Source organism: Thiothrix unzii, from assembly GCF_017901175.1.
GTDB lineage: Bacteria > Pseudomonadota > Gammaproteobacteria > Thiotrichales > Thiotrichaceae > Thiothrix > Thiothrix unzii.
In genome coordinates this window covers 1,196,995-1,312,337 of record NZ_CP072793.1, presented here as the reverse complement: position 1 = coordinate 1,312,337, position 115,343 = coordinate 1,196,995, and the positions used below count along the sequence as shown (strand labels likewise).

Sequence of the window (115,343 nt, the reverse complement as noted above, 5' to 3'; positions counted from 1 at the left end):
CAATACCGATAACAACCAACAAGCCGAGTACCAATTTAATTACGACAACGGCGAATTAGAGGTCAAAACCGGACATCATAGTTTTAATGGCAGTCATTTGAGTGGCAATTCCCTATCCGGGATTGGCATTGAGGCGACTTACGCCCCCAAAAATGCCAAAAAACGGCAACCACTGGAAGCGCGTGTTTTTACAGGTAAGAGCCGCGATGGTGATACCACCCAAAAAAAAGTAGCCGGTGCAGCAGTCCGTTATCAGTGGGATGAATTTGAAACGGGTGCAAGCGTTATTCAACACGAAACTGCCGCCACGGTTACTGAACCTGCCAAAAAAGACACCGTAACCAGCGTCAATGCAGGATGGCGGGGTGAAAGTGTCGGCATTCGTACTGAAGCCGCCGCTGATAATGACGGTAAAGCCTGGAGCATTGATGCCAATGGGCAATGGCAAGATTTAGGAGTCAACGCTTCTTACCTGCAAGCAGACGCTACGTTTGATGGCAGCAATACCGACACCAAACAAGCATTTGCCAATGCGCGTTACCAAATTGACGACAAAACCAGTGCGGAAGTCGGCACACGCCATACCCGCAACAATTTAAAGCACGATCTCAGCAAAGAAATTCGTCAAGACAAGGAACACACCGCACGTATTAGTCGTCGTTTTGGTGATGAACAACAAATCGAAGTTAGTGTCGGACACCGCCAACGTAAAGAGCAAGATTTACGCCCAACCCCTACGACTGACCGTGACATTACAGCAACCACACTGGAATACCAGCACCAGTTTGAAACGTTTCATGTACGTGCAGAATTGGCGCGTGGCTCGCGTAAAGATCGCATCAAAACCAGCGCGAAAGGCCACAAAAAGGGGTTAACCATCAGTTGGAAACCCATCAAAGCCCTGAGTGCCAATGCGTTTTATAGCATCAGTAGCGATTTAGACAGCGAAGGTAAAACCTTTTCCGCCGGGGTTAACGGCACTTACCAACTGAACAGTAAAACAGCACTTAGCGGGTATGTGCAACGCAATCAAAACGCCAGCGAAAATACCCACGCAGATAGCTTTGAAGCACGCCTCACCCATGATATGAAACGCCGTGGCACGCTGGGGATCAATGCACGCCGCACCAATAGTCAAGCCAGCGATGGCAAAACCAGTCAAGATAATGTGGTTCAACTGGAATACAGTGTGCCGCTGGATGCCCCGATTCGTAAACGCAATAACATTGGTTCAGTACGCGGCAAGGTGCGTTACGCAGCCGATCAACGACCTGCCAGCGAAGTCGTGGTGCAAATGGGTGGGCAGTACGCAGTTACCGATCAACAGGGCGAATTCACTTATCCCGATGTTGTGGCGAAAGATTACACCCTGCAAGTCGATGCCAGCCGCCCCAATACCCAAGGTTACATGCTCAGTAGCGAAGGCGAAGAAGCCGGTGTCAGCGTGCAAGCCAGCCAAACCATTACACCCGTTTTGGAATTACACCCTGCGGCACGGCTCAGCGGCAAGCTGCAACTCTACGAAGTTGATACGGTGGCATCCGTATTTAAGCCGAATAATACCAATAATTTACGCCCCGGCAATGGTTTAGGGCGGGTGTTAATTGAGCTGCGCCCGCTGGGAAACACGGGTAAACGCATTGTTCACAAACGTACTACGTTACATGACGGCAGTTTCAGCTTTGTAGGCATTCCACCGGGGCAATGGCAATTAGTTGTCGTTGATAGCGAAAAAGTACCTGCAAATTACCGCCTCGAACAAACGCAATTTGAGATTGACTTAAGCAGTGGCGGCACGCAAGAAGTATTGATTCGTGCGTTACCTAGTGCACAAAGCATCAAAAAGATTGGCCCTAGCGGTGGCTTTAATGTCGCTGGTTAACCCATAGGAAAAACCATGAAACCCTTTTATTACACATTCGTCACTATTTGTATCAGCATAAGCACTGTACTGGCACATGCTGCGGATACTGCAATACAAACACTCAAAGTGACCATTCCTCTAGTTGCCTTGATCGATGTAGAAGATATTTCCCCAGCCTTTACATTCACTCCGCCAACAGACGCAGGGCAAGGTTTTGTTGACCCTGCCACTCCAAGCAATAACGAACCACTTGTTGCCATCAGTTCAAACAACAGTGCTGCCAGATTAGAAGTAAAAACAAATATTGATTTATCTACAAACAACTTACAGCTTGAAATTAGTAACCTTAGCGGTTTTCCTGGAGGTTTCAACACCCCCGCCATATCTAATAGCGGTACAACATTCGCGACCGTTGGCATGATGCAAAGCACAACAGGTAAAATTAGACTTACTGCACGAGGAACCAGTACCGGCGTAATGATTCCACATGGAAACTATCCGATAGAAGTAACGTACACGTTAACGCAAAACTAAACACCCGCTAGTCGTGAGAATGCGACAATCCTAAGCAGATGACTTAACGTAAGGGGGTCAGAACGCAAGGAGTCTCCGATGCAACCCCATCATGCCGTATTTGGTTTGTTATTAACTGTTTCGACCGTTGCCGTGTTCGCCGAAAGCGATTCACAACTCATAAAGATTACCGTGCCTAAAGTGGCATTAGTCAGTGTCGAACCCGCAATACCTTTTAGTTTTACAGGAAGTGGAACCACTGCTACAGGTAATAGCCAGTTATCAATCAGTTCTAACGATGAAAACACCAAACTACAAATCACACCATCCGGTATTAGTCTTGCAGTAAGTGCGGATGCGATTCAATGCCCAGAAACACCTAACGCTTCGACCATTACTTGCCATATCGGGATCAAACAGGTGAAGAATGGTGTATTAGCGTTCAATGCTACGCGCACCAGCGGTGATATGAACATTGTGTACACATTGGCGCAATAGCACCACGTAATCGAACCAAGCACTCCTCTCTCGTGACAGGGAGAGGAGTTGGTATTATGAAGACATTTGCAGAGTTAAGGCAAGTAAGTCTTACCCATCAAAAACCGGTCACATTCCCGCGCTGCTTCACGACCTTCATTGATCGCCCACACCACGAGGCTTTGTCCACGGCGCATATCGCCCGCTGCAAATACACCCGGCAGGTTAGTGGCATACTTACCATAATCGGCTTGTACATTGCCACGCGGATCAGTTGCCAAAGTCAGCGCGTCAATCAGGGTCTTTTCAGGCCCTGTAAAGCCCATGGCCAGCAATACCAATTGCGCAGGCAACACTTCTTCTGTGCCTTCGACTTCGATCAAATTCATCCGCCCGTTAGCACCTTGTTCCCAGCGCACCCCGACGGTATGAATTTCTTTCACATGACCATTCTCATCGCCGACCAGTTTCTTGGTGGAAATAAGGTAATCACGCGGATCGCGCCCGAATACTGCCGCTGCTTCTTCCTGACCGTAATCAATCTTGTGAACCAGCGGCCATTCCGGCCAAGGATTGTTAGCGGCACGCGCATCCGGCGCACGCGGCATGATTTCCAGTTGGGTCACGGATTTGCAGCCGTGACGTACTGACGTACCCACGCAGTCAGTACCCGTGTCACCACCGCCGATCACGATCACATCCAAGCCTTTGGCAGAAATGTAGTTGCCATCCGCTAAGTTGGAATCCAGCAGACTTTTGGTATTTGCTGTCAGGAATTCCATCGCGAAATGCACGCCCTTGAGGTTACGCCCCTCCACTGGCAGATCACGCGGTTGGGTAGCCCCCGCGCACAGCACTACCGCATCGAAATCGGTACGCAGTTGCTCGGCGGATACATCCTTACCTACTTCCACGCCAGTGACGAAGTGGATGCCTTCGGCTGCCATCAAGTCGACACGGCGTTGCACGATTGCCTGTTTATCCAGCTTCATATTGGGGATGCCGTACATCAGCAAGCCGCCTATGCGATCAGCACGTTCGTACACCGTGACTTCGTGACCCGCTTTATTCAACTGGTCAGCACAGGCCATACCCGCAGGCCCTGAACCAACGACGGCAACTTTTTTGCCAGTGCGTTCGCTGGGCGGTTCAGCTTTGATCCAACCTTCCTCAAACGCTTTGTCGATAATCGACACTTCGTTCAATTTGATGGTGACGGGTGGTTCGCTGATGCCGAGGGTGCAAGAACCTTCGCACGGTGCAGGACACACCCGCCCAGTAAATTCTGGGAAGTTGTTGGTCATGCGCAGGCGTTCAAACGCTTCCTTCCACAACCCGCGATAAATCATATCGTTCCATTCAGGAATCAGGTTGTGGACAGGGCAGCCGCTCGCGCCACCGGGCAACATTTTGCCGGTTTGGCAGAATGGGATGCCGCATTCCATGCAGCGTCCGCCCTGTTCGCGGTTTTCGGCTTCGCGCTCGAAGTGCAGGTGGAATTCACGCCAGTCTTTGATACGTTCCAACGGGGCGCGGTCGGCTGGCAGCTCGCGCTGGTATTCCATGAAACCAGTAGGTTTACCCATGATTGTTACCCTTATTCCTTAGTTGCCACCGACACGCGAGGCGTCGCTATTGTTTGCGGTGAAAGCTGCCATCAAGGCTTCTTCGCCAGACAGACCTTGCTGTTCAAACGACTTGATCGCTTCCAACATCCGTTGGTAGTCATTCGGCATGACGCGCACGAAATCAGCCACGTGCTTATCCCAGTCGCCCAAGATCATGCTGCCGCGTGTACTGCCGGTGTGCAGGACATGCTTTTCGACCATCGCTTTCACTTCGGTCTTTTCGTCAGCGTCAGACAGTGGGCTGTAAGCCACCATTTCAGTGTTGCCGCTCACTGCCAAAATGCCGCTAGGGTCGTAAACGTAAGCCACGCCGCCGGACATCCCCGCGCCGAAGTTACGCCCTACTTTACCCAACACCACCACGCGCCCGCCGGTCATGTATTCGCAACCGTGGTCACCAGTGCCTTCGACGACGACACGTACCCCGGAGTTACGCACGCAGAAACGTTCGCCCGCAACACCGCGCACATAGGCTTCGCCGTCACTGGCACCGAAGAATGCGACGTTGCCGATCAGGATATTATCTTCAGCCGCAAACTGTGCATCTTTACGTGGATACACAATGATTTTGCCGCCAGACAAACCTTTGCCGATGTAGTCGTTAGAATCACCTTCCAGTTCCAGCGTCATGCCTTTCGGAACGAATGCGCCGAAACTTTGCCCTGCCGAACCGTTGAACTTCAAGCGGATGGTGTCTTCTGGCAAGCCTGCCGCACCGTATTTACGGGTCACTTCTGAGCCGGTAATCGTGCCTGCTACGCGGTCAATATTCTTGATCTCGAACTCAGCCGTCACCGCAGTACCGTTATCAATGGCCGGTTGGCACGCTTTCAGGATTTTCTGCTCATCCAACGATTGCGCAATGCCGTGATCTTGGGCACGGATGCAGCGGATACCGTCGCATTCTTCCAATTCTGGCGTGTGCAGCAATTTGCTCAAATCCACCGTGCTGGCTTTCCAGTGACCTTCCGCTGTGCCTTGGCGCAGTTTGTCGACGCGCCCTACCATCTCATCAATGGTACGGAAGCCGAGTTTCGCCATGTATTCGCGCAACTCTTCGGCAATGAACATCAACAGATTAACCACGTATTGCGGGTCGCCAGCGTATTTCTTGCGCAACTCAGGGTTCTGAGTCGCGATACCGACAGGGCAAGTGTCCTGATGGCAAACGCGCATCATTACACAACCCAATGCGACTAATGGCAGCGTCGCAAAGCCGTATTCTTCCGCACCCAGCAATGCCGCCACTGCTACGTCACGCCCAGTCATCAGCTTGCCGTCGGTTTCCAGACGCACGCGGCTACGCAGGTTGTTGAGCAATAAGGTTTGATGCGTTTCTGCCAGACCCAACTCCCACGGCAAACCGGCGTGTTGCACGCTGGTTTTCGGGGAAGCACCCGTCCCGCCGTCGTAACCGGAGATCAGGATGACATCCGCCTTACCTTTAGCAACACCCGCAGCAATCGTGCCGACACCGACTTCGGATACCAGCTTGACGTTGATCCGCGCGCGTTTATTGGCGTTTTTCAGGTCGTGAATGAGCTGTGACAAGTCTTCAATCGAGTAAATATCGTGATGCGGTGGTGGCGAAATCAAGCCAACACCCGGTGTTGTACCACGCACACGCGCTACCCACGGATAAACTTTTTTACCCGGTAACTGCCCGCCCTCACCCGGTTTCGCGCCCTGTGCCAGTTTAATCTGGATTTCTTCGGCGTTATTCAGGTAGTAACTGGTCACACCGAAACGACCGGATGCAACTTGCTTAATGGCACTGTTGCGGGAATCGCCGTTCGCATCGGGAATAAAGCGTGCCGGATCTTCGCCGCCTTCACCAGAGTTAGAGCGTCCGCCCAAACGGTTCATAGCAATCGCTAAGGCTTCGTGCGCTTCTTGGCTGATTGAACCGAACGACATTGCACCGGATTTGAAACGTTTCACGATGCTTTGCGCCGATTCGACTTCGCTCAGTGGCAACGGCTGTTCGGCATAGTTAAAGTCGAGCAAGTTACGCAGGTTGAATTTAACTTCCGCGTCTTCGTGCATCAGTTTGCTGTACTGTTTATACAGTTTGTAGTCACCCAGTTTTACGGCTTTTTGCAGCGCGTAAATGGTCGCAGGGTTGTACTGATGCTCTTCTTCCTCATTCCGCCACTGGAACACGTTACCCGCTTTCAGGGAACGCTGTTCAGCATCGTGATGGTCATATGCCAGTTGGTGACGCATCAACGCTTCTTTGGCGATGATGTTCAAGTCAATCCCACCGATGCGCGAAGCAGTAGCAGTGAAATATTTGTCGATGACCGTGTGGTTAATACCAAGTGCTTCAAAAATTTGCGCACCACGGTAAGACTGGATCGTGGAAATGCCGATTTTCGACATGACCTTGATAACGCCTTTGGTTACGGCCTTGATGTATTTCTGCACTGCATAATCGTGCTTGAGGTTGGGCAACAAACCTTCACGGATCAAATCATCGAGTGATTCAAACGCCAGATACGGGTTAATCGCCTGCACGCCGTAACCGAGCAAGGTGCAGAAATGATGCACTTCGCGCGGCTCGCCGGATTCAAGAATCAGGCTTACACGGGTACGCTTACCACCACGAATTAAATGGTGATGCAAGCCAGCAACCGCCAGCAAGGATGGAATCGGTGCATTATCCGCATCCGCCAAGCGGTCGGACAATACGATTAAATTCGCACCTTCATCAACTGCTTTATCTGCCGCAGCAAACAAATGTTCCATCGCCCCATCCAGCGCGGTTGCACCATCAGCAGCACGGAACAAGATTGGTAACGTAACGCACTGGAAACCCTCACGCTGAATGTGGGTGAGTTTCGCTAACTCTTCATTGCCCAAAATCGGGGTTTTCAGCAAGATTTGTTGGCAACTGGCAGCATTCGGCGCGGTAATATCACCTTCTGAACCCAGCGTAGTGTATGCCGAGGTAACGATTTCTTCACGGATAGAGTCAATCGGTGGATTCGTCACCTGTGCAAACAACTGTTTGAAATAGTTGAATAATGGTTGCGCTTGATTGGATAAAACCGCAATCGGCGAGTCGATGCCCATTGCACCCAATGGGTCAATCCCGGTCAACGCCATCGGCACAAGCACCTTACGCACATCTTCGTAGGTGTAGCCGAACATTTTTTGGCGTTGTACCAAAGTTTCGTGTTCTGGCAAAACATGATGGGGGGCTTCTGGCAGATCGGCGATTTCCACCAAGTTATTGGCTAACCAATCCTGGTAAGGCTTGGCAGTTGCCATTTGCTGCTTGATTTCTTCATCCGCAATAATGCGACCTTGTGCGGTATCGACCAACAACATGCGTCCAGGTTGTAGGCGTTGCTTGGAAACGATAGTGCTTTGGTCAAGATCATCCAGCACACCAACTTCAGAGGCGAGAATGATCATGTCATCATTGGTGAGGTAGTAACGTGAAGGGCGCAAACCGTTACGGTCAAGCGTTGCACCCACCAGCGTACCGTCGGTGAAACCCATTGCCGCCGGGCCATCCCACGGTTCCATCAGACAACTGTGGTATTCGTAGAAAGCTTTCTTTTCCGCGCTCATGCTTTCGTGGTTTGACCAAGGTTCAGGAACCATCATCATCATCGCATGAGGCAGGGAGTATCCCGACAAATACATGAATTCCAACGTGTTATCAAACATCGCGGAGTCACTGCCGTTCGGGTTAACAACCGGGAACAGTTTGCTCAACTCGGTGTTGAATACCTCGGTTTTGATCACACCCTGACGCGCATTCATCCAGTTGACGTTACCGCGCATGGTGTTGATTTCACCGTTGTGAATCAGGTAACGGTTTGGGTGCGCACGTTCCCAGCTTGGGAAGGTGTTGGTGGAAAAGCGTGAATGGATCATCGCAATCGCCGACTCAAGGTGCGGATTGCCTAAATCTTTATAAAACTGCCCCACCTGTTCTGTGGTCAACATGCCCTTGTAAACCAAGGTGCGTGACGACAGGCTGGGGAAGTAAATGTGACCGTGTTCCAGCGCGTTAATGGCTTTTTCAGTACGCTTACGAATCACGTACAATTTGCGCTCGAAGTCGATACCTTCAGCGACATCAGCCGATTTAGCGATAAATGCCATGCGGATAAACGGCATCGCTTTGAGTGCAGTTTTGCCAATCGGCGTCGGATTCACCGGCACATCGCGCCAGCCCAGCAAGGTTTGGCCTTCTTCTTCAACGATACGGGCGAAGACCGCAGCACACGCAGCGCGTGCGTCGCTTTCCTGTGGCAAAAATGCCATGCCAGTTGCATAATGCCCCGGTTCGGGCAACTTAATATTTAAGCCTGCGCACTCTGTCGCCAAGAAGCTGTGTGGCATCTGAATCAAGATACCCGCGCCATCGCCGGTATTTTCTTCACAGCCGCACGCACCTCGGTGTTCCATGTGAGTCAGTACTTTCAGTGCCTGCTGGACAATCCGGTGTGACTTAACGCCTTTCAGGTGCGCCACAAAACCCATGCCGCAAGCATCGTGTTCAAAGCCAGGGTCATAAAGCCCTTGTGCTAGGGGTAGTTCAGTGTATCTCATCGGAATCTCAGACATTAAAAGGGTTGCTATTATGGTACAAAATACAGAGTCAGGGCTAGACACCTTAGCGCGTTTTTCACAGCATGGAAAGAGATGACAAATACAGTAGGACGCATTCCTAAAGACTTTATCGACCAACTGCTTACCCGCGTCGACATTATCGACGTGATAGGTTCGCGCGTGCCTCTCAAAAAGGCGGGGCGCGAATATCAAGCTTGTTGCCCTTTCCATAACGAAAAAACAGCGTCGTTTACGGTGAGTCCGACGAAACAGTTTTACCATTGTTTTGGGTGCGGCGCACACGGTTCTGCCATCTCTTTTTTGATGGAGTACGAACATTTAGCGTATCCAGAGGCCATCGAAGCCCTCGCCCGCACTGCCGGAGTGCAAGTGCCCCGCGAAGGTGCGGAAGATGCACCAAAACGCAAGCCCACTAACAAAAGTTTATACACACTTATGGAGGAGGCAACGAATTGGTTTCAAGCGCAACTCCCTCAAAATCCTGCGGCGCGTGAGTATTTACAACAACGCGGCTTAAGTGCAGACATTATTTCACGCTTCGGTATTGGTTACGCTCCCAGTGGCTGGGATAATTTAGGAAGAAAATTAGCGGCTTACGGCGAGGAGAAACTCCTTGCAACGGGAATGGCTACTCAAAATGAAGCGGGCAAAGTGTATGACCGCTTTCGTGAACGTATTATGTTCCCCATCCGTGACAAACGTGGGCGCGTGATCGGTTTCGGTGGGCGCGTATTAGGCAACGACACCCCTAAATATTTGAACTCGCCCGAAACCGAGATTTTCCACAAAGGTTCTGAGCTGTACGGGTTGTTTGAAGCACGTCAACACACCCGCAAACTGGAACGCTTGTTGGTGGTTGAAGGCTACATGGACGTGATTGCCCTTGCGCAATACGGCATCACTTACGCCGTGGCAACATTGGGAACGGCAACCACACCGGAGCATGTGCGACTGTTATTTCGTACTGTACCGGAAATTATTTTCTGTTTTGACGGCGACAGAGCAGGCAAACAAGCGGCGTGGCGAGCCTTGGAAAATGCTTTACCCGAACTCCAAGATGATAAAAATGTCGGTTTTTTATTCCTTCCCAATGGCGAAGACCCTGACAGCCACGTCCGTCAAATTGGCAAAGAAGCATTTGAAGCCTCACTGCAAAAAGCGTTGCCGTTGACGAAATTCTTTATGATTGGACTTAATAATCAGCTTGGTTTTCGTGAAAATGCCACGTTGAATGTCACGGAAGAGCGCACCAAGTTTGTTAAAGAAGCAGCGATGTTAATGGCTAAAATGCCTAATATCCTGCAAAAACGCCAGCTAATGCCGGAATTGGTGCGTATGGGTGCGCTTGATCCGGGGCAAAAAAAGATTTTCAACCAATACGCCAAAAATAACGCACCGGAAGCACCGCCGATCCGCCAATCGCGCCTCAATGAGCAAACGGTGCGGCGTACCCCGATGCGTCACGCGATTGCCCTATTGCTGGATTACCCAAATCTTGCACAGGAAGTAGGTAATCCCGAACAATGGGCGCGTTACGAAGTGGCAGGACTCGACTTATTTTTGGCGATCCTTGAAATCATTGAAGCGCATCCCCACATACAAACCGCAGCTTTAGTGGAGCGGTTTCGCGCAACCGAATACGAAGCGGCCTTGTCGCGCCTCACCAGCGGACAATTTCAGTATCCTGCTGACAGCGATATTCCCCTCAAGGAGTTTCGTGATTGTTTGACGCAAATACGGCGACAAGCACAGCAACAACAGTTAGATAAGCTGTTGCAGCAGGAACAGGTTGAAGGATTAACCGCGCAAGAACGCAACGATTTACTATGCTTACTGTCTGAACTGCATCATTTGCCGGGTTAACGGCACTAAAACAGCGGATGGCATTTTAGAAAACTGTGATACAATTACCGACCTTTTTTCCAGAGAGTTTAGGGCATGAGTCAAGAAGAGCAGCAGCAATCCGGTTTGAAAGAGCTGATTGCCAAAGGTAAGGAGCAAGGCTACCTGACCTATGCCGAGGTTAACGACCATCTTCCCGATACGATTGTTGACCCGGAACAGATTGAAGACATCGTTGCTATGATCAACGATATGGGCATTACTGTCTATGAACATGCCCCCGATGCGGATTCGCTGTTATTAAACGACGAAGCTGTGCAGGCTGACGATGAAGCCGCTGAGGAAGCCGCTGCTGCGTTAGCCAACGTCGATGGTGACTTTGGGCGCACCACCGACCCCGTGCGGATGTACATGCGCGAAATGGGCACAGTTGAGCTATTGACCCGCGAAGGCGAAATTCAAATCGCGATCCGTATTGAGGAAGGTCTGAATGAAATCCTGCGAGCGTTAGCACAATACCCCGCATCAACCGAAATTCTGCTGGAAAAAGCCGATAAAATTGACTCTGAAGAAGTCCGTTTAACCGACGTTATCAATGGCTTCGTGAACCCTGATGAGGACTTGGCTACCGCTTTCCAAGCAACCGTGGATGAAACGGATTTGGACGCTAAAGCCGAAAGCGATGACGATGCCGCCGTTGTTGACGAAGACGAAGACGACGTAGCCGACCCCGTTGATACCGGCCCTGATCCTGAAGAAGCACGTTTGAAGTTTGCTGAGTTGCGTGAACTTTACGAAACCGCGAAAAATGCCTCCAACGACAATAACGCACTGGCTTACACCACTGCGCGTGATGCTTTGGCTGCGAAATTCATGGAATTCCGTTTAGCCCAGCCAATCATTGAGCAATTAACGGTACAACTTAACGAAATTGTTGACCGTATTCGCCAAAATGAACGTCATATCATGAAGTTATGCGTTCAAAAAGGCGGTATGGCACGCCAAGGTTTCATTGACAGCTTCCCGCAGAATGAAACAGATTTGGAATGGCTCAACCGTTATTGCAGCAGCAAGCGTGGCGATCATGCGCGTCTGTTGAATTTGTTGCCCAAAGTTCATGAAGCACAACAGCAATTGCTGGAAATTGAGCGTGAATGCAATTTAAGCATTCCTCAGATCAAAGACATTAACCGCAATATGTCGGTTGGCGAAGCCAAAGCACGTCGCGCCAAGAAAGAAATGGTGGAAGCCAACTTACGTTTGGTTATCTCGATTGCCAAGAAATACACCAACCGTGGCCTGCAATTCTTGGATCTGATTCAAGAAGGTAACATTGGTTTGATGAAGGCCGTTGATAAATTTGAATACCGTCGTGGTTACAAATTCTCAACTTACGCCACTTGGTGGATTCGTCAGGCGATTACCCGTTCCATCGCGGATCAGGCACGCACCATCCGTATTCCGGTGCACATGATCGAAACCATCAACAAGCTCAACCGCATTTCGCGCCGTTTGTTGCAGGAAATGGGGCGCGAGGCAACGCCGGAAGAATTGGCTGAAGCAATGGAAATGCCGGAAGATAAAATCCGTAAAGTCCTGAAAATTGCTAAAGAACCCATTTCAATGGAAACCCCGATTGGTGATGACGAAGATTCACATTTGGGTGACTTCATCGAAGACAGTAACATTCTGTCACCGATTGAATCAGCAACTACATCAAGCTTGTCAGAAGTCACTCGCGAAGTGCTTTCAAGCCTGACTTCCCGTGAAGCGAAAGTGCTGCGGATGCGCTTCGGTATCGACATGAATACCGACCACACGCTGGAAGAAGTCGGCAAGCAATTCGATGTTACCCGTGAACGTATTCGTCAAATCGAAGCCAAAGCGTTGCGTAAGTTGCGCCATCCAAGCCGTTCGGATATGCTTCGCAGCTTCTTGGAATACGACCCCGGTCAGTTGCCAACCAACTAAAACCCGTCTACCGGGCCTATGGCGCAATGGTTAGCGCAGAGGACTCATAATCCTTTGGTTCACAGTTCGAGTCTGTGTGGGCCCACCATTTTTCTCCTTTAGAAACAAGGATTTGTGTATAAAACCTCAGATCCTTGTTCGCTATCTTTTTGACGATGCTACCAATATGCTACCTTTTTTCTTCAGTGCTGCTCTGATAGAGGTTTTCCTCTGCCAGTAGTATGCTCTTGTTCAGGGCATTTTCACCAGATCTCGTTCAAATAAAACATTGCAAAATGACAACACATTTCTTCACCTACCACTGTCTATGTCACTGAGTCACAATGATACCCATCGGTTTAAGTATCCCCTACCCCGGCGCATCCTTGTGAGCTTCAAGCTTTTGAAAATACGCTGCTTTCTTGGAGTTGATGACTTCCAATGAGGCAGGGTTCTCTATCCCACCAGCCTTGTAAATCATCTGCAAAGCCTTGATCTCGTTGGCAAGGTTATTCAACTCGGTCACGGTTACTTTAGCCTGCCTTCCCTGCTGTTCTTGCTGTTGTTTACGCCATTCCAATGCAGGAGTGCGGTCGAACGTGCCGGAGCGGGCACTGTTGGCTAACCAAACCAATAAGCCGATAGTCGATTTTTTTACTTCTCCATGCGCTATTTTCGCTGCGAGTACGTCGAGTACTTCTTGGGCGACCACAGGATGTAGGCCATCAAGTTTGCTCGGTGCTTGAGCGCGTTCTTCTGTTGATAGTTCATCAGGGTAGCGTAGCGCTACTTGGCTTAAGCCATGATTTGACGTTATACCGCTGATACTGTCATCCACCTGACTGACTTCATCGGTGTGTGGGCATGATTGGGGGACTGTAGGGGGATTAGGTGTAAAGGTTTTAGTGTGTAATGGTTTTTTATTGTCTGTTACCAATACTGGGTTGGAGTCCACCCCATTTGGGGGTAAAGACTCACCCAGTGTGGGGTTATTATTACCGAAATGGGGGAAGGTTTTGGCCAATAGCTGGTTGGTTTCGACCAAATGTTGGTTGGCTATCACTAAATTGCGGTGAGATTCGACCAGTGTTTGATGGGCATCTAACAATTGTTGGTAGTGGGATTTCAAGGCAGTCAGCACGTCTAGCGTATCGGAACCGGGGTCAATACGAGTGTTGGCGCTTGTTTCTTCTGCGTCATCAGTGGCGAGATAGGCATCCGTTTCACTGGCTCCTTGTCGGATTTGAAATCCTGCCTTTCCTTGAGTGCTGAGGAAGTGTTTGGGGATACGGTAAATTGTTCCGAATCTGCCCTTCCCCGCGCTTTCAAATAAGCCCGTTGCCATGACTTCCCGAACCGCTGCACGCGCACGATCACGCCGCAATCCTGATAATTGCTCTAGGCGTGAATCGGAAAGGTCGTCTTCTGTCTTACCGTATCCCGCTAATTGCATCAGCAGTGTGAGGCTCATTGTTAAATTGGATTTACTGAAATCCGCATCAATGATGGCTTTCAGTAGTCGAACCATACGCATCATTGTCTCCTTGTAAATTGATCCGTTCGCCGCGTACTTGCGCGTATTTGTTAGTTGGCAAAACCTGCCCGTAAGGCTGAAAACACAGTCTTATGGGTAGGGTGAATGTGAGAGGGTGAGTATCTGGTTCTGCGTTAAATACGAAGTTTTGGCGGTACTGGGTTGTATTGCTGAAAGGAGGTGGTAACAAATTGAAAGCCATTCAGGGTGTTATTGCCGTATTTGCGCTGGTAGGTGATTTGACGGCGAGCTTCTGTGGCCGCATTGAGCCAATAATGACTAGCACTAATGGCTTCAATGCGTAGATCACGCAATTCTGCATCAGTGGTTAAGCCATCTTGTTCCAGTGATTGTTTCCAGTGATGGCGTAAACCACGTGCCGCGCCTAAATGCTCACGATGAATTTCACGTAAGGTGCGTTTTGTCATGCCTATTCCCTCCCCTGCTTGGTTGAATTATCAATAGCAGTAACAACTGCTTTGAGTATTTCCATGACTGCCAGTGGATGAGGCAGCATTGAACAATAGCCCTTGCGTTCCGAGTCAGCATCACGTTCCCAGTGTGCTTCCCAGCCATCGTCACCGGCTTCAAATGCGCGGAACTGCCAGCCTTCACCAAGGGGTTGGTAAAAATTGGCTGCATCAAGGCTAGGCATTTCGTGTTGATCATTTTCACGGTATCACTCAAATGCAGATTCTGCATGGTGAGGTAGTAATCCGGTTCCACAAGTCAGGCGTTCAAATGCTGCCCACTGCCACGCCATGCAGCGACTGCCCCTACATTCATCCTGTACCATCATTTTGGGGCAGAGCTTTTGTTTGGCTTCTTGTTCGGTGTGAGTGGCGATGTTCATTGCACTGACTCCCACGGTTTGGTGGCATAGCCACTGAAGCGACGCGCTAATTCGGTAATGGCTTGTTCCTGATCGGCCTGTTTTAAAAAGGCCAACGCGGGAATGGCGTTAGCTGCATCCAGCAGATGCACGGTAGCTTGGCGGGGATTCGTTCCGCGATTGCAAATCTCTTGTGCAATTTTCACCAAGGACAGGGTGTTGTCGTCCACGTCTATTCTCCTGTTTGAATGTGTGTTGTTGTGGTGATTATGAGACTTTATAGTCTCTAGTGTCAATATTCAAAAGGACTATAAAGTCTTAAACCAAGCACAAAAGTACATCACAAAACACCGGACAACGCCTGTGAGAGAAGATTTGGTAGAACTTGCCATTTCGTTCGTTTCGTTTACTGCTATAATGAATGCACGATGTTAGCCAAAGGAGTTTTCAGAAATGCCTGCCTTAGTCAGTTATCAAGTCCCGACGCAAGAAGATACCGAGCTTGCTGTTGAGAGCAGCCGTTTGTTGGCTGCTTGCATTGGCAAAGGAGAAAGTGCTTGTTTACGCCTTCATAACGGCAATGAACTGCTGCAAGTTCCCGTAAAAGCTATTCGCTTGTTGGTGGACATTTTGGATGCAATGGCGCGGGGTGATGCCGTATCTCTCATTCCGATCCACAAAGAATTGACCACCCAAGAAGCAGCTAACATCTTAAATGTTTCACGTCCCTATTTAGTAAAGTTGATAGAAGCTGGGGAAATACCATTTCATAAGAATGGAGTACGTCGTCGCGTTTTCTTTAAAGACTTAATGGAGTACAAGCAAAAACGGGATCAGGCCAGTATGCTGCTACTGGATGAGTTGACTGCCGAAGCCCAAGAATTTGAGATGGGTTACTAATGCTTTCAGGTCAAAATTTTACAGTTTTGTACGATGCCTGTGTGCTTTATCCAGCACCCTTGCGTGATTTTCTGGTGCGGTTGGCGTGGACGGGTGTATTTCGGGCAAAATGGACGCAACAAATTCATGAAGAATGGATATGCAACGCTTTACAGAACAACACCAAGCTGACCCGTGAACGTTTGGAAATGACTGCTGGTAAGATGAATGCTGCAATTATGGATTCACTGGTATCAGGTTATGAACCACTTATTGCTGGTTTAGAATTGCCCGATGTGAATGACAGGCATGTATTAGCTGCGGCGATTAAGGGGCAAGCAGAAGTTATTGTCACGTTTAATCTGAAAGACTTTCCTGCTAGTTACCTAAAACCCTTCGGTATTTTGGCACAGCACCCTGATGAGTTTATCAGCCACCTGACTAATCTATACCCCGAAATGATTTTACTGACTGCCCGACAACAAAGGGCGAGCTTGAAAAATCCACCAAGAACTGTCGATGAATTCTTAGATACATTGTTGCGTCAACAGTTGCCCCGCACAGCGGCATTCCTTAAGCAACGTAAGGAGCTTATCTGAAGCATTCAGCTACAGTAATTCTTTTCATCCCGTCCCCTTCTCAAGATTTGCAATAATAGAAGAAATTTCTTGAATCGCAACCTCATACTTATGATTCTCAGGCGGTGTTAAACCACCTAACAGCACCCATGTTGGGTCGACATTAAATATTGCTTTCAATCTAAGCAAAAAAATCCCATCTGGAATGGTTTCATCAGACTCATATCGCCTAATCGTCTTGCTAACGACTTCCATTTTTTCTGCAAATTCTGCTTGCGTCAACCCCCCCCGCACCTCCCGCAGGCGTTGCCCGATGCTTTGTGATGTACTTTCGTGCTTCATTTAAGACTTTATAGTCCTTTTAATATTGACTTTAGAGACTATAAAGTCCCACAATCACCACAACAACACACATTCAAACAGGAGAATAGACGTGACCCTATCCCCCCATCCGAACACCCTGCTCACCCCCGAAGAGGTGCTTGCTTGGTTCCGCACCAATGGCATCAGCATTGCAGGCTGGTGTCGTGAGAACGGCTTCAGTCGCAATGTGGTCAACTCTCTGTTGCACACAAGGCTGCCCGGTTTGCGGGGGCAAGCCCACCAAGCCGCGATTGCACTGCACCTGAAAGCCGCACCAGAACAAGCTCAGGTGGGCGGAAACCATGAATAATGCTACCACAACCGTACTAAGTAACCCCACCAGAATTTTACAGCGGGTTACTGCTACCTGTGCCGATCACCGCTGCCCCCGCTGCCCTTTCCGTGAATCTGATGGCCTGTTCGGGCGGTGTACCAATCCAGCACCCTGCCCAAACTAGGAGCAACACCATGAAATTACCCTCCCTGTCACCGCAAACTGTTTTCTACGTAGCCGGTGCCCTGACCACGGCTGCCAGCATTAAGGGAACGGGCGCATATCTCATGACTGAGACTAACGGCGACCTGTTGCTGTCAACGGCGGGTGCTATTGCTTTGGGTATTGCGGTATACGCCGGTTGTGAAGTGGCTTTCAACCATAAGGGTGCTGTCAAGCGAGTGGTAGCTGGGTTCGTTGCCGCCTCCGCGATTGCCTTAAGCAGTTACACCATCTACCAGCACATAACACTGCCCTTGCTGGAACAACAGCAGGCAGAACTGCGTCAGCAACAAACCGATGCACAAGCGGAAGCCCAACGGGTACGCCAGCAGCAGGCGGCAGTAACCCAAACACTGCAACAGCAGCAAGCCGACTTACGCCAGCAGATTGAAGACCTGCGCCAGTTCAATGCGACTGATGCAAGCCACGTGACTGATCTGGACGGTAGCAGTCAAAAAGGTGCGGCATGGCAGGCAGTCCAACTACGCAAGGCTATCGCAGAACGCAATACCGAGATTGGTCAGCTCATGGGGCGGTTGGAGAATTACACCCAACGACTGACGGCTACGCCTGTGACTCCTGTAGCTGAAACAGCACAGCAGAACACGCCTCCCAATACAGCAGACGTGCCACTGGATCGGGCAATACTGGCACGCGCCAGCCTGTATGACCTAATGACACTGTTACTCGTGTTGTTTGCCGGGTGGTTCAAAACCCACAAGCGTGAGCAGGAACAGGGGCGAGTGGTGAGCTTGCAAGCAGCCAATCAAGCAGCGAAAGACACTTTGCAGCAACTGAAGGATGTGGCTGGTGACATGGAGAAGGTTGGTAATAACGCTTTATCTACCGTTGCAGGTGCAGCGGCACGACTCGATGCAGCCCTGCAACGTGTAACGCTTACCGTTGCGGGTGCAATGGAATGTGCAACGACCCATGCAACGGGTGCTACAACACCAAAAATTCAAGATGTCAGTGAGAATGATGTATTAATCCTATTAGAAAATCATTGTATTGAAACCGATAATCAAGGATTAATTACGACAGATGAAATGATGATGGCGACAGGTTGGGGACGTACTCGCGTCCGTAAGATCAAGGAGAAGGCTTATCTGCGCGGTTTCTTAAATCGTGAACAGCAAGGTAAAGGCTGGATTTACTTCTATCCAACCCTTGAAAAGATTGCAGCAGTGGATGCGGGAAATGTCATTAATTTAGCAAGAATAAGAGGCAAATAACATGGAAGTTGCTTCTATCGAAAAACTGAATAAAACCCTCCTAGGGGTAATGTATGTGTCATTAGTACCTGCAACGGGAAGCCGTGAATCTGCAACAAACCTGCAACGAAAAGTGGTTACACCTGCAACGAATGTGCAATTAGCAAGGAGCCATCCATGAGCCTCGTCATGAAAGAGTGGTACGGCATCTCCACCCACTTCGCCATTATTTTTTGCTTGGGTGTGGCAACCGGTTGGTATCTCAGTGGTGATGATGAGGCGGCGGTCACTGCCAGCCTTAACCAGATCAGGGCGGCACAAGGCGAACAACAACCGGTGTTGGTGAGTGACAACGACAATTACCAGTTCATGCAGAACTGGTGCGCGGCAAATTTCGGTAATCAGGAGAATAAGCAATGATAGGCGACAATTACTACGGGGCGAATGCGTCCACTTTTATCGGTGTGGCGACGTTGGGGATCAGTGCGGTGTCGCTGCTGTCCGCACTGGCTACCGAGGTGGCGGTGATTGAAGTCGGCGGGAGTCAGGCGTGGAGTGTGGCGGCTTCCATTTTGGGGTTGCTCATTGGTGGAGCCTTGATTGCCAGCCGCGAAACGGTTGGTGGCATTATGGCGATCCTGTTGACCGTCAGTCTATTTGCTAACGGGGTGAGCATCAATTTCAAGCAGTTGCTCAGTGTGGCAGAAGGGGCTTATGACGGTGTGGCGACCGCTGCCCATGCGATTAAGTCGACCTCAAACGCGCCAAGTGCAGGCAATAACGCGGGGATTGGGCAAAACGCACTGTTTCAAGGTTATGTCCGTGGTGAGGCAATTTCTGCTGTGGCTCGCCAGCAGTGTGAGCAAGGCGCAATGCCGTGGACGAAGACAATGGCAGGGGTACGTGCCTGCACCACCGGTTACGAGTGGAAAAAACAAATCTAATCCCTTGGTAACGCAGGAGAAATTCCATGTATTACAAATTAGCGCACGTTGGGTTTTATGTCTTCACACCCGTTGGTAAGTGGTTGCTGGTGATTTTCCTGCTGCTGAATTTCCTCATGCCACTGATCGTGACATGGGCGGGGGATATGCTGGGGATGTTTTTCCAGCAGCTCTCGGATGAAATACGCGGGTTTTTCCTGAAATTCTTACCGGACTGGATGCAGCAATGAGTACCACTGCCATTGCCCGTGACATCGCCCAAATCAAGTACGATCTGGCGGAATTGAAAGCGATTACCCATGTGACGTGGTTGCGTACCCGTCCGCAAATGGAATGGTATTTCGCTTTACCGGTGGCACTGATGGCGTATTTCATGGTGTTAAGCCCGTTGCGCACTGCCGGAACACCGGTCAGTGAGGCGGTGGATACCGCGTTTGAGGTGGTCAATACCGCTGCTGAACGCGCCGGGGCGTGGCTTGCCAGTATTAACTATGCCATGCCCAGTATGTACCGTGGGCAAGCCCTGCGAGGGCTGTCCAATGAGCAAACCGTGGCACTGATGAAGGCGATCATCCAGCGTGAGAACAGTGGCAGCTATGAGGGCTGGAACATCTTCGGTTATTTGGGCGGCTACCAAGGCGGTGCCGCCGCTTTGGCACAAACCGGTTACATCAAACGTGAAGTATTCGACGTGGCGGCGGACTGCATTAAGGCCGGGAGTTGCGGCAAATTACACCTTGAGTTCCTGCAAAATAATAATAACTGGACGACGGGTAATAGCTTTGAAAGCTTTATGGCAAGCCCTGAAATTCAAGATACGTTTTTTGTCAAACTGGCCAATTTTAATAGCGAAGAAGGTTTTAAACGCGGGGTATTGCGTGAGGGGCAATACGAAAAGATTGCCGGTTTTGTCGCAGTAGCGCACCTGCAAGGGATTAATACCGCCGTGGATTATTTCTTGCACAGCAAAAACACCAAAAAAGGCGGTGCTTATGCCTCTGAATACGCCGGAATTGGCGCAGCCGCCGTTAAAACCACCGATGTGATAGCAACCGCCAGCCGCTTTATTGGGCTGCATGAGGAAGCCAATAACCGGAAATTAGCGGTATTCATGCGCAAGGCAGGATTTAGTTTAAACCCGGATGTCACTGCATGGTGTGCCGCCTTTGCCAATGCGGTGTTGCACGAAAATGGCATTGCCGGGACGGGGAAATTGAACGCCCGGTCTTTCCTTAACTGGGGAGCCAAAACCGACACCCCGAAGCTGGGGGACATTGTGGTGTTATGGCGCGGCAGCCACGATGGCTGGTTGGGTCATGTTGGATTTTTTAAGGGTTTTGATAGCAATGGGAATGTCTTGATCCTTGGTGGCAACCAAACAGAACCCGGTAGCCGTCACAGCGAATGGGTCAGTATTAACAGTTTCCCCATCAACCGGGTACTCGGCTACCGCACTGCACCCAAGAAGTTTATTTGAGGAAAAAATCATGGAAAACGCATTAGCACACAACGTGGTCACTCTCCCGGTCAAGTCCGCTGATAAGCCAGTGGATGCAACCGAAAACAGCGGTTTTCAGGGGGATTTGGGTTTGGCAGGAATTTGGCGGAAATTTGGCGACGGGTTTTGGGGTGGAAAATTGTCAGAAAGCGACCATGAAGCGGAAGTCATCCCCGGATTAGCAATGGCTTGTAAGCAAGCTGATGATATTAAAAAACAAGAAGAAATTCGCAAGGCATTCATTAATTCCTATTTTATGCATGAGGAAGTTCGGACAAGGCTCGCCAAGTTCTTTGTAGCCAACAAAGAGCGTCCTCGTCAGGATCAACTACAAGCCATTACCGTCACAACCCGCTTGATGCGTCCCGGTATGGATGTGAATCTCCGTGAACTCGAAACCCTGATTACGGATGATACCCAGGAAACCATTAACAAGAACTATGTCAGGGAAGCCCTTATCCCGCTCATGAAAGACATCGGCCTGATCGTCCAGCCCAAAGAAGGTGTGAATGGTTGGCAATGGCGGGATATTGAGAAAAAACCTTCTGCCAAGGAAATGACTGCAAAGGCGTTAAAACAGGTAGCCTTAATGACCAGCCCGGTACACCGTGAATTACTGGATGAACAGGCTAAACGTTATGCGTTATTGCGCCAGCAACAGGTGTTAAAACAGCGCATCCATCTGGAAAAAAGTAACCAGCAATTAATCCTGCAAGCGCAAGCGAAAGCCGAAGAAAATGAAAAGGCCATGCTGGATTTAGGCATGAAAAAGGCAGTGAGTAATACCCCGGCATGGATTGCCAGTGCCGGGGTGGCGTTGATTGCGGTGGTGTTATTGGCTGGACAAGGTGGCGGCAATAACGCGGCATTGCCAACGGAACAAGCCGGAGTAACAACGTTTGAAGCAGCCCCCGATTATCACGCGATTGATGATGAAATGTTATTGCGGCTGCAATACCAACAAGCCGGGATTGATTGGGACAGTTTGCCACTACAAGACCGCCAAAACCTGATCAAAGAATTGAAGCAAGAACGTTTGGGGAGATAAGACGATGACAAGCATGATCGGTCGGGTACGTCCTGAACATTTTGCCCCCGATTCATTAAGCGGTGGTGCGGTAGTGACACTGAGTGTGGCGGTTGGGACATTGTTTGCACCCCCGGTGGGGTTGGCAGGGTTATTTTCTTACCTTGGCTGGAAAGCTTATGACCGCCACATTACCCGCTGGCGGCGGGAAGGGTTTTGGGGTGATCCACCTGCGGGTTTTATCGGTGTGGATGAGGCTGAAAGCTTAGCGGCGACGGATGGGCAGTTACCTTCCCCTGCGGTGAGCTTGGGTGCGGCCGTGCTGCTGGGTACTGCCATGAGCGACAGCAGCGGCGACGGCGATAAGGGCAATACGGGCGAGGTATCCGTTTATTGGTTGCCGAACGATACCCGTGCCACCTTGAACCCGAACATGGGGATTATCGGTACGATGGGGACGGGCAAGACCCAGTTTGTGAAGTCGGTGATCTGGCAGTTGTCACGTATGACGGAACAAAACCGCGCCCCGCTGGGGCAATTGATCTTCGACTACAAGTCGGACTATACCCAAGACGATTTTAAGCAGGCGGTGGGGGCAACCAGCCATAAGCTGTACAAACTACCGTACAATCCGTTGTCGCTGTTTGGGGATGTGCCGCGTTTGCCGGTGCGTGCTGCGTCGGCTTTCACTGACACCGTGGCGCGTGCCTTCGGTTTGGGTGAAAAGCAGCGGCTGAAACTGCAAGAGGCGATTGCGGAAAGCTACCAACTCGCGGGTATCCATCCCGATAAACCCGCCACATGGCAACGTCCTGCACCCACGATCCAAGACGTGTGGGAAGTTTTCTTGGCGGAGGAACCGGAAAAAGATTCGTTGTATGCGGCATTATCCAAACTGGTGAGCTTCCAGATTTTTGAAGACCAGCAAGATAACCTTGTGAGTTTGCATGAACTGATTGAGCGGGACGGGATCACCATCATCGACTTAGCCGGTGATGACCCCAGTATCCAAAACCTTGTGGTTGCCCTCACCCTTGACCTGTTCTACGCGCAGATGCAGCGCAACGGCAAGCCGCAAGTCGATGGTGATTTTCGTCAGATCAGCAAAATGGTGATTGCGGATGAGGCGGATAATTTTATGAGCCAAGATTTCCCGTCACTCAAACGCATCCTCAAGGAGGGTCGTGAATACGGGATTGGCACGATTCTCTCTACTCAACAAATCACCCATTTCCGTACCGGTGAAGACAACTACGCGGCCTACATGAAGTCGTGGGTGGTGCATTCGGTGGATGAGATCAGCCCCAAGGACATCCGCGCTATTTTCAATGTCACTGACAAATCCGCACAGGACGATTTAATGGAATCCATCCGTAACCTTGGCAAACACATGAGCTACTACGTGTCATCCGGCAAGCAGGTGAGCAGGGTTAAGGACAAGGCGTATTGGGAGTGGAAACAGGGGAGATAAGTCTGGTTTTTGCTGGCTATAACATTGGTATGCCACTGAATAAAGCTATGATATTCAGTCGGTCGCATTGGGTGTCTTCTTTATGAGGGGGATCACTGTAATCAACTCCCATATTTCAAACAGTTCCCCATTCATTAAGCAGTATGAGAATACGCGAATTATAACGTTTGCTTTCTAGTGATAATATCTATAATGCTACACATCACTGATGAACAACATTAGTCAATGTAAGATTAAACATTGAGACTGTTCTGAGAATTGGCAGGTCATCCATTAAGTTCCCCCTTCTCAGCAGAGAGTTGATTTTTTACTTCGCCTGAACCCAAAGGAAATCATCTGATGTTGGATGTTTTTGATTTACGTGATGATTTGGTAAGTGGCTACAGTCTTTTCTCACGTAGTTTTACCAGAATAGCAGCTTCAGATATTAAGGATAGGATTGACGGTGAGTATCAGAAGGGGCGTTACTGGCCTGAACCCCTGATCCAGATAAACCCCAATTACAAGCGTGTAGATAGTGTCCAGAATTTGGTTAAGCAGGGACTGTTACACCCACTCTGTGCAGACATTTTCCAGGTAGGCAAAACGGATGGGAAACCTGCTCCTCTTCACTTGTATACGCACCAGCTTGAGGCGATCACTGCCGCCAAAGAAGACAAAAGCTATGTGGTAACGACAGGGACGGGTTCAGGCAAGTCATTGTCGTTCTTCATTCCTATCGTGGATCAGATACTGAGATCAAAGGAAAAAGACCCGACACCACGGACGCGGGCTATCGTCATCTACCCCATGAATGCCTTGGCAAACAGCCAGTTGGAAGAACTTAACAAGTTCCTGCATGGCTATGCGGCGGACAAAAAGCCTTTTACTGTAGAACGTTATACTGGGCAGGATGAAACCGCAGAGCGGGAACGAATCGCCAGTAACCCGCCTGATATATTACTGACCAACTTCATGATGTTGGAATTGATCCTGACCCGTTACGAATCAAGGGATCGTCGGGTAGTGGAACATTGTCATGGTCTGGAGTTTCTGGTGCTGGATGAACTGCACACTTACCGTGGTCGTCAGGGAGCCGATGTCGCCATGTTGGTGAGAAGGCTCAGGCAGAGGTTGGAAGCAGATAAGTTAATCTGTATCGGTACGTCTGCCACCATGTCCAATAAAGGCTCGACCGCAGACAAGAAAAACACGATTGCCTCTGTTGCTTCCAAGCTGTTTGGTGCCAACATCGTTGCGGATAACGTCATTGATGAAACGCTGGAACGTGTAACAGAACCCTCAAAAAATATTGCAGCCGTTCGCCCCTATTTAAAGGCGGCAATTCGCACCAAGCAGTTTCAATGGGACAACTTTGATGCTTTCCGACAAGACCCGTTAGCAATATGGGTTGAGTTGAAACTGAGCATTGATTACCCCCACGGTTGGGATAAACCAGAACGAGCCAAACCGCTGACATTGACGGAAGCCAGCCAATCGCTGGCACAGGATGCCGGTGTCAGTAATGACGAAGCAAAAGCCGCGTTGCAGGCTTTTCTGCTGGCAGCCAATGCGGTCGATGGAGTCAAGACTCTACAAGGCGCTCCGCCCTTTGCATTCAAATTGCACCAGTTCATCAGCGGCCCCGGCAAAGTGTCGGCTACGTTGGAAGACGAAAATGAGCGCATTATTACGTTGGATACCCAGCGTTTTGCTCCCGGTCGCAAAGATCAAGGCATTTTGCTATTTCCAACACATTTCTGTCGGGAGTGTGGGCAGGAATATCACCCGGTATGGAAAGACAAGACCCAGAAGATAGAACCCAGAAGCATTGATGACCTGCCCGCCAAAGATGATGATAAGGCCAAAGAATATGGTTTCATTGCCCCGATGCGTGATGCACAGGACTATCATGGACACATTGAGGAGTTGCCGGAAACTTGGTTCGACCCGAAAAAAGAAGGGAAACTGAAGCGAGATTACAAAAACGCTCAACCTTATGAAATTCAAGTTGATGCCACAGGTCATATCGGGCGTGGTGTCCGCTATTGGTTTATTCCCGGCAAGTTCCGTTTCTGTTTGTCATGCAGCCATTTGCATGAGGGCTACGGCAAAGATGCCAATCGCTTATCAAGCCTGTCTGGTGAGGGACGTTCTTCCGCCACCACTATCCTGACACTGAATTTGTTACAGCACCTGTTTGCTGAAGTTGACCCGGATATGCAACCCGACCCCAGAAAGTTGTTGGGCTTTACGGATAATCGGCAAGATGCAGCGTTGCAGGCTGGGCATTTCAATGACCTGATTTTCCTGTTGACCTTGCGTGGTGGGCTGGTCGCAGCCTTGCAAACGAATCAGGGGCAGTTATCCGAACAGAATCTGGCGGATGAAGTGTTCAACGCCCTTGGTTTTGGTCAAGATGATGAAAACGTACTGGTTGAATACCTGCGCTCACCCAATCTGATGGGATTTTCCAAGCTGGAAGCTCAACGCGCCTTGCGGTTTGTATTGGGTTATCGTCTGTTGCGTGACCTGCGCAAAGGTTGGCGTTTCAATAACCCCAACCTCGACCAGTTAAGAATCCTCGACATTGATTACATTGGGCTTGAGGATTTTTGCGCCCAAGACAAGTTATTTGCCAATACCCCATTACTGGATCAACTGGGTTTGCAAAGCCGGATGGCGTTTGCCCGCTTTGTCTTCGGACAGATGCACAAGAATTTATGTATTGATTCGCGCTACCTTGATCCCCGTGAGCAAGATGCAGTCAAAACTAACCGTGATTTGCATGAACGCTGGTTTTTCGCTGCTGATGAGAAGTTGGCGACAGCCAAATACATGATTTTCGGCAAGTTACAGGATCATCGTGGCAAAGCTCGCGATGATATTGTGAGTGCGGGGATGCGTTCGCGGCTGGCACGACTACTGAAAAGACAGGCTTTCTGGGATGAGACTGCGTTTGCAGGCGAAATCATCAAAATTCCTGCCCAACAACTGGAGGATGCACTGACCGGCTTCTTTGAGGCAGCAGGCCCGAAAGGTTACGGCTATCTTCAGCGGCAGAATTTGGGTAATAACAAAACGCCGTTGGACGGTTGGCGTTTGAAAGCCACCACCATGATTTGGCGGTTGATAGCTGATACACCCGAAGATGATCTGGATAAAACCAATCGGTTTTTCCGCCAACTGTATCTTATGGTGGCAGAAACCCTGAAATCACCCGGTCATACCCTGTTTGAGTTTGAAGCCCATGAACATACCGCACAGGTAGACGCTCACGATAGGCAAGTGTTGGAGCAACGTTTCCGTTTTACCCAACAGGATCGTGAAAAATGGGCTGAAGACCCGACACATACCGCCCCACTCCAGCGGCTACCCGTGATGTTCTGTTCACCCACGATGGAACTAGGGGTGGATATTTCGTCACTGAATACGGTTTATATGCGCAACATGCCGCCGACTCCGGCAAATTATGCCCAACGTAGCGGGCGAGCTGGACGCTCAGGACAACCAGCTCTGGTGGTCACGTACTGTGCTGCAATGAGTCCACATGATCAGTGGTTTTTCCACCATGCCAACGATATGGTGCATGGTGTTGTCAAACCGCCCACACTGGATTTGTCCAACCGTGAGTTGATCGACAGCCATTTGCACGCTATCTGGCTATCCAATATTGAGCATGAACTGAACCCCAGTATTGCCCCGTTGCTTGAGCTGGACACCCCTGCCAAACCGCTGAACAAAGATTTACTGATTCACTTCGGCAACCCTGCCACTCTAGAAAAAGCCAGACAACAAGCACATCGGGTTATCGGCGAAGTCCGTAATGCATTGGAGAATGCTACGTGGTTTAGTGATACCTACACAGACAAAGTGATTGACCGGGCAGCACAAAATTTCAGTAAAGCCATTGATCGTTGGCGCAAGTTGTATGAAGCGACCAGAAAGCAGATGGAACTGGCGGATGCCATTCGGCGTAGTCATACCGCCAGTGCCAAGGAGCGTGAGAATGCGAGTCGGCGCTATGCGGACGCAGGCCGCCAGTTCGATATGCTGGTGAATACCAACAGCCGCAGCCGTAATTCTGATTTTTATACCTACCGCTATCTGGCAAGCCAAGGCTTCTTGCCCGGTTACAACTTCCCGCGCCTGCCGCTGATGGCATGGATTCCGGGGCGAGGTACAACGGCTGATGGTCGGGAAGAAGAAGGCAGCATGGTCAGCCGCCCACGCTTCTTGGGTCTGTATGAGTTTGGGCCACGTAGCCTGATTTACCACAAAGGGCGCACCTACCGCGTTATGCGGGCAAAACTGAATGTCGGTGCAGCCGAACACGTTTCCGCGAATAGTGAGTTGGCAACTATCTCGGCGCGGGTTTGCAGCCTTTGTGGTTACGGACACATGGGGGAAGAGGATACGGCTGAGACAGCCGCTGCTGAACCCATCGCCAATGTGTGTGAGCATTGTGGTACACCACTTTCCAATGATGATGTGGTCAGTCAATTATATCGCATCGAAACGGTGGAAACCCGTGCAGTCGAACGGATTTCAGTCAATGACGAAGAGCGGCAACGACAAGGTTTTGAATTACAAACTACCTACCGTTTCTTGCCGGGTGCTGATGGAATAATCCAGAAAATCCGCTCTGAAGTAGTCGAAAGTGACACGGTAATTGCCGAACTGACCTATGCCCCCGCTGCTCGGATATGGCGTATTAACAAAGGCTGGCGGCGGCGTAAAGACAAAAAGCAACTGGGGTTTTATATCAACCCGTTAAGTGGGGTGTGGAGCAAGCAGGAAAGTGCGGATGAAGACAATAGTGATGATTCCGACGATGACAACTTGCTGGGCAAAGTAGCCAAGCAGCGTATTGTTCCTTTTGTTGAAGATCACCGCAACATCCTGATCATGACACCTAAGCAGGAATTGCCGGTAGAAACGATGGCTACCTTGCAGGCAGCCCTGAGACGCGGCATCGAACAGACGTTTCAGGTGGAAGAATCCGAGTTGGTGGTTGAAGCCCTGCCGAGTGGCGATAACCGCAGGGCGTTGCTGTTCTATGAAGCGGCTGAAGGTGGTGCTGGGGTACTCACCCGGATTGCGAGCGAACCTGCAACCTTGGCAGAAGTTGCCCGCCAAGCACTTCGAGTGATGCACTTTGATGTGCCGTATGAGGCAATATTGTCTGTTGAAGCGTTAGGTCAGGTTGAGATAAAAAAAGAGGGACAACGTATTTGTGAGGCGGGTTGTTACCAGTGCCTGTTGTCCTATTTCAACCAGCCGGATCACGAGCGTATCAACCGCCTAGACACGTCAGCTCATAACCTATTGGTTAATCTGGCAAATGCCAATGTCCGTACCGCTCAGGATGTCAATTACGCGCAAGCTGCCAGCACTGCCTTGCAAGATTGGCTCACGGCATTACAACGCAGTGGTTACCCGCAACCGGATCAGACCGAGCTTCCTTTAGATGGCGGTAAGGCCATCGCTGCGGCACAATACCGCGCAACCCGTACACTGGTATTTTTGAGCGAACCCGCAGAAGCCATTCGCCAGTATGCCCAAGATCGCGGTTATCAAATTATTGTCTTTGCAACGCCAGACAAATGGTTAGCCACTTTTGCCGCTAACCCTGCTGTATTTGGCACAGGGAAACAAGAAGATTCGCTATGAGTGCAGTGCTTGAACAATTCAGCCCCGGAACCTTGGTCACAGCGCGTGGGCGGGATTGGGTGGTGCAGCCAGAATCCTCCGTCGGGGTGCTACGCTTGCGCCCATTCGGTGGTTCGGAAGAGGATATTGTGACGTTAGTGCCAGCGCTGGAGTTTGAACAACTCAAGGCAGCCACCTTCGCCTATCCTGATGCGTTACAACCCGGCACACATGATGCTGCCCGTTTGTTGAATGATGCCCTGAAACTCAAATTACGTAATGGGGCGGGGCCGTTCCGTTCCTTCGGTAATATTGCTGTGGAGCCACGCGCTTATCAGTTAGCACCTTTATTGATGGCATTGCGCTTGCCCATTGTACGCCTGCTGATTGCGGATGATGTGGGGGTGGGTAAAACCATCGAAGCGGGGCTTATTGCCCGTGAATTGCTGGATCGGGGTGAGATCAGCCGGATGGCGGTCTTGTGTCCTCCGCATCTGGTAGACCAATGGCAACAGGAACTCAGCGAACGCTTCCAGCTTCAAGCGGTTGCCCTGACAGCCAGTAGTGTCAGCAAGCTGGAAAAGAATCTGCCGCACGGTGTTACGCTGTTTGACCAGTATCCGTATGTGGTGGTCAGTCTGGATTACATCAAGAGTGAACGCCACCGCGAACACTTCCTTAGTATTGCCCCGGAACTGATTATTGTGGATGAGGCGCATACCTGTGCTTCCAGTGGGCAAGGTAAGCAATTGCGTTTTGAATTGCTGAAACGTTTGGTAGCAAACACTGAACGGCACATGTTGTTGCTAACAGCAACACCCCACTCCGGTGATGAAACTGCCTTTTATAACCTGCTTTCCCTGCTCAAGCCTGAGTTTGCCGAATTGCAGGTACTAGGGGCAAAAACGGATTCGCCGTTACGCAAGGAATTGGCACTGCACTTTATTCAACGTCGCCGTAAAGACATTGAGGAATGGCAGGACACCAGCGTATTTCCGCGCCGTTTGACGGCTGAGATCACCTACAAGCTGACCGGGCGTTGGGGGACATTCTTCGACACCGTGCAGGAATATTGCGTGGAGCTTGCCAAACGCACTGAGCAACAGGAAGCAGGCGCACACCTGATCTGGTATGTCACGCTGGCATTGCTGCGGTGCGTGGCTTCCAGCCCTGCGGCGGCAGAAAAAGCATTGACGACCCGCTTGCAAGGCAGTGCGGCAGATTTGCAGGCACTGGCAGATGAGGAAACCGTGCTGGATGGCACGGCTGACGACCTTTCCGGCACAGACATTGAGCCAGCCGCCCAACTGGAAGACATTGCCTATTTGCAGCTATTGATTGAAGAGGCGCAAAAACTCGCAGGTGCGAAGGATGATCCCAAGCTCAAAACCTTGATTCAACACGTCGAGCTATTGCTGAATGATGGCCTGCGACCCGTGATTTTTTGCCGCTATATCGCGACAGCGCATTATGTGGCAGAACATTTGCAGCAGCATTTCAAAAAAGCCACCGTGGATGCTATTACCGGTGAATATACCCCCGAAGAACGTGAAGTGCGGGTTAGCCAACTCAGCGAGGCGGCACTGCCCATTTTGGTGGCAACCGATTGCCTGTCAGAAGGTATCAACCTGCAACATACGTTCACGGCGGTAGTGCATTATGACTTGGCTTGGAACCCGACTCGCCACGAACAGCGTGAAGGTCGGGTAGACCGTTTTGGGCAGAAAAGCCCGACCGTGCGTACCACCATACTCTATGGCGAAGACAATCCGGTCGATGGGTTTGTATTGAATGTTATCTTGCGCAAGGCGGAAGCCATCCGTAAAGAACTGGGTGTCATGGTTCCCATGCCAGCGAATGAACGCAGTATCAATCAAGCCCTGATTAAAGCAGCCTTGATGAAACGTAGCCAAACGGCGAGGCAACCAGAGTTGAATCTGGGTTTTGCCGATGAACCCATGCAAAACATGGAAGTCGAATGGCAGGATGCCATCGCCAAAGCCAAAAAGAGTAATACAGTGTTTGCACAGGTTGGTTTGCATCCACAAGAGGTGTTGCCTGAGTGGGAGAAACAGCAACAACTGCTGGGCGATGAAAGCGATGTGGCGCGTTTTGTTGGGGGTGCATTACACCGCATTGGTACGCCACTGGAGATGCTGGGTAATCAGGTGCTTAAACTGCTGCCTGAGCATTTGCCACAAACCCTGCGTGAACGCTTGAAAGATGAGGGTATGGAAAAAGCCACTAAAATCAGCTTCCAATACCCGCCCACGAACGGCTGTCACTATATTCACCGTAGCCATCCGCTGGTAGCGTTGTTGGCAGACCATCTGTTGGAAGGGGCATTTAATGATGCCAAACCCTTGGCGGCGCGTTGTGCAGCCACGATCACTGAACAGGTTGAGGTGGTCACGACCCTGTATTTATTGCGTTTGCGGCATCAACTCAGCGTGACGCGCAAAGGCGTGACCCGGCAAATGATGGCGGAGGAAACCGTCGCACTGGCCTTGCAAGGGCGTAGCCAGCCCCAGTGGTTAGCGGATGCCGATGCCAATCTGTTACTGAGTGCAACACCCAGTGACAACTTGTCACGCGAAGCCAGTAGCCGGGAAATCACTTTGGCACTGGATTACCTGCGTCACAACACCGCCATACTGAATCAACTGGGTAAGGATCGGGCGCAAAGCCTGTTGGACGATCATACCCGTGTGCGCAAAATTACCCAGCAGAGAGGCAGAGGCTTACGGATTGAAGACGTGGGGCAAACTAAAGTGCAAGCCTGCCTGCCCGTTGATGTGATGGGTGTTTATGTTTTGTTACCAGACTCACTGTAAGGAAAGCTCAAAATGAAAAGGAAAAATACGCTTTCCCTGAGTTTCGACACCCTCCGGCTGGATGGGGGCTTGTTGTTGCCGGATATTCTGGAGCGGGCGGCACAGGGCAAACTCAGTAGCCAACAGGCGACGGATTACCAGATTCCCAAAGGGTTGAAGTTACAGGACGAGTACAGCCGCTCATTCCAGATTGCCCGTGCCCAGTGGAAGGCGTTCAGTGCGCAACTGGAGCGCAAGGATTTGGATGCGCAAGCCGTTACCCAGCAGTTTGTGTTGGAACTGTTGCGCGATGCCTTGGGTTATCGGGAGCTGGAAGTACAGGCTGAAGGCATCACGCTGGAGGAGCGTCATTACCCGATCCCGCTGTCGGCGTTTGGGCGTGTGCCGGTAGTGATTGCGCCGCATACGCTGGGCTTGGATGAGGCAGCCGAATGCTTTGCCATTGTTGGGGGTGGTAGCCGCAAGAAAAGTGCGTTCCAGTTAACGCAGGAATTTCTCAACGCCAGTGAAGGCTGTTTGTGGGGAATGGTCAGCAATGGGCGGCAACTGCGTTTATTGCGGGATGCGGCTACGTTGACACGCCCCAGCTTCCTTGAATTTGAATTGGCGACGATTCTGGAGGATGAGCGTTACCCGGATTTTGCCGCGTTGTGGCGGTTGCTGCATGGCAGTTTGGCGGGTAAAACGGGGGCTGTGAGTGAGGATTGCCACTGGGAACACTGGCGTAATGAAGGTTTGCAGGAAGGAACCCGTGTTCGTGAAGGTTTGCGTAAAGGTGTGGAAGAAGCACTGCTGACCTTGGGACAAGGCTTTCTGGAAAACCCTGCCAATGAACAACTGCGCTTGGACTTGCTGAAAGGACGCTTGCGCACACAGGATTATTACCAGCAGTTGTTACGTTTGGTGTATCGGCTGATTTTCCTGTTCACGGTGGAAGAACGCGGCTTGTTGCAGCCTGAAGTGAAGGATGTGACGGCAGAACAATTGGCGGCACGTAAAGCGTATGCGGATGGCTATTCACAAAGCCGCTTGCGTAGCCGTTGTATGCGGCGGCGGGCTTATGACCAGTACCATGATTTGTGGGATGCCACGCGGGTGGTGTTCAGAGGCTTGGCACGGGGTGAAGCCTTGCTGGATTTGCCCGCGTTGGGTGGCTTGTTTGCTGAGCAGCAATGTGTGGCACTGGATGCGGCAACCTTGAGCAATGCGGCTTTGCTGACGGCAGTGAAGCATTTGCGTTGGAGCAACCGCAGCGGGCAACTCGCGCCCGTGGATTACGCTAATATGGCTTCTGAAGAAATGGGGTCGGTGTACGAGGGCTTGCTGGAACTCGTGCCAGAGGTGGATGTTCATGCGCGGCGGTTTGATTTTGTCGGGCGCACATTGGCAGGTTCGACACAGGGCAATGCCCGCAAGTTGTCGGGGAGCTATTACACGCCGGATTCATTGGTGCAGGAGTTGATCAAAAGCGCATTGGAGCCGGTGATCAAGCAACGCTTGGCGGCGAATAAGGCGTATCCGGTGGCGGCTATCCTGTCTATCAAGGTGATTGACCCGGCTTGTGGGTCGGGGCATTTCTTGTTGGCGGCGGCAAACCGCTTGGCGCAGGAGTTGGCGGAATGTCAGGCGCAGGATGGCGTGGTGACACCGCAAGCCTACCGTCATGCCTTGCGTGAAGTCATCAGCCATTGCATTTATGGGGTGGACAAAAACCCGCTGGCGATTGAGCTGGCGCGGACTGCTTTGTGGTTGGTGGGGTATGAGGCGGGCAAGCCGCTGTCTTTTATTGACCACCATATCCGTTGCGGGGATGCGTTGCTGGGGGTGCTTGATCCGGTGATTCTGGAAAAGGGTATCCCCGATAAGGCTTACGATGCGCTGACGGGCGATGACAAGGAAGTGGTCAAAGCCCTGAAAGCCGAAAACAAAAAGGCATTGAAGCTGTTTGAGGAATCCGCCCAGTCTGACCTGTTCAACAAGTCGATGCGGGTGGAGGCGTTTGGCAAGCTGGATGAATTGCCGGATGGTGATTTGGGTGAGGTGGAAAGCAAGCGGCAAACCTGGCAGCAGGAACGGCAGTTGATCCGTGCCAGTTTGGCGCAGCAGTTAGCTGATATGTATGTGGCGGCGTTCCTGATGCCCAAAGTCAGGGACTATCAGGCACAGATGCCCATGAGTGGCTATTTTTGGCATGTGTATCAGGGGCATGAGCCGCTGGGGAAAACACCCGACATCATTGATGAATTTTGCCAGCAGGCGCAGGTGTTCCATTGGTGGTTGGAGTTTCCGCACATTCACGCGCAAGGTGGGTTTGATGTGGTGCTGGGGAATCCGCCGTGGGAACGCATTAAGCTACAGGAGCAGGAATTTTTTGCCAACCGTAGCCCGTTGATTGCGGAGGCGCAGAACAAGGCGGAACGGGAACAGCGTATCCAGTGGTTGAAAGACGGGATGTTGTCGCATCATTTGCGGGGTGGGCAGGGTGATCCGAGTGTGCTGGAGCGGGGCTTGTACCGTGAATTTCTGGTGGCACGGCGGGGGGCTGAAGCGGCGAGTGTGTTTGCCCATGATTCGGGGCGGTATCCGCTGACGGGTGTGGGGGATGTGAACACGTATGCCCTGTTTGCGGAAACCATCAGCCAGTTGCTGATGCCACAAGGTCGGGCTGGATTTATCGTGCCGACGGGGATTGCTACCGATGACAGTACCAAGGATTACTTTGCGCACATTGCCCAATCAGGGCGATTAGCAAGTCTATTTTCCTTTGAGAATGAAGAGTTTGTATTTGCATCAGTTCATCATGGTTTTAAATTTTGTATTATTACGATTGCAGGCATGAATGGAATCAAAGAGCCTGCTCAGTTTGTACATTTCGCTCGCCAAACTAGTTATATTTATGACTTCAATCGCCGATTTACTCTTTCGCCAGAAGAATTCCGTCTAATCAACCCCAATACCAAAACTTGCCCAGTTTTCCGTAGCCAGCAAGATGCGGAACTTACCAAAAAGCTCTACCGTGCTGCACCCGTGCTGATTGAAGAAGGCGAAGTAGATAAGAATCCTTGGGGCATTCGGTTTATGGCGATGATGCATATGTCAGCAGATAGTCATTTATTCCGTAATCATTATTCGGCAGGATTGTTGCCGCTGTACGAAGCCAAAATGATCCACCAGTTTGATCATCGCTGGGCTACGTACTATTTCGATGAAAATGGTGAGTTGGATTCACGGGATTGTTACACGGTTGAAAAAAATGATTCAAATTACTCGCCACGCCCACGCTATTGGGTAGATGAACGGGAAGTATTGGCACGGATTGCTGATGTACCCAATAAATTGGCACGCGCTTGGCTCAACCGTGATAGTAAGGCGATGGAATTGGAGTACGCCCACTGGTTGGCGGGTGAGCTAACACGTCATGAGTTGGAAGCGGGTTTACCCAGTATCAAAGCTATCCAACAAGCCGAATTACACCTGAAAGAGAGTTATCGTTGGGCTTACTCTGCATTGGCTGCTAATAACGAAACAGGAAAAAAAGCTAATGCCCTCTGGTCGAAATGGGCAAAAGCCAATGAAGGCAACGTTTTAGTTAATCAGGACTTATCTGCCCTGCAAAGCATTTGCTCTAATACAGACTTAGACATTCTGTTAGACAATTGGATGGACAGTCGTAGCCCGCGCTGGCTAATGGGCTGGCGAGATATTACTAATTCGAGTAACGAGCGAACGGTGATTGCATCGGTTGTACCAAGAGTAGGAACAGGCGACACATTTTTGCTTATGTTTCCCGACCGCTCTTATGGTTCGCGTTTGGCTTGTTTGCTGGCTGACCAATGTAGCCTTGTACATGATTACATTGCACGCCAGAAAATTGGTGGTACACATCTCAAATATCACGTCAAAAAGCAGATTCCGGTATTACCACCAGAGTATTACACATCCGCAGATTTGGGTTTCATTTTGCCACGTGTATTGGAACTCACCTACACCACGTATGACCTGAAAGATTGGGCTGCTGATTTGAGTTATCACGGTGCGCCGTTTGCATGGAATGAGGAGCGTCGTGCTGAGATTCGGGCGGAATTGGATGCTTACTACGCCCGGTTATATGGGCTGGAGCGCGATGAGCTGCGTTATATCCTCGATCCTGCGGAGGTGATGGGTGAGGATTATCCGTCTGAAACTTTCCGGGTGTTGAAGAATCGGGAGATCAAGGCGTTTGGGGAGTATCGGACGCAGCGGTTGGTGTTAGATGCGTGGGATCGGTTAGAAGTTGCCGAAATTAGTGGGCTACCGTATCAATCATTAGCATTCCCTCCTCCGGGCGAATATGGACTATCTCGACATACCTCACCTTTTGCCACGGACTGCGATGCAGAGTTTGCGGGCTTTATTTATACCTTAGTCAAAATCAGCCAACCCCTTGAATGGCGGAAGATAAGCGAAGCTGTAGCCTTACTGCAACTTTCCAATCAATTGCTTTCTCAAGTGGAAGCTGAATATCAGTCCTTGTTTGCCAAATACAGAAGATTAGCCGACTCTGCTAATACACTGAATAGTGTTATACGTAGTTTTGAACATGCTCATGTTTTTGAAGTAAAAAGAAATGGGGATGAACGGATTTTTCGTATCAAGGGAAATCCTTTAAACGGCGTTATCCTAAACGATGACATTACGCTATTTACATCGCAGATATTAGCCTTTGCTAATAAATCAGTATCACATGACGAAGTTGGTGGTAAGTTTACCGAAGTGAGACAAGCATAAGGATGGTTTAATGATGAATGACTTCTACGCTGATTTAAAAGTTAATGATGCTCCTCCTGACTTATGGGTCAGGTATCTTGCCCTCTATGCCGAAGAGGGACAAGAGCCAACCCGAACCATAGAGCTGCGTAGAGGGGTCAATGTCATCTGGGCGCATGAACCTCAACCCAAAGAGGCAAACAGCCCGTCAGAACTCAGTGGTTTAGACAGTGCTGGACATGGCGTAGGAAAAACTTCATTTTGCTTGTTATTGAGGCATTGTTTATGTGACACCAGCAAAGCAATTGAGCAATTGAAAGAAATATTGGAAGTTGAATTCCCTAAAGGCGGTGTTGCTGCCGTTGTCTCAGTGGCTGGGGAAGACTGGACTGTTTACAGACCATATGCAAAAAATCATCACAGTTTTGCGTTACATGGCAATCGTTTAACTGAATTATTTACAGATAGTGCCAATAGAGCTGAGTTTGGAGATTATGAAAAAAACCTGTCGAACCAGTTACTCAAAAACATCAAGCCAAAAGTAATCCCTTCCACAGGGCAATCTATAAAATGGAAACAGATACTGAGTTGGTTGACTCGTGATCAAGCTGCCCGTTTCGCCAGTTTTTATTCTTGGCGGGAAGGTGATGGAACTGGATTGAAACGCCAGAAACTAGACCCACCAATCTTGTTTCGTGCGATACTGGGAATTATTTCAGAGTTAGAAAATGATTTACTTATTGCGCAACGAAAAGCTGAAGATGAGAAGAAGAATAGTGAAGAAAAACTTGAAGAGCTAAGAAAAAAACCAGAATACCTTGTTGCGCACATAGAAAAATCATTAAGAGAATGGGGTGGATTTCCTGAGAACATTCCATTTTATAAAGGTGATCTTTTAGAGATTGATGTCATCAATAGCATCAATAATCAATGCTTGCAATTAGAGTCTTCTAATCATGGCATTGAAGTAAAAATAACTGAATTAGAAGAATTACAAGAAAACCTAGTATTGAAAAAGAAAAATGCAGAAATTTATAGAAATGGCTGCAAACTCGAATTTGAAAAAATCAACGCAGTTATTGAGCAAAATATCAATGCTTTTAATGAGGCTAAAAATAAAAAAGAAAACTTATTAAATATGCAAGACTTCTGCCCAGTTTGCGGTCTCCTGTATAGTCAGTGTGAACATGTTAAGGAAGAAGCTGAAAAAATTGATATAAAGGCAAAAAGAGATCAACAAAACTTTTCAACCCTTGCTGGAGAATATGCGAAAAAATTGCCGGATGCCAAAAGTAGACTTCTTGATGCTGAAAATCATTATACTACTGCCAATAATGATCTTGCTGGCATGAGAGGAGAAATAACCAAGAAAAGAACAGCAATTATAAATAATAAAAATAGAGCTGCTAATGCAAGAGAACTTATCAAAAATTACGGCTACTGGAAAAGCGAGTTCAATTCAAATAAAGATACTTCGGAAATAAAATTAGCTCTAGCAGCACTTAAAGAGAAAAAAGACAACACTGAATCTCTATCTCTTAAGCTCCTTCAGGCCAAAGATCAAAGAACGGAAAGAGAAAAAATTCTTTCTGACATATTTGATGGAATGGCAAAAAACCTACTTGGAGATCAGGCATTTGGATACGTCGATGGTGACAGGCAAGATTCTCCCTTTATTTTGTCAGTTCAGGGTGGTGAAGCCTATAAGGTTCTGAGCGTGCTTTTGGGTGATTATGCCGCTCTAATCTTTTCAACAATACAGCGTTCTGGCTTTCCGGGGTTTCTCTTGCATGATTGTCCCCGCGAGGCTGACATGAGTGAGGGTCTGTACCACCACGCACTTGATGTGATGCGTCTTTTTGAACAAAAGTGTTACAAAAATACTGAGGCAGGTTTTCAATATATTTTTACGACTACTACGCCACCACCTTCGGCACTTCGAGAGTCGCCTTATTGTGTACTTCCACTAGCACCTGATGATCCGCATAAAATGTTATTTCGGCGGCGTTTTGGTGGAATCAGTAACAATGAAAGGCTTGATCTCCAAGTTAAAAAAAGCAGCATAGAGGATGCCTAAAATGGACGAAAAAAACCACCCCATGCAAACGGAAGCCACCCTCGACACCGACTTGATGGCGCGTATCCGTGACATCTGGGAAACATCACGCCAACAAGCTATCCGTTCCGTCAACTCGGCTCATGTGTGCGCCAACTGGCTAATCGGCAAGCAGATTGTCGAAGCCGAACAAGGCGGCGAACAGCGGGCAACCTATGGCAAAGCCCTGTTGAAATCCCTCTCCCAACAACTGACGGACGAATACGGCAGCGGGTTTTCGGTGAGTGCCTTGCAATACATGCGGGCATTTTTTCTCGCTTACCCCACCCTCATGGAGATTCAACACGCAGCGCGTGTTATTTCTGTGGGAGTCACCACACCCGCTCAGGAGGCGGATTGGCAACCGGGAAAACTCCACACCGCGCTGTCATGGACGCACTACCGCATCTTACTGAAAATTGAGCGACAAGAAGCCCGCCAGTTTTACGAAATTGAAACCATCCGTAACGGTTGGTCAGCACGGCAACTGGAACGTCAAATCAGCTCCCTACTGTTCGACCGCTTACTCAAAAGCCGTGACAAGGAAGGGGTCATGCAACTGGCGAATCAGGGTTTGCTAGTCACCCGTCCACTCGATGTAATCAAAGATCCGTATGTGCTGGAATTTCTCGACTTACCCGAAGCCCCGCAATGGCAGGAAAGCCAACTAGAACAAGCCCTGTTGTCACAATTGCAGGATTTCTTGCTGGAACTGGGCAGTGGTTTTGCCTTCGTCGGGCGGCAAGTACGCCTAACGCTGGATGGCGACCATTTTTACCCTGATATGGTGTTCTACCACGTCAAACTGAAATGCTACGTCGTCATTGACCTCAAACTGGGTAAGTTAAATCATGCAGACTTGGGGCAGATGCAGCTCTACGTGAATTATTATGACCACGACATTGCCAATGCCGATGACAATCCCACGATTGGCTTGATTCTGTGCAGTGAGAAAAATGATGCCGTGGTGCGCTATGTATTGGGCGATCACAACCAGCAAATCTTCGCCAGCCGCTATCAACTGCACTTGCCGACCGAAGAACAATTGCAGCAAGAATTACAGCGTGAGCTGGATAAACTGACGTTGCCCAAGCCTGACGCATGAACATCCTCGAACGCACCCGTATCGAAAAAACCGCCTTGGAACACGGCTGGGAAAACATCATCACCAGTGACGACATGGCAGTGCTGGCGGGGTCTGCCAGACATCATGCTCAGGCAACGATTACCCGTCCAACCAGTCGTGAATGGCACGTCACATTCAATAAACCACTGCTGACTAAAGAAGTGGCACGTGATTATCCGCTGACAGATGCCATCACCTTCAGTGTCAGCGCGTCTGACCAATTAGCAGGGCTGCTACGCCGAGCGGCTGAACTTGCCTCTGCCCTACCCAATCAAGCCGCCGAGACCTTCCATGCCCGCCTTCAGCGTGAGCTGGCAAAAGTTAAGGACACTGGCACTGAAGTCGAGCGTTTGGTCAAGCAGCGGGTGGGGCAGGATACCTTCCGTGAAGCCCTGCTGGATTATTGGGGTGGAGCTTGCGCCGTGACAGGTATTGCCATCCCGGAAATGCTACGCGCCAGCCACGCCAAGCCGTGGTCTGAGTGTGAATCCGATGAAGAACGGCTGGATGTGTTCAACGGTTTCCTGCTATCAGCCAATCTGGATGCCCTGTTTGATCGTGGGCTAATCAGTTTCGACGCTGACGGAAGGTTGCTGGTCAGTAGCCAGATTTCAGCACAGCAGCGTAGCTTGATTGGATTGGCGGATACCTTGGTGCTGCGTTGGGTTGCAGCGGAACACCTGTCTTACTTGGCATGGCATCGACAGTTTTTGTTCAAAGCGCCTCATGTGCCTTACACAACACAGGTTTCGTGTACATGACCACCTACGCCGTCCTCGACTTTGAAACCACCGGCATGTCCCCCGACTGCGGCGCATGTCCCACCGAAATCGCCGTCGTACTGGTGCGTGACGGGCAAATCCTCGACCGCTACCAAAGCCTGATGAATGGCAACATCTGGATTCCACCTTTCATCCAGTCCCTGACTGGCATCACTAACGCGATGGTGCGCAAAGCCCCACCGATGGGTCAGGTGATGAATGAGGCTATCGAATTTGCCGCCGATTACCCGCTGGTAGCCCACAATGCCTCCTTTGACCGCAAGTTCTGGGATGATGCTTTGGAACAGCAGGGCAAGGAACGGCAACAAGAATTTCTCTGCTCCATGTTGATGGCGCGGCGAGTGTTTCCCCAAGCACCCAACCACAAGCTGGGCACGTTGGTGAATTACCTGCGCCTCCCCATGACCGGGCAATTTCACCGCGCTTTGGCGGATGCAGAAGCGACAGCCCACCTGTTCATCAAGATGCAGCAGGTGATACAAGATAAGCTCAAGCTCCGTGAAGTACATTGCAGGCATTTGCTGGCAGTACAACGGCAAAAGATTGGGACATTTTAGGTTTTACCATGCAACTCGACTTCACCCCCATCATTGCCCAAGTCTTCACAGGCTTCTTCTGGCTTTTGCCATTATTTCTGCTGATTGCGTTCTTCAAATCCGTCCGCTTCAAAGGTGCAATGGGCGAATGGGCTGTCAATCTGGCTTCCAGTCTTGCCCTCAACAAGCATGATTACCACTTGATCAAGGATGTCACCTTGCCGACAGAAGATGGCGGCACAACCCAGATTGACCACATCATTGTGTCCCGCTACGGTATTTTCGTGGTGGAAACCAAAAACATGCAGGGCTGGATTTTTGGTGGCGAACAGCAGCCAACGTGGACACAGAAGCTTTACAAACAGTCGTTCAAGTTCCAGAACCCACTACGCCAGAACTACAAGCACCTGAAAACACTGCAAGCCTGTCTGGATGTTGAGCTAAAACACCTGCATTCGGTGATCGTGTTTACAGGGGATTGCACCTTCAAAACGGAGATGCCAGCCAATGTGGTGCGTGCGGGTGGCTATATCCGCTACATCAAGTCGATGACTGACGTGATGTTGTCGGAAACACAAGTCCAAGAATACATTGCCGCCATTGAAGCAGGCCGCTTAGCACCCTCCCTTGCTACCCGTCAGGCACATATCCAGCACCTCAAAAGTGCCGCATCCAAAAATCCCACGACACAACCCACATGCCCTCAATGCGGTAGCCCGATGGTGATGCGCGAAACACGCAATGGCCCGAATGTGGGCAAGATGTTCTGGGGATGCCCGCGTTTTCCGGCTTGCCGGGGAATGCGTAATATGGGTGGTTGATGGTAACTCCCCCCAGAACATTTACCCCACAATCACATTCCCAAACGGCGGTTCCGCCCGCCCCGCTACGCGCAGTTGCACTGCCACCACTTCCTTCGCTCGGATGTATTTGAGGGTATCTTTGCCGAGGCGTAGCTTGGCAGTAGCCATCTGCCAATGGGAGGGGTGTAGCCCTAAAATCAGGGTAGCCCCGACATTGGTGAGGAAGCTGTCCGGGAAATCCGTGGGACTTTGGCTGGCGCACCACAGCCCAATCCCAAACTTACGGGCTTCACGGGCAATGACGTTGATAATGTCGCTGCTGTCTTTGCTGAAGAACTTGTGGGCTTCGTCCAGAAAAATCACGTGGCGCAGTTGCGTGCCGCTGTTGGTGGCTCCGGCTTGTTTGTGGCGTTCAAAAATGGCACGCAGGCGCAATTTCACCAACAGGATTTGTTGTTCGTCGGTGAGGGCTTTGAGCTGGTGTACCCGTGCTGGAGCGTTTCCAAACGGTGGCGGGTTGGCGCGGAATATCCCGGCAGCATTGAGCAGTTCCAGCCGTTGCAACACACTGGCTAAGGTGTCGGCGGAATCGTATTTGAGCATATCCTCCAACTCACGCCCACTTTGCATGGCTTCGATGAAGGCGGCATAGCTGCTGGTGCAGTGTTCTTTACTGCAAGTGAGTTGTTTACCCAGTTTGTCGAGTTCATCATCACTGCTGGCCTTGGCGTATTTGCCTTGCAGGGCATTGAGGCGTTTGTAGTGGCGGGTGAGCTGTTCCAACGCGCTTAAACACTTGTTATCACCGCCCAAGGTGAGTGCGGTGAGTTTGCGCTTACCGTAGCTTTTGAGGTCATCCAGCGTGGGGTAATACTGTTTGAGGGCTTGCCAGTTGCGGGCATCGGTGAGTTGCTTGCGCACGCTTTCGGTGATGCTGTTGCGTTGCCATGTGCCGGGGTTATCGGGGTAAATGCCTGCCAGTGCGTAGGTATCCGCCAGCAGGTTACGCAATACCATTGCCTGCTTTACCCCGAATTGCGGGGAAACTTCATGGATTAAGCCCAGCAGGTATTCGATTTGGCGGTTAACCCCACCGGTATGCGGGTCGTTGTCCAGCTCCAGTGGGTTGTAACCGTAGCCGGTGGCTTGCGAGTAACGGCAGGCGTTCGCACCGGGGATGCCGTGCAGCTCGTCATGCACATCAAACACATCGACTTCAATACCGGCTTGCACCGCACTGGCTAACAGCCGTAAGGATTGGTACGACTTGCCCGTGCCACTCATCCCACACACCAATAAATGCGCGTTGATCAGGCGTTCCGGTTCGTAGTGAACGGGATACTCTTGCTGCTTTTGACGCAGGTGGTATTCGGATAGGCCGAGGTAATGTTGCATGGCATATTGCATGGCGTGTTGCACGATTAAAGGTATTTCTTGAAGTAACCGACTGCCAAGCGCAGTGATAACCCCACCAGCACTAACGCGGGTGGAATCACCCAGCGCGGGTCAAGTGGCATTGGTGGTAACAGGTAGAGCGTCCACACCGCCAACAGGGTGTAGTTGAAAGCGTGTTTGGCATGGTGGTAAATAAACCCCGATTCACGCCCGACACTGGTGCGGCGTTTGTACCAAGTCAGCAGGCCATCGGCGAACATCGCCAACGCCACTAACCCAAACAACGGTGCGGACAGTGCCAGTACCGCCAAGCGTTGGCTAAACAACAACACGCCGATGTAGGCAGTTTGGATTTGATCCCGAAAGCCCGTTGCCAGACCTTGCCCAATATCCGCAGCACTTGCCGTGCCGCTGTCAGCGACGGGGTACAAGCCCAGCATCAAAAACTCATGCAAGCCTGTCCACACGAAAGTAGGCTGGTACACCCATGCCTGTACTTGCTGGATGAAGGCTAAGCCTTGCGGGTTGGATAATCCGGCAATGAGCTGGGTTTCGGTGTGCAGGTTGTGTTGGAATACTGCCACACCCCGTACCGCAGGCCAAGGCCAGTACACGTACACCAAGTCCACCATGAGTGCGCCTAAAAACACCAGTATGAACCACTTCACGTACCATAATGTGCCGGTGATGTTTTCCATTAGCTATCCTCCCCCAAGCGTTCGGTGCGTACCCAGCGGATAATTGCCTGCATGTCTTTGGGTAAGAGCGGATCAGCACCGGCTAACGGCAGGCGTAGCTTAAACAGTTTGCCACCATCCAATAGCGCGAAGGCTTGCCCCTTGGGTAACTGCACTAAATCGGCTGGGGTGAGAATGTCGGTCTCGGCTTCGGTAATGCGGTCGGAGTTGCTGGAAGTGAACTCCACCCCGGAACCCGGTTCACTGCTGTCAGTAGCGGCGGATTGCGCGGTTTTGGTGTAAATGCGCACTTTGGCGAGTTGGTCGGTGAGTACCGCAGCGGTTTCTTCGTTTTTGACCCGCAGCATAATCAGGGTGTTGAGGTTGCCCTGAATTTGTCCGGCTTTGGGTTTCTCACCAATCCCTGCCTCGATGTCGGATGCGGTTTGGGTATAGGCGGTGACTTGCACCCCGGAACCACCGGCTTTATTGAGCAACGGGATGAATTCATTGCCGACCAGTTCATTGAATTCATCGGCATGAATCGCGATCTTGGCACGTTTGTGTCCTGCCAGTTCTGGTAAACCCAAGTTATCGCCGTGTTTGTACAATTGTCCCGCGATGGAAGTTAAATCCGCAAACATCGAGTTGCCCACCGCGCCTGCCACTTCCGCATCCGATAACGCATCCAGCCCCACATACACCACACCACGCTGACGGATGACTTCCATCCAGTCGAGTATCGGGCGTTTGTCATTGCGGTCGCCGTAGTGGGGAGCCAGCAGTTCCCCGGATTTGCCGGTGGTGAGTTTTTCCAGTAGCGGCAACAGCGAGGCGGTGAGTTTGTCAAAATAGGTTTTGTCGTATTCAAACGCGGAACGCAAGCCATCCGCCACCGGATCGTACAAGTCCCGCGCTTTGGCGAATTGGGTGTAGGCAATCGCTTTAAAGTCACGGCTTTTGAGTGCCATTGTCAGTGACTTGGGGTCGATGTTCTGCGCAATGGTATTGACCTGTTCACGCCAGTTTTCAATACCTTCGCGCTCAAACCAAAAGGCGTAATATTCCATCATCAGCGGTTCAATGTTGGTGACGTAACGCGCAATCGCGCTGTAATCCGGTCGCCGTCCCAGTGCTACCAGTGCATTGGCGACAATGTTGGTGAAACGCCATGCAAATTCCTTGAAGGTGGCGGAGTTACCGGAGCCGGGTAACTGCCCTGCAATCCGTGAAGCCACTTCCGTGACCCGCCCGAAACTGCCCACCGGGTTGTAGCGTTCGGAGATCTCAGGAAAGCCCAAGTGGAAAATGTGGAACTGATCCACGCGTCCGGCGCGTTTGCACTCTGCCCACATCCGTGCCAGCAGTTCAGTGTCGCCCTTGGGGTCAAACACCACCACAATCTCACCCCGGCGGATGTCTTGCGTTACCAGCAATTCCGCCAGCCGGGTTTTGCCGACGCGGGTTGTGCCTAATACCAAGGTGTGCGCTACCCGATCACCCAGATCAATCCATGTATCGCGCTCGTCTTCCACGCCAACACCGTGCAAGGCCGGATCACCGCCTACCGGTGGTAACGGTTTGAGGGTATTCCACCAGCGGGAACGGCGGGTCAGGTTGGTGAGCCATTGCATCCGTGGACGGTGTTCGTAGCGTAGCTCCATTGCTCTTGCCCACTGGTAGAGCTTACCCGGTTGTATCCAGACGCGCCCTTCGGGGGAACGCGCTTCGACCAGCCGTTGGCTGTGGGTTTGTGTCCACTGGAAACCTTTACCCAAAAACAGTTTGTGACGCGACAACGGAATCTCATCCGCATCCAGCACGTAATGCGGCAGGCGTTTGAGGTTGGCGCGGTATTGCAGGATGTGCCAGCCCTGCCAAAAGCGGTACAACGCCAGTAGCACCATGCCCAACCCTGCCCACACCGCGATTCCCGGCATCAGCGGCGACCATTGCCCCGGTTGCAGGATCAGCACGGCGGCAATCCCCAGCAGGATCACCGCTACCCATAACTCCACCGCAGGGCGTAAGCGGTTATCGAAAATGCGTTGGCTCATGGGGGGTTCCCATTGAGGTTATTAGGCAAAGACAAGGACTTATTCGGGGTTGGCAGGTAAGCAACGCCCAGTGTCTCTAGCGGATTGGAGATCAGGAAACCGCGCACCATGCCGGATTTCTTTTCACCACGAACGTGGTACAACCAGATATTGCTGTCGTTGGGAGCGGGTTTGTGTAGCTTCAATTTGGTGAAGCGTTTTTGCACGTAATCCCAGTTATCCGGGGCAAACAGCTTAAATGCCCGTGGACTCACCAGCAGCACCCCTTCTTTGACAGTGTGCAAGAAAGCTTCGGTGGTGTTGACCGGGTGTTGACCGGTGCGCAAACCTTCGGATAACCAATGCAGAAAGCGTTCGCCGGTATCATCGCTGTCAGGGTTGCCGGTGGCTTCCGGGAGACACACCTTGGTAGCAGGAACGGCTTGCTGAGATGCGGGAGCGACGGGAGTGGATGGTTCTGGTGTCGGCTGTTGGATTGTCGGCGGTAGCAGATCGGCATCCTCACCCCACGGTGATGTGCTGGCAGCCGCATCCTGTTCTGCATCGGTCGATGCATTGGCTGTTGATGCTGGAGCAGCTTCCGGCACGACTGTTTGATTTGTTGGAGCAGGTGCGGCTTGTGTGGGTGCTGGAGCAGGTGATTTGCTTACCTTGGCTTCGCCGTCTTTGGCATTGGGTGTGATTGTGCCTTCCAGTTCCTTGGGGAATTGTGCCGGATCAGCCCATAAGGTGTTGGCAGGTATCCGCAGCAGCGTGAAACTTTGTTCCATTGTCCCGGCTTTGACCGTGGCGTTCCAGATCGCTTGCCCTGCTACCGTGGGGGTGAGTATGCCGTGCTGTTGCAGTTCGTCCATGAGGCGGTCATTGCGGGATGGGATACCGGTTTGGCCTTCTTTTTCCAGATGGTTGCGCAGCTCATCCAACACCCGTTTGCTGACCAGCCACAAGCTATCGCCGTCAAAGAACCCGGCAGCACCGGGGCGATTGAGGGGAATCTGGTTGTCATCCAGCAGGAAGCGCAACCTGGTCAATAAACGCTGCGACAGCGGTTTGGCTTTGGCGGTCGGGATTTGTTGGGTGTGGATCGGACGGCTACCGGATAAATCATCAGCCACCGATTGCCTATCAGCTTCAGTGACGATTTGCCCCAGCACACCGGCTACCTCGTCTTGCCCGGACAGGTAGCCCAGCCATGATTTGAACACACCGGGGAAATCTTGTTGCAGCCACGAGAGTGCGGCATCCGGGGTGAGTTGCCTTGCCAGCAACGGTGGCAGCAGCTCGTGGGTACGGTATTGGCGGTCACGCACAAACTGTACTTGGTAATAGCCCGATTGCAATGCGCCTTGCAGCGGTTGCCAGTAGGTGTGGGTATCCTGACCGTTGGCATTAAACAGGCGGAGCCTTTGGTCACTGCACGGCTTGCCCACGTCGTGTAACAGCGCGGCACTGGCAATCGCAAATGTCCATGCGTGCTGCTGTTTATTCACGTCTTCGGCAGCCGCACCGGGGGGCAGCATCTTGCCCTTACGGAATTCGAGTGCCAACTTCATCACTTGCAGGCTATGGGTGAGCATTCCCCCTTGGGCGCAATGGTGGTGGGCTTCAGAGGCCGGGGTTTGCTGCACAAAGGCGGCAAAGTTATCCAGCAACGGCTGATAAAGCGTGCGCCAGTAATCATCCGGCACACCACACAGTTTATGAATGTGGGTGATTAACGGCATGTGCGGTTGTAACAGTTGGGCAGCAGGCAGGATCGGCCACACCCCGACTGGCAAGACCGGCACGACAGTAGTAACGGGCGTGGAGCGGTTACGGCGAAATAGCCAAGCGAATAGCATGGGTTATTCCGTGTTACCCGGTGGCTGACGGTGCTGGCGCAGAAAACCCACCGCTTGAGCCAAGGAAAAGCATTCTGAATGTTGGCGTTGGTGGTGTCTGCAATGCAACCAAACGTGAATTTCACTGAGCGGCGTATCACCGCAAAACTGCTGAAAGGTCAGCTTACGGTAATCCCACACTTGCCTATCAATCCTTGCCCGAAATGCAGCGACGGGCCAATGGCGTACCGCAAAGAGTGCCAGCGGCAAAGGTTTTGTCTCAGTGCTGGTCAAGGATGCTAACCACGTTAGCAGGCAATACGGCAGGCTGTCGTGTTCTTCGTCATCAAACCACGCCTCAGTGCCGTCAAAGCGGTGGAGTAATGCCATAAAGGCAGGCAGGTAATCCTGCCAACCGAGTCGGTGCAGGTGCTGGGTGAGTTGTTCGGTGGTGGTATCCGTCACTGCGATTACTTTGTGTTGGTTAAGTGAATGCCATAGGGTAACGGAGAGCGCAATACTTAATAAATAGCGTGACGTTTGAGGTGGTTGTAGTGCGGCACGGCAAACTATTGCGTTTTTTATTGATTTGTGCCTAGCATGACCGGCATGAATAACAGCATTAGCCAATCGTGGAGCCATGCCGTTAAACGGCGTTATTACCGTGTGGACATTGCACCAGATTTGTTCGGTGACTTGTGCATGGTTCGCTCATGGGGCAGTTTGGATACGGCGCGTGGTAACAGCAAAATGGAGTTAGTGCCTTGTTGGCAAGTGGCTACGCAGCGGTTGGAGCAGATCGGTAAGGAGAGGCTGCGTAGGGGGTATACGCTCATTATTTAAACTCAAGCCTGATAGTTTTTGCTTATTCTCTCTTTATAACAATACCTCATGGCAGTGTGGAAACTGCCAAACCACGCAGGATTGACTCACACAGGAACGCAATGCAGTTGTCTTGCGTCTCCCCCAATCGCAGGTGTTTGTCCACCAATAAGCTGCTCATGCCATGCATGGTTGACCAAACAAACAGGGCTTGTTGTTCTCGATCATCTTGCCGGATGACACCCGCATTCTGGCATTCCGCCAGCATTAGCAGCAGTTCTTCAAATGAACGGGCGCGGGACTCCGCCAGTGCCGGGGTTTGGTTTTCTCCCACTAACGGCTCACGGAACAACAGCCGATAACGGTCGGGGTTTTCCAACGCAAAGCTGAAATACGTCATCACCATCTGCTGCAAACGCACTTCTGGGGGCAAGCCCACCTGAATACGCACAGCATGAAGCAAATCGCGGAAATGCCCACAGGCACGGGTTGCCACCGCACAAAACAACAGGTTTTTACTGGCAAAATGCCGATAGGGGGCTGAAGGAGCTACCCCTAAGCGTTTGCCGAGTTCCTGCAAGGTGATGTCATCCAGCTTTCCTTCTGCCAGCAACATATCCGTTTCCCTGATTAAGGCTTCAGCCAAGTCAGTATGGTGGTAAGAGGTTCTTTTTTCCTGCATATGCTTAAAACTTGACAAATCTCAGGGTTTCCCAGCATGATAAATGTGAATATCGTTCACATTGTTTTTTCTGATTTAAGAACAAAAAAGGAATAACAATGTAAACGATTCTACACGAAGGCGATAATTGCGAGGGAATTTCCATGAAAATCTACAAGGCATGTTTTTATGTCTTGCCATTGGCTGTAGCTATACAAGCTGCCACAGCGGGCAATCTGATTACCGATGGTGGTTTTGAAAGCGGTGTATTGCCGTGGACAAGCACCAAATCCATCCTCACCCTTGACCCGGTAGCCGCGTATGCTGGTCAAGCCGGGATGAAGGTCGATTCCGCCTATAGCGGATGCCCTACCGGGGCACTGTACACCTTAAACACCGCTAACCTGAAAAATGGCACACTCTACGAATTTGGGGCGCGGGTACGCTTGAGCAGTGGCGTGGGCAGTTCTGCCAACCTTTCCTTTGGTTTGATCAAGAACGGAGCCACCCCGATTACTTTAGACGGCGAGCAATCTAGCTACGATGCCAAGGTTTATCCCGACAAATGGACACGGGTTTTTGGGGTGTGGCAAGCCAGTTTTGCCCCCACCGATACGCTCAAAGTCTGTATTAGCGGCACTGCTGCCAATAAACCGTTCCAAGTAGATGAAGCGTTTGTAAAACCGCTGTCCACAGAAGAGGTTGGCTACCAACCACCAGCAACGTTGGATACCTCAACATTAGTCTATGCAGATGGCAATCGCTTAGTGATGGGGTCACAGAAAACCCCATTCCTGATGAAAGGGGTCAACGTTTATTTGTATGATCTGGGTACTGATGTTGACCCACCGCCGCCCCTCGATGATTTCAAGTACAAGAACGTTGATGAAGCGTCTTACAAGGAAATCCGTGACCTCGGCTTCAACAGTGTGCGCCTAATGCTGTCTTACAACCTGTTTGAGAGTAATACTGCGCCCGGTGTTTACAAGAATGAAGGTTGGGCATTGGTTGACCGGCATATCCAGTGGGCTAAACAAAACGGCTTGCGCCTAATATTGGATATGCACGTCCCGCCCGGCGGCTACCAAAGCAACGATTTCACCGGGTTCGGTAGTCGCGCTGACCTGAAAAAACGCTTGGAAGATTTGTGGGTTGCCATCGCCCAACGTTACCGCAATGAAACCACCATTGTGGCTTATGACCTGATTAATGAACCGCATATCAACAACTGGTTTATCTACGCCCAAACTCTGATTAACAAAATTCGCGCTGTTGACCCTAATCACCTGATTGATGTGGAAGTGTCTTTCCACCCCAGCGACATCGGTATGTATAAACTAGCGGACAACAATATCCTGTACGATGTTCACTGGTATGAACCGTGGAGTTGGGCAGGTTCGCACACCAACAACACACCTTACGTGGGTACATTGGCGCAGTTCAAACAGCTTTTGAGAAATGGGGAAGGCTTGACCGAGTTCTATGATGCCGCCACCGACAGCTTTACCGTACCCTTCAATATCGGTGAATACGGGGTCACATTCGAGAAATACGAATTGGCAGGTGTCAACGGCGTAACATGGTTGCAACACGCCAATGCCGCGTTTGACCATTTCGGTATCAGCCGCCAGTTGTTCCACTATAACGAAAATAACTTTGGTATCTACCGTAGCTGGAACAGTTACCCCAATGAACACACCAAAACCACCGAACCGCTTAAGGCGGCATTGCCCGCGATTAACGGTACTGAACCCCCACCGCCGCCACCTCCAGCGTTGGACATCACCACCACCAATCTATCTAATGGGACAGTGGGTGCGGCTTATTCGGCACAAGTGAGTGCCAGCGGTGGTACATCACCGTACACTTGGTCAGTGGCAGCAGGCAGTTTGCCCATAGGTTTAACGTTGGGCAGCGACGGCAAAATTACCGGTACACCGACCACGGCGGGAGCATTTAACTTCACGCTGGCGGTGAACGACCCAAATAATGTCACTGATACCCAAGCCGTCAGCATGACTGTAGCGGCACAACCCGTTGTCTTACCACCGAACATCACCACCATCAGCCTGACAGCAGGGACAGCGCAAACTGCCTATAACGCAACCTTGCAAGCCAGCAGCGGTACAGCACCGTATAACTGGTCGGTCAGCAGCGGGAGTTTGCCAACGGGTTTATCCCTCAGTGCAGCAGGTGTCATCAGTGGTACACCCACCACAGCAGGGACAGCCAGTTTCAGTGTCAAAGTGACTGACGATCAGGGCTTATCCGACATCCAAGCTTTGAGTTTGACCATTGCCGCTGCCCCACCTGTTACAGGCAATGCGGATATGGCATTGACTACCTTTAAGGCAACCGCTACCAGTGTTACCAAAGGCAGTTCCGCCGGATTTAACTTTGTGCTGAAAAATAACGGTAACGATGTAGCGAAAAATACACGGTTTGTATTGCCTATGCCTGCCAATACCACTTGGATATCCGGTGCGGCGGAATGTGTGCCTGCTGCTGCGGAAGTCGTGTGCAGTTTTGGTAATCTGGCAAAAGGCGTTTCCCGTAACCGTTACATTTACCTACGTCCAGCGGTGGCTGGTAGCCTTACCCTTAATGGTAAAGCCGTATCCGACACCGGGGACAGCAGCATAACCAACAACAGCAAAACCGTTGCTCTGACGGTGAAATAATCCGTCTGATTGTGTCACACGAAAAGTTGGGGGAAAACGTAAGTTTTCCCCTTGATGCATTCTATGACTGCTCATATTTTAACCTCATCATGGATGCAGTCGCATTCTTGTACTTGATCTGAGTCAAGGTTGACACCCACAGGGTTTCGTTACCCTCTCCCCGTAACACTTTTTTACGGAGGGACTCACACCATGCAAGAAGTTTTCACCAAAAGCATGGCGAGAAATATTTACTACGGCGGCTCGGCATTTTTCCTGCTGCTCTTTCTTGCCCTGACACTCGACACGCATCAGGCTTGGCCTGCGCGTGACAACCACCAAAACATTACCGAACAGGTTGCCGCAGGCAAACGCTTGTGGGAACGCAATAACTGTATCGGCTGCCACACTTTGCTGGGTGAAGGCGCGTATTTCGCACCCGAACTTGGCAATGTCTACAAGCGTTTCGGCGAAAATAAGGAAGCGATCAAGGGCTTCATCAAAAGCCGACCCGTGGATGGCATCCCCGGTCGCCGCAGTATGCCGCAGTTCAATTTCACCGATGCGGAACTGGACGAGATTGTTGAATTCCTGAAATACACCAGTGAAATCAATACCGAAAACTGGCCACCTAACATTCAGGGTTAAGGAGAACAATTATGCAATATCAATCCCAGTCGGTGGCGAAGCTGTATTTTCTCGCTGCTATTGGTTTGTTCGTGGTGCAAGTGCTGTTCGGCTTGGTCATGGGCTTGCAGTACGTCATGGGCGATTTTCTATTCCCAGAAATTCCCTTTAACGTGGCACGAATGGTGCACACCAACTCGCTGATCGTGTGGCTGTTGATGGGTTTTATGGGCGCGGCTTACTACCTCGTGCCAGAAGAATCACAGCGTGAACTGTATTCCCCGAAACTCGCGGTGCTGATGTTTTGGGTATTTCTGGGCGCAGCCTTATTAACCGTGGTCGGTTATCTGTCTGTGCCGTATGCGACTTTAGCGCAAATTACCGGCAATGATTTGCTGCCGACAATGGGGCGTGAGTTTCTCGAACAGCCGACCATTACCAAAATTGGCATTGTCGTTGTCGCTTTGGCTTTCCTGTTCAATATTGGCATGACCGTGCTGACTGGGCGTAAAACAGTGGTGACTATCGTGTTGCTAACGGGCTTGTTAGGGTTGGCAGTGTTCTTCCTGTTCTCGTTCTACAATCCTGACAATCTGGTGAAGGACAAATACTACTGGTGGTTTGTGGTGCATCTGTGGGTGGAAGGCGTGTGGGAACTGATTTTGGCCTCCATCCTCGCCTTCGTGCTGATTAAAGTCACCGGTGTTGACCGCGAAGTGATTGAAAAATGGTTGTATGTAATCATTGCGATGGCGTTGATTACCGGCATTATCGGTACAGGGCATCACTTTTACTGGATTGGTGCGCCGGGATACTGGCAATGGTGGGGGTCGATTTTCTCGGCACTTGAACCGATTCCGTTCTTCATTATGACGCTGTTTGCCTTCAATGTGATCAATAAACGTAAGCGCGAACACCCCAACAAAGCAGCCGTGTTGTGGGCAATGGGTACGGCGGTATTGGCGTTTTTGGGTGCAGGTATTTGGGGCTTTATGCACACACTTGCCCCCGTCAACTACTACACCCACGGTACGCAATTAACGGCGGCACACGGTCACATGGCGTTTTTCGGCGCGTATGTTCTGGTGGTGTTGACGATTATTTCTTACGCTGTTCCGCTCATGCGCGGACAAGAGGCGAAGAGCAACAGCAAGCAAGTCATGGAAATGTGGTCATTCTGGCTGATGTCCGTGTCGATGGTGTTCATTACCTTGTTCCTGACGGGCGCAGGCATTTTGCAAACTTACCTGCAACGTTACAGCGATGCGCCGCAAGCGTTTATGGTGGTGCAAGAGAAAGTTAACCTGTTCTACTGGATGCGTGAAGTGTCTGGCGTGGTGTTTCTGGTCGGGGTAATCCTGTTTGCCTTGAGTTTCCTGCCGGATCGCAAGACACAAAAAGCGTAAAAAACCTTTTCTGTAGTGTCGAGCCGTCGACTCCTTTGGTGGTATCTGTGATAAAGACGGCATTCATTCCGGCTGAAGTCCCCTCTCCAGCCGGTTTTTTTATTTAGGACAAGGAGTATTTGTAATGCCACACAAAACGGTAGTCGCCATTCGTCATCTGGCGTTTGAGGATATGGGAACCTTGCAACCCGTTCTGGAACAGCGTGGTTATACCCTGCATTATTGTGATGTTGGAGTCGATGCACTCACCGACCTGCACAATGCACAAATTGGTTTGCTGGTAGTATTAGGCGCACCGATTGGAGCATATGACGATGCTTTGTACCCTTTCCTCACCCCTGAAGTGACCTTAATCACTGAGCGTTTACAGCAAGGATTGCCCACGTTGGGTATTTGTCTGGGTGCGCAATTGATGGCGCGTGCATTGGGTGCACAAGTTGCGCCCATGCCCACCAAGGAAATCCGCTTTGCACCGTTGATCTTGACGGTGGCGGGTAGTCAATCAGTATTGCAATATTTGCCTGCGGGCTTACCTGTCTTGCATTGGCACGGCGACCAGTTTGAGATTCCGGCGGGATTGGAATCGTTAGCACAAACACCACTGTGTCCGCATCAGGCATTTAGTGTGGACAATTATGCGTTGGCGTTGCAATTTCATCTGGAGGCGGATACCAGCCGTATTGAACAATGGTTAATTGGGCATTGCACTGAATTATTAAGTGCCGGAATTAATGTGTCGGAATTGCGTCAGCAAGCCGCCGAGTACGGTGCAGCCTTGCGTCAAGCCGGTGAAGCAGTGATTGGCGCATGGCTGGATGAGCTTGAATCGGGGCAATGTGCCAGTTAGGTGTGAATATGCAACATTACCGTTTGTTAGCCCGTGTGGCTTTTTTTGCGTTATTTGTACTTGCCCCGCCGCTGGATTTGTTCCGGTTTGATCTGACTGTCAATCACCTGTTCTTTTTGGGTGAACCTTGGCGGCTGGGTTTTACTGCGCAAAGTGACAGCCTCGACATGGTGGGCAGTATTTTCTTGCGCATATTCCTGCCAATTTTTCTGGTTGTAGGCGTGGGTGGCTGGATTTCATGGAAGTACGGGCGTTTGTATTGCGGCTGGTTATGCCCACATTTTGCGATGGTGGAATTGCTTAACGGTTTAATGCGCCGTGCTTCTGGCAAGCCCAGCTTGTGGGAAAAGCAGGCATTACCGCAACAGCAAGCAGATGGAACACACGTCCCGCTTAATCCGTGGTATTGGTCGGTGACGCTGGGGGCTGCGGTCGTCATTGCATTGGTGTGGGCTGTGGTGTTGTTGACGTATTTGTTGCCACCCAAAGAAATTTACACCAACTTGCTGACACTTTCGCTAACTCGCAACCAAGCCTTGTTTATTGGGGTAGGTACAGTATTGCTGACGCTTGAGTTTACCTTAGCGCGGCATTTGTTTTGCCGTTTCGGTTGCGCTCTTGGGGTTGCACAAAGTTTTATCTGGATGACAAACCGCAAAGCCTTGGTGGTCGGTTTCGATAGCCCCCGTGCCAAGCTGTGTAGCGATTGCGATGCGTCTTGCGAACATGCCTGCCCGATGCGCCTGAAACCACGCACCATCAAGCGCAATATGTTCACTTGCACCCAATGCCATAGCTGTATTGATGCCTGCGACAAGGTGCAGGAACACGCCAGTAGTGTTCCATTATTGCAATGGGTGAATGGCGAACGTGCCAAAGTGGTAGCGAAAGGTGCGGGTATTGTGGAAAAACACACTTGACCGAGATCAAGGTATAACTCTACAGGGGGTAGCAGTATAGCGTTGGGTAACGATTACTTAACACGAGAAACGGGAGGCGTTTCTATGAAATTATTTTCACTGAGTCTGCTAGTTGCTGCAATTTTGTCAGCATCCACGCTTATCCACGCCGAAACTGCGGCAGTCACCGACCCTAAAGACCCTGCGGCGGTTCACAAGGCCGAAGCCAAAGCAAGCAATGCCAAGGATCACGTTGAAGCTGCTCAAGGTAGCTATCAGGGTGCGCCTTCGGCAGTTGACCCCAAAGCCGCCAAAAACATGATTACTTCCGAAGGCCCGCCCATGACGGTGGTGGAATTCGATCAAGCCAAGCAAATCTTTTTTGAGCGTTGCGCCGGTTGTCACGGTGTATTACGCAAAGGTGCGACAGGCAAACCGCTAACCCCCGATATTACACGTGCTAAAGGCACGGAATACCTTAAAACCTTCATCAACTACGGTTCACCTGCGGGGATGCCGAACTGGGGAACATCCGGTGATTTAACCCCCGAACAGGTGGATATGATGGCGCGTTATGTGCAGCATGAGCCGCCCCAACCGCCCGAATGGGGCATGAAGGAGATGAAAGAAAGCTGGAAAATGGTGGTCAAACCGGAAGACCGCCCCACTAAGCAGATGAATACTTACAACCTTGAGAACGTGTTCTCAGTGACTTTGCGCGATGCGGGGGAAATCGCCCTGATTGACGGCGACACCAAAGAAATCATCAATATTATCAAGACCGGCTATGCAGTGCATATTTCGCGCCTGTCGGCCTCTGGGCGATACCTGTTCGTGATTGGACGCGATGCCAGAATCAACCTGATCGACTTGTGGATGGAAAAGCCCGATACCGTGGCGGAAATCAAAGTGGGGATGGAAGCCCGCTCGGTGGATACTTCCAAATACAAAGGCTTTGAAGACAAATTCGCCATTGCCGGTTCGTATTGGCCACCGCAGTACGTGATTATGGAAGGCGATACCCTCGAACCCAAGCAAATCGTTTCCACCCGTGGCATGGTCGTCGGCACACAGGAATACCACCCTGAACCGCGTGTGGCGGCAATTGTTGCCTCGCACGAGCACCCCGAATTCATTGTCAACGTCAAGGAAACTGGCAAAGTCTTGCTGGTCAATTACGAAGACATTGATAACCTGAGTGTGACCACCATTCCTGCCGCGCCCTTCCTGCATGACGGCGGCTGGGATGCGACTCACCGTTATTTCCTGACGGCAGCGAATCAGTCCGACAAGGTAGCCGTTATCGACTCGAAAGAGCGCAAACTCTCGGCACTGATTGACGTGGATAAAATTCCACATCCGGGACGTGGCGCGAATTTCACTCACCCCAAATACGGCCCTGTCTGGGCAACCAGTGCGTTGGGTAATGAAAAAATCACCTTGATCGGCACTGATCCCGAAGGCCACAAAGACAATGCATGGAAAGTGGTCGAAACCCTCAAAGGGCAAGGTGGTGGTTCACTCTTCATCAAAACGCACCCCAAATCCACCAATCTGTGGGTAGACACCGGCTTGAATCCCGATGAAAAACTCAGCCAGTCATTGGCGGTGTTTGACATCAACGGTCTGGGTAAAGGCTTTGAAGCCTTGCCGATTGCCGAATGGGCAGAATTGGGTGAGGGGCCAAAACGGGTGGTGCAACCTGAGTACAACAAAGCGGGCGATGAAGTCTGGGTATCGGTGTGGAACGGGAAAAACCAAAAGTCAGCAGTTGTTGTTATCGATGACAAGACCCGCAAACTCAAGAAAGTCATCAAGGATGACCGTTTGATTACCCCGACGGGTAAATTCAACGTGTACAACACGGTGAACGACGTTTACTAATAATAGGCGATGCTAGTGAGGCAAGGGGGCGGATAATTTATCCGCCCTTTTTTATTTAGAAACTTCCTTTGAGTTCCAGCCGCACCGTCCGTGGGTATTCTTCATGGCGGAAGGCGGTGGATTTTTCTTCCAACCGGACATCCGTCAGATTTTCGATACCGACCCCAAGCTCCAGATACTTGCTGACAGCTTTGCGCACACCAGCATTCCACAGGGTGTAATCCGGCACGTCTGCCTGAATGCCTGTCGTGGGTGAAGCAATGGTTTGATCGGCAAGGTGTTCGGCTTGCAGGTTAGTTTTCCAACCGTTTTTCTCCCATGCAACGCCTGCGGATAGGGTATGGCGTGGGCGACGTTCCAGCCGTTGCTCATTGCCGTCTTTGGCATCGAGGTATTGGTAACTGGTGTTGAGCTTTAGCCCCTCATGTATTGGCAAGTCGGCGGAAATTTCTGCGCCACGCAAGTGGGCTTCGTCGGTATTGGCATAAAGCCACTCCTGCACGCCACCGGCAAGCGTTCTGTTCAGGCGGGTGTCGATCAGGTTTTTCACCTTGTTATCAAAAACAGCAGCATTGAGGTTGAGTTTGCCGTTGCTATAGCTTGCGCCCAGTTCCAGCGCGTCATTGGTTTCCGGTTGCAGGTCGGGGTTGCTTTTGATGAGGATTTTGCCGGTCTGGAAACTGTAACCGGGGGATACCTGTTTGATGGTCGGGGCGCGGAAACCGTGTCCATAGCTGGCTTTGAGGGTCAGTTTGTCGTTGACATCGCGAACGATTGAAACACGCGGGCTGGTTTCGCCACCGAAGGTATCGTGTTCGTCTTGGCGCACCCCGACGGTAAGGTGAGTACGCTCGGAGACGGCGATTTCGTCTTGGGCGTAGGCGGATTTGAGGGTGATTTCGGCGTTGCCGCCGGAAAGTTTGGGGTTTTCCAGCCGTTCGGTGCGGTGTTCTACGCCGGTGGTGATGAAATGGTTGTCGCCGAGGGTGAAGCGGGTATTGCCTTCCACCACGGTGTCTTGCAAGGTTTGCGGGTCAGTGGCAGTGCCGGGCGCAGTGGCGTGGTTGGTGATGTCAACGCTGCTTTGGTAGGCACGCACTGACGATACGGTGTTGCCTAGCGAGCCTTTCCAGCTCAGTGAGGTTTGTTGGCGGTCAAGATTGTAACGGCTTTGGTAAGGTGTGTTGGTACGGGTCACGGTGTCATACCAGCGTTCTTCCTGCCCTGCACTGTGTTCCAGCTTGACGTTGTGACCGGCTGCGGGTTGCCAGTCGGCACTGAGGGCGACTTGCTGTTTGTCACGACCTTCGATGGCAGATTGACGTGGGTCGAGCTGGCTGGTGACTGCGGCACGGCGCGATTGTTGCCCACCGATGCTGAGTTGCAGGTTGTCACGTACCCCGCCGCTGAGGTTGAATTCCACGTCATAACCATCACCACCAGCGTTACCGGAGGCAGTGCGGCTGGCAAGTTTGGCATCACCCGTTGGGGTTTGGCTGGGTTTGCGGGTAATGATGTTGACGACACCGCCGAGTGCGTCCGAGCCGTACAGCACGGATAGTGGGCCGCGCACGACTTCGATGCGTTCGATTTGTTCGACCGGAATCCAGTCGTATTGGTAGTCGGTGTTGGGGCCGATGACATCGTTGCTGGCAGGCAGGCGTTTGCCATCAACCAGCAGCAGGGTGTGTTTGCTTTCTAGCCCGCGCAAGCTGATGGTTTTGCGTCCGCCTGAGCCAACGCCTTGCAGGTTGATACCGGGTGTGCCGCGCAGGGTTTCCAGCACGTTTTCACCGCCTTTTTGGGCAATATCCTTGCGGGTCATCACGGTGACACTGCTGGGAGCTTGTTTGACTTTACTCTCGGTGCGGGTGGCGGTCACGGTAATGTCATCGAGGGTGTCAGGGGTATCAGCAACGGCATTCAGGCTGGTAGCGGCGATGAGGATCGCGAGTAATTTTTTCGGCATGACACGGACTCCTTGGAGGTTGAGGAATGCCACCAGTAAAGCAACAGTGAGTAAGCCGTGCCTTGACTTGAGTTAAGTGGGGAATACTGATCTTGACTTGAGTCAATGTTGGCAGTGTTTCGTTGACCTAAGCTGCACGCCATGAGTTTATTAAACACGCCATCGGTTTCCTCCTCCCCACCTCGCCCTGTTCCCCTGCCGGGGGACTTGGCGATGTGGTTTTTTATCCTCGCTGAACTGCTGGTGTTCGCGGTGTTTTTCGCCTCTTACGCCTTTGCCCGCAGCAGCAATGTGGAGCTGTTCAATCACTACCAGCAAACCTTGAACCGTGACATTGGTGCGGCGAATACGGTGATTTTGCTGACGGGCAGTTTGTTTGTGGTGTTGGCGGTGCAGGCGGTCAAAGCGGGCAATAGCGTGTTATGCCGCAATTGGTTGCTGGCGGGCGCGACGAGTGGGGCGGTATTTTTGCTCCTGAAAGGGGTGGAATTTGCCGACAAATTTGCGCACGGCATTAGCCTTAGCACCAATACGTTTTATATGTTTTACCTGTCGTTGACGTTTTTTCATTTCATGCACGTCATCATGGGGATGATTATTTTGGGTGCAGTCGCGTGGAAGGCGCATACGGGCGACTATTCCGCCACGCAACACACGGGTGTGGAAACGGGCGCGTCGTATTGGCACATGGTTGATTTGGTGTGGATTGTATTGTTTCCGCTGGTCTACGTGATGAGGTGATGACATGAAAACGTGGCTGGTGTGGTTGTTATTGGTGGTGTTGACCTTTCTGACGTGGTGGGCGGGGTACGTGGGTTATAGCGGGCAATGGCTCGTGGCGGCATTGCTGATTTCGGTGTTTGTCAAAGGGCATTTCGTAATTGCGGATTTTATGGGCTTGCGCGGGGTGGCAATGCGCTGGCGACTGTTGGTGCATGGCTGGTTAGTCCTAGTCATCGGCTTAATTTTTTTAGCTTACTGGATAGGCGTATAAAATGGTTACAGACTCGAACCTTCCACATTACCAAGCACAAGCACAGGAAGTCGTGCTGTTTGAACACGCCTTCCGCCGCCAATTACCCGTCTTGCTCAAAGGCCCCACGGGTTGCGGCAAAACCCGCTTCGTCGAACACATGGCAGCCAAGCTGGGCAGACCGCTGTACACGGTTGCCTGCCACGACGATTTAAGCGCGGCGGATTTGGTCGGGCGGCATCTGATCGGCGATGGCGAAACCTACTGGAACGACGGCCCCTTAACCCGTGCGGTGCGCGAAGGTGCAATCTGTTATCTGGACGAAGTGGTGGAAGCCCGCAAAGATACCACCGTGATTTTGCACCCACTCTCCGACAACCGCCGCATCTTACCCATTGAACGTACCGGGGAAACCTTGCACGCGCCGCCGGAATTCATGCTGGTGGTGTCCTACAACCCCGGCTACCAGAATTTGCTCAAAGGCATGAAACCCTCCACCCGCCAACGTTTCTTGGCACTGCGTTTCGACTACCCAAAACCCGAAGTCGAAACCCGTATCGTAGTGCAAGAAACGGGTGTGGATGACAAGCTCGCCGCGCAATTGGTCAAGCTGGCAAATGCCTTGCGGGTGCTAAAAGAGCACGATCTGGAAGAATCCGCCTCCACCCGTTTACTGGTGTACACCGCCACGCTGATGCAGGACGGTTTCGAGCCACTCGCCGCCTGTCGCGCCGCGCTGGTCGAGCCGCTAACCGATGACCCCGAAACGGTGGAAGCCTTGATGGAAGTGGTTAATACATTTTTCGCCTAAAGCTCGATACGTACCAACGCCTCCAGCGCAGCCACATCCAGCAAGGTAATGTGCTGATCATTCACCGCAATCAGTTCTTGGCTGGTGAGGCGTTTGAGGATGCGCGAAAACGTTTCCGGCTTGATCGACAGGCGCGAAGCCACGACGTGCTTCGGCACATCCAGCACAATGCGGTCACAAGCAGCATCACTGCACCGCATTTCCAGCAACCAAATCACGAGGCGAAAAGTGGCATTATGCAGCGTCAAACGATCCACTTCGTTCAGCAGCCAGTGCATCCGGCGGCTCATCAACCCCATCATGCCGAAGCACAGGTCGATGGAAGAACGCAGCATCTGTTCGTATTGCGCCGCATTAATCCCCACTACCACCGCTGGCTTGAGTGCTACTGCGTGTACCGGATACTGCCGCCCGCCCATGAACAGCACCGCTTCGGCGAAACTGCTACCGGGCGCAATAATATCCACCACTTTCTCATCGCCATTTGGGGTCAGGCGGAACAGTTTCATAAAGCCCTTGATGTCGACGAACACCTCGTTCAGCGGGTCGCCTTGTCGAAACAGGAATTCGCCTTCGTTCAAGGTGTACAAATGCGCCGTATCCACCAACGCATTGAACTGATCCGGTTCAAGGGCGCGAAACAGCGGTGAGCGGAGCAAAACGGTCAATGTATAATTATCAAATTTCATGTAGTGAAGGCTAACGATGGAAGAATGGGTTGGTAAAGTTTGGCACCAGTGGGTAACACGCAGTGTAAACCATGATTACCCGCAAGCGCAGGTCAATTTGGATGAAATACGTAAAACCCTTGGCATTGTGTTACGCGCCTTGAGCGGCGATGCGGGTTTACAAATCCGTCAAAGTACTGACGTTGCCAGCAATGCCCCGCGCAATCTCATGCAACGCATTGCCGGAACAGGACTGAAAATGCAAGCAGCATGGCGTGATGCGGAAAGCCTGAATTTGCCCGACAGCATCGCCCTATTCCCACAACGTGAATTGAATCGCGAAATGTATTTGTGGTTGGCAGTGTTAGGCAGTAGGGGCGTATGGCATACGCCCTCTTCAAAATCCCGCCATCAACGCCTCCTCTCCGCATGGCAAACCCTACACCCCGAAGCCACCGAACTCCCCCTAACCCTCATTCCGCCACCCAACACCCCACAACCCACCACGCCGGTTTCCTTAGCAGCACCCGCTCCTCCCGAATCCAACCCCAACAGCCAAGCCCCCACCGCCAGCAGCAAACGCCAACGCGCCGAACGCACCGACATGCCCGACGGCAACAGCGGCTTATTACTATTCCGCCTCGAAAGTCTATTCTCATGGACAGAATACACCCCCGTTAACCGCACCACCGACGCAGACCCCAATGACGATGCCGCCCGCGCTGCTGAAGACATGGACGTGATCACCGTAGCGCGTGACCGCAAAGCCAGTTCCCAGAAAATCAAACTCGATCTGGATTTACCCAACGCCGAGTACGACGACATTCCGCAAGGTGAAGGCATCCCACTCCCCGAATGGGATTACCGCAAGCAACGCCTGTTGCCCGACCATTGCCGCCTACAAATCATGCTGCCGCGTGGAGCGCAAGAACTCCCCTTACCCGCCCGTTTGCAAGCCGCCGCCCGCCAACTACGCCGCCGTTTTGAAGCCCTGCAACCGCGCCGCGAATGGCGCAACCACCAGCAAGACGGCGCGGAACTCGACACCGACAGTTACATCCTGCACCTCACCGAACGCCAGCGCGGGCAAGTCGATATGCCGATGGTCTACCGCGATTGCCGCGAGCAAGGACGCGATTTGTCGTGTTTGTTGCTGGCGGATTTTTCGATGTCCACCGACAGTTGGGTCAGCAATACCTCACGGGTGGTGGACGTGGTGCGTGACGCGCTAATCCTGTTTGCGGAAAGCCTAAGTGCTACCCGTGACCGTTTCGCCCTGTACGGCTTTAACTCGCTCAATCGCCAGAACGTGCGCTTTTACCACCTGAAAAAGTTTACCGAACGCTACGACGCGCAAGTACGCGGGCGCATTATGGCGACCCAACCGGGCTATTACACCCGCATGGGGGCTGCGATCCGCCACGCCACGCAATTGCTAGAAGCCGAACCGTCGCAGCAAAAACTGCTATTGCTGCTGACCGATGGCAAGCCCAACGACCTCGATATTTACGAAGGGCGTTACGGGCTGGAAGACACCCGCATGGCGTTACAGGAAGCGCGGCGCAAAGGCTTGAAACCGTTTTGCGTCACCATTGACGACAAGGCAGAAGATTACTTGCCGCGTTTGTTTGGGCAAAACGGCTGGGTGCTGGTGAAAAAGGCGGAAGAGTTGCCACAGAAATTGCCGCAGTTGTATGCGCTGCTGACCGGGCGGTAAACGCAGGGGTTGCATTCCGCCCGTGTCCGTCGCATTATGTTAGTAAGTACTCGCTAACATAAACACTGGAATACCTGCCATGAATGCTGCCACCGTTTCCCTACGCCAACCAGCCGAAGCCCGCCAAGCCGAAATGGTGCAAGCTGTGCTGTGTCTGGCAGCCCAGCAAGAACCCGCCAGCATTACCACCACCGACATTGCCAAAGCGGTCGGCTTGAGCCAAGGCGCAGTCTTTCGTCACTTTCCCAATAAACAGGCGATCTGGTTGAACGTGGCGCAATGGCTGGAAGCTACCTTGATGCCATTGGTGCAAACGGCGGCGCAGTCATCCCCCGACCCGCTGACCAGCCTCGGTAACATTTTTCGCGCCCACCTGCAATTTGTGCAGGAAAACCCCGGCGTACCGCGCTTCATTTTCCACGAGTTGCAACAACCCGCTGATTCACCTGTGAAGCAGCAAGTAGCGGTTATGTTGCAAACCTACAGCGGCATTCTGATCCGCGTACTCCAGCAAGCCAAAACCGCTGGGCAAGTCTCGCCAAATCTGGATGAACGCAGTGCTGCCACCTTATTCATCGGCTCGATTCAGGGCTTGGTGATGCAAGCCATGTCGCTGGGTTCAAGCACCAGCATTCAGCCCATGATGGCAGGCGTGTGGGCATTGTATTTAAGTGCTATCCGTCAGGAGGTTGCGCCATGACATCGCCGTTATTGAAAAAAATCTTGTTACCGCTGATTGGCGTGGTGGTGCTGGGCGGTTTTGGCTGGGTCGTGACCCAACAGGGGCCAATGGCAGCTACCCGCATCACGGTAGCGACGGTCACAAACCAAGCCATCAGTGCCAGCGTGTTTGGCATTGGCACGGTGGAAGCGCGTTACAACTACCGCATCGGCCCCACGGCTGCGGGGCGCGTCCAGCAAGTGTTGGTCGATGTCGGTGACAGCGTGCAAGCGGGGCAAACCTTAGCAATCATGGATGCGGTTGACCTCGATTCCCGCATTCAAGCCGCTGGTTTAGCCGCCGAACGCGCCACTGCCAGCATCGCCAGTGCCAACGCGCAAACCAAGGAAGCGAACGCCCGTTTCACCCTTGCCCAGCACGAAGCCCAGCGTCAGCAAATCCTTGCCGCCAAAGCACTCGTCAGCCAAAGCAGCAGCGATGCCCGCCAGCAAGATTTAGCCGTTGCCAACGCCGCTGTGGAAGCCAGCCATGCCGCCGCCGCTGTCGCCAAAAAGGAACAGCAACGCCTGCAAGCCGAACAACAAGCCTTGCGCCAGCAACAAGCCAACCTCACCCTGACCGCGCCCGTTGCAGGCATGATCACCACCCGCGATGCCGAACCGGGCACAACGCTGGTTGCAGGTCAGGCGGTTCTCACCCTTGCTGACCCGCAAAGCTATTGGGTCAAAGCCCGCATCGACCAAAGCCTTGCACTAGGTTTACAAGCCGGTCAAACGGCAAGCATCACCCTGCGTTCCGCCCCGCAACAAGCCTTACCCGGCAAGCTGGTACGTATCGAACCGTTAAGCGATAGCGTCACCGAAGAACGCCTTGTCGGCATCGCGTTCACCCCTGTTCCCGCCGCGTTATCCTCTGGCGAACTGGCAGAAGTCACCCTGCAAACCGGACAAAAAGATTCCGCGCTGGTGATTCCCAACGCCGCCATTCAGCAACAAACGGGGCAATCCGGCGTATGGAAACTCAACCCTGACAACAGCCTGCAATTCACCCCGGTGCAAACCGGCATCCATTCGCTCGACGGTCAGGTAGAAATCCTCAGCGGCTTGCAAGCAGAAGACACGATCGTGGTCTACACCAGCAAAGCCCTCAGTACCGACAGCAAAATCAAGGTGGTAGCGCAATTATGATCAGCCTTGCCGCCCGTGACATTGCGCATTCGTGGTCAAAATACGTCCTCACCGGCATTGGCTTGGGTTTGCTGATCGGGGTCACGCTGTCGATGGCGGGGATTTTTCGCGGCATGGTGGACGACGCACAAGTGTTATTGCGCAACAGTCAGGCGGATGTGTGGGTGGTGCAAAAAGACACCCAAGGGCCTTACGCCGAATCGTCCAGCCTGCCCGACGATGTGTACCGCAGCATTTTGGGAATGCCGGGGGTGCAACAAGCCGCCAATGTCACCTATTTCACTATGCAGGTGCAGCATCAGGGCAAGGATACCCGCGTGATGGTGGTCGGTTTCGAGTCGGGGCAACCGGGTGCGCCGCCGTCACTGATTGCCGGACGGCACGTGACCCGTTCGCACTACGAAGCCGTGGCGGACGTGAAAGCCGGTTTCAAGCTGGGCGAAAAAATCCGCATTCGCCGCAACGAATACACCATTGTCGGCTTGAGCCAGCGCACCGTGTCATCCGGCGGCGACCCGATGGTGTTTATCCCGCTGGCGGATGCGCAGGCGGCGCAGTTCCAGAAAGACAACGACGCGATTGTGAGCGGGCGTGAACGTACCGCCGCCAACCCCGCGTTCAACCGCCCGAATGTGCCGGGTTTGCTGGAAGCGGTGCAGATGAGCCAAACCACCAGCCACAACGTCAATGCCGTGCTGGTGCAAGTGCGAGCGGGGTGGGATGCGGCGCAATTGGCGGCAGACATCCAACGCTGGAAACACCTGCAAGCCTACACCTACGCCGACATGGAAGAGATTTCGGTGAAAAAACTGATTGCCACCTCCGCCAAGCAAATCGGGTTGTTTCTCGTCATCCTCACCATTGTCAGCACTGCGATTGTGTCGTTCATTATCTACACCATGACGCTGGGCAAAATCCGCGAAATTGCGGTGTTGAAGCTGATCGGTACGCGCAACAGCACGATTTCGTGGATGATTTTGCAGGAATCCCTCGGCTTGGGGCTGGTGGGTTTCATTATCGGCAAAACGGTGGCGACCTTGTGGGCACCTGTTTTCCCCAAATACGTCTTGCTGTTACCGCTGGATGCTGTGCTAGGGCTGCTGGTGATCGTGGTGGTGTGTACGCTGGCGAGCGTCATGGCGATTCGCGCCGCGTTAAAAGTTGATCCCGCTGAAGCCATAGGAGGCTGAATATGAACAGTAAAACCTTAGTGACCGTGATTGCCGTTGCGCTGTTAGTGGGTGGCGGTGTGTATGCGCGGCTGTACCATTCCCATGAAAATAATGCCGATCATGAGGCACACGCCGCTCATGCACACGACACCGCCGCCCCACCGCAGGTAAACGGGCAACGCTGGGAAACCGATGAAGCCTTACGCACCGGGATGTTGCGGATTCGCGATGCCGCCAGCCAACAACAGGGCACAGCTTTGGCAAGCACCACCAAGACACAAGTCGACTACTTGATTACTAACTGCAAACTGGATTCCCAAGCAGATGCAGCCTTGCACGGCATTATCAGTCAATTATTGACGGGGGCAGATATGCTCAACAAAGCCCCTGATTCGCCCGATGGTGTGGAACGCATCCAGCACGCTTTGCAACAGTACCCCGAACTCTTCAACCACCCCGGTTGGCAGCCATGAACACCACTCCGGCGATTGAATTGCGCGGCTTATGCAAACGCTACGGCAGCGGCGACACGGCGGTGGACGCGCTCAAGGGCGTGGATATGCGCATTGCCCCCGGCGAAGTCGTCGGGCTGGTTGGCCCCAGCGGTTCGGGCAAAAGTACCTTGCTTAAAAGTCTGGGTGCGGTCATTGACCCGACCGCTGGGCAGATGTTTTTAGGCGGCGAAGCCATTTTCGATGGGGTCTGGAAGGTGAAAGACTTGCGCACCTTACGCCGCGACCGCATCGGTTTTGTGTTCCAAGCCCCGTACCTGATCCCGTTTCTGGACGTGACCGACAATGTGGCACTGTTGCCGATGCTGGCAGGCAAATCCAACAAGGAAGCCCGCCGTCGTGCATTGGAATTACTCGAAGCCCTCGACGTAGCCCATCGCGCGAAATCCAACCCATCGTTATTATCGGGTGGTGAACAACAGCGCGTGTCGATTGCACGGGCATTGGCAAATAATCCGCCGGTGATTCTTGCCGACGAACCCACCGCGCCGCTGGATGGCGAACGGGCATTGGCGGTGGTGAAAATCCTCAACGACATGGCGCAACAGCATCAAACCGCGATTATTGTGGTCACGCATGATGAGAAGATTATTCCGACCTTTAAGCGGCTATATCATATTCGCGATGGCAAAACGTATGAGGAAAGTGTGAGCACATGAACAATGCGCCAGAAAATTCAAAAAATAACAACGCCCTGCGCTGGCTGGAAGGCTTGCCACCGGGCTATTTTGCGGTGGCAATGGCGAGCGGCATTTTGAGTATTGCCTTCGATATGATCGGGCAGAATGTGCTGGCTAAGGGATTATTCGCCGCCACATTGCTGGCGTGGGTGGTGATGCTGGGCTTGAGTGCATGGCGTTTATGGCGTTTTCCGCAAGCAGTGAAAATCGACTTGTTGAATATCCGGCGGGTATTTGCGTTTTTTACCGTAGTGGTATCGACCAATGTGGTAGGCATTTTGTTGCATCAACACGGCTATCCACAATTGGCGTTGGCGTGTTGGGCGTTTGCCTTTGTGGTGTGGTCGTTGCTGTTATACCTGAGTTTTAGCGTGCTGACATTTTTGACGCATCCGCATACCGTGAATGTGGTGCATGGCGATTGGTTGACCTCGATTATTGCCACGCAATCGCTGGTATTGCTGGGGGTGATGGTTGCGCCGGATTTGGGCATGTACACCGATTACATGCTGGTGGAAGTGCATTTGCTGTGGCTGCTGGGGCTGGTGTTGTACGGGATTTTTGTCACCTTATTCTGCTATCGAATCTTCTTTCAACGGTTTCAGCCGGAAGACACTTCGCCCTTGTTGTGGGTCATTATGGGTGCAGCAGCGGCAGGGGTGAATGCCGGAACGGTGTTGTTGCAAACCTCGACTACCCTGAGCTTTTTACAAGCCCTGCACCCGTTTATTGACGGCGTGGCAATGCTATTGTGGTCGTGGGCAACTTGGTGGATTCCGATGCTGGTGATCTTTGGGGTGTGGAAGCACGGGGTGAAACGTTACCCGTTACGCTACGAGCCTGCGATGTGGAGCATGGTGTTTCCGCTGGGGATGTATGCGGTTGCCAGTTTCCGGCTGGGCTTGACGGCGGAGTTTCCACCGTTGCAGTGGATTTCACTGCTGATCGTGTGGGTGGGTTTTGCCGTGTGGTGTTTGGTATTGCTGGGGTTAGTTTTATTCATGTTTTTTAGTCACAAGGAAAGCTCACAATGAGAGATGTTTTTAAGCGTATTGGTGGTAAAGCCGCAGTGGATGCAGCGGTTGATCGTTTTTACGAATACATGCTGACAGATGATCGCGTCAAACACTTTTTCGCAAATATCAATATGGAAAAGCAACGCCAACACCAAAAGGATTTCATTTCCTTTGCGTTGGGCGCGGAGGGCGGTTATGCGGGTAAGGACATGCGTTCCGCTCACCAGCACATGGTCGATCACATGGGGCTTTCTGATGTGCATTTCGATGCCACCGTGGAAAATCTGGTCAAAGCCTTGCGTGATTTGAATGTGCCGGAAGACATTATCGCGGACGCGGGTGCAATCGTCGAAAGTACCCGTACTGACGTATTGTGTCGGTAAACTAAAGCGTGTGCGGGTGGTGCAATGCCATTCGCACCCAAAATGACACTTGATGTAGATCAACGCCCACCCCATGCGATTACCCTAGTGTTTACATCAACTTTATTAGTGAGAAAACTTCGCCATGATCAAACTGGAGATTACCCCGCCCGCGTCACAGCGTCATGCGTTTACCCATCTGGGTTTCCGCCCGTTCTTTTTGGCGGCGGGCTTGTATGCGGTGGTGGGCATGTTGTTATGGACTGCCCTTTACAGCTTTAACTGGCAAGGCTTACACAGTGCTTACCCGTCGATAACGTGGCACGCGCATGAAATGGTATTTGGGTATGCGGCGGCGGTTGCGGCGGGATTTTTGTTAACAGCAATCAAAAACTGGACAGGGCAACAAACCTTGAGTGGTACGCCATTGCTGCTGTTGGCGGGGTTATGGTTGGCAGCACGGGTATTGCCGTTTACGGGGTTGCCGCTGGTGTGGACAGCAGTGTTGGATGTGTTGTGGCTCACGGGTTTACTGATCGCGGCGGCATTGCCCATTATCCGGGCGAAACAATGGAATCAAGCGGCGATTGTGGGCAAGGTTGGCTTGCTGTTGCTGGCGAATGCGTTGTTTTATCTGGGTTTGCTGGGTATTTGGGCGCAAGGAATGCAACTGGGTTTGTATGCGGGTTTTTACGTCATTGTAGCGTTGATTTTGACAATGGGGCGGCGGGTAATCCCGTTTTTCATCGAACGTGGCGTGAGTTGCCCGTTTACTGCGCAGAACCATTCGTGGATTGATCGCGCCAGCCTGATTTTGTTTTTGCTGTTTATGCTGGCGGATTTGCTGGCAATGGCAAGTGGTCATCGCGGCGCAGCGTGGGCGGCAGCACTTTTGGCATTGGTGCAAGTGCCGTTACATATTTTGCGTTTGTGGGGCTGGTATCACCCCAATATCTGGCAAAAACCGTTGTTGTGGGTGCTGTATCTGGCGTATGGCTGGTTGATTGCGGGTTTTGCGCTGAAATTTCTGAGCGTGGCGGCGGGAATTTCACCGTTTTTGGCGGTTCATGCGTTTGCGTATGGCGGAATTGCTACCCTGACGGTGGGGATGATGGCGCGTGTGACCTTGGGGCATACCGGGCGTAATGTGGCGGAGCCGCCGCCACTGGTCAGCGTTATTTTCGGTTTGTTGTTCATCGGTACGCTGGTGCGGGTGGTGGCGGTGTGGTTGTTGCCGCAGTTTTACGCCTTCTGGATATTGGGTGCGCAATTTATCTGGATTGCAGCGTTCGCCCTGTTTGTGTGGCTGTACGCGCCGATGCTGATCAAACCGCGTGTGGATGGGCGTTACGGCTGAATAAAGCGGCTGGCGTAAAACCAGTAAAGTTATGGTTGTAACTTTACTGTAGAGGTTGCTACTATAACCAGATGAATTGGTTATTACTCATCATCTCCCTGCCCACCGAAAACGCCACGGCACGAATGCGCATCTGGCGGGCATTAAAAACCCTTGGTTGCGCCAGCCTGCGTGATGGCGTGTGGCTATTGCCCTCACGCCCTGATACCCATGCACGGTTTGATGGCATTACCGAAGACACCCACAAATCGGGCGGGGAGGCGTGGGTGCTAGCACTGCAAGCCGATGCGCAACAAGCCGACAGTTTCCCCGCTTTGTTTGATCGCAGTGCCGAATACACAGCATGGCTGGAGGAACTGGCGCAATTCGACCCGCTCGCCGCCGACATTGCCGCTACCCGCAAGCAACTGAAAGGGTTGGGCAAGCGGTTAGCTGCCATTACCGACACGGACTATTTCCCGCATCCGCTGCAAATCCCCGCCCGTGAACGCCTGCACACAGCAGAAGCTGCCGTGCGTGGGCGGACAGTTTCGGCTGAACCCACCTCCCAGCAGGGTGAACCGGAACGGCTCGACAAAGCAAATTTCCAAGGCAAGAGCTGGGCAACCCGCCGCGATTTGTGGGTAGACCGCCTTGCCTCAGCATGGCTGATCCACCGTTTTATTGACCCAGTAGCCCAATTCCTGTGGCTGGAAGACCTCAACACCTGCCCGCCAGAGGCATTGGGGTTTGACTTTGATGGGGCGCATTTTACCCATACCGGGCGATACGTGACCTTTGAAACCCTGCTGCATAGCTTTGGGCTGGCACAAGACACCGCCCTGCAACGGCTGGCGCATCTGGTGCATACGCTGGATGTGGGTGGCAATGCGCCGGAAGCCGCCGGATTTGCGGTGCTGTTGAAAGGTTTAAAACACCGTTCCCCCAATGATGATGTGCTGCTGGCGGAAGGCGGGCAGCTCCTCGATGATCTTTACTGCGCTTTTTCCTTACCGGAGGATTCCCTTTGAGCGATACACCACAAACTACACCACAAGCCCCGACCTTGGGTGAGGCGTTTTTCTACTGGCTGAAACTCGGTTTCATCAGCTTTGGTGGCCCGATGGGGCAGATTGCGATGATGCACACCGACTTGGTGGAAAAGAAACGCTGGATTTCCGAACACCGTTTTCTACACGCGCTGAATTTCTGCATGATTTTGCCGGGGCCGGAAGCGATCCAGTTGGCGATTTACATTAGCTGGTTGATGCACGGCGTGGTGGGAGCGGTGATGGCGGGGGTGTTGTTCTTTATGCCTGCGTTTTTGCTGCTGTCAGTGTTGGCAGGGGTATATTTGGCGTGGGGCGATGTGCCGCTGATGCAAGGTTTGTTCTATGGCATAAAACCCGCCGTGGTAGCGACTGTGCTGTTTGCGGCGTGGCGGATTGGCTCGAAGGCGCTGAAAAACAGCGTCTTGTGGGGTATCGCAGCAGCGGCTTTTATTGCCATTTTTGTGTTTGATGTCGGTTTCCCGTGGATTGTGTTGGCAGCCGCCTTGCTCGGTATCATTGGCGGTAAAGTCATGCCGGACAAGTTCAAAGGCGGTGGCGGGCATGGCGCATCCAACAAGCAATACGGCGCGGCGGTGATTGATGACCACACCCCAACACCAGCACACGCCAAGTTTTCATGGGCAAAACTCGGCATCACCGTTGCTGCTTTTATCGGCATTTGGGCTGTCGCCATGTTCGCACTGGGCGGCAGCCAAGCCTTGAGTGAGATGGGTAACTTCTTCACCAAAGCAGCATTCCTGACCATTGGCGGGGCGTATGCAGTATTACCCTACGTCTACCAAGGTGGGGTGGAACAGTTCGGCTGGTTGACAGGTGCGCAAATGATGGATGGTTTGGCACTGGGTGAAACTACGCCGGGGCCGTTAATCATGGTGGTTACTTGGGTCGGCTATCTGGGCGGTGTGGCAAAAACAGTAGTAGCCAACCCGATTGCAGCAGGCTTTGCCGGGGCTGCCGTCGCCACCTTTTTCACTTTTTTACCGTCATTCCTGTTCATCCTCGCGGTGGGGCCGGTGGTAGAAAGCTCGCGTAATGACCTCAAATTTACCGCACCCTTGACTGGCGTAACCGCTGCGGTAGTGGGTGTGATCATGAATCTGGCGGTGTTTTTTGCGTGGCATACGTTCTGGCCTAAAGCGACGGATGCTACCCCATTTGCAGCACCGCTTGAATGGTTCGCGGTGGTGGTAGCCATCGGTGCATTTGTCGCGCTGTGGAAATACAAGGTGGATGTGATGAAAGTGATCGGCGTGTGCGCCGTATTGGGTTTGAGTTATACACTCGCTATGGGAGCAATGTGAGTATGGAACGTACTATTAAACCGGAAGATTTTGCTGCAATTGCAGACACAGCAATGGTGCTGGACGTGCGCCGTTTGGAAGACCGTGCTGCCTCCAACGAAACCGTACCGTTTGCGATTTGGAAAGACCCGACCCAGATTGACCAATGGATCGAAGCCATACCCCGCAAGCATGAGGTGGTGATTTATTGTGTGCGCGGTGGCGGAGTCAGCAATAGCGTGGTTGACCGTCTGCAAGCGGAAGGCGTGAATGCCCGTTTCATTGAGGGCGGCATTGAAGGGCTGAAAGCTGCTGGTGGCAAGGTGGAAGCCAAATGAAATGGGTCACACGCGAACGTCCGAAAATTGACCGCATCGCTTGCCCGTGGCTGATTACCCGCTTTATCGACAAGGATGCCGAATTCCTCTACGTACCAGCCGATCAGGTGCTGGCAGTGGCGGAAACCAGCGGGGCTACCCCTTATGACATTCCCGACGTGGAATATTCCCACGTTGGGGCGTTATGCAGCTTCGATGCTTTCATCAGCAAGCACAACCTCACCGACCCGGCATTGCTGCAATTGGCGGTGATTGTACGCGGGGCGGATACGGCACGGCTGGATATTGCCCCGCAAGCCGCCGGATTGCTGGCGTTATCGTTGGGATTGTCACATAACTTTGCGGATGACCACGCAATGCTGGCGCAGGGCATGGTGATGTATGACGCGCTGTATGCGTGGTGCAGGCATACGCAACAGGAAACGCATAGCTGGAATTATCCGGCGTAGCATTTCACAGGAAGCACCATTATGGGTTGGATCATTACCAAATACGCTGTGACTGCCGCACTGGTGGTGTTGATTTCCGAACTGGCGAAACGCAGTGACAAGCTCGGCGGGTTTGTTGCTGCGTTACCGCTTGTCACCCTGCTGACGTTGGTGTGGTTGTATGTGGAAGGGCAACCTGCCACCAAGCTTGCCAACCATGCGTGGTATACCTTTTGGTATGTCGTGCCGACTTTGCCAATGTTTTTGGCATTCCCCGCCTTGTTGCCTCGGCTGGGGTTTTGGTTGACGCTGTTGGCATCGGCGGTGCTGACCGTGGTTTGTTTTACCGCTTTTGCCGTAGTCATGCGTCGGTTTGGGGTCGTCTTGTTGTGAGCGATTAATGCACCCTATCCTCGAAAATGGTGGGTATTGCTGACGCTCTACCCACCAGACAGTTTACTGCCCGCAGCAAGGTTGTTGCTGTTGGATGGGAGGGCATTTCACTGTACCGAATGAGCAAAACACGCAACAGTCCCTCGGATTAGGGCGTAACAGCGTTTTGCACTGCTCACATTCGTAGAAAAACCAGCAGGCATCGGTCGGCATGGTTTCCTGTTTTGAGAATCCGCAATGCGGGCAGGTCAGGATGGATTCGAGTACCGTTTCAGCCATAAGTTTACCCTCTCGTGCCATCATTTCTTGGTGTCGTCTTTGGCAGGCGTTGCCATCTTGCCCATATCATGCCCCTCGTGACCTGTTGGGGCAGACGTTGTTGCTGCCGGAGCTTCGGCTTTCTGGAATGGCATGTAGCGTACTGTCATCGGAGCAGGCGTGACCGAAAGCACCACTTTCATGTCCTCACTGGTTTTGAAATCGCCCGTGCCTTTCAGCAGGTTTTCCTCCGCTGGTTCGAGTTTCACCTCGGTTTTGGTTTCACCGGACAGTACCGTAGCAGTGGCGGTCATTCCCGCGCTGGGCTGGGCTTCATTGGCGTGGTTCATCACGTACACAGTAATGTCTTTGTCCTTAATCACTAATTCAAGGTGGTGGGTATCGGTCATGCGGATTTGCCCATCGTGCGGGGATTTTTGGCTGTCGAGGAATTCATCGGTATGCGCCACGGCATAGCCCGCAAATAGCAGTGATGCCGCCAGTAGGGTGGTTTTAAACAGTTTCATGGTTAGTTCCTTGTTGGGATAACAATTGGTTCAACGGTTGCTCGCCCCAGCGGTAAAACAGTACCGGGGTAAGCAGGGTATCGAGCAGGGTGGAACTGACCAACCCGCCGAAAATGACTAGAGCCACCGGATGCAGGATTTCCTTGCCCGGTTCGCCGCTGGCTAAGATCAGGGGCAGCAACGCAAACGCTGCCACCAACGCGGTCATCAACACGGGTGTCAGGCGTTCTAGGCTGCCGCGCACGATCATGGGGATGCCGAAGGTTTCGCCTTCATGCTGCACCAGATGCAGGTAATGGCTGATTTTGAGGATGCCGTTGCGGGTCGAAATCCCCGCCAGTGTGATGAAGCCGACCAGACTTGCCACCGACAGCGTTTGCCCCGCCAGCCACAGCGCCACCACGCCGCCGACCAGTGCCAGCGGGATATTGCCCATGATGATGAGCGCCAACACGCTGGATTGGTAACGGCTGTACAGCACCAGAAAAATCAGGGTCAGCGACACCAGCGCGAGCATGGCAATGAGTTGGGTAGCTTCCTCTTGCGCCTGAAACTGCCCTTCGAGGCGGGTGAAATAGCCTTCGGGTAACGGAAAGGCGGCAAGTTCCGCACGGATGGCTTGCACCACCGCCGCCATATCCGCGCCATCAGCGGCATTGGCGGATAGCACGATGCGGCGGCGGCTGTTTTCGCGCACGATCTGGTTGGGGCCGCTGCTGTCTTCGATGCTGGCAATCTGTTGCAAGGGGATGTAACCGGAATGGGTTTCCACCAGCAGGTTGCGCAAACCGTGGGCAGTGCGGTCAGTGTCTTGCAGGCGGATCACCACGTCAGCACGGCGGTTGTTGTCCAGCACTTGGGCGACGGTTGCGCCATTGGCAAGGGTTTCGAGGGCTTGGTTAATGCTGGCGGGGGTAACGCCGTACTGCTGCACTTTGTTGTAATCCACCCGTACCTGCAATTGCGGGATGCGCACCTGTTTTTCGAGTTGCAGATCAACCACGCCGGGAATCGCTGCCAAGCGGGTTTGCAGCGCCGTTGCCAAGCTACGTAAAGTGTCAGTGTCATCACCAAACACTTTCAAGGCGATTTGCGCCCTGACTCCAGAAAGCAAATGATCAAGGCGGTGCGAAATCGGTTGCCCGATGTTGATGGAAGCTGGGATTACCGCCAACCTTGCACGGATGTCCGCCAAGACCGCATCACGCCCACGTTCCGAAGGCTTCAAGTCCACGTCAATTTCGCCCGAATGCACCCCTTCGGCGTGTTCGTCCAGTTCAGCGCGTCCGGTGCGCCGCCCGACCTGTTTTACCTCTGGCACTTGCAACAACAGGTTTTCTGCTAATGTGCCAATGCGGTTGGATTCGGTCAGGGAAATGCCCGGTTGCAACAGCAGGCTGACCGTCAACGTGCCTTCGTTGAACGCGGGCAGGAAGGCGCGGGGAAAAAACGGGATGCTGGCGATAGCGAGCAATACCACGATCATGGCAGCACTGAGCAATAGCTTGACGTGGCGAAATGACCAGTGCAACAGGCGGGTGTCGAGGCGTTTAAGGAGGCGGACTAGCGGGGAATCTGGCTTTTCTTCCGCCGTTTGTTTCCCCAGCAAGTAATAACACAACACCGGCGTCACCGTGACCGCCACCCCCAAGCTCGCCAGTATCGACACAATGTAGGCAATGCCCAGCGGCGTAAACAAGCGCCCTTCAATTCCCGCCAAAAAGAACAGCGGCACGAACACCAGCACCACAATCAGCGTGGCATACACCACCCCGGAACGTACTTCCCGCGAAGCCGCCGCAATCACCTGCAAGGCTGGCAATGGCGCGGGCAGCAACGCATTCTGGCGCAGGCGGCGCAGCACGTTTTCCACATCGACGACCGCATCATCCACCAGTTCGCCCAAGGCAATCGCCAAACCGCCCAGCGTCATGGTATTGACCGACAAGCCAAACGCATGAAACACCAAACCTGCTGCCAGCAAGGATAGCGGGATGGCGGTCAGTGAAATCAGCGTGGTGCGCACATTCAGCAAGAACAAAAACAGCACGATCACCACCATGATAGCCCCGTCACGCAAGGCTTCCTCCACATTGCTGATGGCACTTTCGATGAAATTGGCTTGCTTGAACAGCAGGTTATCCGCCTTTACCCCGGCTGGCAGGTTGCGGTTGATCTCTGCCAAGGCACTTTCCACTTCGCGGGTGAGCTTGACCGTATCGACACTGGGCTGTTTTTGCACCGACAGGATGACCGCCGGTTTGCCCATGAAACTGGCTTCCCCGCGCTTTACCCCTGCGGCAAATTCCACCTTCGCCACCTGCTGCAACAGGATCGGCACGTTGTCACGGTGTGCTACCACTAATTGCTGCATGTCTTCCAGCTTGGTGGTGCGCCCAATGTTGCGGATCAGGTATTCCTGCGACTGTGCTTCCAGAAAGCCGCCGCTGGTATTGCTGGCAAAGCCGTGCAGCGCGGTCTGCAACTGGCTGATGCTGATGTTGAGGCGTTCCATGTTTGCCACATCGGGGGTGATGCGGTACTGGCGTACTTCGCCGCCCATCGGGATCACTTGTGATACTCCCGGAATCCCTAGCAAGCGCGGGCGCACCACCCACTCCGCCAAATCCCGCACCTCCATCGGTGTTGCTTTGCCCTCTTCCGCCGTCATTGCCACCAGCAAAATCTCACCCATGATCGAACTGATCGGCGACATTTGTGGCACAACGCCCGCCGGTAACTGGTTGGTAACTGCTCCGAGTCGCTCAGAAACTTGCTGGCGGTTACGGTAAATGTCCGTCCCCCAGCCAAATTCTACATACACAATCGACAAGCCCACACCGGAGACGGAACGTACCCGTGTCACGCCTTCCAGCCCATTCATCGCCGTTTCCAGCGGGAAGGTGACTAGTTGTTCGACCTCTTCCGGTGCAATGCCTGCCGCTTCGGTCATCAGGGTGACGGTGGGTTTATTGAGGTCGGGGAATACATCCACCGGCAATTGTCGCAGGGTAAACAACCCGTACAACATCAGCAGCAATGCCCCCATCAACACGAACAAGCGTTGTTTCAGGCTGGTCTGGATAATCGCGTTAAACATGGTAGCCCCCTAGCGCACTTGCGCCAATAAAGCCGCGCTGCTGGTGACGGCACGGATACTGCTGTTCGGTAAGCCTTCGGTAATGATTACGGTATCGGCATCCAGCGTTTGCAACTTGACCACATGTGGCGTGAAGCGTTCGGCGGCGGTTTTTACCCACACGGTTGGCTGTTGCTGGTTATTGTTGACCACGCTGCTGGCGGGTAAGAGTGTTCCTTGAATGCTGGTGCGGGTTTGCACGGCGAGTTTGAGCGGTTGCCCGATAGTGAGAGTGGATTCTCCTCTCGCTTCCACCTTAAAACGGAGGGGCAGTGCTTGGTTGCGCAGTTGTTGGCTGCTGCCGATAAAGTCAAGTGTCAGAGGTTGAGCATTGAGGGTTGCGGTTGCACCTATGATTTGTGCCGCTACTGTCGCGTCGTAGGCGAGAGCCTCGACTTGTAGCTGTTCTGGGTCGATGATTTCAAACAAGACATCGCCCGCATTGGCTTGTTGCCCTAACACCACCTTGGCACTGCTGATAATACCGGACAGTGGTGCCAACAGCGGTTGTGGCTGTTGCGCAAGGCTGCCTTGCAGGGCTTTGAGGCGAGCTTTGAGGGTGTCGGCGGTGTTACGTGCCGCATCCACTTCCATTTGTGGAACAACGCCTGCAATGCTTGCCAGCCGTACAGCATTTTTCTCTGCCAGCACCAGTTCGGAACGTACTTCAGCGATCTTGTCTTGTTGGTCGCCTTTGTCGGTATTGCTGGCGGCGGGTTCAAGGATAGCAAGGGTTTGCCCTTGTTTCACGCGGCTGCCCAGTGCAGGGAAACCACCTTCGGGGGCAAGCAAACGTCCGCCCATGGTCGGCTGGATCACGGCACTGGCGTTGGGGTCGGTCACGACCACGCCGTTAAGGGTGAAGCTTTGTGCGACCGCTTGCGGTTTCCCCAAGGCGGTGCGGATACCCAGCAGGTGTTGGGCGGGTTTGGGCATAAACAGGCTACCATCCGTCAACCGGGTGGGTTTGTCTTGCGCGGTAGGTAAGGCAACGGCGGCAGCGGGTTCATCACCTGCATGGCTGTGGTCTTCACCACCGTGGGCAAAAGCCGTTTGGGGCAACAAAGCGTCTTGCAAGAAATTGCCCCAGAATTTCCACCAAGGGGAAGAATCACCCTTGCCCTCACCGTTGGTAGCGGTAGGAATCTGTACCGTGCCAATCAGTAAGTCATTAATGCCTTTTGCCAAGACGGTGGCAGTGATTTCGTAACGCCCCGGCGTGGCAAGCCAGCCTGCATCCACTTGGACAATGCCCTTGGCATCGGTTTGCAGGGTCAGTTTCTGCCCCTTGCTTTCCAACTCTACCTTGGCGTTGGGAATGGGTTCGTTGGTGGCGAATCTGTCCACGTACAGCGTCAGCTTGCCTGCACTGATAATGCCGAACAATTCCACATCGGGTGATTGCAGTTCCCAACGTACCCCGCTACTGGCAGGGGGAATGAGGGGCGCGGGGGTTGCATCGCCGTGGCTGTGATCTTCGCCGCCGTGCGCCAACACGGGCAGGGGGAGGCTTGCCATACCCATGAGCAAGCAGCCGCTTAATGCGGCGCGTTTTAATCGTTTCATTATTGTTTACCTGAATGTTGAACACGTCTTCTCCCCTCTCCGCTCCCTGAGCGTAGCCGAAGGGAGGGAGAGGGACGGGGTGAGGGGTTCTTCAGGCAATCGGTGGGCGGTAGGGTACGTCAGCAGCTTCTGGCAATACTTGTGGGGAGAAGACTTGCGGGATGAAACTGTCTGGCGGTACGGCAGCAGGCAACATTGGCAAACTCAGGACAAACTGTGCGTGCTGGAGTTGGTCGCAATGGCAAGTATCAGCGGAAACTTGCGTCGACTGCTGTTTTTGCATTTCAAGGCAGCAGTGATGGTTAGTGGCTTGCGCATCCATCATGCTCATCATCTGCGGCATTGTTTGCACATGATGGCACACCATCGACGCTGACCAGACTGGCAGGGCAGCCATCAGCAAGATGAGGAATGTGACAATGTGCTTGCGCATACGATTAATGAATGTCCTATGAGTTACTGGATCGAATCTAGCAAAATTGTCGGGTATAAGCAAATACCTATACCCGATTCTAATTGGACACGGGAAGTATCAATGCTCCCCCTTCGTCCGTCGAATCCCCGCCAGCCGATTACCCTGCTTCTGCGGCCCGCCATTCGGGAAAATTTCGTGCAGGTAACGGTTATTGCCACGCTCTTTCCCCCACAACTGACTGAAATGCTTGATCATGTCGCGTACCGGAGCTTGCACCCGATGCGTTTCCTGATACTCGCGAATGAAATGGATCACATCCCAATGTTCCGCCGTCAGTTCTAGCCCTTCGCGGGCAGCGAGGGCGGTGGCGAAACCCGCGCTCCACTCATCCATGTTCTGAATGTAACCCTCTTGATCGGTCAGCACTTCCACCCCATCCACCACCACTGCAAGGTTGTAAATGGCGTAGGGGTTGGTTTGCATATTGTTGGCGTAAACTTGTACTGTCATGCTCAGTTCCTCTTTCAACCGGTCACAATGCGTTTGGCTTGGGCAATTTTCTCTTGCAGGCTGGTGGTGCGCACCGTTTCCAGCAACTCATCCAGCTTGAACGGGTGATGATGTTCGTAAGCCACCCCCAGTTGCGGCATATCCGCCAAACCGCTATCGCGGGCATGTTCCACAAAGCCCTTGTTCTTCCAGAAAAACGCGCCCGGCATGGTGGTGGGGATCACCAGCACATAGAACAACGCCCGCCCGATAATCGCGGAAGCCAGTGCCAACAACGTCAACAAACCGAATGCCAGCACACTACTGCTATCGGTTGCCACCATGCCTGTTGCCAGTAACAACGCTGCTGCCAGCAAGCCGTTACGCAGCCAGTACGAATTGCCGTAAGTGGTGGTTTGCTCGTAAAACGATGCTGCCCCCTCACTCTCTGCCCCTTGCAAATCACGCGCATGGAACAACAAACCGACCGCTTCCAGTGCCAGCCCCAAGCCCGCAACACTCGCGAGTGTTGCGCCCAATGCGGGTGTCATTGCACCGAACACTAACGCCACCAATGCCAGCAACAAGCTGCCCAGCGTCAGGGCTGTCCCCGCAAAGCTGCTGCCGGTTTGCCAGTGATTCCAAAACGGTCGTGCCGGAATGCGGTACAGTTTGTACATATAGTAACCACCGAACCCCATCCCCGCCAAACCCACAGCAGTAAAGGCATTTTGCAGGAAAGCAGCAAAGCCACCCTCAAACAGGGCAAAGAAACTGTACCCCGCCAACCCCATAAAAAATAACGATACTCCGGCAATTTCACGGCTGACGGGCGACAGTTTCAGGTTGTAAAACCCCCGATAGAAACGGTGTGGCTTGCCCAGATGCAAATTCAGTTTAGCAAGACCAACGGTATGTAACAGGATCATGGCAATCGTGGTTGGAATATAAGCATCACTACCAATAAACCCAATCACCGCCGGAATATGCAGCCATGCCCCGATTGCCAGCAGCAGGAATGCACCCATCACCGCCTGCACACTCAGGGTAAACGCGACGTGCGCGTTCTCGTGCGAACCCAGTAATTTCTGCACATTCCATTCACGCTTGAAGCCGTGCTTGGGGTCAAGCGTCGGCTTGTACGCACCATCCACCTCATCGCGGTGGTATTTCAGCGGGGTACTGTCCACCCGCACCATGTCGCGTTGCACCGCCTTTTTCTGCTGGAAACGGATATTCGGGTGGGTAATGTCAGTGCGCGGGAAACCGGGGATTGCCGCTTTCGCTTGTTCGCGCCCTTCAGGAACATTTTCCACCACACCAAAATCCAGTGCCTTGCCCAGACAAGCGGACACACAGGCGGGTTTCAAGCCGACTTCCAGCCGATCCACGCACATATTGCACTTGCTCACTTGCCCCTTCACCGGGTCAAGCTGTGGTGCATTGTAAGGGCAAACCCACGTGCAGTAACCGCAGCCGAAACAGGTGTCCGGGTCTTGTAGCACCGCGCCGTATTCAGCGAGCTTGGTATAAGCGCGGGTCGGGCAACCTTTCAAACACACCGGGTCGTCGCAGTGGTTGCACGCCATCGAAATGTTGATGCGGCGGTAATCGGGGTAAGTGCCGCCTTCCACGAAGCCAACTGATCGGAACGCAATATGCGCCGGATTGTCGTTCTTTTCGCTGCACGCCGCTTCACAGGCATGGCAGGCAATGCAGTTGTCGGCATTGAAATAGAAACCGTGCTGCTTGTAACGGTTGGGGTTGCTGCCCACTTCGCCATCACCGTTGATGTTCAACGACTGGTCGCGGCGGGCATCGTCAGCCGCCACGGTTTCAATCGGTTTGCCATAACGGTTGACGGTCTGGCTGGTCGGGTCGTTGAGCAGGGCGTAGTCCGGCTCGTTTTCGCGTACTTTAAACATCTTGTTTTCCCTTTAGAACTTCCGCATTTCCATCGACAGTTTTGCTGCTGCCACCTGATCGGCAATCGTCTCGATGCGCACCGCTGACTGCTTGTAGGCAGGCTGGCGAGAGTGCGGGTCAAGCAAACCCAAGGTCAGGCGGTTGGCGCAGTCATGGAAGTGGAACGGCAAAAACACCATGTTTTTGGGGACGCGGTGGGTCGGTTGCGCCATCGCTACCGCATCGCCGCGCCGTGACACCAACCGCACGTATTCGCCACGTTGGATGCCAAGTTCCGCCGCCAAATCCGGGTTGATTTCGATGAACGGAATCGGGCTGTACTTGTTGTTGTTACCGATTTTCCCGGTCTTGGTGCGCCCGTGCCAATGCTCGATCAAGCGTCCAGTATTCAGCCACACTGGGAATTTTTCATCCGGCACTTCGTTATTGTCGATGAAAGGCAGCGGGATGAGTTTGGCGCGACCGTCGGGGTAGCTGAACGTGCCATCCACTGTGTAAATGCGCTTGCCGCCTTTGGGCGGGGCTTCGCCTTGCTCGCGCTGGGTGGCGGTGTAGGGCCATTGCACCCCACGGTTTTGTTCCAGCAATGCGTGATCCATACCGGAAATGTCCGCCAGCCGTCCCTTTGACAGTTGCCCCATTTCGAGGAAAATATCACCTGCCTGTTCTGGGAAATTCACCTTGCCTGCCTTATTGAAGCGTTCCGCCACGCGGTTGAAAATCCACAGGTCGGGTTTGGCTTCGCCCGGTGGGGCAGTCACTGGCTTGACGCGGTTGATGCGGCGTTCGGTGTTGGTCATTACCCCGTCTTTTTCCGCCCATGTTCCGGCGGGCAAGTACATATGGGCGTATTGCGCACTTTCGGTGTCCTGATAGCAGTCCTGCACGCAGCAGAATTCCAGTTGCTCCATTGCACGGCGGATGCGGGCGGTATTGGGCAAGGAACTCATCGGGTTGGTGGCAATCAGCCACAAGCCCTTGATTTGCCCCGCTTCCATCGCCTGATAGATGTCGGTTTGCAGCATCCCGCGTTTTTTGGGGAAAAATTCCGGGTCAACATTCCAGAATTTGGCGACTTCCTCACGGTGTTCCGGCACTTCCAGATAGCGGAAGCTGGGCAAGCCGGAACAGGATGACCATTCGCGTGTGCCCATTGCATTGCATTGCCCGGTGATCGACAAGGACGTGCCGCCCGGTTTACCGATATTCCCCGTGATTAGCGCGAGGTTGTTGATGCCCACCACGCCATCGGAGCCGTGGGTAGACTGGTTGATGCCCATTGTCCAGATTTGCATCGCAGCCGGGGCTTTGGCGAAGGTACGCGCTACCACACGGATGGTGTCTTCGTCGATGCCGCAGATTTTGGCAGCGGTTACGGGGTCATATTTTTCAACTTCCGTCCGTAATGCCTCAACACCGTTGGTATTCGCGTCGATGTAACGCTGGTCGTGCAAGCCTTCCTTGAAAATGACGTGCATCATGGCGTTCATCAACACCACATCCGTCCCCGGCGTGATGGTCAGGTGCATATTCGCATTCTGCGCCAGCATGGTCACACGCGGGTCAACCACAATCAGCGGGAAGCCGGACTTTTCCTGCGCCTCTTTCATGCGCCAGTAAATGATCGGGTGCTGTTCCGGCAGGTTGGAACCCCACGCAATCAGGCAGCCCGTATGCTCGAAATCCTCATAGCACCCCGGCGGGCCATCCGACCCGAACGAACGCTTGTAGCCGGACACCGCCGACGACATACACAAGGTGGTGTTGCCGTCGTAGTTGTTTGTACCAATCAGCCCACGGGTGAGCTTGCCCAAGGTATAAAATTCCTCGGTGAGCATTTGCCCGGTGGAAATGATGGCGAACGAATCCGGCCCGTGTTTGGCTTGCACCCGGCGGATTTCGTCGTGCAACTTGTCCAGCGCGGTATCCCATTGGGTGGGTTGCCACTGGTCATGCCAGTGGTTGCGCAGCATTGGAGCCAAGCCGCGTCCGGCGGAGGTGAACAGTTCATGCTCGAAAATCCCTTTCAGGCACAGCTTGCCACGGTTCACATCCGCATCTGCCACGCCGCGTGAAGCGACAGGTGTGCCATCAGCATTCAAACCGACCTCGATGGAACAGCCCGTGGAACAATAGCCGCAGGCGGCGTATTTCCATTCCGCCACCTGTTTATCGGCGATTTTGATAGGGTTCTTTTGGGTTCTGCCAAATAACATAGTAGCCCCTTAACAAGCCGATGCTTCGTCTTCCGTCACCAACTGCAAATACACCTTGCCGTCCTCGATCTTGACCGGAAACACGTTGGTGCAACCACGGTCAGGCGCAAGCGCACCACCCGTGTGCAGATCAATCTTCCAGTTGTGCAACGGGCAGGTCACGGTATGCCCGTGGACAATGCCCTGTGACAACGGCCCACCGCGATGCGGGCAAGCGTCACGCACCGCAAACACGCTATCGTCAGAGGCGCGGAACACGGCAATGTCCATGTCGCGGGTCTTGATCAGGCGCGAACCCAATACGGGAATCTTGTACAATTCCACCACTTCTATCCATTTGCTCATTGTTATGTCCTCTTAGGCTTCGATCAAGATGGGGGTAAATTCGTTGGCTTCTGCACCTTCCGCGCGGGCTTTCCACGGGTCGATTTGTGCAGGCTGCTGAGAAATCAGGAAACGCTCATACAGGGCTTTGCGGTTGGCGGCATCACCCAAAATCGCGGTTTTGACCTTTTCCAGCCCGACACGCTCCACCCACGGGGCGGTACGTTCCAGATAATGCGCATCTTCGCGGTAGAACTGGCAGAACGCGCCGGTGTATTCCAGCACTTCTGCCTCGGTTTCGACTTTGCACAGCAGGTCAGTGACGCGCACCTTAATACCGCCGTTGCCGCCGATGTGTAGCTCGTAGCCGGAATCCACGCACACCACCCCGATGTCCTTAATGGTCGCTTCCGCACAGTTGCGCGGGCAACCGGACACCGCCAGCTTGAACTTGTGTGGCATCCACGAACCCCACGTCAGTTCTTCCAGCTTTACGCCCAAGCCGGTGGAATCTTGCGTACCGAAGCGACACCATTCGCTACCGACGCAGGTTTTCACGGTACGCATCGCTTTGCCGTAAGCATGACCGGAGACGAAACCCGCCGCGCTTAAATCCTTCCACATCGCAGGCAACTGTTCTTTTTGAATGCCGAACATATCAATGCGTTGCCCGCCCGTGACTTTCATGGTTGGCACTTCGTATTTGTCGGCAACGTCAGCAATGGCGCGGAGTTGGTCGGAAGTACACATCCCGCCAAACATCCGGGGCACGACGGAATAGCTGCCGTCTTTCTGGATATTGCCGTGAACCCGTTCGTTGATGTAGCGCGATTGCGCATCGTCCACGTATTCGGTGGGGAAGGCGCACAGCAGGTAGTAGTTGAGCGCGTTACGGCACGTCGGGCAGCCATCCGGCGTTTTCCACTCGAAATGGTCACGCACGGCGGGCATGGTTTTCAGCTCATGCTTGAGGATGCCGGAACGAATTTCGTCATGGGTATAGTCGGTGCATTTGCACAGCGGCTTGGTTTTCGGCGTGGCGGAATATTCCCCGCCGACGGTGTGTGCCAGCAACGACTCGACCAACCCCGTACATGAGCCGCACGAAGCCGATGCTTTGGTGTGGGCGCGGACTTCATCCAGTGTGAACAGTTTTTTCTCGGTAATGGCTTTTACGATGTCGCCTTTGCACACGCCGTTACAGCCACAGATTTCGGCAGAGTCGGGCAGGCTGGCAACGCGGGTTTCCGGGTTATGCCCAGAGTCGCCCAGATTATGTTGCCCGAACAGGATGGTTTTACGGAAAGCGGAAATGTCCGTACCATCCTTCATCATCTCAAAGTACCAGCTACCGTCCACGGTATCGCCGTACATCACCGCACCCTTGATCTTATTGTCTTGCAACACCAGCCGTTTGTACGTGCCGGAAGCCGCATCCTTGAACACCAAATCTTCGGTCTTGTCGTTGCCGATGAAATCGCCCGCTGAGAACAACTCAATCCCTGTCACTTTCAAGCGGGTGGACGTGACTGTTCCCCGGTATTGGGCAATGCCGTATTTTGCCAAGTGATTGGCTGCAACTTTGGCTTGCTCAAATAACGGCGCAACCAGCCCGTAAGCCGTGCCGCGATGCTGGACGCACTCGCCAATCGCGTAGATTTTCGGGTCGGTAATGGTTTGCAGGGTGTCGCTGACCACAATACCGCGTTCGCAATGCAAGCCTGCGGCTTTACCCAGTTCGATATTCGGCTTGATCCCGACCGCCATCACCACGAGGTCGGCGGGAATTTCCGTGCCGTTTTTGAAACGTATTCCAGTGACGCGCTCATTGCCGAGGATTTCAGCGGTGCTGTGTTCCATCAGGAATTTCATGCCGCGCTCTTCCAAGGATTTTTGCAGCATGGTAGCCGCAGGCTTGTCGAGCTGGCGTTCCATCAGGGTGTCGAGCAAATGCACAACGGTGACATCCATGCCTTGCTTCATCAGCCCGTTGGCTGCTTCCAGACCCAGCAAGCCACCGCCGATAACGACGGCGTGTTGGTGGTTGCGGGCAGCTTCCAGCATGGTGTCCACGTCTTTAATGTCGCGGAAACCGATGACACCCTGCTTGTCTGCACCGGGGAGCGGCAGCATGAAAGACAGCGATCCGGTGGCAATAATCAAGCGGTCGTATTTGGCTACCGTGCCATCAGAGGCGATCACTTCGCGGCGGGCGCGGTTAATTTGCTCGACCTTTTTGCCCTTGTGCAGGGTAATACCATTGTCCACATACCACTGTTCACTATTGAGCATGATCTGCTCAATAGTCTTTTCACTCGCCAGCACGGGTGACAGCATAATGCGGTTGTAGTTACCGTAAGGCTCTTCGCCAAACACCGTGATGTTGTAGGCATCGGGGGCAAGTTTCAGCAGTTCTTCGAGGGTGCGTACACCCGCCATGCCGTTGCCGATCAGTACCAGATTTTCTTTGAGCATTGTGTGCCTCTTTCCCAAAAACAAAAAAGCCCTGAACCCGCTGCCGCCAAAGACGGTTGCAGGGGTTCAGGGCTTCGTTACCCGGATGTAAAACACGCGCCATTGCGTGTTTGTGGTGCTTGCCTGTATCAGTCGCCGTTGACCGAGGGCAAATCCTGTGCGTGATTATGCAATATCAGTGCCAGATTCCCATTCATAAGGCATTGCTGATAAAACAAGGCGGTTATGGGGCGATGTGGGGGAAGGTGTTGTGCTGTTTTGGTGCGTCTATAACAGCTTTGCACCAGTTTGGATCACCCTGTTGGTGTAATTGTTGTGAATGCGACAAGCTGCCATGCACTTTTATGGGCTGGCACAGTAATTGCAGACAAACACCAGCATTGAACACTGTCAACGACGATGGTGTTTGTTACAAACACTGTTTGCCCGCACAATGCCGTGCCGGGATTATCAGGCAAAGAAGCCCTGACACTCGCTGCCAACACTCCTCCGGCGGCTGATGTCAGGGCTTTTTGCGTTTTACGGCTCGCTTTTGACTGGAGACAGCTTTATGTCTGTACCGCAACGCTTTAATTTGTTCGACTTTTCCAAGCCGAACATCCGCACCCTGCATTTGGGGTGGTTTGCCTTTTTCGTCAGCTTTATGGTGTGGTTTTCCCATGCGCCGCTGATGCCGTTTATCCGCGAGGCACTGCAACTGACGGACTTGCAGGCAAAAATCCTGCTGACGCTCAATGTGGCACTAACGATTCCTGCGCGGATTGTGGTGGGAATGCTGGTTGACCGCTACGGTCCACGCATTATGTTTGCCAGCATTCTGGTGCTGGGTGGCATCATCAGCATCTTGTTTGCGATGGCGCAAACTTATGAGCAGTTGGCATTCATGCGCTTCCTTGCAGGCTTTGTTGGTGCAGGGTTTGTGGTTGGTATCCGGCTGATTGCGGAATGGTTTCCCGCGCGTCAAACCGGGTTGGCGCAGGGCATTTACGGTGGCTGGGGTAATTTTGGTTCAGCAGGTGCAGCAGGTTTGTTGCCGATCATTGCCACCAGTGTCGGCGGTGCAGATGGCTGGCGTTACGGTGTGGTGACGGCTGGAGTGATTGCGATTGTCTATGGCTTTATCTATTACTGGCGGGTGCGTAATACGCCCAAAGGCTCAACCTATTTTAAGCCCAAAAAAACCGGGGCAATGGAAGTCAGCAGTGGGTTTGACCTGTTTTTGTACATCATTGCCAATATCCCGATGTATGCTGCACTTGCCGTGCTGACATGGAAACTGTCCCCAGCAGGCATGAAATTGTTGTCGGAGACGGTTGCCAACAGTATTTATGCCGTTTTATTAGCGACTTATCTGGTGCAGGTCTGGCAAATCTGGAAGGTGAATGCGCACATCCTCAAAGAACCTGTGCCAATGTTGCAACGCTATTCGTTTACGCAGGTGGCTATCCTCAATCTGGCATATATGGTGACATTCGGTACAGAACTGGCAGTGGTGTCGATGTTGCCGATGTTTTACGTGGATATGTTTGGGCTGGATAAGGTTACTGCGGGTTTGCTGGCCGGGTCGTATGCGGTCATCAATCTGGTTGCCCGCCCGATGGGTGGTTTGATTAGCGATAAGTACGGGCGCAAGATTACCTTGTTAGTGGTATTCGTTGGGATTGCATTGAGTTTCACCGTTTTAGGGCAGGTCAGCAAGGATTGGTCGGTGTTGATGGTGATTGGGGCAGCAACCTTGGGTGGGATTTTCTCGAAAGCCGGATCAGGTGCGGTGTATGCGATGGTGCCATTGATCCAGCGGCGTTTGACTGGGCAGATTGCAGGGATGTCGGGCGCGTATGGCAATGTCGGTGGGGTGACATTCCTCACGGTATTGGCAATGGTATCTACCCCCGTGTTTTTCCTCACCATTGCGGGGGTAGCAGCAGCCGTACTGGTGATGATAGCACTGTTCCTGCGTGAACCTAGTGGCACGATGGTGGAGGTTTTGCCAGACGGTACGGTACAAATGATTGAGGTGAAATAACGTGAAAATTAGCCTCGCCATCACCCTTGGGCAGCACTCCATCGCTGGGGTCAAACCACAAAATGAAGACTTTCATGGTGTGTGCGTTCCCAAGGGGGCAGTGCTGGACAGTAAAGGCATTGCCATTGTGTTGGCGGATGGGGTCAGTGCCAGTGAAGGCGGCAAGGAAGCCAGCCAAATTGCGGTGCACCAATTTCTGGATGACTATTTCAGCACCCCGGATTCGTGGACGGTCAAACACGCTGCTACCAAGGTGCTGGGTGCGCTCAACCTGTGGCTCTACAATCAGGGGCAACGCGAATATGCTGGAAGCAACGGGCTGGCAACGACGTTTTGCGCGGTTATTTTCAAATCACAGACAGCGTATTTGTTCCATGTGGGAGATAGCCGCATTTACCGCCTGCGTGACGGGCGGCTAGAGTGCCTGACCAAAGACCACCGCATCCAGTTCGGCACGGAACGCGAATACCTCGCGCGTGCCCTCGGCATTGATGCACGACTGGATGTGGATCACCGCACCCAGACCTTGCAGGAGGGCGATTGCTATTTGCTGACGACCGATGGCATCCATGATGTGCTAGATCGGGAATCGCTGGAAAGCCTGTTGCTGGCATCCCCACATGATCCACAGCAATGCGCGGAAAAGCTGGTGGCAACCGCCCTTGAGCGTGGCAGTCAGGATAACATCACCTGCCAGATTGCCTGTATTGACAGTCTGCCGGAAGCCAACAAGGATGAGTTTTACGGCAACCTCACCCGTTTGCCGTTTCCGCCAGACCTCAAAGCAGGCAATGTGCTAGACGGCTACCTGATTTTACGTGAGTTGAATGCCACTTCGCGTAGTCAGGTTTATCTGGCGGAAGACACGCTGGATACCGGGGTAGGAAAGGTGGTCATTAAAACCCCATCGGTCAATTTTAATGATGATCCCTTGTATATTGACCTGTTTTTACATGAAGAATGGGTTGCCAAACGGCTAAATTCCTCGCACCTCATCAAACTGGTGGAGCAAGCCAGCCGCCCGCGCACGTTTCTCTACAGCGTGGTGGAATACATTGAGGGGAAAACCTTACGTCAGTGGATGTTGGATAACCCTAACCCATCGGTTGCACAGGTGCGAGCCACCATTGACCAAATTTCCCGTGGCTTACGCACAATGCATCGGCTGGAAATGATCCATCAAGATTTAAAGCCAGATAATGTACTGATCGACCACAACAATACCCTCAAGATCATTGATTTTGGTTCTACCCGGATTGCGGGGTTGGCAGAAACCCAAACCGTGTTACAGCACAACCATATCGTTGGAACAGCCAGTTATTCCGCACCAGAGTATTTTCGGGGGCAGTCGGGGACAACACGTTCCGACATTTTCTCGTTAGGGGTTGTCGCTTACGAAATGTTCACGGGCAGGTTGCCATTCGGCGAGATAGAGCCGGAAAAAGCGGCGAAAAAGCGATTTGTTTACACCTCTGCCCGTTTGTATAACCCAGAAGTACCAGAATGGGTGGATGCCGCGCTGGAAAAAGCCACGCAGTCTAGCCCGGAAAAACGCTATGAGTTGCTCTCAGAGTTTGTGGCAGATTTGACCAAACCCAATAGCAGTCTGGTGGGAGATGGGCAAAGCCGCCCATTGCTGGAGCGCAATCCGGTGGCGTTTTGGCGGGGGGTAGCGTTGCTGGAACTGTTGGCTATTGTCGGATTGGTTTGGTTATTGGCTCATTAGGCAAGACATTGACACCCTCCACTCGGCAATAGCAATACAAAAATTGTTGCACTGCCCCCGCTGGAGTTTGGTGGTTAACTGTCAAACTGTCCAACAATCGAAACGAACGCCCGAATTCACCGTGCAAGGCTGTTGCATCGTAGCGCATGACATCCAAACCGCTACATTGCTTTGGTCCCTGTTCACCAAAAGTCGCCATAATCACATGCCCGGCTGGTTTAACTGCCCGCAACACTTGTTGCACATAACTCTGGCGGTCAGTTTCTTCGGTCAGGAAATGGAATACGGCACGGTCATGCCAAACATCGTAATGGTTTGGCGGTAAATCTATTTCCAGCACATTACCGACTAGCCACCGAATTTGTTCGGCTTTCACGCCTAAGCGTTGTTGAGTAATGAGCAAAGCGTGCGCTGAAATATCCAATAGGCTCACGTTAGCGTAGCCTGCTGCCAGCAAATCATCCGCCAGCGTTGCAGCACCTGAACCAATATCCAGAATGGCTGCATCGGGGTTGGGCGCAAGCTGCTGAATTAATTGCAGTGAGGTTTCAAGGCTGGGGGCATACCAACTGACACTAGCTGAATCTTTAGTCTGGTAGACATTATCCCAATGGTCTTGCTGGTTCATAGTTTACCTCTTTGGTGAGGGAAAAGGGCAGGCCAAGCTGCCTCAGAACCCATAAACAATCCCAAATCAGTAGGGATCGGCTTTCTGCACGGCGTTGCGTTCACTACTGTTGCAATGGAAAAGGTAGCAGGAGAAAAATAAACGTTAACCTCACAATGAAGCCGCCCCTCTGATTCATGCCGGGTAAATAGGGCGGTATCATCAGCATATCCATTCAGGCCATACGTTTGCCCAAAAAGTTCTCGTAGTTGTTCCAATGCAGGATGCGCCAGCATGGCATCCCCCAAGTTTTTGGTGAACCACGCTGTCATCGGCTTCTCCCCATTTTGAGGCTTATCTAACATTGAGTATCATATCCGGTGTACCGCAACAGAGAATACTGCCGAACGACTCCAAAAATTACCCTCCAGTTACGGGGGGGAAGAAAGCAACTTCATCACCTGGATGCACTAATGTTTCAGCATTAGCATATTCTTGATTGATGGATACCAACAGATTGGCAGGAAATACCGTTTCACCACTACTACGCTGCCAGACCTCCAGTACAGGGAGTGCAATAGCACTTTCCAGATTAGCTTGTCCCCGTTTAAGCCGCTCTTTCAGACTGGCAAAAAATAGTACTCTAATAGGTAGCATAGTGACTCCTTATTCTTCAGCGTTAATGAGACTTTATATTCTGACTTCAAATACAGGAAACAATCCGGCCAACTTCTCCAACAACCGAGTATCCTCCCACAAATAGGTGGTTTGTATGGGAATAGTAACAGTTAATGGTTGGCACGATTGTAATACAAAGTGTTTTACCCCACGTTTTGCCAATGTTTCAGCAAGTATTTCAAGTTCTGATTTCCTCACCAGAGCAACATCAACGGTTGTCCTAATCTCGTAATCTACATGATGAGCATTCAGCAACAAGTCTAGGCTTTCCTCCGCCTTGAACCCACTGCCTGCCAGTCCCGTCACTTTTTTATAGGCATGGAACGGGGCTTTGATGTCCAGCCCCACCCAATCCACATAAGGCAACACTTTCGCCAAGCGTGCAGGCATGATCCCCGCTGTGTGCAAAGCAATCTTGAATCCCAATGCTTTCACCACCTGCATTGCTTCCGGCAGACGTGGCTGTAACAAGGGTTCGCCGCCGCTGAACACCACCCCGTCCAGAAACCCGACCCTTTCCCGCAAAAAACGCATCACTTCTACCCATTCGAGCTTGTTGGGCACATCGGTACGCTGCAAATGCGGGTTATGGCAGTAGCGGCAATGCCACGGGCAGCCCTGACAAAACATAACCGCCGCCAGATGCCCCGGAAAGTCGATGCTGGTCAGCGGCACTAGCCCACCTAGCTGCAACACGCGCGTTTTCCTTCTAGCAGTGAGGAGTTTTCCACAAAAGGAAGGCGTTCGGCGTGTTCGCTTTGCTTGCCGGGGTTGAAGGAACTGACTGGGCGGTGGTAGCCCATCACCCGCGTCCACACTTCGCAACGCTGGCGTTCATTGTCTTCCAACCTAATCGGTTGCGGATTTACTGAATGGTGCATAAGGATTCCTCTCGTTTTTGGCGTAATAATTTTTCGTCACAGCGCGGGCAGAACTCATGTTCCCCTGCGAGATAACCGTGTTTGGGGCAGATGGAGAAGGTGGGTGTCACCGTGATGTACGGCAGGCGGAAACGTTCCAGACTGCGACGCACCAATTGCTTGCAGGCTGCCACACTGGAAATGCGTTCCTGCATATACAGGTGCAGCACCGTGCCGCCGTTGTACAGGGTTTGCAGCCCATCTTGCAGGCTCAGTGCCACAAACGGGTCATCGGTGTAGCCGACGGGCAACTGGGTGGAATTGGTGTAATACGGGCGTTCTGCTGTTCCCGCCTGCAAAATATCGGGGAAGCGTTTGCGGTCTTCCTTGGCAAAACGGTAGGTCGTGCCTTCCGCCGGAGTAGCCTCCAGATTGTACATATGCCCAGTTTCCGCCTGAAACTCACGCAAACGCCGCCGGATGTGGCGCAACAAACGTACTGCCAGTATTTGTCCGCCTGCTTCGCCGATGTGGGCGGTATCCGCGCTGAAATTGCGGATCATCTCGTTCACCCCGTTCACGCCGATGGTGGAAAAATGGTTACGCAAAGTCCCCAGATAACGTTGGGTGTAGGGGTAAAGCCCCTGATCCATGTGTTGCTGGATGACCTTGCGTTTGATTTCCAGACTATCACGCCCCAATTCCAGCAAGGTATCCAACCGCGCAAACAGCCCTGTCCTGTCACCCCGATACACATAGCCAAGTCGGGCGCAATTGATCGTGAATACCCCCAGCGAACCCGTCTGTTCCGCCGAGCCAAACAAACCATTACCACGCCGTTCCAGTTGGCTTAAATCCAGTTGCAGGCGACAACACATCGAGCGCACCATGCCCGGTTCTAACCCTGATTTCAGGAAATTCTGGAAGTACGGCAAACCGTATTTCGCCGTGACCCGAAACAGCAAATCGGTGTCAGGGGCATCCCACGGAAAATCGCGGGTAATGTTGTAGGTGGGGATCGGGAAGGTAAACACCCGCCCACACGCATCGCCTTCTTCCATGATTTCGAGGAAAGCACGGTTGATCATGCCCATTTCCGCTTGGCAGTCGCCGTAGCTGAAGGGCATTTCTTCCCCCGCAATTACCGGAATCTGCGGTTTCAGGTCATCCGGGCACGTCCAGTCGAAGGTCAAATTTGTGAACGGGGTTTGCGACCCCCAGCGCGAAGGGAAATTCAGGTTGAAAATGAACGACTGCATCAGTTGCCGCACATAGCCATAGTCCAGCGCATCCTTGCGGATGTAGGGCGCGAGGTAGGTATCGAAGGAACTGAACGCCTGTGCGCCCGCCCATTCGTTTTGCAATGTGCCGAGGAAATTCACCGCCTGCCACAAGGCGCTGTCCAGATGCTTGGGTGCTTTGGCATCGGTACGCCCCGGCACGCCATTGAAGCCTTCATGTAGCAGGGTACGCAATGACCAGCCCGCGCAATAACCACCTAGCATATCGAGGTCGTGGATATGCACGTCGCCCTCACGGTGCGCCTGCCCAATATCCGGCGGGTACACATGGTCGAGCCAGTAGTTGGCAATCATTTTCCCCGCCGTGTTCAGGATCAGCCCACCCACGGAATAGCCCTGATTGGCGTTGGCATTTACCCGCCAATCACGCTGTTGCAAATAGCTGTCGATGGTGTCGGCAACCGCCACGCAGCTCATGCCAGCCACTCCCTTACCCCCGTACCTGCCAGCCTGTCCATGTAACGGGCGCGGTATAGCAGGCGGCGACGGTCTTGCGTGTCCGTAAAGCCGCTGCGGTCGTGCAGCACATTATTGCTGACCAAACCCATGCCCGGTTCGAGCTTGCCCCGGAAAATGTAGGTCGAGTCACCTTCCAGCCAGTCGCCAAGGGCTGCCAGTGCTTCGCGGGTCAGCGGGTCATCCTTCCATACCACATTCCTACCCCGGATGGTGTAGCGCATATGCAAATCCCCTGTCACCGCGTCAACCGAAAATACCGGCCCGACATTTTTCGCACGTGCCACGATGTCACCATCGGTGCGGGCGGGGATGGTCATCACATCCGGCTGCATCAGGGCGCGGATGTAGTCTGGGTTTTGGTCACGCAGGCGCAGGTAGGCAATTTCGTGATCCAGCAGACGATTTTCGCCGCCCTCTGGCGCACTTTGCACACAATGCAGCAGCAGTCCGTGGATTTGTTGTTCCGGCAGATTGTAATAGCCGTCGGTATGCCACTGGATCAGGCGGTTGCTGTAGGGGATGTAATGTTCGCGTGCCCCACTATTCACAGCAGCAACGGTCAAAGATGTCAGCCCATCATTATCCGCCAACCAATTGTGGTCGAGATGCTGCAAGCCAAATTGCTGCGCCATGCGGTGTGGAATGGAGCGGTCGGGATCATCCCCGGTTTTGCCCGCATAAATCACCATATTAGCCTTGCGGCAGCGAGCCAGCATCGCTTGGTGTTCCGTAACGGTCAGGTGGCGCGGATCACGGACTTCCACAATCAGATCATCCAGATATATCGGATAGTGTTGTAACTTTTGCTCACGCCAGCATTGGTATAGAGCGTCATTATCAGGTGAGAAAGGGCTATACATCGTTAGTGATACCTCGTTGTGAATACTACATGTAGTGATTTAATTTGTGAAAAGCACTATATGTAGAATTCAAGCAATCAACCTTGACTTAAGTCAAGGCGGTGAATGTAAAGGAAGCTACACTAGGTTCGCATACAAATGCAGGGAGGCAGGATACAAAGTGAAACGATATAACGTCATTATTACCGGGCCTGATGGTGCGGGAAAAACGACGGCAGTGCAGTCTGTCAGTGATGATGGCAAGGCTTCATCCACGATGTTGGGTGGTATGTCTGTAGATTATGGTGTTGCCAATCTAAGCCCCACAGAACAGGCTCATTTGTACGGTATTTCCGGGGAAGGCTCTTTTGACCCTATCGGGGATATTTTGATCCAAAGTGCCAATGGCTTGCTTGTGATGCTGGATAATCGCCGTAACAACCCCTTCCGCGACCTGAAACGCCATACCGCCAAATTTTCCCATCTGTTGGCAAGTCAGCAGGTGGTGGTAGGCATAACCCACTGCGATCATACTCGCACAGAACCTTTAGAACGTTACCGACAGTGGGCACAGGAAAACCTGCCCATAAGGGTGGAGCTGGTTCCGATTGATGCCCGTAACCAAGCGGACATCCTTGACCTGCTCATTCAAGTGCTACAATCTTGTCGCCAGCCATCGCCACCCCAGCCTGTTGACTTGCCCGCCCAACCATTGGTAACAGAAACGGCTACGCAAGCTCTTATTACCCCAGCCGCTACACAACCTGATCCTTCACCACCCGACAAAACATGGCGGAAAAGACTGTGGAATATGGTTTATCTAGAATGAAGCTTGCCACGCACCCCATGAATTCAAGTAATCGTCACCTGTAATTGTTTAACTCCTCAGAATTGAGTCAATGTGAACCACGTATTTAATTTTAGTGCTGGCCCCGCCATGTTGCCGCAACCCATCCTCGAACAAGCGCAACGTGAAATGCTGAATTGGCAAGGCACGGGAATGTCTGTCATAGAAATGAGCCATCGGGGAACGGAATTTATGTCCATCGCCGCCCAAGCAGAAGCGGACTTGCGTGACATTATGGGTATCCCACCGAATTATAAGGTGCTGTTTTTGCAAGGTGGCGCCAGCAGCCAATTTGCCATGATTCCAATGAATTTATTGCGTGGCAAACGCACTGCTGATTATGTTGAAACGGGGGATTGGTCATCCAAAGCCATCCATGAAGCGAACAAATACTGCAACGTCAAGGTAGTCACTTCCACGAAAGCCAGTAGCTACACCCATATACCGGCATTCACTAGCTGGAACTGTAACCCCCACGCTGCCTACCTTCACTACACCCCGAACGAAACGATCAGGGGCGTTGAGTTCCCCTTTGTGCCAGAAACGGGTGATGTACCACTGGTGGCGGATATGTCTTCCAGCATCTTGTCGTGCCCAGTCAATGTCAGTCAGTTCGGGCTGATTTATGCTGGCGCACAGAAAAACATCGGCCCAGCCGGTTTGGTCGTGGTTATTGTCCGTGATGATCTACTCGGTAACAGTGCCAGTGGCACGCCAAGCTTGTACGATTACCAAATACTGGCTGATCACCAATCCATGTATAACACCCCACCCACCTATGCGTGGTATTTATCCGGTCTGGTTTTCCAATGGATTAAGCAGCAAGGTGGGGTGACAAGCCTCGCGGCGACTAATGCGCGTAAAGCCCAGAAGTTATATGCAACCATTGACGCATCCCACGGTTTCTATCAAAACCCAGTTGAACCACCGTACCGTTCCCGGATGAATGTGCCATTCATGCTGGCGGATAAGCAGCATGAAAACCTGTTTTTAGCGGAAGCTTTGGAATCAGGACTTGCGAACCTGCAAGGACACCGTTTTCTGGGTGGAATGCGTGCCAGTATCTACAACGCCATGCCTGAAGCAGGCGTAGAGGCGTTGGTAGATTTTATGCAAGATTTCATGCAACGGTATGGCTAACCCATGAACCTTGCCAAACACCTCAACACTTTCGGGCAATACCTGCTACACCGCCACGGCGAGCGGGTACATAAACTCGCCCTCAATGCCAGCTTCACCTGCCCCAACCGTGATGGCAGTATCGGGCGCGGCGGTTGCACCTTTTGCAATAATGCCTCCTTCAACCCACAAGGCAGGCACCCGCCTACCATCGCCGAGCAAATTGCCGCAGGGCGGGCGGTATTGGCAAAACGTACCGGGGCGAAAAAATTCCTCGCTTATTTTCAGGCATACACCAACACCTATGCCACGCTGGAAGTGCTGAAACCGCTCTATGACCAAGCACTCGCAGAACCGGATGTCATCGGTTTGAGTATTGGCACGCGCCCGGATTGTGTCCCCAATGCTGTGCTGGATTTACTCGCCAGTTACCGCGACCAAGGCTATGAGGTATGGCTGGAACTGGGACTACAATCCAGCTTCGATCGTACCTTACGCCGGGTCAACAGGGGGCATGGTTTCGCCGCCTATGCGGATGCAGTGCAACGCGCCCATGCTCGCCAGTTGCCGGTATGTACCCACTTGATTGCGGGATTACCCGGTGAAGGTGCTTCTCACAGCCGCGTAACGCTGCAACGGGTGCTGGATTTGGGCGTGGAAGGCTTAAAATTACACCCGCTACACGTCGTCAAAGGCACGCAACTGGCGAATGAATGGCGGCGCAATGAATACCAACCGCTGACACTGGATGAATACGTGGAACTTGCCGTCACCCTGATTCGTAAAACACCACCGGATGTTACTTTTCACCGTGTGACTGCTACCGCCTCACCCGACATCCTCCTTGCGCCGCAATGGTGCGGCAAAAAGTGGCTGGTACTGAACAAGATTGCCGAACAATTGGGAGCTTAAACCGTGCTGACGATTACCCTTGATGAAAACATTCCTTACGCTGCTGAAGCCTTTAATACACTGGGGCAAACCCGGCTGGTGGCAGGGCGTGTTATGTGCAATGCCGATTTGCAGGACACGGATATATTGGTGGTACGTTCTGTCACCAAGGTGAATGCGCAACTGCTGGCAGGTACGTCGGTGCGTTTCGTCGCCACCGCCACGGCGGGTTTTGACCACATTGACCTCGATTACCTGCGCAAACAGGGTATCGGCTTTGCGCGTGCGCCCGGTTGCAATGCGGTATCGGCGGCGGAATACGTGCTGGCTGCCGTCAGCCATTGGTCATTGCTGCGGGACAAACCGTTGCAGGGGCGCAGCATCGGCATTATCGGGCATGGCAACGTCGGCTCACGGGTCAGGCAATTGTGTGAAGCCCAAGGGCTGTGTTGTGTGGCGAATGACCCACCCCTGCAAGCGCAAGGCTACAGCGGTTTGCATTCACTGGAAGCGGCTCTTGCCTGCGATATTGTCACGCTGCACGTCCCTTTTACTCGCGTTGGCGAATACCCGACGTTTCGGCTGCTGGATGCGGCAAGGATTAACCGCTTGCGCCCCGGCACGTTATTGCTGAACACCGCGCGTGGCGGGGTGGTGGACGAAAGCACCTTACTGAAACGCTTACAAACCCGTGTTGATTTGGATGTGGTGCTGGATACATGGGAAAACGAACCCGCCATCAACCTGACCATGCTCCAACATACCTTGCTGGGTACACCGCATATTGCGGGTTACAGCCTTGATGGAAGAGTGCGCGGCACGGAGATGGTGTATCGTGCCTGCTGTGAGTTTTTACAGGTGCAACCGTGTTGGCAGTCGCCGTTGCCCCCGACCGAACCATTACCCAATACAGACACAGAAGATAAACGCCGGGACATCCTCCATGCTTACAATATTCGTGAAGATGACCGACGCATGAATGCGTTGCTGTACAACAAGGAACTGGATGTATCCCTCCATTTCGACCAGTTACGCAAAACCTATCCAGTACGACGGGAATTCAGTGGTTTATCCTGAATGTTAAAAATAGATAAGGTGAGAGATACCATGCATAGATTACGCCATGATTGGCAAATCGAAGAAGTTGAAACATTATTGGCAATGCCATTCAATGACCTACTTTTTCAGGCACACAAAACACACCGGGACAATTTCCCGACAAACCGGATACAAACCAGCACCTTACTAAGCATCAAGACTGGTGGCTGTTCGGAAGATTGTGGTTACTGTTCACAAAGTGCCCGACACGATAGCCCCGTGCAACATCATCACCTGCTGCCGCTGGATGCAGTGACAGCGGCGGCCAGCACCGCCAAGGCACAAGGTGCAACACGATTCTGTATGGGGGCTGCATGGCGCAACCCGGCAGACAAACATCTCGGAAAAATTCTCGTCATGATACAGGCTGTCAAGGCACTTGGAATGGAAACCTGTATGACATTGGGAATGTTGACGAGGGAACAGGCGCAACACCTGAAACAGGCTGGACTGGATTACTACAACCATAATCTTGATACTTCACCGGAGTTCTATGCTCAAGTTGTCACCACCCACACTTATCAAGAACGACTGAACACCCTAGAGAATGTACGCTCCGTAGGTATTAAGGTTTGTTCAGGCGGGATTGTAGGAATGGGGGAAAACCGACAGGATCGTGCCCACCTGCTGCTACAACTAGCCAATCTTGCGGAGCATCCAGAATCTGTACCCATCAACAATTTGGTGGCGATGGAAGGCACGCCACTGACCAATGCCCTCGGCATTGATCCTCTCGAATTTGTGCGTACAGTAGCCGTAGCACGAATCCTGATGCCCAAATCTTGGGTACGCCTATCCGCAGGGCGTAAGCAGATGAGTGACGAAATGCAGGCATGGTGCTTCTTCGCCGGGGCAAACTCAATTTTTTATGGTGACAAGTTGCTGACCACAGACAATCCCTCGACTGACCAAGACCAACAACTGTTTGCACGTTTGGGACTCGGCATATATGCTACTGAATACTTGGCTGGATGAGCTTAAACTAGTTCAAGGGGCATGAGCGGGTGTCACTTGCAATGCCTGTTTCCGCACTCGTTGGATGACTTTGCCGATGGTGCGTGGGAAACTTGCCAGCAGGGTATCAAACTCCACCCCATCCAGCATATTCTTGGTGCGCAAGCCCAGATCGGTATCGCCCTCAATCAGCAAGCGGCGGTTGAAAAACAGCGTATCCGGATCTTCCAGCCGCATCGCTAAACGGATGAAATCCATCAGCGTGGCAGTAAATGTCACATCCGCCTCTTCCGCCGCGTGTGCCTGCAAGCCAGAACGCCCCACCGCAAACCCAAGCCTGATACCAAGGTCACGGATATGGACGCAAAAACGCCGCCCTTGCAGCGCATCCCACTCCAGCTCTTGCAAGCTTTTCCACACCGTCAGGTTGAAAGCACTGACGAAAGCCAGCGAAGCGGGGTAGGCAGGCAAGCGCGTCAGCAACTTTACCAGTGTTGCGGGAGGTGTTAGTGTCATCATTATTTTCCTTTAAACAGTGACGGGATTTAAACCCGCCGTTCCCAACCAATACCCGTCGCAAGCGGGGGCAGGCAAATACGTTGCCAACTGTGTTGCGGCTTGCGCAGCGGGTAACTCACCATCCAGCGCGGCACGGAAAGTTGCCACCACCTCTGCCATACCCTGTCGCTGTGGTGACAGGCGCAAGGCGGTAACGGGTGTTCCCACCAATTCGCCCAAATGGTGGACGAGTGAATGCACTTTGCCCGATTGGGTTTGCGTACCATTGATAGCGAGGAAACCTTCACCTTCGCGGGTATTCATGGCCAAGCCGTCCGGGTGGTCGATACAGCGGAATTGGCAAGCATCTTTCTGCAAGTTGTAATGGCGGGCGGTAAAGCAACGCGATGAGAAAGCCAATGGCAAACGCCCATAAGCAAACACTTCCGTTTCCATCGTCGCCGGAACGGGCATGGCAGCCAGCATGGTGCGTGGCATTTCGACGGGAGGTATCCAACGCACTGCCCCCCAACTTGCCAGCAATGCCAAGGTGTCGGGATTGTAAACGTTTAAGGCAGAACCTGCCACAAACGGCATTCCCTCTTCAAACAGTAGTCGTACTGCTCCAAATTCGTTGGCTTCCACGCGAAAAGGGCCATTATCCACGATCTTACGCAATGCCTTGAGGTCGGATTCGGATTCGATCAAGGTCTGGGTAGCAAGCACCACTTCCTTGCCCGCACTGTTCAGCCGTTCCGCAATCCCCAACCAATCATCAAGGCGCAATTCGTGGCGGCGGGAGCACACAGTTTCGCCCAAATACACCGTGTCCACCGCCCAATTTTCTACCTGTTGGTAGAAAGATAGCACCGTCTGACGCGGCCAATAATACAGCAAAGAACCCAGTGTGAGTTTGATAGCAATTGTCATAGGTCATTTCCACGGGCGGTAATAAGCACCGAGGGTGTGCATACTGCCCTCGGAAACCTTGTCGAGTTGTGCCAACCACGCGGGTTGTGCTTTAAAGCCTTGCGGGTTGCGCTTCACTGCATCAATTGCGGCACGCCACACTTGGGTGACTTGGGCAACATAGGCGGGGCTGCGCTGGCGACCTTCGATTTTGATGGCGGCAATGCCGAGGCGGTGCATATCGGGCAACATTTCCAGCGTATTCAGGCTGGTCGGCTCTTCTAGCGCGTAATAGGTTTCGCCTTGCACTTCAAAACGACCTTTACACAGCGTGGGGTAGCCTGCTTTTTCGTGGTCGGTGTAACGGTCAATCAGCACTCCATTGAGGCGGGTCTCCATGCCTTGCGGGGTTTGTTGCCAGCGTACCGCATGACCGGGGGAACACGCCCCAAAGGTATTGGGTGAATCACCGCACGCATAAGACGATAACAAACACCGCCCTTCCACCATCACACACAAGCCGCCGAAGCCGAACAGCTCGATTTCCACTGGGGTGTGCCTTACCACGTTTTCCACTTGTTGCAGCGATAACACACGCGGTACGACGGCACGTTGGATACCGAAATGTTCGTGGTAGAAATTGATGGCTTCGTAATTGGTTGCCGAGCCTTGCACGGAAAGGTGTAGGCGTAATTGCGGGTGGTGCTTTTGCGCATACGCCATCAGACCGGGGTCGGCAAGAATAATTGCATCCAAGCCCGCGCTGGCAGCGGTATCCACCGCTTGTTGCCAGCGTTTGAGCGTGGCAGGCTGCGGAAAGGTGTTGAGTGCCATCAGTACTTTGCGGTTTTTGGCATGAGCGTAGCGGATACCTTCCGTCAGTGCTTTGGCATCAAAATTCAGCCCGCTGAAATTGCGGGCGTTAGTATTGTCTTTCAGACCGAGGTAAACGCCGTCTGCACCGTGGTCTACTGCTGCCTTGAGAGCAGGCAAGCTGCCAGCGGGGCAAATGAGTTCGAGTAGTGGTTTGGGCATGGGTATTTTCGCTGTGGTTAATGGCATCACTTCATACACTGATAACGCAGGAAATATATTGATTCAAGTCAAACTATCCGCCAGTCATCGACATAAACCGCAACACCTGCGTTTGCGTTTGGTTGAAGTTATGCTCCAGCGGCTTCAGCCACAACGCCTTGCGGATCACTCCTTGCAACGCCACATCGCTAATCCCCGCCCGCAATAACGGACGCAATGCCACGCTATGTTCCTGCCCCAAACACAAATACAACGTGCCATCCACACCCAGCCGCACACGGTTACAGGTAGCACAAAAATGCTGCGAAATTGGCGTAATAAATCCAATCTTCAACCCCGTATCACCGATGGTGTAATACTGTGCCGGGCCACCGCCCTCCATGATCGACGGCAACAAATTGTAGTGTTCCGCCAACCGTGCCTTAACCGTTTGCAGGCTCAGGTAATACGAATCGCGGGCATTGCGCCCCGTTTCACCCATCGGCATGGTTTCAATAAAACGTAGGGTGAAGCGGTGTTCCAGACAGAATTCCACCATATCCAGCACTTCGTCGTCGTTGATGCCCTGCATCACCACCATATTGATTTTGATGGGGGCAAACCCAGCGGCTTTGGCTGCCATCAAGCCTGCCATGACTTTATCCAACTTGCCTTTGGTAATGAGTTGAAAGCGTTTAGGTTGCAGGCTATCGAGACTGACATTGAGACGGGAAATGCCTGCCTGCTTGAGCACCAGTGCGTCATGCACTAGTCGGTTAGCATTGGTGCTTAAGGATAAATCGGTAATACCGGGTAATGCTGCCAGCCGCGTTGCCAGTTCGGGCAAGCCCTTGCGCACCAACGGTTCACCGCCCGTTAAACGCAACCGACTCACGCCTAGGGCTGAAAAAGCACTTACAACTCTTTCAATTTCATTGAATGTTAGCCAATTATCAGGAATCTCGTAGCTGTTAAATGCCTCTGGCATACAATAGAAGCAACGCAAATCGCAACGATCAGTTACGGATACCCTTAAATAACTGATAGTGCGTCCAAAAGGGTCAACGAGTCCTTTGTCCATATTAACCTCAGAGTAGTTCATGGAACGGAATGATATTGACTATCTCACCCGCGTTTACGTCGCCTGCCAGCAAAGGCAGAGCAATAAAACAGTTTGCGGTACTCATGGAGCTTAGGATGTGTGAACCTTGCATCCCCGTACTGCGAACGTGCCATTGCCCTCGTACATCCAAATGGCAAACACCCCGCTGGTAGTCCTTTCTCCCCGGTGCTTTCTGCAAAGGTGTATCACAAATAGCTGAGTATTCAGGAAGTTCGATCATCGTTTCCCCTCGCAGCTTCAGAATGGCGGCACGAGTAAATAACAGGAAAGTCGCCATCACTGATACTGGATTACCGGGTAAACCAAAGAACAGGCAGCGGTCATTGAGCTTACCGAACGCCAGTGGCTTGCCGGGTTTGACGGCAATTTTCCAGAAATCCACCGTGCCAGTCTTACGCAAGGTATCCGTCACATAATCGGCATCCCCTACAGAGACACCACCGCTGGTAATCACCACATCAGCAAGTTGGCTTGCCTGAGCAAAAGCGTGTTCTACCGCTTCTTGCTGATCAGGGATAACCCCCAGATCGAGGATGTCTACATCCAGCTTGTTCAGCATCCCGAATAGGGTATAACGGTTGCTGTCATACACATCACCCGGTTGCAGGACTTCACCGATACCCTTGAGTTCATCGCCAGTGGAAAAAAAGGCCACACGTGGACGGCGTAACACATCCACTTCGCCAATGCCTTGCGAGGCCAGTACCCCAAGGTCAGCAGCATTCAATTTTCGTCCAGCAAGTAAAACTGCATCCCCAGTACACAAATCCTCACCGGGATGACGGACATTAGCCCCCGGAATGGGAATTCGTTGCAGGGTCATGATGTCCCCTTCTCGTGATACATGCTCCTGCATCACTACCGTATCGGCATCGGCAGGAACCACTGCTCCTGTCATGATGCGTATACATTGACCAATATCCAGTGAGTCGTGGAAAGGATGCCCAGCCATTGAAACACCCGCTACATAAAATGCCTTGTGAATATCTGTATCAATGTGTCGAAATGCATAACCATCCATCGCGGAATTGCGGTGAGAGGGAACGTCCATCCGTGCCAGTAACGGATCTGCCAGAATACGCCCCAATCCTTGCCGTAAACCAACGCGCTCCTTCGTGGTAATGGGCAATATGGCTTCCAAGATACGAGCCTGAGCTTCCTCAACACTGAGCATCAGTTGTTTTTTGTCGAATGATTGTGGATTGACATTCAATTCAGGCATTGTTTTCTCCTTGAAAAAATGGGCGATATTGCTATCGCCAACACCCACGACCAGTGACTACATTTGCTGGTCGGTTCGGAGGGTTAACCACGAAAAATAGAATTATTAAAAACGGGCGGTATTGCTACCGCCCGCAACCCCTGACTGGTGGCTTACATCCAGTCAGTTTCGGAGGGTCTAACCAAACTTTTCTTCTTGAAAACTACAGGCGGCGTTTAGTACGCACCACTTGATAAGCACGGAACAAGTACGGCACAGGTGCGCTCCATACATGAACCAAACGGGTGAACGGGAAGAACAGAAACACCGACATCCCGAAGAACACATGAACCTTGTAAACGGTGTCCACATTGCGGATCAGTTCCGGCTCAGGTTGCAGGATCAAGATACTACGAATCCACTCACCCAATACCAACATGGTGCTAACATCACCTTTCACCGCATGACCGATGGAAAACGGCACAGTCAGCAACCCAAAGCAGGCAGTAATTACCAACCAACCCAAGATATTGATGTCCATCCAGCGGCTCGCGGCGCGTACCCGCTTATTGAACATCCGCCGCTGCCACAGCATTGCGCCACCGGCAACCACTGCACCACCGAATGCCAAGCCTGCCAAGATCGCAATCCACTGGTGCGCAAGATCCGAAATACCCAACCCTACCCACAAGCCATGTGGCAGAACCATCCCTGCGACATGCCCGAAGAAAATCCCCAAAATACCGACGTGGAACAAATTGCTCATCAGCCGCATATTCTGTTTGGACAGTAACTGACTCGAGTCACTTTTCCAAGTATATTGCTCATGGTCGAAACGTATCCAGCTTCCCAACAGGAACACGATGGTGGCGATATAGGGGAATACCCCGTATAAAAATGTATGTAAATCAAACATGGGTCATTCCTCCCTTCATGCCGCTTTTGCAGTAACAAGCTGGCTGCGTTGTTCAATCAGGCGGATTAGCGGTGCATAAGGGCTTTCCACTTTCTCCAGATTCAGGGCAAGCTGGCCCAGCACTTTGACCCATTGACTCAGGAACATCTTGGCTTCGTCCTGCTCCAACTGGCTGCTGAATTCCAGCATCAACGGCAGGTAATCCGGCAGCTCATTGGCTGCCAGTTCCAGACCGTATTCTTTGTAGAACTCACTCAAGTCGATCAGTGCAGGCCCCCGGTTTTTGTCATCCCCAAACAGGTGATGGCTCAGATGCAAGGCATTATCAGGAACCATGTCAAAAGTACGCACGTATAATGCTTGCCATTCGGTCATATCCTCCCAGTGCAAATGGGCAAGAAAGTTGCCCACCACCTTGCGTTCCCCTTCCGGTAGTTTTTCCAGTTGCGCCCAGATTTCGGGTAAAGCACTCTGCAATTCAGCCGTTGGGTAATCCAACAACCTTGCGAGTAAACGGTAAAACATGGTGTACCTCCTATGGCTTCAACTTGGACAAGGGTTGGATAACGCAGACTTCCACCGTTTCCTTGCGCCGTTCAGGGAACAAGGAGGTTTTGGAAATGCCTGCGGAAGAGTCGTTGCCGAAGGTGAAACCGTTCTGCCCTTGGAAGGCGTAGAAGTCTTCCAGCCGCACTTCCTCATGCCCGGTGGGGATGACGAAACGGTCTTCATAGTTGGCAATCGCCAGGTAACGGTACATTTCCTTGGCTTGGTCTTCGGTGATGCCCGCCGCATCCAGTGCGCGGGTATCAGCAATGCCTTCCACATGCACCGAACGCTGGTAACTGCGCATTGCAATCAGGCGGTTCAGGGCACTTTCCACTGGCGCGGTTTTGCCTGCGGTCAGCAGGTTGGCAAGGTACTGGATCGGGGTACGCATCGTGCCTGCCAACGGGATTGCACCATCGGGGCCGACGGGGAGGTTACCTTGGTCGATCTGCGACTGTACTGGGGAAAGCGGTGGCACATACCACACCATCGGCAGGGTGCGGAATTCCGGGTGCATCGGGAACGCAATCTTCCAGTCAATCGCCATCTTGTAGATCGGTGATTTTTGCGCGGCGATGATCCAGTCTTCGTTAATGCCTTCAGCGCGTGCGGCTTCGATCACCTTAGGGTCGTTGGGGTCGAGAAAGATGTTGCACTGGGCTTCGTACAAGTCCTGCTCGTTCTGGGTGCTTGCCAGCGTTTCGATCTTGTCCGCGTCATACAGCATAATGCCGTTGTAACGGATACGCCCAACGCAGGACTCGGAACACACGGTTGGCATCCCGGATTCCACCCGTGGGTAGCAACCGATGCACTTTTCTGCCTTGCCGGATTCCCAGTTGTAGAACACCTTCTTGTACGGGCAGGAGGAAATACACATCCGCCAGCCCCGGCATTTGTCCTGATCCACCAGTACAATGCCGTCTTCCTCACGCTTGTAGATCGAACCGGATGGGCAAGCCGCCACACACGCCGGGTTCAGGCAATGGTTGCAGATACGCGGCAGATACATATGGAAGGTGTTCTCGAACTGGCTGTACATCTCCTTCTGGATGCCATCCATGTCCACGTCCTTGCTACGCTTGGAGTATTCGCCTGCAAGGTCATCTTCCCAGTTTGGCCCCCAGTGGATTTTTTCCATCGTCTCACCCGTAATCTGCGATTGTGGGCGGGCAGTTGGGGTGGCTTCCAGCAACGGTGCATTCTGCAAATGTGCGTAGTTGTAGGTGAACGGCTCGTAGTAATCGTCAATTTCCGGCATATCCGGGTTGGCGAAAATGTTCAGCAGTTTGGACTTGCGGTCGCCTGATTTCAGCTCCAGCTTGCCGCCTTTGAGTTCCCAGCCGCCTTTCCACTGGTTCTGGTCTGCCCAGTTTTTGGGGTAGCCGATACCCGGTTTGGATTCGACGTTGTTGAACCACGCATATTCCACGCCCTTACGGTTCGTCCACACGTTCTTGCAGGTGACGGAACAGGTATGGCAACCGATGCACTTGTCCAAGTTGAAGACGAATGCGAATTGTGCTCTGACTTTCATGTAAATCTCCTTACTTGGGGCCGATGCCGTTGGGGTTGCGTTGCGCTTCGCGGGCAGGGGTGAGCGGACGTTCCAGCCAGTCCACGTCCTTGTCTGCGATCTTGTGCAAAGCCACCATCGTGTCGCGTTGGCAACCGACCGTGCCGTAATAGTTGAAGCTGTACGCCAACTGCGCATAACCGCCGATCATATTGGTCGGCTTGACCAGTACGCGGGTCACGGAGTTCAAAATACCGCCGCGCTTCCCAGTGGAAGGCGAACCCGGTACGTTGATATTCTTCTCCTGTGCGTGGTACATCATCGCCATCCCGCGAGGGATACGCTGCGACACAATCACCCGTGCCACGGTTGCACCGTTGTGGTTGACCGCTTCCACCCAGTCGTTGTCTTCCAGCCCAATGGTTTTGGCATCGTCTTCCGCCACCCACACGTAAGGCCCGCCCCGGAACAGCGTCAGCATCCGCAAATTGTCCTGATAGCTGGAATGGATGCCCCATTTGGAGTGCGGGGTAATCCAGTTCAGGCTCAGGTGCGGCTTGTTGAGGACAGCAGCAGGCAAACCTTTAAGCTCACCCAAATCCACCATCGGCTTGTAGGTACAGAAACCTTCACCGAAATCCAGCATCCACTCGTGGTCTTGGTAGAAATGCGCCCGTCCGGTCAGGGTGCGGAACGGGATGTGTTCGTGGATATTGGTGTAACCGGCGGTATACGACACGGTTTCAGACTCAATCCCCGACCAGGTAGGCGCGGTAATGATCTTGCGCGGCTGGGCTTGGATGTCGCGGAAGGTGATCTTGTCCTCGTGCCGTCCGGCGTACAGGTGGTGATGGTCAATGCCGGTCTTTTTCGACATCGCTGACCATGCCTTGTGCGCCACTTCGCCATTGGTTTCAGGAGCCATGCGCATCACCGAATCACACACGCTGATGTCTTCTTCCAGCGACGGCATCCCGAAGGAAACGCCCGGTTCTTTCACCGTGTAGTTGCACTTCTTCAGCTCTTCGTATTCAGCTTCAGTGTTCCAGTCCACACCCTTGATGTTGTTGCCGAGTTTGATCATCAACGGCCCTAGGGCGATGTACTTTTTGTAGGTGTCACCGAAATTACGCTCGACCACTTTCAAGATCGGCATGGTTTTACCCGGAATCGGGGCAACGCCGTCACGCTTCCAGTCAACTACCTGCCCAAACGGTTGCGCCAGTTCCATCGGTGAATCGTGCTGCATCGGCAGGGCTACCACGTCCTTGCGTGTACCCAAGTGCTTTTCTGCCAGTGGCGAGAAAGTCTTGGCAATCGACTTGAAAATTTGCCAGTCAGACTTGGATTCCCACCCCGGTGATACCGCTTCTGCCAATGGGTGGATGAAGGGGTGCATATCGGTGGTGTTGAGGTCGTTTTTCTCATACCACGTCGCCGTTGGCAGGATAATGTCGGAATACGCGCCAGTGGAATTGAGGCGGAAGTTGATGTCCACCATCAAGTCGAGCTTGCCGATGGGCGCATCTTCGTGCCACTTCACTTCCTTGTTGGCACGCCCGGAACCGCCTTCTTGCAGCACGCCGTTTTGCGCACCCAGCAGGTGTTTGAGGAAGTATTCGTGACCTTTGGCAGAAGTCCCAATCAGGTTGGCACGCCATACGAACAGGTTGCGCGGCCAGTTGACCGGGTTATCCACGTCGGCGAATGCCACATCCAACGAGCCGTCTTGCAGCTTGCCAACAATGTGTTTGCTGATGCTGGCTTCATCGGTTGCCCCGGCTTTTTCAGCCTCAGCCACCAACTCCAGCGGGTTGGCATTCCAGTGCGGCGCGGTTGGCAACCAGCCCATGCGCGAAGCAGCCACGTTGTAATCTGCCAGCGAGTAGCCCTTGTTCTTGGCTTTCCCGGCAGGTGTCAACAGCGTGTCAGCGTCGAGGGTTTCGTAACGCCACTGGTCGGTGTGGAAATACCAGTACGAGGTGGAGTTCATGTGGCGCGGCGGACGCTGCCAGTCAAGCGCGAAGGCAATCGGTGCCCAGCCCGCTTGCGGACGCAGTTTTTCCTGCCCGACATAATGCGCCCAGCCGCCGCCAGATTGCCCTACGCAACCGCACATGTGCAGCAGGTTCATAATGGAACGGTAAGCGAGGTCGTTGTGATACCAGTGGTTGATTGCCGCGCCCATGATGACCATCGACTTGCCCTTGGTCTTGGAAGCATTGTAGGCAAACTCGCGCCCGGTGCGCTCAATGTCCGCCGCTTTCACGCCCGTGACTTTGGCTGCCCATGCCGGGGTATAAGCCACGCTGGCATCGCTGTAATCTTTGGCAACATTGCCACCGCCTAAGCCACGGTCAATGCCGTATTGGGCAATTTGCAGGTCGAATACCGAAGCCACCAGCGCGGTTTCACCATTCGCCAGCGTCACTTTGCGCACGGGTACATTGCGGAACAGCAGGTCAGGTTCGTCATGGTTGAAATGCGGGAAGCCAACGGAAACCACTTCGTCTTGGTGTCCGACGCAAGTCAGTTCGGCTTGAATATCGCTCTGGTCAGCGGCATTCTTGGGCAGTAAGTTCCATTTGCCATCCTCACCCCAACGGAAACCGATAGAACCGTTCGGGGCAACAAATGCCTTGCTCATTTCGTCAAAAACAATGGTTTTCCAGTCCGGGTTATTGGTTTCACCCAACGCGCCGTCAAAGTCAGAAGCGCGGAGCAAACGGTCAGATACAAACGTACCGTTTTCGTGTGAGCGCAGCATCACCTGCATCGGCAGGTCGGTGTAAGTGCGGGCGTATTCTTGGAAGTAGGGGTCTTGACTGTTGATGTAGAACTCTTTCAGCGCGACGTGACCCATTGCCAGAAACGCGGCGGCATCCGTGCCTTGACGTACTGGCATCCATAAATCGGCGGCTTTGACGTATTCGGCGTAGTCCGGTGCCATTGATACCACTTTCGCACCCTTGTAACGCACCTCGAAAGCAAAATGCGCATCCGGGGTACGGGTCATCGGCAGGTTTGCACCAGCAATAATGATGTAGGTAGAGTTGTACCAGTCGGCTGATTCCGGTACGTCAGTCTGCTCGCCCCATGTCTGAGGGGAAGCGGCTGGCAAGTCGCAGTACCAGTCATAAAAAGAACCGCAAGCCCCGCCAATGAGGGACAAGTACCGTGAACCTGCGGCGTAGGAAATCATCGACATCGCTGGAATCGGGGAGAAACCGTAAATACGGTCTGGCCCCCATTTCTTGATGGTGTGGATGTTGGCAGCAGCAGTGATTTCCGTTACTTCTTCCCATGTTGCCCGCACGAAACCGCCCAAACCGCGCACCGCCACATACTTTTGGCGTTTGTTTTCATCGGCTTGGATCGCTGCCCATGCATCCACCGGATCTTTGCCGCTGCTGCGTTCGGCGCGATACAAGTCGAGCAAACGACCCCGGATCAGCGGGTATTTGATACGGTGCGGGCTATACAGGTACCACGAAAACGAAGCCCCGCGCTGGCAACCACGCGGTTCATGGTTAGGCAGGTCTTCGCGGGTACGCGGGTAATCGGTTTGCTGCATTTCAAATGCAACCAAGCCGTTCTTGACGAAAATCTTCCATGAACAGCCACCCGTGCAGTTTACGCCGTGGGTGGAACGTACCACCTTGTCATGCTGCCAGCGGTGGCGATAAGAATCTTCCCATTTGCGGTCTTCAATGGTCATAACCCCGTGACCGTTAGAGAAGCTTTCCTTCGGGCGGGTGAAATACATTAAGCGGTCTAGAAAATGGCTCATGGATCAATGCTCCCCTTTGGTTCTACGGATTCCTGCTAAGCGATTGCCCTGCTTTTGCGGGCCGCCTTTAGGGAATATTTCGTGTAAATAATGGTTGGTGGCGAACTCTTCGCCCCATGCTTGCTTGAAGTGCTTGAGCATGTCACGCACAGGGGCTTGCACGCCGTGTTCCTGATGGTAGTTGCGCAGGAACTCAATGATTTCCCAATGCTCATCGGTCAACACCAAGCCTTCACGTTCGGCGAGGGCTTCCACGAAACCTTCGCTCCAGTCATCCATGTTCTGGATGTAACCTTCCTGATCGGTGAGGATGGTTTTGCCGTCTACTTCCAACGCCAAGGTATAAATCGCGTAAGGGTTGGTTTGCAGATTGTCGTCGTATTGTTGAATTGCCATAGCTATTTCCTTGTCTTAGCCCCTCGCCCCTTGAGGGGTTGGGGTGAGGGGTTTCTTAAGGGTTCTTAATCTCGCTGCTGCTACGTAGGTAGAACCACCAGTTCAAAATCAGGCACAGCGCGTAGAAAATCGCAAAGCCGTACATCGCGTTTTCCGGCGTACCCGCTTTCACTTGCGCCCCGATCACCACCGGTGCAATGAACGAACCGTAAGCCGCTACTGCTGAAGTCCACCCCAACACAGGGCCTGCTTGCAAACGGTCAAAAATCACCCCAACCGTGCGGAAGGTCGAGCCATTGCCCAAACCGGTGGCAGCAAACAGCAACACGAATGTCCACAAAAACGGCTGGAAGTAAATTTCGGGGGTAGCCGATTGATAAGCCTGCATCATGATGTAACCGGCATACGCCGACGCGCCCACCATCACCAATGAAATCACTTGCGTAACGATAGAGCCGCCCACTTTGTCAGAAATCCAGCCACCAACCGGACGAATCAACGCACCCACGAAAGGGCCTATCCATGCGTAAGTGAACACCGAAATAGCGTTAGGGTTTTTTGCATGTACCCAAGCTTGGGTCGCCGCATCAAACACATGGGTATTACCGAAAATGACCTTGATCGCCAGTGGCAATGCCATTGAAAAACCGATGAACGAACCGAAGGTCAGCAGGTACAGCACGGTCATTGACCAAGTATGCTTATTGTTGAAAATGGCAAATTGCTTGCTGATATTGGCTTTCATCTCACCGAAAGCCGCTAATTTCATAATGCCCAGCGTTGCCACAATGATCAGCGGCAGTGCTATCCACATATTCAGCAAACCCAAACCCGTGGGCGCAGGCAGGTACAAATACAAGCCAACCGCAGTGGTCAAAAATGCCAAGCCATACAGCCACAAAATTTTCACGAACGCCGCAAGCGTGCCGCCAATTGCCGGAGAAATCGGTAACAGGTTATTCATGCCAAAGAAGCCGAAGAACGCCAGCGGAATCAGGAATACCAGCCATACAAAGCCCGCGTTTTGCACCCACGTTTCTGTGCCTGCCAAAATTTTGCCAAGAATCCAGCCGGAATCTTTCATCAAAGGCATGGAATCGCCACCCAATGCGCCAAACACGCCCATCGTCATCACCAGCGGAATCAGGATTTGCATGGTAGTCACACCAAAGTTACCCAAACCCGCGTTCAAACCCAGTGCCGTACCTTGCAAACGCTTGGGGAAAAACGTGCTGATATTGGACATGGAACACGCAAAGTTACCGCCACCAATCCCGGACAAAAATGCCAGAATCTGGAAAGTCAGCAGTGGAGTTTCCTTGTTTTGCAGCGCAAACCCTGTGCCGATAGCCGGAATCATCAGCAGTGCGGTGGTCAGGAAAATGGTATTGCGCCCACCTGCCAAGCGGATAAAGAAAGAAGCCGGAATCCGCAGGGTCGCGCCTGCCAAACCGGCAATTGCCGTCAAGGTAAACAACTCTTCGTCTTTAAACGGAAAGCCCAGATTGGACATCTGTACGGTGATAATCCCCCACATCAGCCAGATGGCGAAACCCATCAGCAGGCTGGGGATCGAAATCCACAAATTGCGGTTGGCAATCTTCTTGCCGGTGCTTTCCCAGAACGTGGTGTCTTCCACGTCCCAATTTTTAATATCAGTCATCAGGTATTCCTCGCATTAAAGGTTTGTGGTGAGGGATTTTTCGTGTAAATCGGCATGAACCGGGCGAACTTCGGTGAAATACATCCACATCAGCGACACCCACACCACCCCGAACATCAGCATGAAGGCGGAAGAGCGAATGCCGGTGAGATCCACCAATGCGCCAAACATAATCGGCATCAGGAAACCACCCAAACCACCCGCCAAGCCCACCACGCCGGATACCACGCCAATGTTGTCGGGGTAATCGTCGGATATGTACTTGAAAACCGAGGCTTTACCGACAGCGAAGACTACGCCAAGGGTGAATAGGATGATGGTGAAGACGGTCGGGGTTAGACCCATGTGAAAGGTTTTTGCCCCATTCAGGGTTTGAATCGTAATGTCACTTTGCGGGTAAGACAGGAAGAACAAACACACCAA

The 115,343-nt window shown here is 52.6% G+C and carries 99 protein-coding genes and 1 tRNA gene (2 of these 100 only partly in view); 55 read left to right on the top strand and 45 right to left on the bottom strand.

Translation table 11 applies throughout. The features are described 5' to 3' along the window. The 3 genes from J9260_RS06745 to J9260_RS06735 all read left to right on the top strand — a co-directional run. On the top strand, positions 1-1,882 hold the 3' portion of the coding sequence (locus tag J9260_RS06745) for a porin (protein WP_210220255.1). The gene continues 935 nt to the left of window position 1, outside the view; only the last 1,882 of its 2,817 coding nucleotides appear in the window; its start codon lies beyond the left edge, outside the window; its stop codon occupies positions 1,880-1,882. A gap of 15 nt (positions 1,883-1,897) precedes the next feature. Next, positions 1,898-2,398 carry a hypothetical protein gene (locus J9260_RS06740; RefSeq protein WP_210220254.1) on the top strand — a complete coding sequence of 167 codons (501 nt, stop codon included), beginning with the start codon at positions 1,898-1,900 and terminating at the stop codon, positions 2,396-2,398. 78 nt (positions 2,399-2,476) lie between these two features. Continuing rightward, positions 2,477-2,875, top strand: a complete 399-nt coding sequence (locus J9260_RS06735) for a hypothetical protein (protein WP_210220253.1) — start codon at positions 2,477-2,479, stop codon at positions 2,873-2,875. A 74-nt stretch (positions 2,876-2,949) separates the two neighbouring features. On the opposite strand, the gene J9260_RS06730 is transcribed toward J9260_RS06735, so the two are convergent. Beyond that, entirely contained in the window at positions 2,950-4,440 is a 1,491-nt protein-coding gene (locus J9260_RS06730) for a glutamate synthase subunit beta (RefSeq protein WP_210220252.1), read from the bottom strand. An 18-nt stretch (positions 4,441-4,458) separates the two neighbouring features. Beyond that, a complete protein-coding gene (gene gltB / locus J9260_RS06725; RefSeq protein ID WP_210220251.1) occupies positions 4,459-9,051 on the bottom strand; it encodes a glutamate synthase large subunit in 4,593 nt (1,530 codons plus the stop codon). Between the two features lie 93 nt (positions 9,052-9,144). On the opposite strand from gltB, the gene dnaG reads away from it, so the two are divergent. From dnaG to J9260_RS06710, 3 genes are all read left to right on the top strand, one after another. Next, the gene (gene dnaG, locus J9260_RS06720) at positions 9,145-10,935 is read left to right on the top strand and encodes a DNA primase (protein WP_210220250.1); all 1,791 of its coding nucleotides are present in this window, start codon (positions 9,145-9,147) and stop codon (positions 10,933-10,935) included. A gap of 75 nt (positions 10,936-11,010) precedes the next feature. Beyond that, positions 11,011-12,885, top strand: a complete 1,875-nt coding sequence (gene rpoD, locus J9260_RS06715; protein ID WP_210220249.1) for an RNA polymerase sigma factor RpoD — start codon at positions 11,011-11,013, stop codon at positions 12,883-12,885. A gap of 12 nt (positions 12,886-12,897) precedes the next feature. Next, a tRNA-Ile gene (locus J9260_RS06710) sits at positions 12,898-12,973 on the top strand. 261 nt (positions 12,974-13,234) lie between these two features. Here J9260_RS06710 and J9260_RS06705 read toward each other — a convergent pair. From J9260_RS06705 to J9260_RS06685, 5 genes are all read right to left on the bottom strand, one after another. Beyond that, positions 13,235-14,392, bottom strand: coding sequence for a hypothetical protein (locus J9260_RS06705; protein ID WP_210220248.1), 1,158 nt, complete (start codon positions 14,390-14,392; stop codon positions 13,235-13,237). Between the two features lie 140 nt (positions 14,393-14,532). Beyond that, positions 14,533-14,826: a hypothetical protein gene (locus J9260_RS06700; protein ID WP_210220247.1), complete on the bottom strand. Its 294-nt coding sequence runs from the start codon at positions 14,824-14,826 to the stop codon at positions 14,533-14,535. Positions 14,827-14,828: 2 nt separating this feature from the next. After that, a complete protein-coding gene (locus J9260_RS06695) occupies positions 14,829-15,053 on the bottom strand; it encodes a hypothetical protein (RefSeq protein WP_210220246.1) in 225 nt (74 codons plus the stop codon). 24 nt (positions 15,054-15,077) lie between these two features. After that, a complete protein-coding gene (locus tag J9260_RS06690; protein WP_210220245.1) occupies positions 15,078-15,251 on the bottom strand; it encodes a hypothetical protein in 174 nt (57 codons plus the stop codon). Further along, positions 15,248-15,460 (bottom strand): hypothetical protein, encoded by a 213-nt coding sequence (locus tag J9260_RS06685; protein ID WP_210220244.1) that lies wholly within the window; start codon positions 15,458-15,460, stop codon positions 15,248-15,250. The genes J9260_RS06690 and J9260_RS06685 overlap by 4 nt, the downstream gene beginning before the upstream one ends. Positions 15,461-15,683: 223 nt before the next feature. On the opposite strand from J9260_RS06685, the gene J9260_RS06680 reads away from it, so the two are divergent. Together J9260_RS06680 and J9260_RS06675 are read left to right on the top strand one after the other, a co-directional pair. Next, on the top strand, positions 15,684-16,130 hold the full coding sequence (locus J9260_RS06680; protein ID WP_210220243.1) for a helix-turn-helix domain-containing protein: 447 nt from the start codon (positions 15,684-15,686) through the stop codon (positions 16,128-16,130). After that, complete coding sequence (locus J9260_RS06675) at positions 16,130-16,708, top strand: PIN domain-containing protein (protein ID WP_210220242.1); 579 nt, start codon at positions 16,130-16,132, stop codon at positions 16,706-16,708. The genes J9260_RS06680 and J9260_RS06675 overlap by 1 nt, the downstream gene beginning before the upstream one ends. 24 nt (positions 16,709-16,732) lie before the next feature. Here the strand turns inward: J9260_RS06675 and J9260_RS06670 are convergent, their stop codons facing one another. Then, positions 16,733-17,029, bottom strand: coding sequence for a helix-turn-helix domain-containing protein (locus J9260_RS06670; RefSeq protein ID WP_210220241.1), 297 nt, complete (start codon positions 17,027-17,029; stop codon positions 16,733-16,735). Between the two features lie 91 nt (positions 17,030-17,120). Between J9260_RS06670 and J9260_RS06665 the strand changes: the two genes are divergently transcribed. The 16 genes from J9260_RS06665 (at position 17,121) to J9260_RS06590 (ending at position 42,271) form a co-directional block, all read left to right on the top strand. Continuing rightward, positions 17,121-17,360, top strand: a complete 240-nt coding sequence (locus tag J9260_RS06665; protein WP_210220240.1) for a helix-turn-helix domain-containing protein — start codon at positions 17,121-17,123, stop codon at positions 17,358-17,360. A gap of 158 nt (positions 17,361-17,518) precedes the next feature. Further along, on the top strand, positions 17,519-18,781 hold the full coding sequence (locus tag J9260_RS06660) for a hypothetical protein (protein WP_210220239.1): 1,263 nt from the start codon (positions 17,519-17,521) through the stop codon (positions 18,779-18,781). A 156-nt stretch (positions 18,782-18,937) separates the two neighbouring features. Further along, entirely contained in the window at positions 18,938-19,180 is a 243-nt protein-coding gene (locus J9260_RS06655) for a hypothetical protein (protein ID WP_210220238.1), read from the top strand. Next, on the top strand, positions 19,177-19,704 hold the full coding sequence (locus J9260_RS06650; RefSeq protein WP_210220237.1) for a hypothetical protein: 528 nt from the start codon (positions 19,177-19,179) through the stop codon (positions 19,702-19,704). The genes J9260_RS06655 and J9260_RS06650 overlap by 4 nt, the downstream gene beginning before the upstream one ends. A 26-nt stretch (positions 19,705-19,730) precedes the next feature. Further along, a complete protein-coding gene (locus tag J9260_RS06645) occupies positions 19,731-19,934 on the top strand; it encodes a hypothetical protein (protein WP_210220236.1) in 204 nt (67 codons plus the stop codon). Beyond that, a complete protein-coding gene (locus J9260_RS06640; RefSeq protein ID WP_210220235.1) occupies positions 19,931-21,181 on the top strand; it encodes a TIGR02594 family protein in 1,251 nt (416 codons plus the stop codon). Before J9260_RS06645 ends, J9260_RS06640 begins: the two co-directional genes overlap by 4 nt. Before the next feature lie 10 nt (positions 21,182-21,191). Continuing rightward, positions 21,192-22,250: a hypothetical protein gene (locus tag J9260_RS06635; RefSeq protein ID WP_210220234.1), complete on the top strand. Its 1,059-nt coding sequence runs from the start codon at positions 21,192-21,194 to the stop codon at positions 22,248-22,250. A gap of 4 nt (positions 22,251-22,254) precedes the next feature. After that, positions 22,255-23,700, top strand: a complete 1,446-nt coding sequence (locus tag J9260_RS06630) for an ATP-binding protein (RefSeq protein WP_210220233.1) — start codon at positions 22,255-22,257, stop codon at positions 23,698-23,700. Positions 23,701-24,039: 339 nt separating this feature from the next. Beyond that, positions 24,040-29,352 (top strand): DEAD/DEAH box helicase, encoded by a 5,313-nt coding sequence (locus tag J9260_RS06625; protein ID WP_210220232.1) that lies wholly within the window; start codon positions 24,040-24,042, stop codon positions 29,350-29,352. After that, positions 29,349-32,165, top strand: a complete 2,817-nt coding sequence (locus J9260_RS06620; RefSeq protein WP_210220231.1) for a helicase-related protein — start codon at positions 29,349-29,351, stop codon at positions 32,163-32,165. The genes J9260_RS06625 and J9260_RS06620 overlap by 4 nt, the downstream gene beginning before the upstream one ends. Before the next feature lie 12 nt (positions 32,166-32,177). After that, on the top strand, positions 32,178-36,932 hold the full coding sequence (locus J9260_RS06615) for an Eco57I restriction-modification methylase domain-containing protein (protein WP_210220230.1): 4,755 nt from the start codon (positions 32,178-32,180) through the stop codon (positions 36,930-36,932). A gap of 10 nt (positions 36,933-36,942) precedes the next feature. Then, entirely contained in the window at positions 36,943-38,988 is a 2,046-nt protein-coding gene (locus tag J9260_RS06610) for a coiled-coil domain-containing protein (protein WP_210220229.1), read from the top strand. Between the two features lies 1 nt (position 38,989). Further along, positions 38,990-40,111 (top strand): PDDEXK nuclease domain-containing protein, encoded by a 1,122-nt coding sequence (locus tag J9260_RS06605; RefSeq protein ID WP_246499665.1) that lies wholly within the window; start codon positions 38,990-38,992, stop codon positions 40,109-40,111. Next, positions 40,108-40,893 carry an HNH endonuclease gene (locus tag J9260_RS06600; RefSeq protein WP_210220228.1) on the top strand — a complete coding sequence of 262 codons (786 nt, stop codon included), beginning with the start codon at positions 40,108-40,110 and terminating at the stop codon, positions 40,891-40,893. The genes J9260_RS06605 and J9260_RS06600 overlap by 4 nt, the downstream gene beginning before the upstream one ends. Next, positions 40,890-41,471, top strand: coding sequence for a 3'-5' exonuclease (locus tag J9260_RS06595; protein ID WP_210220227.1), 582 nt, complete (start codon positions 40,890-40,892; stop codon positions 41,469-41,471). Before J9260_RS06600 ends, J9260_RS06595 begins: the two co-directional genes overlap by 4 nt. 8 nt (positions 41,472-41,479) lie before the next feature. Continuing rightward, positions 41,480-42,271, top strand: coding sequence for a nuclease-related domain-containing protein (locus J9260_RS06590; protein WP_210220226.1), 792 nt, complete (start codon positions 41,480-41,482; stop codon positions 42,269-42,271). A gap of 21 nt (positions 42,272-42,292) precedes the next feature. On the opposite strand, the gene J9260_RS06585 is transcribed toward J9260_RS06590, so the two are convergent. The 5 genes from J9260_RS06585 to J9260_RS06565 are packed head-to-tail and all read right to left on the bottom strand — an operon-like array spanning position 42,293 to position 48,667. Then, a complete protein-coding gene (locus tag J9260_RS06585; protein ID WP_210220225.1) occupies positions 42,293-43,660 on the bottom strand; it encodes an ATP-binding protein in 1,368 nt (455 codons plus the stop codon). Positions 43,661-43,674: 14 nt separating this feature from the next. Next, on the bottom strand, positions 43,675-44,346 hold the full coding sequence (locus J9260_RS06580) for an IncC plasmid conjugative DNA transfer DtrJ family protein (RefSeq protein ID WP_210220224.1): 672 nt from the start codon (positions 44,344-44,346) through the stop codon (positions 43,675-43,677). After that, positions 44,346-46,382, bottom strand: a complete 2,037-nt coding sequence (gene traD, locus J9260_RS06575) for a type IV conjugative transfer system coupling protein TraD (protein WP_210220223.1) — start codon at positions 46,380-46,382, stop codon at positions 44,346-44,348. Before traD ends, J9260_RS06580 begins: the two co-directional genes overlap by 1 nt. Beyond that, positions 46,379-48,223: a MobH family relaxase gene (gene mobH / locus J9260_RS06570; protein ID WP_210220222.1), complete on the bottom strand. Its 1,845-nt coding sequence runs from the start codon at positions 48,221-48,223 to the stop codon at positions 46,379-46,381. The genes traD and mobH overlap by 4 nt, the downstream gene beginning before the upstream one ends. 3 nt (positions 48,224-48,226) lie before the next feature. Beyond that, the gene (locus J9260_RS06565) at positions 48,227-48,667 is read right to left on the bottom strand and encodes a hypothetical protein (RefSeq protein ID WP_210220221.1); all 441 of its coding nucleotides are present in this window, start codon (positions 48,665-48,667) and stop codon (positions 48,227-48,229) included. A 144-nt stretch (positions 48,668-48,811) separates the two neighbouring features. Here J9260_RS06565 and J9260_RS06560 point away from each other — a divergent pair, with 144 nt between their 5' ends. Next, on the top strand, positions 48,812-49,045 hold the full coding sequence (locus J9260_RS06560) for a WGR domain-containing protein (RefSeq protein WP_210220220.1): 234 nt from the start codon (positions 48,812-48,814) through the stop codon (positions 49,043-49,045). Positions 49,046-49,091: 46 nt separating this feature from the next. Here J9260_RS06560 and J9260_RS06555 read toward each other — a convergent pair whose 3' ends face one another. Then, the gene (locus J9260_RS06555; RefSeq protein ID WP_210220219.1) at positions 49,092-49,706 is read right to left on the bottom strand and encodes a TetR/AcrR family transcriptional regulator; all 615 of its coding nucleotides are present in this window, start codon (positions 49,704-49,706) and stop codon (positions 49,092-49,094) included. 143 nt (positions 49,707-49,849) lie between these two features. Between J9260_RS06555 and J9260_RS06550 the strand changes: the two genes are divergently transcribed. From J9260_RS06550 to J9260_RS06525, 6 genes are all read left to right on the top strand, one after another. Then, positions 49,850-52,366, top strand: a complete 2,517-nt coding sequence (locus J9260_RS06550) for a cellulase family glycosylhydrolase (RefSeq protein WP_210220218.1) — start codon at positions 49,850-49,852, stop codon at positions 52,364-52,366. 192 nt (positions 52,367-52,558) lie between these two features. Continuing rightward, entirely contained in the window at positions 52,559-52,993 is a 435-nt protein-coding gene (locus J9260_RS06545; protein WP_210220217.1) for a c-type cytochrome, read from the top strand. Between the two features lie 11 nt (positions 52,994-53,004). After that, on the top strand, positions 53,005-54,378 hold the full coding sequence (locus J9260_RS06540) for a cbb3-type cytochrome c oxidase subunit I (protein ID WP_210220216.1): 1,374 nt from the start codon (positions 53,005-53,007) through the stop codon (positions 54,376-54,378). 124 nt (positions 54,379-54,502) lie between these two features. Beyond that, positions 54,503-55,225 carry a glutamine amidotransferase gene (locus J9260_RS06535; RefSeq protein ID WP_210220215.1) on the top strand — a complete coding sequence of 241 codons (723 nt, stop codon included), beginning with the start codon at positions 54,503-54,505 and terminating at the stop codon, positions 55,223-55,225. Between the two features lie 8 nt (positions 55,226-55,233). Then, the gene (locus J9260_RS06530; protein ID WP_210220214.1) at positions 55,234-56,145 is read left to right on the top strand and encodes a 4Fe-4S binding protein; all 912 of its coding nucleotides are present in this window, start codon (positions 55,234-55,236) and stop codon (positions 56,143-56,145) included. Positions 56,146-56,229: 84 nt separating this feature from the next. Further along, positions 56,230-58,008, top strand: a complete 1,779-nt coding sequence (locus J9260_RS06525) for a nitrite reductase (protein ID WP_210220213.1) — start codon at positions 56,230-56,232, stop codon at positions 58,006-58,008. A gap of 55 nt (positions 58,009-58,063) precedes the next feature. Here the strand turns inward: J9260_RS06525 and J9260_RS06520 are convergent, their stop codons facing one another. Then, positions 58,064-59,977: a TonB-dependent receptor plug domain-containing protein gene (locus J9260_RS06520; RefSeq protein WP_210220212.1), complete on the bottom strand. Its 1,914-nt coding sequence runs from the start codon at positions 59,975-59,977 to the stop codon at positions 58,064-58,066. Positions 59,978-60,118: 141 nt separating this feature from the next. Between J9260_RS06520 and J9260_RS06515 the strand changes: the two genes are divergently transcribed. From J9260_RS06515 to J9260_RS06505, 3 genes are read left to right on the top strand one after another with little or no spacing between them, the layout of a single operon-like run. Next, a complete protein-coding gene (locus J9260_RS06515) occupies positions 60,119-60,718 on the top strand; it encodes a cytochrome c oxidase subunit 3 family protein (protein ID WP_210220211.1) in 600 nt (199 codons plus the stop codon). A gap of 4 nt (positions 60,719-60,722) precedes the next feature. Next, complete coding sequence (locus tag J9260_RS06510) at positions 60,723-60,971, top strand: cytochrome C oxidase subunit IV family protein (RefSeq protein ID WP_210220210.1); 249 nt, start codon at positions 60,723-60,725, stop codon at positions 60,969-60,971. Between the two features lies 1 nt (position 60,972). Beyond that, positions 60,973-61,761 (top strand): CbbQ/NirQ/NorQ/GpvN family protein, encoded by a 789-nt coding sequence (locus tag J9260_RS06505; protein WP_210220209.1) that lies wholly within the window; start codon positions 60,973-60,975, stop codon positions 61,759-61,761. Here the strand turns inward: J9260_RS06505 and J9260_RS06500 are convergent. Then, positions 61,758-62,450: a Crp/Fnr family transcriptional regulator gene (locus tag J9260_RS06500; RefSeq protein WP_210220208.1), complete on the bottom strand. Its 693-nt coding sequence runs from the start codon at positions 62,448-62,450 to the stop codon at positions 61,758-61,760. The genes J9260_RS06505 and J9260_RS06500 overlap by 4 nt on opposite strands. Positions 62,451-62,466: 16 nt before the next feature. On the opposite strand from J9260_RS06500, the gene J9260_RS06495 reads away from it, so the two are divergent. The 14 genes from J9260_RS06495 (at position 62,467) to J9260_RS06430 (ending at position 74,605) form a co-directional block, all read left to right on the top strand. After that, positions 62,467-64,146 (top strand): nitric oxide reductase activation protein NorD, encoded by a 1,680-nt coding sequence (locus J9260_RS06495; RefSeq protein WP_210220207.1) that lies wholly within the window; start codon positions 62,467-62,469, stop codon positions 64,144-64,146. A 79-nt stretch (positions 64,147-64,225) separates the two neighbouring features. Further along, entirely contained in the window at positions 64,226-64,846 is a 621-nt protein-coding gene (locus J9260_RS06490) for a TetR/AcrR family transcriptional regulator (protein WP_210220206.1), read from the top strand. After that, a complete protein-coding gene (locus tag J9260_RS06485) occupies positions 64,843-66,015 on the top strand; it encodes an efflux RND transporter periplasmic adaptor subunit (RefSeq protein ID WP_210220205.1) in 1,173 nt (390 codons plus the stop codon). Before J9260_RS06490 ends, J9260_RS06485 begins: the two co-directional genes overlap by 4 nt. Then, positions 66,012-67,205, top strand: a complete 1,194-nt coding sequence (locus J9260_RS06480) for an ABC transporter permease (protein ID WP_210220204.1) — start codon at positions 66,012-66,014, stop codon at positions 67,203-67,205. The genes J9260_RS06485 and J9260_RS06480 overlap by 4 nt, the downstream gene beginning before the upstream one ends. A 2-nt stretch (positions 67,206-67,207) precedes the next feature. Then, the gene (locus J9260_RS06475) at positions 67,208-67,660 is read left to right on the top strand and encodes a hypothetical protein (RefSeq protein ID WP_210220203.1); all 453 of its coding nucleotides are present in this window, start codon (positions 67,208-67,210) and stop codon (positions 67,658-67,660) included. Continuing rightward, positions 67,657-68,358 (top strand): ABC transporter ATP-binding protein, encoded by a 702-nt coding sequence (locus J9260_RS06470; protein WP_210220202.1) that lies wholly within the window; start codon positions 67,657-67,659, stop codon positions 68,356-68,358. The genes J9260_RS06475 and J9260_RS06470 overlap by 4 nt, the downstream gene beginning before the upstream one ends. Beyond that, a complete protein-coding gene (locus J9260_RS06465; RefSeq protein WP_210220201.1) occupies positions 68,355-69,413 on the top strand; it encodes a tellurite resistance/C4-dicarboxylate transporter family protein in 1,059 nt (352 codons plus the stop codon). Before J9260_RS06470 ends, J9260_RS06465 begins: the two co-directional genes overlap by 4 nt. Further along, entirely contained in the window at positions 69,410-69,778 is a 369-nt protein-coding gene (locus tag J9260_RS06460; RefSeq protein ID WP_202716653.1) for a group I truncated hemoglobin, read from the top strand. The genes J9260_RS06465 and J9260_RS06460 overlap by 4 nt, the downstream gene beginning before the upstream one ends. Positions 69,779-69,902: 124 nt before the next feature. Continuing rightward, positions 69,903-71,114, top strand: a complete 1,212-nt coding sequence (locus J9260_RS06455) for an NnrS family protein (protein WP_210220200.1) — start codon at positions 69,903-69,905, stop codon at positions 71,112-71,114. A 71-nt stretch (positions 71,115-71,185) separates the two neighbouring features. Continuing rightward, the gene (locus J9260_RS06450; RefSeq protein WP_210220199.1) at positions 71,186-72,124 is read left to right on the top strand and encodes a chromate resistance protein ChrB domain-containing protein; all 939 of its coding nucleotides are present in this window, start codon (positions 71,186-71,188) and stop codon (positions 72,122-72,124) included. Continuing rightward, positions 72,121-73,467 (top strand): chromate efflux transporter, encoded by a 1,347-nt coding sequence (gene chrA, locus J9260_RS06445; RefSeq protein WP_210220198.1) that lies wholly within the window; start codon positions 72,121-72,123, stop codon positions 73,465-73,467. The genes J9260_RS06450 and chrA overlap by 4 nt, the downstream gene beginning before the upstream one ends. 2 nt (positions 73,468-73,469) lie before the next feature. Then, positions 73,470-73,784, top strand: a complete 315-nt coding sequence (locus J9260_RS06440) for a rhodanese-like domain-containing protein (RefSeq protein ID WP_210220197.1) — start codon at positions 73,470-73,472, stop codon at positions 73,782-73,784. Further along, positions 73,781-74,233: a chromate resistance protein ChrB domain-containing protein gene (locus J9260_RS06435; RefSeq protein WP_210220196.1), complete on the top strand. Its 453-nt coding sequence runs from the start codon at positions 73,781-73,783 to the stop codon at positions 74,231-74,233. Before J9260_RS06440 ends, J9260_RS06435 begins: the two co-directional genes overlap by 4 nt. A gap of 21 nt (positions 74,234-74,254) precedes the next feature. Further along, positions 74,255-74,605, top strand: coding sequence for a DUF3147 family protein (locus J9260_RS06430; protein WP_210220195.1), 351 nt, complete (start codon positions 74,255-74,257; stop codon positions 74,603-74,605). Positions 74,606-74,668: 63 nt separating this feature from the next. On the opposite strand, the gene J9260_RS06425 is transcribed toward J9260_RS06430, so the two are convergent. The 10 genes from J9260_RS06425 to nirB all read right to left on the bottom strand — a co-directional run bounded on the left by J9260_RS06425 (position 74,669) and on the right by nirB (position 87,940). After that, a complete protein-coding gene (locus tag J9260_RS06425) occupies positions 74,669-74,884 on the bottom strand; it encodes a GDCCVxC domain-containing (seleno)protein (RefSeq protein WP_210220194.1) in 216 nt (71 codons plus the stop codon). Between the two features lie 20 nt (positions 74,885-74,904). Beyond that, positions 74,905-75,390, bottom strand: a complete 486-nt coding sequence (locus tag J9260_RS06420) for a hypothetical protein (protein WP_210220193.1) — start codon at positions 75,388-75,390, stop codon at positions 74,905-74,907. Next, positions 75,377-78,490 (bottom strand): efflux RND transporter permease subunit, encoded by a 3,114-nt coding sequence (locus tag J9260_RS06415; protein WP_210220192.1) that lies wholly within the window; start codon positions 78,488-78,490, stop codon positions 75,377-75,379. Before J9260_RS06415 ends, J9260_RS06420 begins: the two co-directional genes overlap by 14 nt. Positions 78,491-78,499: 9 nt before the next feature. Further along, entirely contained in the window at positions 78,500-80,095 is a 1,596-nt protein-coding gene (locus tag J9260_RS06410; RefSeq protein WP_210220191.1) for an HlyD family efflux transporter periplasmic adaptor subunit, read from the bottom strand. A gap of 91 nt (positions 80,096-80,186) precedes the next feature. After that, on the bottom strand, positions 80,187-80,528 hold the full coding sequence (locus J9260_RS06405) for a hypothetical protein (RefSeq protein WP_210220190.1): 342 nt from the start codon (positions 80,526-80,528) through the stop codon (positions 80,187-80,189). Positions 80,529-80,627: 99 nt separating this feature from the next. Then, entirely contained in the window at positions 80,628-81,020 is a 393-nt protein-coding gene (locus J9260_RS06400; RefSeq protein WP_210220189.1) for a TusE/DsrC/DsvC family sulfur relay protein, read from the bottom strand. Between the two features lie 14 nt (positions 81,021-81,034). Next, on the bottom strand, positions 81,035-82,924 hold the full coding sequence (locus tag J9260_RS06395; protein ID WP_210220188.1) for a DmsC/YnfH family molybdoenzyme membrane anchor subunit: 1,890 nt from the start codon (positions 82,922-82,924) through the stop codon (positions 81,035-81,037). A 12-nt stretch (positions 82,925-82,936) separates the two neighbouring features. Then, positions 82,937-85,141, bottom strand: coding sequence for a molybdopterin oxidoreductase family protein (locus J9260_RS06390; RefSeq protein ID WP_210220187.1), 2,205 nt, complete (start codon positions 85,139-85,141; stop codon positions 82,937-82,939). 9 nt (positions 85,142-85,150) lie between these two features. Further along, positions 85,151-85,486, bottom strand: coding sequence for a nitrite reductase small subunit NirD (gene nirD, locus J9260_RS06385; protein WP_210220186.1), 336 nt, complete (start codon positions 85,484-85,486; stop codon positions 85,151-85,153). A 12-nt stretch (positions 85,487-85,498) separates the two neighbouring features. Then, on the bottom strand, positions 85,499-87,940 hold the full coding sequence (gene nirB, locus J9260_RS06380) for a nitrite reductase large subunit NirB (RefSeq protein WP_210220185.1): 2,442 nt from the start codon (positions 87,938-87,940) through the stop codon (positions 85,499-85,501). Positions 87,941-88,490: 550 nt separating this feature from the next. Here nirB and J9260_RS06375 point away from each other — a divergent pair. After that, complete coding sequence (locus tag J9260_RS06375; protein ID WP_210220184.1) at positions 88,491-89,966, top strand: MFS transporter; 1,476 nt, start codon at positions 88,491-88,493, stop codon at positions 89,964-89,966. A gap of 1 nt (position 89,967) precedes the next feature. Then, on the top strand, positions 89,968-91,692 hold the full coding sequence (locus tag J9260_RS06370) for a bifunctional protein-serine/threonine kinase/phosphatase (protein ID WP_210220183.1): 1,725 nt from the start codon (positions 89,968-89,970) through the stop codon (positions 91,690-91,692). On the opposite strand, the gene J9260_RS06365 is transcribed toward J9260_RS06370, so the two are convergent. Genes J9260_RS06365 through J9260_RS06335 form a run of 7 tightly spaced genes read right to left on the bottom strand, consistent with a single transcriptional unit; the run spans position 91,658 to position 96,457 of the window. Then, positions 91,658-92,320 carry a class I SAM-dependent methyltransferase gene (locus J9260_RS06365; RefSeq protein WP_210220182.1) on the bottom strand — a complete coding sequence of 221 codons (663 nt, stop codon included), beginning with the start codon at positions 92,318-92,320 and terminating at the stop codon, positions 91,658-91,660. The two genes, J9260_RS06370 and J9260_RS06365, sit on opposite strands and share 35 nt — an antisense overlap. Next, on the bottom strand, positions 92,317-92,664 hold the full coding sequence (locus tag J9260_RS06360) for a hypothetical protein (RefSeq protein ID WP_246499664.1): 348 nt from the start codon (positions 92,662-92,664) through the stop codon (positions 92,317-92,319). The genes J9260_RS06365 and J9260_RS06360 overlap by 4 nt, the downstream gene beginning before the upstream one ends. Before the next feature lie 55 nt (positions 92,665-92,719). Then, complete coding sequence (locus J9260_RS06355) at positions 92,720-92,956, bottom strand: MoaD/ThiS family protein (protein WP_210220181.1); 237 nt, start codon at positions 92,954-92,956, stop codon at positions 92,720-92,722. 33 nt (positions 92,957-92,989) lie between these two features. After that, a complete protein-coding gene (locus J9260_RS06350; protein ID WP_210220180.1) occupies positions 92,990-93,673 on the bottom strand; it encodes an anaerobic ribonucleoside-triphosphate reductase activating protein in 684 nt (227 codons plus the stop codon). After that, positions 93,661-93,858 (bottom strand): anaerobic ribonucleoside-triphosphate reductase, encoded by a 198-nt coding sequence (gene nrdD / locus J9260_RS18800; protein WP_210220179.1) that lies wholly within the window; start codon positions 93,856-93,858, stop codon positions 93,661-93,663. Before nrdD ends, J9260_RS06350 begins: the two co-directional genes overlap by 13 nt. Further along, positions 93,843-95,555, bottom strand: a complete 1,713-nt coding sequence (locus J9260_RS06340) for a ribonucleoside triphosphate reductase (RefSeq protein ID WP_210220178.1) — start codon at positions 95,553-95,555, stop codon at positions 93,843-93,845. Before J9260_RS06340 ends, nrdD begins: the two co-directional genes overlap by 16 nt. Further along, complete coding sequence (locus J9260_RS06335; protein ID WP_210220177.1) at positions 95,552-96,457, bottom strand: TauD/TfdA family dioxygenase; 906 nt, start codon at positions 96,455-96,457, stop codon at positions 95,552-95,554. Before J9260_RS06335 ends, J9260_RS06340 begins: the two co-directional genes overlap by 4 nt. A 160-nt stretch (positions 96,458-96,617) precedes the next feature. Here J9260_RS06335 and J9260_RS06330 point away from each other — a divergent pair, with 160 nt between their 5' ends. From J9260_RS06330 to bioB, 5 genes are all read left to right on the top strand, one after another. Continuing rightward, entirely contained in the window at positions 96,618-97,265 is a 648-nt protein-coding gene (locus J9260_RS06330) for a GTP-binding protein (protein ID WP_210220176.1), read from the top strand. 72 nt (positions 97,266-97,337) lie between these two features. Then, a complete protein-coding gene (serC, locus tag J9260_RS06325; RefSeq protein WP_210220175.1) occupies positions 97,338-98,423 on the top strand; it encodes a 3-phosphoserine/phosphohydroxythreonine transaminase in 1,086 nt (361 codons plus the stop codon). Positions 98,424-98,426: 3 nt separating this feature from the next. After that, a complete protein-coding gene (mnmL, locus tag J9260_RS06320) occupies positions 98,427-99,314 on the top strand; it encodes a tRNA modification radical SAM protein MnmL/YtqA (RefSeq protein WP_210220174.1) in 888 nt (295 codons plus the stop codon). A 3-nt stretch (positions 99,315-99,317) separates the two neighbouring features. After that, positions 99,318-100,370, top strand: coding sequence for a 4-phosphoerythronate dehydrogenase (locus tag J9260_RS06315; RefSeq protein ID WP_210220173.1), 1,053 nt, complete (start codon positions 99,318-99,320; stop codon positions 100,368-100,370). A gap of 30 nt (positions 100,371-100,400) precedes the next feature. Next, the gene (bioB, locus tag J9260_RS06310) at positions 100,401-101,366 is read left to right on the top strand and encodes a biotin synthase BioB (RefSeq protein WP_210220172.1); all 966 of its coding nucleotides are present in this window, start codon (positions 100,401-100,403) and stop codon (positions 101,364-101,366) included. Positions 101,367-101,378: 12 nt separating this feature from the next. Here bioB and ubiT read toward each other — a convergent pair whose 3' ends face one another. From ubiT to J9260_RS06250, 12 genes are all read right to left on the bottom strand, one after another. Beyond that, complete coding sequence (gene ubiT, locus J9260_RS06305) at positions 101,379-101,861, bottom strand: ubiquinone anaerobic biosynthesis accessory factor UbiT (RefSeq protein ID WP_210220171.1); 483 nt, start codon at positions 101,859-101,861, stop codon at positions 101,379-101,381. Positions 101,862-101,873: 12 nt separating this feature from the next. Then, positions 101,874-102,773 carry a ubiquinone anaerobic biosynthesis protein UbiV gene (ubiV, locus tag J9260_RS06300; RefSeq protein ID WP_210220170.1) on the bottom strand — a complete coding sequence of 300 codons (900 nt, stop codon included), beginning with the start codon at positions 102,771-102,773 and terminating at the stop codon, positions 101,874-101,876. Positions 102,774-102,776: 3 nt separating this feature from the next. Continuing rightward, positions 102,777-103,787: a ubiquinone anaerobic biosynthesis protein UbiU gene (ubiU, locus tag J9260_RS06295; protein WP_210220169.1), complete on the bottom strand. Its 1,011-nt coding sequence runs from the start codon at positions 103,785-103,787 to the stop codon at positions 102,777-102,779. 73 nt (positions 103,788-103,860) lie between these two features. Next, positions 103,861-104,847, bottom strand: coding sequence for a GTP 3',8-cyclase MoaA (moaA, locus tag J9260_RS06290; protein ID WP_210220168.1), 987 nt, complete (start codon positions 104,845-104,847; stop codon positions 103,861-103,863). A 7-nt stretch (positions 104,848-104,854) separates the two neighbouring features. Continuing rightward, positions 104,855-106,111 (bottom strand): molybdopterin molybdotransferase MoeA, encoded by a 1,257-nt coding sequence (gene moeA / locus J9260_RS06285; RefSeq protein ID WP_210220167.1) that lies wholly within the window; start codon positions 106,109-106,111, stop codon positions 104,855-104,857. A gap of 202 nt (positions 106,112-106,313) precedes the next feature. Further along, complete coding sequence (gene narI / locus J9260_RS06280) at positions 106,314-107,006, bottom strand: respiratory nitrate reductase subunit gamma (RefSeq protein ID WP_210220166.1); 693 nt, start codon at positions 107,004-107,006, stop codon at positions 106,314-106,316. Positions 107,007-107,021: 15 nt separating this feature from the next. Then, complete coding sequence (gene narJ / locus J9260_RS06275; RefSeq protein ID WP_210220165.1) at positions 107,022-107,531, bottom strand: nitrate reductase molybdenum cofactor assembly chaperone; 510 nt, start codon at positions 107,529-107,531, stop codon at positions 107,022-107,024. Between the two features lie 10 nt (positions 107,532-107,541). Next, a complete protein-coding gene (gene narH / locus J9260_RS06270) occupies positions 107,542-109,092 on the bottom strand; it encodes a nitrate reductase subunit beta (RefSeq protein ID WP_210220164.1) in 1,551 nt (516 codons plus the stop codon). Between the two features lie 10 nt (positions 109,093-109,102). Further along, positions 109,103-112,861, bottom strand: coding sequence for a nitrate reductase subunit alpha (locus tag J9260_RS06265; RefSeq protein ID WP_210220163.1), 3,759 nt, complete (start codon positions 112,859-112,861; stop codon positions 109,103-109,105). Positions 112,862-112,864: 3 nt separating this feature from the next. Further along, positions 112,865-113,257, bottom strand: a complete 393-nt coding sequence (locus J9260_RS06260; RefSeq protein ID WP_207253015.1) for a TusE/DsrC/DsvC family sulfur relay protein — start codon at positions 113,255-113,257, stop codon at positions 112,865-112,867. A 55-nt stretch (positions 113,258-113,312) separates the two neighbouring features. Then, a complete protein-coding gene (locus J9260_RS06255) occupies positions 113,313-114,920 on the bottom strand; it encodes an MFS transporter (protein ID WP_210220162.1) in 1,608 nt (535 codons plus the stop codon). A gap of 15 nt (positions 114,921-114,935) precedes the next feature. Next, positions 114,936-115,343: the 3' end of an MFS transporter gene (locus J9260_RS06250; RefSeq protein WP_210220161.1), read on the bottom strand. 849 nt of this gene lie beyond the right edge of the window; only the last 408 of its 1,257 coding nucleotides appear in the window; the start codon falls outside the window, past its right edge; the stop codon is at positions 114,936-114,938.

Bases quoted from the DNA above. Each gene is read 5' to 3' on its own strand.
- J9260_RS06740 (WP_210220254.1), top strand. From the start codon at position 1,898: ATGAAACCCTTTTATTACACATTCGTCACTATTTGTATCAGCATAAGC.
- J9260_RS06735 (WP_210220253.1), top strand. From the start codon at position 2,477: ATGCAACCCCATCATGCCGTATTTGGTTTGTTATTAACTGTTTCGACC.
- J9260_RS06730 (WP_210220252.1), bottom strand. From the start codon at position 4,440: ATGGGTAAACCTACTGGTTTCATGGAATACCAGCGCGAGCTGCCAGCC.
- gltB (WP_210220251.1), bottom strand. From the start codon at position 9,051: ATGAGATACACTGAACTACCCCTAGCACAAGGGCTTTATGACCCTGGC.
- dnaG (WP_210220250.1), top strand. From the start codon at position 9,145: ATGACAAATACAGTAGGACGCATTCCTAAAGACTTTATCGACCAACTG.
- rpoD (WP_210220249.1), top strand. From the start codon at position 11,011: ATGAGTCAAGAAGAGCAGCAGCAATCCGGTTTGAAAGAGCTGATTGCC.
- J9260_RS06705 (WP_210220248.1), bottom strand. From the start codon at position 14,392: ATGGTTCGACTACTGAAAGCCATCATTGATGCGGATTTCAGTAAATCC.
- J9260_RS06700 (WP_210220247.1), bottom strand. From the start codon at position 14,826: ATGACAAAACGCACCTTACGTGAAATTCATCGTGAGCATTTAGGCGCG.
- J9260_RS06695 (WP_210220246.1), bottom strand. From the start codon at position 15,053: ATGCCTAGCCTTGATGCAGCCAATTTTTACCAACCCCTTGGTGAAGGC.
- J9260_RS06690 (WP_210220245.1), bottom strand. From the start codon at position 15,251: ATGAACATCGCCACTCACACCGAACAAGAAGCCAAACAAAAGCTCTGC.
- J9260_RS06680 (WP_210220243.1), top strand. From the start codon at position 15,684: ATGCCTGCCTTAGTCAGTTATCAAGTCCCGACGCAAGAAGATACCGAG.
- J9260_RS06675 (WP_210220242.1), top strand. From the start codon at position 16,130: ATGCTTTCAGGTCAAAATTTTACAGTTTTGTACGATGCCTGTGTGCTT.
- J9260_RS06670 (WP_210220241.1), bottom strand. From the start codon at position 17,029: ATGAAGCACGAAAGTACATCACAAAGCATCGGGCAACGCCTGCGGGAG.
- J9260_RS06660 (WP_210220239.1), top strand. From the start codon at position 17,519: ATGAAATTACCCTCCCTGTCACCGCAAACTGTTTTCTACGTAGCCGGT.
- J9260_RS06655 (WP_210220238.1), top strand. From the start codon at position 18,938: ATGAGCCTCGTCATGAAAGAGTGGTACGGCATCTCCACCCACTTCGCC.
- J9260_RS06650 (WP_210220237.1), top strand. From the start codon at position 19,177: ATGATAGGCGACAATTACTACGGGGCGAATGCGTCCACTTTTATCGGT.
- J9260_RS06645 (WP_210220236.1), top strand. From the start codon at position 19,731: ATGTATTACAAATTAGCGCACGTTGGGTTTTATGTCTTCACACCCGTT.
- J9260_RS06640 (WP_210220235.1), top strand. From the start codon at position 19,931: ATGAGTACCACTGCCATTGCCCGTGACATCGCCCAAATCAAGTACGAT.
- J9260_RS06635 (WP_210220234.1), top strand. From the start codon at position 21,192: ATGGAAAACGCATTAGCACACAACGTGGTCACTCTCCCGGTCAAGTCC.
- J9260_RS06630 (WP_210220233.1), top strand. From the start codon at position 22,255: ATGACAAGCATGATCGGTCGGGTACGTCCTGAACATTTTGCCCCCGAT.
- J9260_RS06625 (WP_210220232.1), top strand. From the start codon at position 24,040: ATGTTGGATGTTTTTGATTTACGTGATGATTTGGTAAGTGGCTACAGT.
- J9260_RS06620 (WP_210220231.1), top strand. From the start codon at position 29,349: ATGAGTGCAGTGCTTGAACAATTCAGCCCCGGAACCTTGGTCACAGCG.
- J9260_RS06615 (WP_210220230.1), top strand. From the start codon at position 32,178: ATGAAAAGGAAAAATACGCTTTCCCTGAGTTTCGACACCCTCCGGCTG.
- J9260_RS06610 (WP_210220229.1), top strand. From the start codon at position 36,943: ATGATGAATGACTTCTACGCTGATTTAAAAGTTAATGATGCTCCTCCT.
- J9260_RS06605 (WP_246499665.1), top strand. From the start codon at position 38,990: ATGGACGAAAAAAACCACCCCATGCAAACGGAAGCCACCCTCGACACC.
- J9260_RS06600 (WP_210220228.1), top strand. From the start codon at position 40,108: ATGAACATCCTCGAACGCACCCGTATCGAAAAAACCGCCTTGGAACAC.
- J9260_RS06595 (WP_210220227.1), top strand. From the start codon at position 40,890: ATGACCACCTACGCCGTCCTCGACTTTGAAACCACCGGCATGTCCCCC.
- J9260_RS06590 (WP_210220226.1), top strand. From the start codon at position 41,480: ATGCAACTCGACTTCACCCCCATCATTGCCCAAGTCTTCACAGGCTTC.
- J9260_RS06585 (WP_210220225.1), bottom strand. From the start codon at position 43,660: ATGCAATATGCCATGCAACATTACCTCGGCCTATCCGAATACCACCTG.
- J9260_RS06580 (WP_210220224.1), bottom strand. From the start codon at position 44,346: ATGGAAAACATCACCGGCACATTATGGTACGTGAAGTGGTTCATACTG.
- traD (WP_210220223.1), bottom strand. From the start codon at position 46,382: ATGAGCCAACGCATTTTCGATAACCGCTTACGCCCTGCGGTGGAGTTA.
- mobH (WP_210220222.1), bottom strand. From the start codon at position 48,223: ATGCTATTCGCTTGGCTATTTCGCCGTAACCGCTCCACGCCCGTTACT.
- J9260_RS06560 (WP_210220220.1), top strand. From the start codon at position 48,812: ATGAATAACAGCATTAGCCAATCGTGGAGCCATGCCGTTAAACGGCGT.
- J9260_RS06555 (WP_210220219.1), bottom strand. From the start codon at position 49,706: ATGCAGGAAAAAAGAACCTCTTACCACCATACTGACTTGGCTGAAGCC.
- J9260_RS06550 (WP_210220218.1), top strand. From the start codon at position 49,850: ATGAAAATCTACAAGGCATGTTTTTATGTCTTGCCATTGGCTGTAGCT.
- J9260_RS06545 (WP_210220217.1), top strand. From the start codon at position 52,559: ATGCAAGAAGTTTTCACCAAAAGCATGGCGAGAAATATTTACTACGGC.
- J9260_RS06540 (WP_210220216.1), top strand. From the start codon at position 53,005: ATGCAATATCAATCCCAGTCGGTGGCGAAGCTGTATTTTCTCGCTGCT.
- J9260_RS06535 (WP_210220215.1), top strand. From the start codon at position 54,503: ATGCCACACAAAACGGTAGTCGCCATTCGTCATCTGGCGTTTGAGGAT.
- J9260_RS06530 (WP_210220214.1), top strand. From the start codon at position 55,234: ATGCAACATTACCGTTTGTTAGCCCGTGTGGCTTTTTTTGCGTTATTT.
- J9260_RS06525 (WP_210220213.1), top strand. From the start codon at position 56,230: ATGAAATTATTTTCACTGAGTCTGCTAGTTGCTGCAATTTTGTCAGCA.
- J9260_RS06520 (WP_210220212.1), bottom strand. From the start codon at position 59,977: ATGCCGAAAAAATTACTCGCGATCCTCATCGCCGCTACCAGCCTGAAT.
- J9260_RS06515 (WP_210220211.1), top strand. From the start codon at position 60,119: ATGAGTTTATTAAACACGCCATCGGTTTCCTCCTCCCCACCTCGCCCT.
- J9260_RS06510 (WP_210220210.1), top strand. From the start codon at position 60,723: ATGAAAACGTGGCTGGTGTGGTTGTTATTGGTGGTGTTGACCTTTCTG.
- J9260_RS06505 (WP_210220209.1), top strand. From the start codon at position 60,973: ATGGTTACAGACTCGAACCTTCCACATTACCAAGCACAAGCACAGGAA.
- J9260_RS06500 (WP_210220208.1), bottom strand. From the start codon at position 62,450: ATGAAATTTGATAATTATACATTGACCGTTTTGCTCCGCTCACCGCTG.
- J9260_RS06495 (WP_210220207.1), top strand. From the start codon at position 62,467: ATGGAAGAATGGGTTGGTAAAGTTTGGCACCAGTGGGTAACACGCAGT.
- J9260_RS06490 (WP_210220206.1), top strand. From the start codon at position 64,226: ATGAATGCTGCCACCGTTTCCCTACGCCAACCAGCCGAAGCCCGCCAA.
- J9260_RS06485 (WP_210220205.1), top strand. From the start codon at position 64,843: ATGACATCGCCGTTATTGAAAAAAATCTTGTTACCGCTGATTGGCGTG.
- J9260_RS06480 (WP_210220204.1), top strand. From the start codon at position 66,012: ATGATCAGCCTTGCCGCCCGTGACATTGCGCATTCGTGGTCAAAATAC.
- J9260_RS06475 (WP_210220203.1), top strand. From the start codon at position 67,208: ATGAACAGTAAAACCTTAGTGACCGTGATTGCCGTTGCGCTGTTAGTG.
- J9260_RS06470 (WP_210220202.1), top strand. From the start codon at position 67,657: ATGAACACCACTCCGGCGATTGAATTGCGCGGCTTATGCAAACGCTAC.
- J9260_RS06465 (WP_210220201.1), top strand. From the start codon at position 68,355: ATGAACAATGCGCCAGAAAATTCAAAAAATAACAACGCCCTGCGCTGG.
- J9260_RS06460 (WP_202716653.1), top strand. From the start codon at position 69,410: ATGAGAGATGTTTTTAAGCGTATTGGTGGTAAAGCCGCAGTGGATGCA.
- J9260_RS06455 (WP_210220200.1), top strand. From the start codon at position 69,903: ATGATCAAACTGGAGATTACCCCGCCCGCGTCACAGCGTCATGCGTTT.
- J9260_RS06450 (WP_210220199.1), top strand. From the start codon at position 71,186: ATGAATTGGTTATTACTCATCATCTCCCTGCCCACCGAAAACGCCACG.
- J9260_RS06440 (WP_210220197.1), top strand. From the start codon at position 73,470: ATGGAACGTACTATTAAACCGGAAGATTTTGCTGCAATTGCAGACACA.
- J9260_RS06435 (WP_210220196.1), top strand. From the start codon at position 73,781: ATGAAATGGGTCACACGCGAACGTCCGAAAATTGACCGCATCGCTTGC.
- J9260_RS06430 (WP_210220195.1), top strand. From the start codon at position 74,255: ATGGGTTGGATCATTACCAAATACGCTGTGACTGCCGCACTGGTGGTG.
- J9260_RS06425 (WP_210220194.1), bottom strand. From the start codon at position 74,884: ATGGCTGAAACGGTACTCGAATCCATCCTGACCTGCCCGCATTGCGGA.
- J9260_RS06420 (WP_210220193.1), bottom strand. From the start codon at position 75,390: ATGAAACTGTTTAAAACCACCCTACTGGCGGCATCACTGCTATTTGCG.
- J9260_RS06415 (WP_210220192.1), bottom strand. From the start codon at position 78,490: ATGTTTAACGCGATTATCCAGACCAGCCTGAAACAACGCTTGTTCGTG.
- J9260_RS06410 (WP_210220191.1), bottom strand. From the start codon at position 80,095: ATGAAACGATTAAAACGCGCCGCATTAAGCGGCTGCTTGCTCATGGGT.
- J9260_RS06405 (WP_210220190.1), bottom strand. From the start codon at position 80,528: ATGCGCAAGCACATTGTCACATTCCTCATCTTGCTGATGGCTGCCCTG.
- J9260_RS06400 (WP_210220189.1), bottom strand. From the start codon at position 81,020: ATGACAGTACAAGTTTACGCCAACAATATGCAAACCAACCCCTACGCC.
- J9260_RS06395 (WP_210220188.1), bottom strand. From the start codon at position 82,924: ATGTTTAAAGTACGCGAAAACGAGCCGGACTACGCCCTGCTCAACGAC.
- J9260_RS06390 (WP_210220187.1), bottom strand. From the start codon at position 85,141: ATGTTATTTGGCAGAACCCAAAAGAACCCTATCAAAATCGCCGATAAA.
- nirD (WP_210220186.1), bottom strand. From the start codon at position 85,486: ATGAGCAAATGGATAGAAGTGGTGGAATTGTACAAGATTCCCGTATTG.
- nirB (WP_210220185.1), bottom strand. From the start codon at position 87,940: ATGCTCAAAGAAAATCTGGTACTGATCGGCAACGGCATGGCGGGTGTA.
- J9260_RS06375 (WP_210220184.1), top strand. From the start codon at position 88,491: ATGTCTGTACCGCAACGCTTTAATTTGTTCGACTTTTCCAAGCCGAAC.
- J9260_RS06365 (WP_210220182.1), bottom strand. From the start codon at position 92,320: ATGAACCAGCAAGACCATTGGGATAATGTCTACCAGACTAAAGATTCA.
- J9260_RS06360 (WP_246499664.1), bottom strand. From the start codon at position 92,664: ATGTTAGATAAGCCTCAAAATGGGGAGAAGCCGATGACAGCGTGGTTC.
- J9260_RS06355 (WP_210220181.1), bottom strand. From the start codon at position 92,956: ATGCTACCTATTAGAGTACTATTTTTTGCCAGTCTGAAAGAGCGGCTT.
- nrdD (WP_210220179.1), bottom strand. From the start codon at position 93,858: ATGCACCATTCAGTAAATCCGCAACCGATTAGGTTGGAAGACAATGAA.
- J9260_RS06340 (WP_210220178.1), bottom strand. From the start codon at position 95,555: ATGAGCTGCGTGGCGGTTGCCGACACCATCGACAGCTATTTGCAACAG.
- J9260_RS06335 (WP_210220177.1), bottom strand. From the start codon at position 96,457: ATGTATAGCCCTTTCTCACCTGATAATGACGCTCTATACCAATGCTGG.
- mnmL (WP_210220174.1), top strand. From the start codon at position 98,427: ATGAACCTTGCCAAACACCTCAACACTTTCGGGCAATACCTGCTACAC.
- bioB (WP_210220172.1), top strand. From the start codon at position 100,401: ATGCATAGATTACGCCATGATTGGCAAATCGAAGAAGTTGAAACATTA.
- ubiT (WP_210220171.1), bottom strand. From the start codon at position 101,861: ATGACACTAACACCTCCCGCAACACTGGTAAAGTTGCTGACGCGCTTG.
- ubiV (WP_210220170.1), bottom strand. From the start codon at position 102,773: ATGACAATTGCTATCAAACTCACACTGGGTTCTTTGCTGTATTATTGG.
- ubiU (WP_210220169.1), bottom strand. From the start codon at position 103,787: ATGCCCAAACCACTACTCGAACTCATTTGCCCCGCTGGCAGCTTGCCT.
- moaA (WP_210220168.1), bottom strand. From the start codon at position 104,847: ATGGACAAAGGACTCGTTGACCCTTTTGGACGCACTATCAGTTATTTA.
- moeA (WP_210220167.1), bottom strand. From the start codon at position 106,111: ATGCCTGAATTGAATGTCAATCCACAATCATTCGACAAAAAACAACTG.
- narI (WP_210220166.1), bottom strand. From the start codon at position 107,006: ATGTTTGATTTACATACATTTTTATACGGGGTATTCCCCTATATCGCC.
- narJ (WP_210220165.1), bottom strand. From the start codon at position 107,531: ATGTTTTACCGTTTACTCGCAAGGTTGTTGGATTACCCAACGGCTGAA.
- narH (WP_210220164.1), bottom strand. From the start codon at position 109,092: ATGAAAGTCAGAGCACAATTCGCATTCGTCTTCAACTTGGACAAGTGC.
- J9260_RS06265 (WP_210220163.1), bottom strand. From the start codon at position 112,861: ATGAGCCATTTTCTAGACCGCTTAATGTATTTCACCCGCCCGAAGGAA.
- J9260_RS06260 (WP_207253015.1), bottom strand. From the start codon at position 113,257: ATGGCAATTCAACAATACGACGACAATCTGCAAACCAACCCTTACGCG.
- J9260_RS06255 (WP_210220162.1), bottom strand. From the start codon at position 114,920: ATGACTGATATTAAAAATTGGGACGTGGAAGACACCACGTTCTGGGAA.